Raw genomic sequence first — 115,343 nt, 5'->3', positions numbered from 1 at the left:
GTGCTGCTGGATTACTTCAAGCCTGAGGATCGCGGCAAAGCGTTTGGCCTCTCTTCGATTGCCATCATTGTTGCCCCCGTAATGGGGCCAACATTGGGCGGCTGGATCACCGATAACTACTCCTGGCGCTGGGTCTTTTTTATCAATATCCCGGTGGGTATTGTCACGGTACTCGCGATTTATCAGCTACTGGAAGATCCGCCGTGGGAGCGTAAGTCGGACAAAAAGTTGACCATCGACTGGCCGGGGATCGGCCTTATCGCCCTCGGACTCGGTTGCCTGCAGGTGATGCTGGACCGTGGGGAAGATGAAGACTGGTTCGCCTCTGATTTTACCCGCATTTTTGCTGTACTGACGGCAGTCGGGATTGTCGGCGCGATTTACTGGCTGTTGTATGCCAAAAAGCCGGTGGTGGATTTGCGCTGCATGGCAGATAAAAACTTTGCTGTCTCCAGTCTGCTGATGGCGGGTATGGCGATGATCCTCTATGGCAGCTCCGTGGTGATCCCACAACTGGCACAGCAAGATCTGGGCTACACCGCTACCTGGTCCGGGCTGGTACTGTCACCGGGCGCGGTACTTATTGTGCTGACTATCCCGCTGGTGCTCAAACTGATGCCCATCGTGCAAACGCGCTGGATTATCGCCTTTGGCTTTTTCTGCCTCGCGGCCTCGTTCTGGTGGTCGCGTACGCTGACGCCGGATATCGATTTTGAAACCCTGATGCTGTTTCGCAGCGCGCAATCGATAGGCCTGGGCTTCCTGTTTGTGCCGCTGACCACCATTGCCTTTATTACCATTCCTCGCCAGCTTAATGCCGATGCGGCCGCGCTGTTCACGATGTTCCGCAATGTCGCGGGATCGGTGGGCATTTCGCTTTCCACGGCGGCGATAACCGAACGGTCGCAGGCGCACAGTGCGCATCTGGCCTATAACATGTCGCCGCTTAATGAACAATTCCAACTGGCGGTGCGCGAATCAGCGCAGGCGATCCGCAATTTCACTGCACTGGTGGGTGACCCGATGAATACCGCGATGGGGCAGATGTATAAAACGATGATCGCGCAGTCGCGTTTTCTGGCCTATATCGACGTGTTCACACTGCTCAGTATTGTCGCACTGTTATTGATTCCTTTTTGTTTACTGCTATCGCCGATTAAGAGCGAAGGCAGCGCAGGAGCACATTAATATGTCCAGGCGTGGTGTTTCACTGACATTTCTCTCTCTTTGGCTGGCAGGCTGTAGTGTGGGTCCGGATTACCAGCAGCCGTCGCCGCAAACCCCAACGCACTGGAACGATCCGGGCGATAAAGCCGTGGCCTCGCAGACCGTGTCGCAGGCGGTTAACCCGCGCTGGTGGACCACCTTTCAGTCACCGCAACTTAATAGCCTGATTGAGCGTGCTATCGCCGGGAATCTCTCGTTGCAACAAACGGTGCTACGTATCGCAGGGGCGCGTGAACAGATTAATCAGGCTGGCGGCGCATTTTTACCGGCGGTCAACGGCAGCGTCAAAGCCACGCGCCAGCAACTGGGGCTGGAAGGGGAGCTGAAATCCCACGATGTTTACGGCCAACTGGATAATGTTGACCCGCAAATCGCCGGGGCGCTGGGGGCATTAACTCAGCCGGTGAACCTCTATCAGGGCAGTTTCGACGCGCAGTGGGAGTTGGATCTGTGGGGTAAAGTGCGCCGTCAGGTTGAAGGGGCGCAGGCGCAGCAGCAGCAGGCGATTGAGCAGCGTAACGATGCGCTGGTGTCGCTGGAGGCGGAAGTGGCGCGTGCGTGGCTGCAACTGCGCGGCGCGCAAAGCGTTATCTCCACTTTGCAGACGCAAATCGAGACGGCGCAGCAAACCTATACCCTGACGGATAACCGCCAGCGTAGTGGGCTGTCGCCGCAAATGGACGTTGAAAATGCCCGGGCCCAGGTGGGTAGCCTGGAAGCGCAACTACCGCAGTATCAGGCCCAGGAGCGTCAGGCCATGAATGCGCTGGCGATTTTGCTCGGCAAACCGCCAGGTGCGCTGGATAGCGAACTCAGGAATGTGCAGCCATTGCCGAAGCTGCCTGCGCTGGTCTCAACCGGCATTCCGTCGACGCTTGCCCGCAGACGCCCGGATATTCGTGAGGCAGAGGCGTCATTACACGCCGCGACGGCGCAAATTGGCGTCTCTGTCGCGCAGCTTTTCCCGAGCCTGACGCTGAGCGGGCAGTTTGGCTTGCGTAACAGTGAGACCGACTGGCTCACCGACTGGAGCAGCCATTTCTACAGTTTCGGCCCGCAGATTTCTATCCCTATTTTTCAGGGCGGGCGGCTGGTCTCCAGCGTGAAACTGGCCCGCGCGCAGCAGGGGGCGGCGGTGCTCAATTACCGCCAGACGGTGCTGGAAGCGCTGGGGGATGTGGAAAATGCGCTGGTCAGCTATCGCGCCGATCAGCAGCGCGAGGCCGGTCTGGATAAAACCCTTGATGCGCTGCATAACGCCTTTACGCTGGCCAGCGACAGTTACCGGCAAGGTATTGCCAGCTTTATCGATGTGCTTGATGCCCAACGTCAACTGGCGCAGGCGGAGCAGCAGCGTGCGCAGGCGCGGGTGCAGAGCAGTCTGGATTTAGTGGCGCTGTATAAAGCGCTTGGCGGCGGCTGGGAGCCTTATCAGCAGGTGCGTTTGCCGGAATATTCTGTCTTTGGCGATGCCCCGCGCGGATAAGGTTTAGAGGATTGGGCAAGAAACAGACAGGATCGCCACATTCCACAGCACGCCGTATTGCGTATAACTATCTGCGTCAACTAACAGTGTGAGGAGACGCCAAATGCGTTATCAAAAACTCGGCAATACCGGTCTGTTTGTTTCTGAACTGTGCCTCGGCACCATGACGTTCGGTGGTGAGGGCGGCATGTGGGGCAAAATTGGGCAACTGGATCAGGCGCAGGCGGACAAGCTGGTCGGCAGCGCGCTGGACGCAGGCATCAACTTTATCGATACCGCTAACGTCTATTCCGAAGGTCGCTCCGAGCAAATCACCGGCCAGGCACTGAAAAACCTCAAGGTGCCGCGTGAAAATGTGGTGGTGGCGACCAAAGTGTTCGGCGAAACCGGCACGGCGGGGGTGAACTCGCGCGGCAGTTCCCGCTATCACATTATTGGCAGCGTGAAAGAGAGCCTGAAACGGATGCAGCTCGATCATATCGATCTCTATCAGTTGCACGGCTTTGACCCGGCGACGCCGATGGAAGAGATGCTCTACGCGCTGGATAACCTCGTACAACACGGGCATGTCCGCTATATCGGCGTATCCAACTGGGCGGCGTGGCAGATTGCCAAAGCACTGGGCATATCTGAACGGCTCGGGCTGGCGCGTTTCGCGTCCTTGCAGGCCTATTACACTATCGCCGGGCGTGACCTGGAGCGTGAACTGGCGCCGATGTTGCAAAGCGAAAATGTCGGCCTGATGGTCTGGAGCCCGCTGGCGGGCGGCCTGCTTAGCGGTAAATACAGCCGCGATGGCAAGGGCGAAGAGGGCAGTCGTCGTCTGGAGTTTGACTTCCCGCCGGTGAACAAAGACCGCGCGTTTGACTGCATCGACGTGATGCGCGTTATCGCCGAGGCAAAAGGTGTTTCTGTCGCACAGATAGCGCTGGCCTGGCTGCTGCATCAGCCGGTAGTAAGCAGCGTGATCATCGGCGCTAAACGCCCGGATCAGCTTGAGGACAATATCGCCGCGACCCATATTCGCTTAACGGAAGAAGAGCTGCGCCAGCTTGATGCAGTGAGTGCGTTGCCACGCGAATATCCCGGCTGGATGCTCGAACGCCAGGGTGAATATCGTCGTAACCAGTTAGCCCACAAGTAACCCCGCATTTTGATTTTTCCCCGGCGGCATGTCGCTGACCGGGGATTTTTCTTCCCACCTAATTTCTCAATCCCGCTCACAAAAACGATCCTTTCGTTTTGCCTGACTTTTCACCTTTGACTATATGACTAGTCATATACACGAAATGACTAGTCATAAGATGAGGGAGATGTCCAGATGAGTAAAACGCTGCCGCCAGGCTTTTTATGGGGAAATTCCGTTTCCAGTATGCAGACTGAAGGGGCATGGAATGAAGGTGGAAAGGGGCCATCGGTTTACGACATTCGCGAAGCCAGCGAGTTTGCTTCCGACTGGAAAGTCGCGACCGATTCCTACCATCGGTATCAGGAAGATTTTGATTACATGCGCGATTTGGGCATGAATTGCTACCGCTTTCAGATATCCTGGAGCCGTGTCTGCCCGGACGGTGACGGCGCGTTCAACGAGGAAGGTATCGCCTTCTACGATCGCTTTATCAACGATCTACTCGCTCACGGCATCGAACCGATGATCTGCCTGTACCACTTCGATATGCCGCTGGCGCTGGCGGAAAAATACAATGGTTTTACCGATCGTCACGTGCTGGACGCGTTTGTTCGTTATGGGCAGAAGATGATCGACTGCTTTGGCGATCGCGTAACCTGGTGGCTGACGTTTAACGAGCAGAATATCTACCATATGCCGGAAGCGTTTCGGGTTAGCGGCTATTTTCATGGCGACAAAACGTTGCGCGAGCTGTATCAAATTCAGCATCACGTGATGATGGCCCACGTACAGCTAACCCAGTACCTGCATGAGACTAAACCCGGCAAACTGATGGGCGGTATGCTGGCCCATCAGCTTGTCTATCCTGCGACCTGTAAACCGCGCGATGTCTTTTGTGCCCAGCAATATGACGAGTTTCTCAACCAGAATCTCCTGCGGGTGTTTGCCGGCCAGGGCTATAGCCCGGCGGTGATGGCGGTGGTTGAGCGCGAAGGCTTTAGCGATATCTATCGTGCTGAGGATCTGGCGCTCATTGCCCGTGTAAAAAGCGACTATATGGCGTTTAGCTATTACGCCAGCAAGGCGCTTAACAGCGATGCGATCGCACCAGACGCGCCGGTGAACTATTACCTGCAACAGGGCGATGTGCCTAATCCGTATCTGCACGCTACCGAATGGAACTGGCAAATCGACCCCCTCGGTTTTCGCGCCATTATCACCCGCTACTACAACGACTGGCGCTTGCCGGTTTTCCCTATTGAAAACGGTATCGGCGTGATTGAAACCTGGGACGGAGTGAATCCTGTTAATGACGATTACCGCATTGCCTATCACCGTGACCACCTGCAGGCGATGAAAGACGCCATGTTTGAAGATGGCGCGCAGGTGGCGGGCTATCTCGGCTGGGGGCTTATCGACATTCTCAGCTCACAGGGTGATATGCGTAAGCGTTATGGCGTGGTCTACGTCAATCGTGAAAACCATGACCTTAAAGATCTAAAACGCGTGCCGAAACGGAGCTACGCCTGGTTAAAACAGGTGATACACAGCAACGGCCGCGAACTGTAAACAGCAGCGTACCGTTTGATGCCGAACGAAGGGAGACCATGATGCCTGAAACAAAAACAACAGCGAACATGCAGTCTTTTGTGGATAAGTTCGTCGATTTTTCCGCTCGCCTGGCCAACCAGGTTCATCTGCGTTCCTTAAGGGACGCCTTTGCCGCCGTGATGCCGATTTTTATCCTTGCCGGCCTGGCGGTTCTGGTCAATAACGTGGTGTTCCCGTGGATCCTGGAGGGCGAGACGTTAGTGCGCTTCAAGGTCTGGGGGGAAGCGGTCATCAACGGTACGTTGAACATTGCAGCACTATTGATTGCCCCCATGACCGCCTGGTCGCTGGCGCGCAATCGCAACTTTGATAACCCGGTTTCGGCGGTGGTTATCGCGCTCTCCAGCTACATTATGATGATGCCGATGCATCTGGAGGTGGTGCCGGACGGGGCGAAAGCGACCGTTACCGTCAGCCAGATGCTCTCTTTTGCCAATATCGGCTCCACCGGCATTTTCGCCGGGGTGATTATCGGTTTACTGTCGACGGAGTTGTTTATCCGCATCGCCAGCATCGAAAAGCTGAATATTTCACTGGGTGAAAATGTACCACCGGCGGTGGGTAAATCCTTTTCCGCTCTGATTCCGACCATAATCACCCTGTCGACGTTTGCGGTGATCGCCGCCGTACTGGCTAATGTACTGCATACCGATTTAATTCATCTGATCACTACGCTTATCCAGCAACCGCTGCGGCTGATTAACACCAGCCTGCCAGGAACCATTTTTATTTATAGCTTCGGCAACTTCCTGTTTACCCTGGGGATTCATCAGTCGGTGGTAAATGGGGTGATTCTGGAACCGTTCCTGCTTATCAACACCAATGAGAATATGCTGGCCTTTGCTAATGGTCAGCCGATTCCACATATTATCAATAATATCTTTGTGCCGACCTTCGGCATGATTGGCGGGACGGGCAGTACGATTTCCCTGTTGCTGGCAATATTCATTTTCTCGCGTCAGAAATCAGCGAAACAGGTGGCGCGGCTGTCGATTTCGCCGGGCCTGTTTAATATAAACGAACCGGTTATCTTCGGTCTGCCGATTGTTTTTAACCTGCCGCTGATGATCCCCTTTGTTTTGCTGCCCGCCATCGGCATTTACTTTGCCTGGCTGTGTACCACGCTGGGGTGGATGTCGCGTTGTGTGGTGATGATCCCGTGGACGACACCACCCATTTTAAGCGCCTGGCTGGCGACCGCGGGAGACTGGCGGGCGGTGGTGGTTCAGTTGATAATCATCATCTTTGGTGTATTCTTCTACCTGCCTTTCCTCAAAATAGCCGAGAGAGTGGCCTTAAGAAACAATGGGATAGCTGAATAACAAGAAGGAAAGGCAATGGCGTCGAAATACATTTCTATTGCGCGCGAAATTAAACAACGGATCCTGAGTCAGCAGTACTCGTCCAATGAGCCATTGCCCGATCAGTTTGCCCTTGCGGCTGAATTCAATACCAGCCGCATGACCATCCAGCAGGCGATGCGTCAGTTGATTGTCGAAGGGCTGGTCTATACCCGTAAAGGATTGGGCACCTTTGTACGCAAGAATTTTATGCAACTCTCCCGCTGGGATTTACCGGGCAGCGACTATTACGGTGCGACTAAGACCTGGGAAAACGTTGGCCAGGTCACCAGTAAAATCATCAAATTCGAGCTGCGTTTCCCGACGGAAAAAGAGCAGGACTCGCTACTGCTGGGGCCAGACGAGCCGGTCTACGACTTTAATCGCTTACGCCTGCTGGAAGGGGAGCCGGTGTCGCTGGAATTTACCCTGATGCCGGTAAACCTGGTGCCGGGGCTTAACCGTGGACATCTGGAAAGTTCGGTGTTTCGCTATGTGCAGGACGATCTGGCGCTCAAGATTATGGGGTCTTATCGCATCGTGCGCGCGCTGAAACCTGGCGTTGAGGACCGTGAATATCTGAACTGTGACGAGACGGACCCGGTGCTGGAAGTGGAGCAGGTGATTTATCTGGAGGACGGCACGCCGCTGGAGTATGCCCATTGCCGTTACCGCTACGATCATGGCGGCATCATTGTGGTGAATAACGGATAAAAAAAAGCGGGTTTTAAACCCGCTTTTTTCATGCTTGCGCAAGGATCAGTTCACACGAACCGGCATACCGGAGCGGTTCTGGATTGCCTGGTCTACGATGTTCTGGTCAACGTCAGACTGGCTGGTAACGCTCTGTACACTCTTGGTCAGCGCGATCGGCACGATTTCACCGCCGTTGAACTGCGCTTCGGTGGTGGACAGCGGGTTATGTACTTCGATGTAGCGGCTGCCATCCGGCTCGGTAGTGGCTTTTACCGGCTCATCAATAAACTGTACGCGCGTGCCGACCGGTACGTTTTCGAACAGGAATTTGATGTCGTCGTTACGCAGACGCACACAACCGTGGCTTACGCGCAGACCGATACCGAAGTTGGCGTTGGTCCCGTGGATCGCATACAGGCGACCAATGTACAGTGCGTACAGACCCATCGGGTTATCCGGACCCGCCGGGACGACTGGCGGCAGCGGTTGACCTGCGGCGGCATATTCAGCGTGCATTTTCGCCGTCGGGGTCCAGGTCGGACCGGCTTTCTTACGTTCTACTTTAGTGGTCCAGGCAATCGGGGTGTCTTTACCCAACTGGCCGATACCGATCGGCAGAACGATAACGGTTTTGGTCCCTGCCGGGTAATAGTACAAACGCATTTCGGCGCTGTTGATAACGATACCTTCATGGACGGTATCCGGCAGAATAAGCTGCTGAGGCACGTTCATCACCGTACCGCCTTTCGGCAGATAGGCATCAATACCCGGGTTCGCTTCCAGCATATTGGAAAGACCCATCTGATATTGCGCGGCAAAGTACTCCAGCGGCTGGCTGTTGTTCTCTGGGATGGTTACGACCTGGTTTTGACCGATCACTCGGCTGCCATCGGTCGGAAGCGGATAAGTTACAGCAGACGCGGTTTTGCAAAAGCCCACGACGGCAAACGCCGCCGCTAAAAGCGTTGTTAATTTCATATTCATGGTGTGCGAGATTCGTGCCACAGGCCGTTAGGTTAATGGTTCTTTCTAATAGATGGGAGCGCATTATATGTGCATTCCCGCGCACAGGGAATTGAGATGTGTACGAAATCACACTTTTTTCCCGTTGGTTTCATTTTAGCCCTTCGTTTCCGGGCAGGAATCTAATTCGGAATTGTGGCATAATAGGGTGTTTGTCACACATTTCAGGATAATTCCGTGTTAGTCACCAGCAACGTCACCATGCAGTTCGGCAGCAAGCCGCTGTTTGAAAACATTTCCGTCAAATTTGGCGGCGGCAACCGTTACGGCCTGATCGGCGCCAACGGGAGCGGTAAATCCACCTTTATGAAAATCCTCGGCGGCGATTTAGAGCCGACGCTGGGGAATGTCTCCCTCGATCCGAATGAACGCATCGGTAAGCTGCGTCAGGATCAGTTCGCCTTCGAAGAGTTCACCGTCCTCGACACCGTGATCATGGGTCATGGTGAGCTGTGGGAAGTGAAGCAGGAGCGCGACCGTATCTACGGTCTGGCCGAAATGAGCGAAGAGGACGGGTACAAAGTCGCCGATCTCGAAACGCAATATGGCGAGATGGACGGTTACTCCGCCGAGGCGCGCGCAGGCGAACTGCTGCTCGGCGTCGGGATCCCGGTTGAGCAACATTACGGTCCGATGAGCGAAGTGGCTCCCGGCTGGAAACTGCGTGTCCTGTTGGCACAGGCACTGTTTTCCAATCCGGACATCCTGCTGCTCGACGAACCGACGAACAACCTGGACATCGATACTATTCGCTGGCTGGAGCAGGTGCTGAACGAACGTAACAGCACCATGATCATCATTTCGCATGACCGTCACTTCCTGAATATGGTCTGCACCCATATGGCTGACCTGGATTACGGCGAGCTGCGCGTTTATCCGGGCAACTACGACGAATATATGACGGCGGCAACCCAGGCGCGCGAACGTCTGCTGGCGGATAACGCCAAGAAGAAAGCGCAAATTGCCGATCTGCAGTCGTTTGTTAGCCGCTTTAGCGCTAACGCCTCTAAATCTCGCCAGGCTACATCACGCGCGCGCCAGATTGATAAAATCAAACTGGAAGAGGTTAAAGCCTCCAGCCGTCAGAACCCGTTCATCCGTTTCGAGCAGGACAAGAAACTGTTCCGTAACGCGCTGGAAGTGGAAGCCCTCGCTAAAGGGTTTGATGAAGGCCCGCTGTTTAAAGGCGTTAACCTGCTGCTGGAAGTGGGGGAGAAGCTCGCGATCCTCGGTGCGAACGGCGTGGGTAAATCCACCATGCTGAAAACGCTGGTGGGTGAACTGGAAGCGGACAAGGGCACCGTGAAATGGTCGGAAAATGCGCAGATTGGTTATTACGCGCAGGACCACGAATACGAGTTCGAAAACGACCTCACCGTGTTTGACTGGATGAGCCAGTGGAAACAAGAGGGCGATGATGAGCAAGCGGTACGCAGCATTCTGGGGCGTCTGCTGTTCAGCCAGGATGACATCAAAAAGCCCGCGAAGGTGCTGTCCGGTGGTGAGAAAGGCCGCATGCTGTTCGGCAAGCTGATGATGGAAAAACCCAATATTCTGGTGATGGACGAACCAACCAACCACCTGGATATGGAATCTATCGAATCGCTGAACATGGCGCTGGAGATGTATCAGGGCACGCTGATTTTCGTCTCTCACGACCGTGAATTTGTGAGCTCGCTGGCGACCCGAGTCATCGAAATTACGCCGGAGAAAGTCATCGACTTTACGGGCAATTACGAAGATTATCTGCGTAGTAAAGGCATCGAGTAAGCCAATAACCCCTCCCCCCATAGGGTGCGGAATCCCCACAAAAATGCGAGCACGAACGGTCCCCTCTCCCTTTTGGGAGAGGGCCGGATGAGGGGACTACAGCACCCACTCGCTCCGCGCTTCGCCGTTGATCAGAAGCTTACGTCCTTCGCCTGCCGGTAACGATACCTTAAGCGACGGCCATGCCGGACGGTAATCACCGGTTGCGGCGATCGTCAGATTAATAGAGTCCGCGTCGCAGGCCATTGTCCATTCCAGCCACAGGGCATTCCCGTTCTGATAACCCCAGCTCTCACCGTCATCTTCAAACAGCAACCCGTCTGAGTGCCCCGTTCCTTTCACCGGGAACAGTTTCAGCTCACGGGTATCATCCGCCGTCGCGCTAACATGCCTGATTCGCGCGCTGAGCGGCAATCCCGCCCCGGCGCGGACCAGCAATGGCAGTTTTTCCAGCGGCGCGTCGCGTACAATCCACTGCCCGCCACAGAACCACTCGTGAGTGTAAAAATCATACCAGCCGGTCTCGTTCGTAGGCAGCCAGACACGGCGTTCGCGCTGACCTTCTTCGACCACGCTGGCCACCAGAATATCGCGGCCCAGCAGGAAATCGTCACACTCTTCAAACGTCTGCGTGTCATGCTCGTGATCGAGGAAAGTCGGGCGCAGCATCGGTTCATCATCCGCATGCGCCTGCCACAACAGGGTATAAAAATAGGGCAACAGACGGTAACGCAGTTCGATGGCGCTACGAATGGCCGGCGTCACCCCCGGATACATCCACGGCTCATTCACCGTATGATCGTCATTCCATGAATGGATGGTGAAACGAGGGTGCATCACGCCGTTTTGTACCCAGCGAACAAACAGTTCAGCATCCGGTTTATCCCCGGAGAAGCCGCCCACATCGTGCCCCACGTTATACAGTCCGGACAGACTCATCCCGAGCCCCATTCGCGTGTTAAAGCGCAGCGTATCCCAGTTGGTCCGGTTATCACCGCTCCAGGTTTGTACGTAGCGTTGCATCCCGGCGCAGCCGGAGCGGGAGATCAGGTACGGACGTTTATCCGGGGCGAATCGTTGCTGTGCTTCCAGCGAGGCGCGCATCATCAGCAGCGGCATCACAGGGCGAATATGTTTGATGGCAATCTCGCGGCCAAAACCGTAGCAGCGGGCTTCGCCGTCCCACACTTCAAACTCGTTGTTATCGTTCCACGTAGAGTCGATGCCCATCTCCAGCAGTTGCGTGGTTACGCCTTGCTGCCACCATTTGACGGTCTGCGGATTCGTAAAGTCGAGGTGCGACCCTTCATCGTCCCAGAAGCTTGAACGTTCTGGCGCATCCTTTTCTGAATCGCGAATAAACAGCCCTTTCTCTGCCACTTCGTTATAGCGTGGATGGTCCTGCAGCAGGCACGGCTTGATATTGGCCGCCAGTTTCAGGCCCGCATCGTGGAAGGCCTGGCTCATGACTTTTGGCTGCGGCACCTTGTCGTAGTTCCAGTTAAAGACGTAGCGCTTGCCATTAATGGAGGTATAGCCCGAAGAGAGCTGGAACGAATCACAGGGAATCGCATGTTCAGAACACAGGCGAATAAAGTTCATTAGCTGGTTTTGCGCATCCGGCGCATCGGTGTAATGCATAGTGGATCCGCTGTAGCCCAGACTCCACTTCGGCCCAAACAGGGTTTTCCCGGTCAGGCGGACAAACGCTTTGGTGACATCCAGCGCCCGTGCACCGGTAAACAGGTAGTAATCGATATCGCCCGCTTCGGCCTGCCAGCGGCGATAGGCGGTATGGTAATTATCGATTTCATTACCCAAATCCAGCCAGCAACTGCTCAGGTTGTCATAAAACAGACCGTAGCTGATGTCGTCCCGGCGGGTGAGGGTAAACGGAATATGTTTGTAGAGAGGATCGGTACTGACCGCGTTATAGCCCATCGCGTCCAGATTGCGCATTTCATAACGTTTGCCGTTACGCTGCAAATTACCTGCTTTCTCGCCCAGACCATAAAACCGCTCATCTTGTTTACGGCTCAGATAATGCGCCACACCATCGCCATGCGCATTGAGTTGGTAGGCGCTGGTAGGACGATCGCCTGCCAGCCATTGCCACTCCCCGGCCTCATTACGATAGTGCCATTCCAGCCACAGCGGCTGGTGCACGGTAACCCGTAACGCTTCGGTGGCGAGAACCAACTGCTGATCGTGTTGCTCAAGCGTCCAGTCCGGGCAGCTAAAGCCGCTGATATCTTCACGGTGACGGCCTTCCCATGGCACATCCTGCGTGGGGGCAATACTCCAGGTTCTGTCCAGCGCCAGTTCACCTTTACGTTTTAACAGCACGCGGAACAGCGTTTTTTCCAGCACATACAGGCACAGCGTATGTTGCCCATCCACCAACAGTTCAATATGGTGAGCCGCCTGTTTTTGTAAGGTCCAGTTTTTCAACGTTTTCATATCAGACATCCATTATCAGACGCGTTTTGCGCGACGTTCAGCAATAAATGACACCAGGAAAATGGCCCCAATCAGGTCAAAAAAGCCCATTGCGATAAACAGCGGATTGAAACCTATTTTGTCAGCGGTAACGCCAATCAGCAGAGAGAAGAGGAAACTGGCGATCCATGCCGCCGAGCCGCGCATACCGTTAACGGTAGCCATCTGGCCCTTATCAAAGGATTCCACCACCAGCGCGCTCAGCATGCAGGAGATGATCTGGTGGCCGAAACCACCGATGGAGATCAGCACGATAGTGATATAGGGATCGCGGGTGATTGCGACGATGCCCAGCGAGATCATCAGAAACGCACCGGTGACGGAGCTTGCCACCACCGAGTTAACCCGAGAGCAGCCGAACCAGCGGGTATACAGTTTGGTGAGATAGCCGCTTGCCACGCTGCCCAGATCGGCGGCAAGGAAGGGGAGCCAGGCAAACATAGCGATTTGCTTAAGGTCCATCCCATGCTCTTTCGCCAGATACAGGGGTACCCAAAAGCTCAGCACGGCCCAGGCGGGTTCCGCCATAAACGCCGGGATGGCGATACCGTAAAAGCGTTTGTTTTTGGCGACGGTTTTCAGCGCGGAAAAGAAGGGCAGTTTGACCGCAGGCGCCTCGTTGTCCTGCTTGATATAGGCCAGTTCCTCTTTGCTCAGGTTCGGGTGTTTTTCCGGGTTATAGTAAAACGCCCACCACAGCAGCACCCACACCAGCGCCAGAACACCGGTAAACATAAACGCGCCCTGCCAGCCAAAAGAGGCATGGGCAAAATAGATAATTGGCGGTGCCAGCATGGCGCCAATCGAGAAACCAACGCCAGCCCAACCTGCGGCAACCGGGCGCTCAGATTTCGGGAACCACTCGCCCAGGGTTTTGGCATTCGCTGGCGTGGCGGCCGCTTCGGATGCCCCCATCGTGAAACGCAAAATAGCCAGTTGCAACCAACTGCTCGCACCAGCGTGGAAAATACAGGCCAGCGCCCAGATGATGGCACAGACCATAAAGCCCACTTTCAGGCCAATCACGTCAATCAACCAACCGCATAATGGCTGGAAAACGGTATAGGCTAACTGAAAAGCGCCCACAATCCATGAGTACTGCTCGGTCGTAATGCCCATACTGGTTTTCAGTTCGGGGGCAAGAATACCGAGTGAGTTACGGGTGATGTAGTTCACCGTGACGCCCAGTAAAAACAGGACCAGCACCCACCAGCGTAAGTTTTTGACTATCCGGCGGCTTTTGCTTGCCACCACTTCATTATTATTGATTCCCTGGCTCATTTTTTTCTCCACGCACCGTTCTGTAGGGAAGTCGTTGCGGGCCATTCGAAATTTGTTATACCGATCTGGACCGCATAGGGATTTTTTTCTGCTTCAGCCTGAAATACGCCGACAACTAGTATGGAAGTTGTACGACATGTTTACGTTAGGGGAGAAAAAAGGTCAGCCATAGTGGATTTTGTGCAAAGATTCTCATCAATTCGCCAAAGAAAAGGGCACTATGCTTTCCAGGTCAGTATTCATGAGGCCTGTGTTTCATGAAAATTTTCCCATCGCGGAAACGGAGCAAGATCACAAAATGGATAAAAAGCTAAAAATCACTGAAATCGCCCGGCGTACCAACCTGTCGACCAGCACCGTTTCCCGCGTGCTGGCGGGTAAGGCCAATACCAGCGAAACGGCCAGACGCCTGGTACTGGAATGTGCGCGTGATTTAGGGGTAATGGAGGGGATTGCAGCCGGGAGGTTGCTGCTCAATAACCTGGTGATCTTCGCACCACAGCGGGCGTTCGATGAGCGCTCCGATATCTTTTATTACCGCGTGATTCAAAGCATCAGTAAGGCGCTGGATTCTCATGAGGTGCGGCTGCGTTACTGCCCGCTGGAGGAGCTGGATAGCGATGCTAATGTATTTATTACACGAATGAATGAGCCGGAAACCCAGGCGGCAATTTTGTTGGGGATTGACGATCCGCATATTCACGAACTGGCCGCGGATTTTGCTAAACCTTGCGTACTGATTAACTGTCGCGATAAGCGGATGCGCCTGCCAACGGTGGCCCCGGATCATCGGGCAATTGGTGAGTTTGCCGCCGACTATCTGTTTGACTCCGGCCATCGCGATATGGTGGTCGTGATGTGTCTGCGCCGCTATACCATGGATTTGCGGCTGGCGGGCATTAAAGAAGCCTGGCAACAGCGAAATCTACGTTTTCAGAGTAAGCGCGATCTGATCACTGTTCCCAGTTTTAGCGCAAGAGAAGCCCAGGAGCGGGTTGCAGAGTGGCTCGACTGTCCCGCACATAAAAACCCGCCGACCGCGTTTTTAGTCGGGGGAGATTTTATGGCAGAAGGGACCGTGCGGGCGCTGCAACAACGCGGCTTACGCGTTCCGCAGGATGTCTCGGTGATGAGCATTGATGCCTTCAACCTGGCAGCTATTCAGGATGTGCCGCTGACGGCGGTCCATGTGCCGCGCGATGAGCTCGGTACTGAGGCGGTTTATATGTTGCAGCAACGGCTGATTCGTCCGCAGGCGGCAATTGGCTCGCTGCTGATTAATGGCATGCTGGTAGTGAGGGAGTCGGTACGGCGGATACGTCCGGGACAACGACGTACCGCCGTGGAGCGAGAAGGGCTGTATGACGTTTAGTCTATGCCCAGCGCCCGTTTTCCATAGGCGTTCAAATCGGCCAGCGTGAAGCGCCCCTCCCAGTTTGCTTCATAATCTTCGCGCGGAAAATCACCTGGCGATACGCCATTTTCCAGCGCGACTTTTGCTTTACGCGCCCAGGCGAGGTTTTTCTCGCACAGGGGGGCAGCGGGGATATACATCACGTTACCCCAGCCCTGTTGATCGTTTACCGGGGCGACGGAGTGAATCACATCGCAGTGCCACCAGACGGAGTCGCCCGCTTCCAGCGCCGGGATGGAGGTTAACGCCTCTATCAGCAGTGGGTGCCATTTCTCAGAAATGGGAAGCACCTTACCCGGAGCCACACCGCACAACTCATCTTCCGGCACATCATCCAGCAGTGGGCGTAGCAGAATATAGGCCATTGCCTCCGGGATCGGCACGACATGCAACAACCCCTGGCCTGGGATCATATCGGAGAGCGCCGTCCAGCCCTGGAAGGTACGGAACACCGAACACTTGGTGGTGTTCTCGACGGTGTACTCTTCCACCTCGGTACGATGCGCGGCATCCCACGGATCATATTCGTCCAGTTTGCCGTTAAAGACGTTGGCAAAGACCCGTTGATACGCCGGAAGCAGCCAGCGTTCCAGGGCGCCGGAATCGGTATGGGCACCTAAACCTTTTGACGTCGTTCCCGGCGGACGGCGACGAATACGGTCCGGGTAAATCACGCTGACATCCGGATCAAACCACGTTGTCCCTTCGCTTTCAAAGCGCCACAGGCGGTTGAGGAACGACTGCACGGCAGCCATTTCGTCGCTCTGGCGTGCCTGCATTTGTGACTGCGACCAGTAGATAGGGTAAATTTCCGGACGAGAGGCATCGAGAGATCCAAAGAAGTTATCGCCTGGCCCTTTGTAGACATCATCAAAGTGGTTTTGCTCAAGATAGGCCATCATGTCGCGGTCCCAGCCGAGCGCCCGCTCGCGGGGGAAATGCCCTTTGATCACCGCACAGCCGCGTTGTTTAATCAGCGCACGCTGTTGCTCGCTTACCCGCCCCTCTTTTACCGCTTCAAAGGGGATCACCGGCCAGACATCCTCGCCCTGCGCCTTTAACGCGTTGATCTCTGCGACGCGTTGGCTAATCCGCGCGTGGAGTTGATTGAATATGGCTTTCACGTCACCGATTTGCTGGCGCAATTCCTGCTTCATTTGCCGGATAGCCGCTTTATGGTCGACGGGTAAAGTTTCGCTGGTGAACGTCATGATGGCCTCGCAATCTTTCATTCGAAAGTAATTAAGCTTACAAGTGATAATTTAAGTTAAAAATAAGTTAATGCAAGTTTAAAAACTTGATGCAGAGCACAAAGCTGAAAGAAGGGCAGGGAAAGAGAGAAGGGGAAAGGCCGGAGCGACGACTCCGGCCGGGAAAATCACTGGAACGGGGGTGCACCGTCCAGTACAGCCTGGATCACATTCAGCGCGCCCTGGTGGTTGTTGTCATCGGTGCGATGACGGGCAATGGCTTTGATAGCGTCGCTGGCGTTATCCATGGCGAACGAAAACGCCGTCATGCGCAACATTTCGGCGTCGTTGCCGCTATCACCAATTGTCACACACTCTTGCGGCGACAATTGCCAGCGTTTCAGCAGACGGGTAATGCCGTTGGCTTTGTGCAGACCGGGAATGATCAGGTCTACAAAACCAAAGCCGCTGGTCACAGGCTTCATGATGCCATCCAGCGAAACATGCAGCTTATCAATCAGTTGCGGAATGTCACTGTCCGGTAAATTGAGCGAGAATTTGAACAGGGTATCGTTAATCTGGTGGTAGTCGCTGATACGTTGCAGACGATGATAGTGCTTTGCCATCAGGTCGATGAAGCTATCCGGCGCGTTTTCGCTGACCCAGGCGCTTTCCAGCCCACAGGCGACGAAATTCAGCGCTTTGTCTTTCAGTAACTCGCCGATAACGACCTGAGCTTCATGACGGGTAAGTTCACCGTGAAACAGTTGCTGACCGTGTTCAAAGACCAGCGCGCCGTTTTCGGCGACAAAAGAGATCTGATCTTTCAGTTCCGGGAAAAAGGAGATGAGCTGGTAATACTGGTTGCCGCTGGCGACGACAAATTCAATATCACGCTGCCTGAGTTGGGCAAACTGTGCCATAAAACGATCGCGGTCGTATTGTTTGGCGTCGTCAAGAAAAGTTCCGTCCATATCAGTGACGATAACTTTTACGGTCATACATAAGCTCCTGGTCTGAGTACCACTCGTAACATTGTAATAACAGTGTGACCTGAAGCACAAATTTATTTCATTCGAAAGTTTGTATTCACGAATATGCAGCAGAATATTGGGGCATTTTCTCCCGGGTGGCGGCGCTAATGCGCCTGACCCGGGCTTGTATTATTAAAAAATCCAGAGATAACCGGCCAGTTCTCTCTGGTGGTGGTCCGGATGCCGTATCCGGGCTCAGACTTTGAGTCTGTATCGTAGATCCCCGCACCGGACCACCGTTATCCACAAGTGATAAACCGAACAGTATCATGGACCGGATTACCCGGTACCCCGCATTTGCAAGGAGGGTTACACTATGGAGCACGAACTTCACTTTATCGGCATTGATGTTGCCAAAGCTAAACTCGATGTCGATATGTTGCGGCCTGATGGCCGTCACCGCAGCAAAAAATTTGCCAACACCCCCGGAGGGCATGACGAGCTCGTCAGCTGGTTGCAGGGACATCAGGTCAGCAATGCCCATATCTGCATGGAAGCGACCGGGACGTATATGGAAGATGTCGCCGCTCATCTCTCTGACGCAGGATATCAGGTCTCTGTTATCAATCCGATGCTCAGCAAAGCGTTCGTTCAGAGCCAGGGAATACGCAGCAAAACCGATACGGTGGATGCCCGCCAGCTGGCATATTTTTGCCGGGAGAAACGCCCGGCGATATGGGAAGCCCCCCATCCGGTTGAACGTGCCCTGCGGGCGCTGGTGCTGCGGCATCAGGCGCTGACAGAGATGCATGTACAGGAGCAGAACCGGCGGGAAAGCGCGCGTGAGGTTCAGTTGCCGAGCATAGACATGCATCTGCTGTGGCTGGAGACGGAACTGAAACGTCTTGAAAAACAGATAAAAGACCTGACGGATGATGACCCGGATATGAAACAGCGGCGCAAACTGCTGGACAGTATCCCGGGCATAGGCCCGAAAACCGCAGCGGTGCTGCTGGCTTATGTGGGACTGAAAGACAGGTTCAGGGAGGCGAGGCAGTTCGCGGCGTATGCAGGTCTGACGCCCCGGCAACATGAATCAGGCAGCAGTATCAGGCGGGTGAGCAGGATGAGTAAACTGGGCCATGCGTCGCTGCGTCGTGCGCTGTACATGCCAGCGATGGTGACGCTGTACAAAACGGAATGGGGTCGGGTGTTCAGGGAACGGCTGGAGAAGAACGGGAAGAATGCGAAGCTGATAATCGGGGCGATGATGAGGAAACTGGCGCAGGTTGCCTATGGCGTCCTGAAGTCAGGACGCCCGTTCGATGCCACGTTACATCAGGGAAATGCTTGCGCGGCATAACAGTATCTACGTTGGGGGGAAGGGAGGTAGCCCGGCTAAGCGAAGCGCCAGCCGGGATGGGATGTTAAAGCGTATGTTCAGTACGCGCGATAATATCATCCTGCGCATCCGGTGACAGGGCGGTAAAGAACGCGGAATAGCCTGCAACACGCACCACCAGGTCGCGATATTGATCCGGATGTTTCTTCGCTTCCAGCAACGTCTCACGGGACACAATATTGTACTGAATATGCCAGCCTTTATGATCCTCAAAGAACGTGCGCAACAGCAACATCAGTTTCTGCCTGTCACTGTCATTCTCAAGCGTTGACGGGTTTAGCTTCTGATTAAGCAACACGCCGCCGAGGATCGCCGCTGTCGGCAATTTCCCCACTGAACCGATCACCGCCGTCGGGCCGAGATGGTCAGTGCCCGATGCCGGACTGGCCCCCTCGGCGAGCGGCGTTTTGGCTTTACGTCCATCCGGTGTCGCCATGGTTGCCGCACCAAATGGCACGTTGGCGGAAATAGACGATGTCCCCGCATAATAGTTGCCGCCAATCGGGCCGCGTCCGAAACGTGGATTATGGTAATTTTTCAGCTCATCGATATAGGTCTGGTAAGCGAGTACCAGCAGCGCATCCACGCTATCATCATCATTGCCATACTTCGGTGCGTTGTTGATCAAACGCTGGCGCAACTGCTCATGCGTCAGCCCGTCGAAATCAGCGGCCAGTGCCTCCGCGAGCTGCTGTTGCCCGATAGCCCCCTGTTCGAAGACCAGTTTTTTAACCGCCGCCAGGCTATTGCCAAGGTTGGCGATGCCCACCTGCAGGCCGGACACCCAGTCATATTTGGCGCCACCCTGTTTAATGCTTTTCGCCCGTTCGATACAGTCATCCACCAGCGCGGAGCAGAGAATATCGTGGACATTCTCTTCGAGCATGGTGTCGACAACATACTCAATCTCAATCGATTTCCGGGTGTAGTAGCGAATCTGCTTATCCCAGTCGGCCATCACCTCGTCGAAGTGGGTGAAGTTGCCTTTCGACAACGCATGTTCCTGCGGCAGGAACACTTTGCCGCTGGTGGCATCGCGACCGCCTTCCAGCGCTGCCAGCATCACGCGGGCAAAGTTGATAAAACTCATCCCGGTACAGCGATACCCCCATTTGCCACCGACGGCGGTTTCAATACAACCAATCGCCGCATAGTCATACGCATCCTGCGGTTCGACGCCAAGCTTAATAAACTCAGGGATCACGATTTCATCGTTGTTAAACGCTGGCATCCCGAAGCCGCAACGGATCACCTGTACACAGGCGTCGAGGAAATCGTTACTCATGCCTGCGTGGTAGCGCACGCTGAGGTTCGGCTGGGTTGAGCGCAGGCGGCCACAGGATTCCAGAATCGCGTAAGAGAGCGGGTTCACGGCATCCATCGGCGCATTGTTGACCAGTTTCTGACCGCCAATGGTGACGTTCTGGTACAGCGGGCTGCCCGCTGAGGCTTTGGAGTGCGAGCCGGAGCGGATTTTGTTCACTTCCAGCAATTTCAGCCAGCAGCCGTGCAGCATTTCGATGGCCTGCTCGCGGGAAAGCGACTGGTCCAGCTCCACATCGCGGCGATAGTACGGATACAGATACTGATCCATACGGCCAAAGGAGACAGAATGGCCGTTGGATTCGATTTGCAGGATCAACTGAATGAAGTAGCACAGTTGCAGTGCCTGCCAGAAGGTTTTCGGCGGCTCATGGGCTATTACATCGCAGTTTTCCGCCATCGCCAGCAGTTCATCGCGGCGACTGGTGCGGGTTTCTGCACGGGCCATTTGACGGGCCAGGTTGGCGAAACGCTCAATGTGCAGGCTGACGGCATCCAGCACGATATCAATCGCTTTCAGGAACTGCTCACCGTGCAAATCTTCCAGAACGGTAAGGTTGATACGTGAACGGCGTTCATCCACTTTATGGCGCAGGCCGTCCAGCCCTTTTTCCAGCAGTAGCGGGAAATTCACCGCCAGATGCGCATCGCCCGACGTCATATTGCCTTCGGCCTTGATGATGCCGGTTTCCAGCAGCGCTTTTTGCTCATCGGTAAACATACCGTAGCAGCGATCCTGCACGGTCTGGCCACGCCACCACGGGCAAATGGCGTGCAGCACCTGTTTATTTTCTTCGCTTACCGCAAAGCCAGCCCCTGGACGATCTGCCAGGTCATCGATCTCTTTTTCAATCCAACTGACGGTATATTCCGGGAAGATCGGCGCGGCGCGCACTTCGCTTGCCTGGTTGCCGATGATCAGCTCATCGTGCTTGATCCAGATGGTACGCTCCGCCAGATGATGGGCCAGCGCCAGCGCGCGGCGTACCGGAATGGGCTTATCCATGTGCTGCTGATATATCTCGGTGTAGTGCTGCGCACGCTCGGTACACACCGGAGGTTTTACAATATGCACCAGTGCGTTCTTATGCGCCTTAATACGGTCGGTCAGGGTCGAGAGTTGTAACGTCGTCATGAGATTATCCTCGTAATATCGCTGTCAGCCCTTTCTCGCAGGCGTAGTTCTGGGCGAATGCCAGCAACGCCGGTGCATCAAGCGGCTTATCAGGGGCGGTGTAGGGTTGACTGAGTAAGGTGTATTTATTCATGCCCAGCGTGTGATAGGGCAAATAGTGGATCTCGCGGGCGTTCAGTTCGTCGGCGGCAAAATTGGTAATATCGGCAATGGATTTTTCATCGGCATTGAAGCCGGGAATCAACGGCACGCGAATGGTCATCTGCTTACCGGCTTGTGCCAGTCGTTTCAGGTTGTCCAGCACGCGTCTGGCGCTGCCGTCGGTCCACTGTTTAAACGCGCCGCTATCAACATGTTTCAGGTCAGCGAGAAACAGATCCACATAGGGCAGAGAGGGCTCAATGTAGCGCCATGGCACATGCAGGCAGGTTTCAACAGCAGTGTGAATCCCTTGTTCGTGGCTGGCTTTAAAAAGGGAGAAAGCCAGTTCCGGGTGCATAAACGGCTCGCCGCCGGAAAGGGTAATACCGCCGCCGCTGCGGGTATAAAAGGCTTTATCACGCAACACAGTCGCCATGATGTCCTCAACGGATTTATCTTCCCCGCAGACGGTCAGCGCCTGCGTCGGGCAGCAGTCGGTCAGGGCGTTAAGGTCGCTATCCGTCAGATTTTCACGGGCAATAAGCAGGCCGTTAAGCGCCCGGCTAATGGCTTTCGGGGCCGCTTGCTGGCAAAGATCGCAGCCTTCCAGGCAAAGTCTGGCGTCGAACAGCACTTCGCGATCGCGGGCGCGGCTCTCCGGGTTCTGACACCAGCGGCAGCCTAATGAACAGCCCTTTAGAAAGACGACGGTGCGAATACCGGGGCCATCATGGGTGGAATAGCGTTGAATATTGAAAATCATAGGTTGCCCTCATCTTGCGTATGAAGATTAAATTACTTTCGAATGAAAGTTATATTGATAAAGGTCAACTCTTGGGCAGGTTGGTGCGTGTTAGTTTTAAAGCATGCTGAATCTCACATTTTGAGGGTGAAAGAATGGAACTGTATCTCGATACATCAGACGTGGCGGCGGTGAAACGGCTGGCGCGCATTTTTCCGCTGGCGGGCGTGACCACCAATCCGAGTATTGTGGCGGCAGGCAAAACGCCTGTTGAGGTGTTGCTGCCGCAACTGTACGACGCGCTGGATGGCAAAGGCCGCCTGTTTGCCCTAGTGATGGCGAACACCGCTGAGGGGATGGTGGCTGATGCCCATAAGCTGCGTGCCATTATTCCCGACCTGGTGGTGAAAGTGCCGGTGACGGCGGAGGGGCTGGCAGCCATAAAATGTCTGAAAGCTGAAGGCATTCCAACGCTTGGCACGGCGGTATACGGCGCCGGGCAGGGGTTGTTATCTGCACTCGCGGGGGCAGAATATGTCGCGCCGTATGTGAACCGCGTGGATGCGCAGGGCGGTGACGGAGTTCAGACGGTAAATGATTTACAGCGTTTGTTGAGCCTGCATGCGCCAGGGGCGAAGGTGCTGGCGGCCAGCTTTAAGACACCGCGCCAGGCGCTGGCGTGTCTGCTGGCAGGCTGTGAGTCGATTACGTTGCCGCTGGATGTGGCGCAACAGTTTATCGCCGCGCCTGCGGTAGAGGCTGCTGTCGCGAAGTTTGAGCAGGACTGGCAAGCGGCGTTTGGCCGGACATCGATTTAACCCTGTGCGGTCTGATGCCCTCACCCCGGCCCTCTCCTACGGGAGAGGGAGCAAACACTAAAAAGGCAACTTACGTTGCCTTTTGCTGTTTACCTCCGCAGACCTCACACTGGGGATTGCGCATCAACTTCATCTCCCGGAACTGGCAGGTCATCGCGTCATACATTACGATTTTTCCGGCGGCGGGCACACCAAAGTGCGTCAGCACTTTAATCGCTTCTACCGCCTGTAATGAACCCATCACCCCCACCAGCGGCGCCATCACGCCTGCTTCGACACAGGTCAGCGCGTTTTCACCAAACAGACGGCTCAGGCAGCGGTAGCAGGGCTCGCCGTCCCCCCAGGTAAAGACACTGATTTGCCCCTCCATACGAATGGCGGCACCGGAGACCAGCGGAATACTCTGCGCAAAACACCCGGCGTTGAGCTGATTGCGAATGGCGACATTATCCGTGCAATCCAGCACCAGGTCGTGGGCGGCAATCTGCGCCGACAGGGCGCTTTCATCCAGCAGGGCGTTAAGGGTGTCGAGCTGAACATGCGGGTTGATTCGCGCCAGGGCAGCTTTGGCGGATTCCACCTTTGGCTCGCCAATTGTCGCGTCGCTGTGCAACGTCTGACGCTGGAGATTGGAGAGCGCCACGGTATCGAAATCCAGCAGCGTCATCTGGCCAACCCCCGCCGCAGCCAGATATTGTGCGGCTGCGCAGCCAAGACCGCCTAATCCCACCACCAGCACGCGTGATGCTTTTAACCGCTCCTGGCCATCAAAATCGAAGCCGCGCAAAATAATCTGCCGGTTATAGCGCAGCATCTCTTCATCGCTCAGCTCATCTACCATCTTAGCCTCCGAAGAGATGGTTAAAGGTTTCAACCTCGACCCATTCACCGGCTTCCACATGACTGCGCTCACGCTCCAGCACCACAAAGCAGTTGCCCTGACTAAAGGAGCTGAAAATATGTGAACCTTGCGGACCGGTGGTGCTGACAATCAGCTCTCCGTCGCTATCACGGCTGAGGATGCCGCGCTGGAAATCAAGGCGACCCGGTGTTTTCTTAAGGCGGGTTGCCGCGCGGGCGCGCAGGCGTAGCGGCAGTGGGCTGGCGGTATTACCGCTCAGCTTCGCCAGCAGCGGCAGTACTAACTGATAGAAGGTCAGCGCGGCAGAGACCGGGTTACCGGGTAAACCACAGAACCAGCTATTCTTGAGATGGCCGAAGGCGAACGGTTTGCCAGGTTTGATAGCAAGCTTCCAGAAGGTGATTTCACCCAGCTCATCCAGGATAGTTTTGGTGTAATCCGCTTCCCCCACCGACACGCCGCCGGAGCTGATCACCACGTCGGCCTGCTGGTCTGCCGTGATAAAAGTTTCGCGCAGTGTGGCCGGATCGTCACGCACGATACCAAGGTTGATGACCTCACAGCCCAGTTGTTCCAGCATCAGGTGAACCGTCAGGCGATTGGTATCGTAGATTTGTCCGTCCGCCAGCGGCTGACCAGGCAGTTGCAGCTCATCGCCGGTGGAAAAGAGCGCCACGCGGATTTTACGGACGACTGGCACCTCGGCAATGCCCAGCGAGGCGAGCACCGGGAGTTCGGCGGCGGTCAGTTTTTTCCCGGCGCTGAACACGGCGGCGCCCGCGCGAATATCTTCACCCAGCAGGCGGATGTTTTGCCCGGCTTTAACCTTACCGGTAAAGCGCACACCCGCGTCGGTTTGCTCAGTCTCTTCTTGCATCACTACGGCTTCGCAGCCAGCCGGGACAGGGGCACCGGTCATGATGCGCACGCAGGTGCCTGTAGGCCACTCGCCGTGAAAGGGCTGCCCGGCGAACGCTTTTCCGGCAACCGGCAGCGGTTCACCTTTTTCGAGATCGGCAAGGCGTACGGCATAACCATCCATGGCGGCATTGTCAAAACCCGGCACATTCAGCGGTGAAATCACATCCTGCGCCACAACGCGACCAAAACAGCTTAGCAACGGAAGGGTTTCGCTCTCTGTGAGTGGCGAAACGCGAGACAGCATTTGCGCCAGGGCCGAATCCAGCGGGATCAAGCCTGCGGTATATTCCATAATTTACTCCAGCACCACGCGTGAAAGGGGCCATTATGGCAGAAAATGAGGCCCGACTGCATGTACTCCTCAAGTGCCATAGTGAGATGCCTGCTTTACATCGCAGGATCGACTTTCTATATTCAAAAATTGTATGAAGCTGTGACGACGATAATGATATTTATAGAAAAAGCAGCAAGCTATCCTGACCGGGCGATAAAAAAATGACCAAAGCGGTAATTGCAATTCACGGTGGCGCAGGGGCCATCTCCCGCGCGCAACTGAGCCCGGAAAAAGAACGGCAGTACATTGCCGCACTATCGGCCATTGTCGAAACCGGCCAGAAGATGCTCAATGCTGGTGAAAGCGCGCTGGACGTGGTGACCGAGGCCGTGCGCTTACTCGAAGAGTGTCCGCTGTTTAACGCGGGCATTGGTTCTGTTTTTACCCGCGATGAAACCCATGAGTTGGATGCCTGCGTGATGGACGGGTATTCGCTGCGCGCGGGGGCCGTCGCCGGTGTAAGCCGCTTACGTAATCCGGTGCTGGCAGCGCGTCTGGTGATGGAGCGCAGCCCCCATGTGTTGCTGGTGGGAGAAGGGGCGGAGAACTTCGCCTTTGCCGAAGGGATGGAGCCGGTATCGCCCGAGCTTTTCTCGACGCCGGAGCGTTACGAGCAGCTTCTTGCCGCCCGTGCGGAGGGGCAGACCGTGCTGGATCATGGCGGTGCGCCGCTGGATGAAACGAAAAAAATGGGCACTGTCGGTGCGGTGGCGCTGGATAAGCAGGGAAACCTGGCAGCGGCGACCTCGACAGGCGGAATGACCAATAAATTACCGGGTCGGGTAGGAGACAGTCCGCTGCCCGGCGCGGGATGTTATGCCAACAACGCCAGCGTGGCGGTCTCCTGCACCGGAACCGGGGAAGTGTTTATTCGCACGCTGGCTGCCTATGATATCGCCGCGTTAATGGATTACGGCGGTTTAAGCCTGCATGAAGCCTGTGAGGCGGTGGTAATGGAAAAACTGCCTGCGCTGGGCGGTAGCGGCGGCCTGATTGCCGTCGATCGTGAAGGTAACATTGCACTGCCTTTTAACAGTGAAGGGATGTATCGCGCCTGGGGCTATGCCGGAGATGCGCCAAGCGTAGGGATTTATCGTGAATAAGGAGAGTAGGGTGTCGCACGGGTATGAAACAGACGCCGATGTGGTGCTGGATGTCAGCAATCTGAATGTCGCGTTTCGCCATGACAAACAGCTCACCCAGGCGGTGCGTAACCTGTCGTTTACCCTCAAACGCGGTGAAACGTTGGCGATTGTCGGGGAGTCGGGGTCCGGTAAGTCGGTCACCGCTATGTCGCTACTGCGCCTGCTGGAACAATCCGGCGGCGAGGTGAGTTGCGATCATATGCGCCTGTTGCGCCGTAACCGGGAGCGTGTCGATCTGGCGACGCTCAACGCCTCTCGCCTGCGCGGCGTGCGCGGTGCCGATATTGCTATGATTTTTCAGGAGCCTATGACCTCATTGAATCCGGTGTTTCCGGTGGGTGAGCAAATTGCCGAATCCATCCGTCTGCATCAGGGGCTGGGCAAAGAAGAGGCGATAGCGGAAGCCCGGCGAATGCTGGACCTGGTACGCATCCCTGAATCACAGGCCATTTTGTCTCGTTATCCGCATCAGCTTTCCGGCGGTATGCGCCAGCGGGTGATGATTGCAATGGCGCTCTCCTGCCGTCCGGCGGTGCTGATTGCCGATGAGCCGACCACGGCGCTGGATGTCACTATCCAGGCGCAGATTCTGCAACTTATTGCCGTGCTGCAAAAAGAGATGGCGATGGGGGTGATTTTTATCACCCACGATATGGGGGTTGTGGCGGATATTGCCGACCGCGTGCTGGTGATGTATCAGGGCGAAGCGGTGGAAACGGGCACCGTAGAACAGATTTTTAGCGCACCGCAGCATATTTACACGAAAGCATTGCTGGCGGCGGTGCCGCGGCTTGGCGCGATGAACGGCAGCGATCTGCCGCGTCGTTTTCCGCTGGTTTCGTTACAACATCCTGAAAATCAGGAGCCGGAAACCGAGCAGGACACCGTGGTGGCGGGCGAGCCGATTTTGCAGGTTCGCGACCTGGTGGCGCGCTTCCCGCTGCGCAGCGGGGTGTTAAATCGCGTCACCCGAGAAGTGCATGCGGTGGAAGGGGTGAGCTTCGACCTGTGGCCCGGAGAAACGTTATCCCTGGTGGGCGAGTCCGGCTGCGGCAAGTCGACGACCGGGCGGGCGCTGCTGCGGCTGGTGGAAAGCCAGAGCGGGGTGATTACGTTTAAAGGTGAGCGTATCGATACGCTTCCCGACAGTAAGTTGCAGCCACTGCGTCGGGACATTCAATTTATTTTTCAGGATCCCTACGCCTCCCTCGACCCCCGGCAGACCGTGGGCTATTCCATCATGGAGCCGCTGCGGGTACATGGCGTAATGAATGAAGAAGATGCCCAGCGGCGCGTGCTGTGGTTACTGGAACGTGTCGGGCTGAAACCGGAACATGCGTGGCGTTATCCCCATGAGTTTTCCGGCGGTCAGCGCCAGCGTATCTGTATTGCCAGAGCGCTGGCCTTAAACCCGCGCGTGGTGGTGGCAGACGAATCGGTTTCGGCACTGGATGTTTCGATCCGTGCGCAAATCATCAATTTGTTACTCGATTTACAACGGGAGATGGGGATTGCGTTTCTGTTTATCTCTCATGATATGGCGGTTGTGGAGCGAATCAGCCACCGTGTGGCGGTGATGTATCTCGGTCAGATTGTGGAAATTGGCCCACGTCGCGCCGTGTTTGAGAACCCGCAGCACCCTTACACCCGTAAACTTATGGCCGCCGTTCCGGTGGCCGACCCGTCTCACCCGAGGGCGCAGCGGGTGTTGTTGTCGGATGAAATCCCCAGCAACATCCATAAACGCGGCGAGACGGTACAGCGTGTGCAGTTACATAGCATCGGCCCGGGTCATTTCGTCGCCCGTTCGACACCGGGTAGCACACAATCACGTTTTTGACAGAAACAGGCAGGGACACTCAGGAGAACAACATGACACAACCTTTACCACGTAAATGGCAGATTGCGTTCGCAGTTGCCATCGCGCTGAGCGCCGCGCCAGCACTGGCTGCCAAAGATGTTGTGGTCGCAGTGGCGTCAAATTTCACCACTCTCGACCCCTACAATGCCAATGACACATTGTCGCAGGCCGTCGCTAAGTCATTCTATCAGGGGCTGTTTGGCCTTGATAAAGACATGAAGCTGCATAATGTGCTCGCCGAAAGCTATACGGTGTCGGATGACGGGCTGGTGTATACCATCAAGCTGCGTCAGGGTGTGAAATTCCAGGATGGAACCGACTTTAACGCCCTGGCGGTGAAGGCGAACCTCGATCGCGCGAGTAATCCGGAAAATGCGCTCAAGCGCTACAACCTCTATAAAAACATCGCCAAAACCGATGCAGTGGATGCGACAACAGTCAAAATCACCCTGAAACAGCCGTTCTCGGCCTTTATCAATATTCTGGCCCACCCGGCGACGGCGATGATCTCGCCTGCCGCGCTGGAAAAATACGGTAAGGACATTGGTTTTCACCCGGTGGGGACAGGTCCTTATGAACTGGACACCTGGAACCAGACCGACTTTGTGAAGGTGAAGAAATTCGCCGGATACTGGCAAAAAGGGCTACCGAAACTGGACACCATCACCTGGCGTCCGGTGGTCGACAATAATACCCGAGCGGCGATGTTGCAGACGGGCGAAGCGCAGTTCGCTTTCCCGATTCCCTATGAGCAGGCGGCGGTGCTGCAGAAAAACAGCAAACTGGAGCTGGTGGCCAGCCCCTCGATCATGCAGCGCTACATCAGCATGAACGTAACGCAAAAGCCGTTCGACAACCCGAAAGTTCGTGAAGCCATCAACTACGCCATTAACCGTCAGGCGCTGGTGAAAGTGGCGTTTGCCGGGTATGCAACACCGGCAACCGGCATTGTTCCACCGTCACTGGCGAATGCGCAAACCTACCAGCCGTGGCCTTACGATCCGGCAAAAGCCCGCGAACTGTTGAAAGAGGCTGGCTATCCAAACGGGTTCAGCACCACGCTGTGGTCATCGCATAACCACAGTACCGCGCAAAAAGTGCTGCAGTTTACCCAGCAGCAACTGGCGCAGGTGGGTATCAAAGCGCAGGTGACGGCGATGGATGCCGGACAGCGTGCGGCGGAAGTGGAAGCGAAAGGGCAGAAAGAGAGCGGCGTGAGGATGTTCTACACGGGCTGGTCGGCGTCGACCGGGGAAGCCGACTGGGCGCTGTCGCCGCTGTTCGCCTCACAGAACTGGCCGCCAACCCTCTTCAACACGGCGTTCTACAGCAACCCGCAGGTGGATAAAGACCTGGCCGACGCGCTGAAAACCACCAATAATGAGGAAAAAACCAGGCTCTACAAGGATGCGCAGGATATCATCTGGAAAGAGTCCCCCTGGGTGCCGCTGGTGGTGGAGAAGCTGGTTTCCGCTCACAACAAGAACCTGACAGGGTTCTACATCATGCCGGACACCGGCTTTAGCTTTGACGAGGCCGACCTGAAATAAGAGCGCATGTCCCCTCTCTTTGCGAGAGGGAAGTGACGGAAGAGACGATGCTGAATTATGTTTTGAAACGCCTTCTGGGTCTTATCCCAACGCTACTGATCGTGGCGGTGCTGGTGTTTTTATTTGTTCACCTCTTACCGGGCGATCCGGCACGGTTGATCGCCGGGCCGGAGGCCGATGAGCAGGTGATTGGACTGGTACGCCAGCAATTAGGTCTCGACAGGCCGCTCTATATCCAGTTCGGGCACTACATTGTTAATGTGCTGCAGGGTGATTTCGGTATCTCGATGGCTTCCCGCCGTCCGGTAGTGGAAGAGATCGCCAGCCGCTTTTTCCCGACGTTCTGGTTGACCATCGCCAGTATGACCTGGGCGATGCTGTTTGGCCTGGTGGCGGGGATTGCCGCCGCGGTATGGCGTAACCGCTGGCCGGACAGGCTCGGCATGGCGCTGGCGGTGACCGGGATCTCCTTTCCGGCCTTCGCGCTGGGCATGCTGCTGATGCAGGTTTTCTCCGTGGAGTTGGGCTGGTTGCCGACGGTCGGGGCCGATAGCTGGCGGCATTATATTTTGCCGTCGATAACGCTGGGGGCCGCCGTGGCCGCGGTAATGGCGCGCTTTACCCGCGCGTCCTTTGTCGATGTGCTCAATGAAGACTACATGCGTACCGCGCGCGCCAAAGGGCTTAGCGAAAAGTGGGTCATACTCAAGCATGGCCTGCGTAATGCGCTGATCCCGGTGATCACCATGATGGGGCTACAGTTCGGCTTTTTGCTTGGCGGCTCGATTGTCGTCGAGAAAGTGTTCAACTGGCCCGGCCTCGGGCGTTTGCTGGTGGACTCCGTTGATATGCGCGATTACCCGGTTATCCAGGCGGAAGTCCTGCTCTTCTCGCTGGAGTTTATTCTTATCAATTTAGTGGTGGATGTGCTGTACGCCGCCATTAACCCCGCTATCAGGTACAAGTAAGGATGCGATTGTTTAACTGGCGTCGAGCGGCGATTTTAAACGCCATGCCTGGGCTGAAACCGGACCAGGTGCGTACCCCGTGGCATGAGTTCTGGCGGCGTTTTCGTCGTCAGCCCCTGGCGATGACCGCCGGGTTGTTTGTGCTGATTCTGATTTTGTTGGCTATTGTCGCCCCCTGGATTGCCCCCTTCGATGCCGAAAACTATTTCGATTACGACCGCCTTAATGACGGGCCATCGCCATTGCACTGGTTTGGCGTGGATTCCCTGGGCCGCGATATCTTTAGCCGCGTGCTGTTGGGGGCGCGAATTTCGCTCGCAGCCGGGGTGCTGGCGGTACTGATTGGCGCGCTGATTGGTACCGTGCTGGGCTTGCTGGCCGGGTATTACGAAGGCTGGTGGGATCGCATCATCATGCGCATTTGCGATGTGCTGTTCGCTTTTCCTGGTATTTTACTGGCGATTGCCGTGGTAGCGGTGATGGGCAGCGGTATGGCGAATGTCATCATTGCTGTGGCGGTTTTCTCTGTTCCGGCTTTCGCCCGACTGGTGCGCGGCAATACTCTGGTCCTTAAACACCAGACCTTTGTTGAGTCGGCGCGCAGTATTGGCGCAAGCGATATGACCATTCTGTTTAGCCATATTCTGCCGGGTACGGTGTCGTCGATCGTCGTCTATTTCACGATGCGTATTGGCACGTCGATCATTTCGGCGGCAAGCCTCTCCTTCCTCGGGCTGGGGGCGCAACCGCCCACACCGGAGTGGGGCGCCATGCTCAATGAAGCGCGCGCGGATATGGTGATTGCTCCCCATGTGGCGCTGTTCCCCTCCCTGGCGATTTTCCTGACCGTGCTCGCGTTTAACCTGCTGGGCGACGGGCTTCGGGACGCGCTGGATCCCAAAATCAAAGGGTAATTAATACCTCACTCAGGGCCTTGAGAAACGCGGGAAGCACCGGGTTTGGATTGGCCTTTGAGTACACCAGGAAGTTGTGTGCCTGAATATTGACCCCTTCGATGTTCATAAAGGTGACATTGGCCATGCCCAGCGCGCGCGATGATGCAGGCACGATGGCGCATCCGAGCCCGGCATTCACCATTCCGAGGATCGTGTGGGTCTGGGCCAACTGATATTTAAAATCCGGCGTGATGTCGTTAAAGACGAACAGGTCGGTAATGCGGTCGTAAAAGTGGCGCGCTTCATCCGGGCTGTAGAGAAAAAAGGGCTCATTGTTAAAGGCGCTGAGGGGAATTTTTCGCTTGCGTGCCAGCGGGTGATCGCAGTGAAAGGCGGCGACAAATGTCTCCCCCTGCAGAGGCTGATACGCCAGCAGCGGGTTGGGTGGGACATGGCGCACAAAACCAACGTCAATACTGTTATTTTCGACAGAGCTAATTTGTTTGTGCGAGACCTGCTCAAATAAACGGAAATCCACCCCCGGTAATTTCACCGACAGCGCTTTAAGCAACTGCGGAATAAAACTCCAGGCAAATACCGCCGTAAATCCCATAGATAACGTGCCGATTTCGCCGGATGCACATTGCTGAACGGAGGATTCAAGTCGGTCTGCTAATTTCAGTATTAATCGTGACTCCGTCAGCAAATGTTGACCCATATGGGTAAGCTGCACGTGACGGTTATTCCTTTCAAACAACGCTCCGCCCAGACTCTTCTCCAGAAGCTGTATCTGGCGGCTGAGCGGCGGCTGGGTCATATGCAGGCGGGCTGCGGCGCGTCCGAAGTTCAACTCTTCAGCAACGGCGATGAAACAACGCAACTGATGTAAATCCATAATTCAATTCTTATATTAATGAATACCGGATTTATATTAGACATGAATTATTACCCTGTCCATCATCTGGTTAATAACTACGCGACGGATGATAGATATGACGAATAATATTGCTCAACAAAAAACACACATTTTATTAACCCAGGCGGTGCCAGCACCGATTGATGAAATATTACGGCGCGATTACGAAGTGCATCGTCTTTACCAGGCGAGCGAGCCGCAAAAAATGCTGGCGGAAATTGGCCCACTGATTGAAGGCGTGGTGACCGGCGGCGCAAAAGGGCTTTCCCGGGAGATAATGGAATGTCTGCCGGCGCTTAAAATTGTCGCCATCAGCGGTATCGGCACAGATGCCGTCGACCTGGTGTATGCCGCAAAGCACGGTATCTATGTCACTACTACACCCGGCGTGCTGACCGATGATGTGGCGGATATGGCGCTGGGCCTGTTGATTTCCACCCTGCGACAAATGAGCGAAGGTGAGCAGGTCGTGCGTGCGGGGCGCTGGCCGCAAACCAACCTGCCGCTGGCGCGCAAAGTCACTGGCACGACGGTGGGAATTATCGGCATGGGGCGTGTTGGCCAGGCCATTGCCAGACGGGTCGCTGCCTTTGACGCCCGTATTCTCTATACCGATCTCGCGCCGATTGCCGCCCTTGATTACACCTTTATTGCTGATATTCAGGCGCTGGCGCAGGAAGTGGATGTTCTGGTGCTTGCCGCCTCTGCCGATAGCGGCGAGGTGATTATCACTGAGTCGGTGCTGGAGGCGCTGGGGCCCGAGGGCTATTTCATCAATGTGGCGCGCGGCAAGCTGGTGGATGAAGCGGCGCTGCTTGATGCCCTGACCCACAAGCGTATTGCCGGAGCCGGGCTGGATGTGTTTGCCCATGAGCCGCACGTACCGGAAGGCTTTTTCACCCTCAATAACGTCACCCTGCAGCCGCACCGCGCCAGCGCGACTGTTCAGACTCGCCAGGAGATGGGCAACATTGTGCTGGCGAACCTGGCGGCCTGTTTTAGCGGCAACGTGCCGCCACACCGGGTATAGCCATCGTTTCTGAACCCTACAAATAAAAGTGAGAAAACAATGAGCAAACAAATGGATGTCTCGCTGGAGCAGGTCAAACGGGTCGGACATCACCGCTATTGGGTGCTGGGGTTGATTTTCATCATCACCGTTATCAACTATGCCGACCGCGCGACCATGTCGATTGCTGGCACCTCGGTGGTGAAAGAGCTGGGTCTCGACCCGATGATGTTGGGGATGATCTTCTCCGCTTTCGCCTGGGCCTACGCGCTGGGGCAGATCCCCGGCGGCTGGCTACTGGACCGCTTTGGTGCCAAAAAAGTCTACGGCATGAGCCTGGTGCTGTGGTCCGTGTTCACCATGCTACAGGGCACCGTGGGCTGGATCGGGATGACCGGTAGTCTGGCGGCGATGACCCTGTTTCTGATGCGCTTTATGCTGGGTCTGGTGGAATCCCCCGCATTCCCGGCAAACTCCCGTATCGTCTCCAGTTGGTTCCCGACGCGTGAGCGTGGCGTGGCCTCGGCGCTGTTTAACTCCGGGCAATACATGGCGGTCGTGGTCTTCACGCCGATCATGGCCTGGCTGACCCATGCATGGGGCTGGGAGCATGTGTTCCTGTGGATGGGGGGAGTGGGGCTGGTGCTGGCGACCGTCTGGTTTGCCTGGTATAAGGAGCCGCATAAAGACCCGCGTCTGACAGAAGAAGAGAAAAACCTGATGCGCGAGGGCGGGGCGCTGGTGGATCTGGACAGTGAAGGGGCGGCAAAGGCGAAGAAAACCTCGCTGCGCGATGCCAAATGTCTGTTTACCAACCGCAACCTGTGGGCCATTTATCTGGGGCAGTATTGTATTACCGCGCTGACCTACTTTTTTATTACCTGGTTCCCCATCTACCTGATTCAGGGGCGCGGTATGACCATCATGCAGGCGGGGTGGGTTGCCGCACTGCCTGCCATCTGTGGCTTTACCGGCGGTCTGCTGGGGGGCTATCTGTCTGACATTCTGATTAGCCGGGGCATGCATCCTTCCCGTGCCCGTAAAACGCCGTTTGTGCTGGGAATGGGGCTGTCCACCATGCTGGTATTCGCCAATTTCGTCGACAGTAACAGCGCGGTAATTTTCCTGATGGCAATGGCGTTCTTCGGTAAAGGCTTCGCGGCAGTGGGCTGGGCGGTATTGTCCGATGTTGCGCCGAAAACCATGATTGGCCTGTGCGGCGGCGTGTTTAACGGTATCGGTAATATTGCCGGGATCGTGACGCCACTGGTGATCGGTTATGTGGTGACGGTGACCGGCTCGTTTAATAACGCGTTGTGGTTTGTAGCGGCGCACGGTGTGCTGGCAGTGGTGAGTTATGTAGTGATTGCGACACGCTTTGAACGTGTTGACGTGGCATAAAGAGAGAAAGGCGCCGCCTGGAAACAGGCGGCGACAGGGTTAGACGCGGCTACCCCACAGATCGTACTCGTCGGCGTTTTCGACTTTCACGCGGATGATATCGCCCGGTTTCACTTTCGTTTCCCCGTTCAGATAGACCGCGCCGTCGATTTCCGGTGCATCCGCCATGCTGCGGCCGATTGCCCCTTCTTCATCGACTTCATCGATAATGACCAGAATTTCGCGGCCCACTTTTTCCTGCAGACGCTCAGCGGAAATCTGCTGCTGAAGCTGCATAAAGCGGTTCCAGCGCTCTTCTTTGATCTCTTCCGGCACCTGATCGGCCAGTTCGTTGGCGGTCGCACCGTCTACCGGGCTGTATTTGAAGCAGCCAACGCGGTCCAGACGCGCTTCTTTGAGGAAATCGAGCAGCATCTGGAAATCTTCTTCGGTTTCGCCAGGAAAGCCGACGATGAAGGTCGAGCGAAGGGTCAGTTCCGGGCAGATTTCGCGCCACTGCTTAATGCGCGCCAGTTGACGATCCACGGAGCCAGGGCGTTTCATCAGTTTCAGGATACGCGGGCTGGCGTGCTGCAACGGAATATCCAGATACGGCAGGATTTTGCCTTCTGCCATCAGCGGAATGACATCATCAACGTGCGGGTAAGGGTAGACGTAGTGCAGACGCGTCCAGATACCCAGTTTTGCCAGTTGTTCGCACAGGCCAACCATGCTGGTTTTTACCGGTTCGCCATTGTGGAAGCCCATACGGTGCTTTACGTCCACGCCATAGGCGGAGGTATCCTGGGAGATAACGAGGAGCTCTTTCACACCCGCATCCACCAGACGTTTGGCTTCACTTAAAACGTCGCCAATAGGACGGCTTACCAGATCGCCACGCATCGAGGGAATAATGCAGAAGGTGCAGCGATGGTTGCAGCCTTCGGAAATTTTCAGATACGCGTAATGACGAGGGGTCAGTTTGACACCCTGTTCCGGCACCAGGCTCAGGAACGGGTTGTGCTTCGGTTTCGGCACATAGTGGTGCACATGCTCAAGCACCTGCTCGTAGCTATGCGGACCGGTGATTTCCAGCACTTTCGGATGGACTTCACGAATCTGATCGACTTTGGCGCCCAGACAGCCGGTGACAATCACTTTGCCGTTTTCATTAAGGGCTTCGCCAATGGCTTCCAGCGACTCTTGTACCGCGCTGTCGATAAAGCCGCAGGTGTTGACGATAACCATATCGGCGTCGTTGTAGCTCGGTACCACGTCATAGCCTTCGGTGCGCAGTTCGGTGAGGATGCGCTCGGAGTCAACGAGGTTTTTCGGGCAACCGAGAGAAACAAAGCCGATTTTCGGCTGCAGGGTCACATTGCTCATAGTTCAAAAAATAATCAGTTAAGGGATGCTCAGGGCAGGGATTGTACAGATAACGCCGGGAGATTTATAGAGGATTCTCGGCCGGGCCGGGTGAAAAAACGACTGCCCGCCTGGCAACGGCTTCGTTATAATTTAATATGACGAAAATTGCCGCTATCAAAATTCATCAACCGTATCCCGGTCAGCATGAATAACGGTAAACGCTAAATAATCCTGAACGACATTGAAGCTAATACTGGTTTCATAAACATCTTCAATATTCATGTCCTGGCATAAATTAAAGATGAAGTAGTTAATTTGATAATAAAGGACGTATGTATTGTCGTGTAGATGCTCAACCCTGCTGATAACGAAATCGTTGGTTGAACGCGCATGCGGGCTGATGAAGGTTAAGTCCATGTTCAGAATGGGGATAAGCCCCGGATTTTGTCGGTTTTGCTCAAGATAATGCTGAATCTGTACGGCGGAATCTGCATTGTGCTTATGAATAGCGACTGGTAGCGGAAACGTGTTCATAGCGACCCTTGTAATACTGTGTATGGCATTAACATAACACGCACTTCGTGGTTCTTCATAAACCCTTAACGGGGTATTTCGGGGTACGAAATCGGGCCGGGGAAAATACCTCTAAAGGGTATCTCTGCTGATTGAATTTACACCGAAAAGGTTCGGTGTTTGCGTGTAAATATAAAAACCAAAAAAAAAGCCGCTCGGACGAACGGCATAGAGACAACACGGAATTACACAGAAACATAATGATTTACGAGCTAAATAATAGTTTGCTAATGATGCCGTGTCTGCCACGTTTATCGCTAAATTTTGGCTAAATGTGCGCTGTGATGGCCGTCAACATAGTATAAAAATCAGACAGAGTATAATTTGTGCCGCTGCGCTCGTGTGAACGCACGTTTGAAATCGTGGCGGCGTAACGCATCATGCATTTGCATGCCCCCATGAGCAGATCCTGAATTTCATGCTTATGGGGTTTTTTATGCATTTCGCCGTCGTCATTGCCACACCGCGTGCCGTATGTTGTGCCGGGCCCCGATGGGAATGCGCAGAAATACTGACAGGGTTACATACTATTGAATCATTTGAGTCATTCTTATTGCCTTGATATTAAATCTCGACTTAACATAAACTAAAGGTCCTGATGCGTTTGAGGTGTTTATAAAGGGAAATTATCTGAAATTTTCACCCGCTGAGTAAAAGTGTCTGCTTTGTTGTTTTTTTAAATAACGCCTGATGTTGCTACTACAAAAAGGCGCGGTTTTTGATGCAAGGTATTGCATTTGCTATTTTTCGAGATGATGATGGAACGGCGAAAGTTATATTCCATTTAATTGCATCACCTATGTTGGGTTGTTGTTTAAATAAATGATAAGAATTACCAGAACAGCTGAACCCACCGCTCGTGACCAGTGGGCAATTACGCACTATTCCCAACTGAATTCGCTCCTGGCGCAATATTCATCACCAGGCGTTGCTAATTTATTCGCCAAACCTGTGCAGGCCAGCGATGGTGCCACCGAGTGGTACAGTGAATTAAATGGTCGGCCTGTTCAGTTAAAGGACCTGCCAGCCGCTGATGCCACCAGGGTTGAGGAATTGTTGAGCAGGAAGCTTGCCGCAATCGCCAGCCTGCGTAAGACTTTGCCGCCCGGTTCACTACCGGAAAACCTACACTCTCTACTGGAAATGGCCAGCCGTCAGCCCGAGCGTGACAGCGTATGGTCCATTGACGGTCAGCCTGTTATTACCTTCTGGCCAGGGCCTGAGCCCGTTGCAGCCGTTCCGCCTCCGGTGGTGCCGCCTCGCCGTCTTTGGTGGCTTTGGCTTCTGTTATTGTTGCTACTTGCGGCACTGGCACTCTTTCTTTTACGGGGCTGTATTCCTCAGGATCCTCCTGTGGTACCGCCAGTTCCCGTGGCCCCGGTGCCACAACCACCAGTGAATACGCCGCCGCTTGACCCGGCAACGGTTATTCCACCGGCCGTAAAACCGGAACCCGAACCTGAACCGACCCCGAAACCTGCACCGGTTCCTGCCGAACCGATAAAACCGAATAAGCCGGTGAAGCAGCTGTGTCCGTCCCAGCGCACGCCGCAGCAGGCTCCTGAGGTGGTACTGGTGGTTGATGGCTCGGGTTCAATGGCCATCAGTATGGACGCAACGCCGGAAGAGCTCTTTTTTGCACGCAATAACGTTGCGATTCCGGCGCTTTTTCGTGAGCCGCAGCGTATCTCGGTTGCGCGCTCATCGGCAAAGCAACTGGTTGATGCCATACCAAAGGATATGAACATCAGCCTGGTGACAGCATTGAACTGCGGACGTGTTGAGAGCACATCGCCGTTCTCGTTCCGTCAGCGCGGGGCATTAAAAACGCAAATTAGTCAGATTCAACCGGATGATAAAACGCCGTTGGCTGATGCCCTGGCACGGGCCGGAGAGATGGTGGATGGGGTGAATCGCGATGCCATTATCCTGCTGGTCTCTGACGGTGAAGAAACCTGTAATGGCAATCCGTGTGATGTCGCTCGTGAGCTAAAAAGCAGGAAACCGCGCTTGCAGGTCAACATTGTCGATATAATGAATACCGGTGCGGCTAATTGCGTAGCGCAAAGTACAGGGGGCAAAGTCTATCCCGCTAATAGTACTAATGAGTTTAAGGCTGCAATGAACAAAGCTATCTCGGAATATATACCAAAAGGCTGTAATTGATGGGGCCAGGATTTATTTTTCTGGTATATAGTTTCGCTTGTAAACTATTTTATGCGAACGAGAATGATGAGCACTACACTCTAAACACTGGCTGATTCTTATTCTTATTTTGCTGGTGAGCGTTCGGGTTTTATACATAAGCGATAGCGTTCATTTATCTGCCATATAAAGTATGTGCAACAAGTCTTGAGGCGCTTTATCCGTTTAATTATCAGCAAGGGCATGCAAACGTGAAAGAAATGTTCCTGTATAGCGACAGGCTCGATAAATTTCAGGCATTGGGTGAGAACGGCCAGGCGGTACATATTTCCGCACTTCAGCTCAGGGAAACCTTGCGACTCCGCCGTCATGCTGCGATTGCCGATACCCTCGCGATTCCGCAAATGAGCGAACGGGGAGACCGTATTGACTGGTATGCGCCTTTTTCCGGTGATGTGATTCCCTGGTCTGCCGCGACAGAAAGCGAGCGACAAATCGCGCTTGCACAGCTGGATACGCATCACGATACGCTCCGCCAGTTCAGTGATGAGTTGCGTCAGCACGAAAAACCTGAGCAGAGGTTGTTTGGGCAACTGCTGGAAAAAGCATTCCAGTTCCCCGATCAACAGCATATCTGGCTGGTTGATGGCAAACCGGTCATCACCTTTTGGGGGTTCGTCAATGCCCGCCACCCCGTGCGAATCGATCCACTCGATTGCCTGCGCCCGGAGCGTTTACCCACGCCTGCGGTGGCCGCTGCTCCATCGGCCGTTCCGCCAGTCAGTGAACCTGTCACTCGTCGTAGCGGCTGGTGGTGGGTATTACCAGCCTGGCTGCGCTGGCTGCTTCCCTTGTTACTTTTGCTCCTGTTGATAGCGTTCCTGCTGCGTAGCTGTGTGCCGGGTGTCACGCTGCCAGGGCTAAACAATAGAGAGACCCAGGTGCCTGCCGTCGCCCCTGACGCGCCTGTTGTAAAAGGCTCGACGGTCGACCCTGTCGTTAACAATGGCGTGGTGGGTGTCACGGGTAACACTGTTGTCGGGAGCCATGGTGTCGTGAATACCGATCCTGGCGTGGTGCCAGATGGCGGGAACAGTGCCGTTGGCACTGAGGTCGATCCCAGGCAGGCGCTGGATACCACGCATTCTGCGGACGGCGTGACTGCCACGGATCCGACAACCGCGACAGATGCGGTTAAACCGGTCGACCCGGTTAATACCGCAGATGACGCTAAGGTGGTAGATCCGACAAAGCCTGCCGATCCGGCCAACACGACTGACTCAACCAAAGCAGCAGATGCAACGAATACTGCTGACCCGACAAAACCCGGTGATGCGACGGCGCCAGTAGACCCGGCTCAGCCTAAGACAGCCTCGTCACCGGATGCGACTCCTGCCGTTCCTCCTGCTGACCCAGCCGTCCCAGGAAATACGGCGGCGAATGCGAACGCAGGAAAAGCGCCGTTAACCCTGCCGCCTGCTGCACTGGCAAAAGGGGATACGCAATTTTTCAATGGGAACTGGCGCGTGGGATCGGGCATTCAGGACCCGCGTACGGGCAGGCCGCTGAGTCTTAACTACCAAATTAAAGATGGCGGCGGAAAAGTTCAAATGACCCGCAGCGACGGCGTTTCCTGTAGTGGGGCGGTAAACACGGCAATCAAATCCGGACAGTTGGTTATCAATAACCAGGGGGAAGCCCAGTGTCAGGACGGCTCTTCTTACCGCATGCCAGAGATCCAGTGTGCGCCAGGCGCGCAAAACATTGCGGATTGTAAAGGTCGCTACGGCGAGAAAACGCGTTTTCCCATCTCGATGAAGCAAGAGGCTGATAAGTAATGCTGGCTGAACTTACTGATTTTAAAAAACAGGTCAAACTTATTCGCGATAGCGGGATCCAGTTTCTCGACTTCGCTTTTCGCCTGCCTGCGCGTAAGGACTTCGGTCAATTTTTGCGTCAGCAAGGTGATGGGGCGGTCTTACGACTGATTGACAACGGGCGAGACGACAAGCTCCAGCTCCCGGCTGCGGATAGCGAAATGGCCCGGTTTGCTGAACCGGAATACGCATTGTCGACAGAGGAATCACTGCGTCTGTTTAAAGACGTCTGGCTACCACTGCCATTTTTCCGTTTTAATCCACCGAGTGCCTTTGCGCATGGGCCCACAAACTGGTCCCGTGTTCAGTTTCACGAACTGAAAGAGCCGGATGAAAAAGGCAATACCTGGCGCGCAACAGTGATCTTTGATACCAAAATTTTCCCGGAACGAGCCAACACGCAATACCTTGCTCCCGGTGAAGAGGATGTGCGGGCGGGCACAGGATTCGCCCTCGCTGCGCGCAACCATGAAATGGGCGATTTTCTTGAATTGCCCTGGGTCGATGAGTGGCTGCGCGAGGTATACACCGCTCAGGCGCGCGACATCCTGCGTCAGCACTACGAAGACAATGAAGAGAAGCTCAAATTCAAAGAGCATCAGGCGCATTATCTCAACCTGCTTAGCGTACTGAGTCAATATATTGCTCTGCCGGAAGTGTTACTTAACGACGTTAAAATTCGTGACACGGCTATCCCGGTCGATCTCGTTCTCGACATCGGAAACTCGCGTAGCTGCGGCATTTTGATTGAGGAGCATCGGGATGATAACAAGGGGTTATCGCAGCTTTATCAACTGCAATTGCGCGATCTCAGCCGCCCGGAAAATGTCTATAACGAACCGTTCGATAGCCGCCTTGAGTTTGTGCAGGCGGAGTTTGGTAAGCAGGATTATTCGCTTAAAAGCGGTCGTAACGATGCCTTTACCTGGCCGACGATAGGCCGGGTGGGCGGCGAAGCATTCCGTCTGGCTTCCCAGCGTCTGGGGACAGAAGGTTCCACCGGTATTTCCAGTCCGAAACGCTATCTTTGGGATGATCAGCCCTACTCGCCGGGCTGGCGTTTTAGCCAGGCGTTTGTCAAAACCGAGCACGAACCTCTGGCAACGGCGGCACCGCTGCTATACATGATCAATGATCAGGGTAAGTTGCTGATTCGGCTGGAAGAAGATGAGCGGATGCCGGTCTTTTCCCCGGTTTATACCCGCCGTTCACTGATGACGATGATGCTTGCCGAAGTACTCAGCCAGGCGTTGATGCAAATCAACAGCCCGGCGCAGCGACTCAAAATGAACCATGCAAGTATGCCGCGGCGCTTACAAAACGTCATCATGACCATTCCGCCCGCTATGCCTAAACCAGAACGCGCTGTATTTGAACAGAGTATGCGTGATGCCATCCGGCTGGTGTGGAAGTCGCTTGGCTGGGAAGAGATGGACTACGACGGTGAGAATAATGAGGACACGCTGAAATATCCTCACCCGGGCGTGCATATGAAATGGGACGAAGCAACCTGTGGTCAGCTCGTTTACCTGTACAACGAAACGCAGAACTATTTTGGTGGTCGTACGGACGAATTTTTTGCGGCTACGCGTCGATTGGATAACCAGCGCGAGCACCCCGACGATCGCAGTCTGAAAATTGCCTCCATTGATATTGGTGGGGGCACAACGGATTTGGTTATAACGCGCTATACCCTCGATGACGGGCAGGGCGTTAACGTGAGGATCACGCCAAAACAGCTGTTCCGCGAAGGATTCAAAGTGGCGGGTGACGACATCCTCCTTGATGTTATCCAACTATACCTGCAGCCTGCGGTGAAAGCGGCAATGCTGAACGTCGGGCACAGCGAGATGGCCGTTGAGTCCATGATGTCGCAACTGTTTGGTAGCGAAGCGATCGATGCCAGAAAACAGGTCTTACGCCAGCAACTGACGCTGCAAGTCTTTGCCCCGTTGGCGCTCGCTATTTTGCATCGTTATGAAGAGTATCAGCCAGAGAACGGACGTGAGTTCTTCCACCATACTTTCCGCGAGTTATTGGCAGATAACGAGCCAACCAGCAAAGTGCAGGATTACGTGAATGATGTGGTACGCGCAGGGCAATCGAGCAATGCCGCACCGTTTTCGATTCTGGATGTGCCGCTGGAAATGGATCTGGCACAGCTTCACAATGAATTTATCGACCCACGTAGCGGCAGAATGAATATCTGTCACAGCCTGCGGGCTTTGTGTGAAGTGCTGTGGCACTACAACTGCGACATCCTGCTGTTAACGGGACGTCCATCGCGTCTTCCCGGTATTCAGGCGCTCATTCGTCAGTTGCAGCCGGTTCCGCCTTCCCGCGTGCTGCCGTTGCATGGCTATGAAACAGGCGGCTGGTATCCCTTCAACAAGAAAGGGTGCATTGACGATCCGAAATCGACGGCGGTGGTGGGGGCGATGCTCTGCCTGCTGGCGGAAGGCTCACGTCTTAATAACTTCTACTTCCGCACCGCCAATTTCCAGCCCTATTCCACGATTCGTTATCTGGGCATGCTGGACAGTAACAACATCATCAAAGATAGCAATGTGTTCTATCGCGATATCGACCTGGATCGTGATGATTTTGAGTTGGATCAGCATCAGTCGTTTGAATCTCGTGGTGAGCTGCGTATCGGTTTCCGTCAACTGGATAACGAGCGCTGGCCAGCATCGGCGCTCTATACCCTCAAAATCACCAACAGCAAACTGGCGGCAGACCTTGCCGGTGATGCGGTGATGAAAATTAAACTGGCGGCAGAGCAGGGGCGCGCACGGCATGGCGAAGAGAAGGTCAGTCCTGAACGGTTCAAACTCGATTCGCTGGAGTTGGATGGCGGATCGTTTCGCAGCATAAGCCGTCGTGATGTGACATTCCAATTGAATACCCTGGTCGGCAATGGTCTGGGTGAGACGCATTACTGGCTGGACAGTGGGAGTATCAAAAGCTGATGAGTAGCATTAATCCGGAACAGATTATTCAGGGCTGGAAAGGTATTGAAGCCGGCGCAGGTAAAGCGATCGACTGGATAAACACCGTACGCCATGATGCCCCTCGGCTGAATACCGAAGCTGACCGTTTGACCCTTGGTCTGCGTCGTAGCCGCAACAAAGCGCGCCGTCTTGCGTTGGCGGCGGCGAAGCCCATGACGATTGGTTTTTTTGGTCTCTCGCAGGCGGGAAAATCGTATCTGATTTCCGCTCTTGCCGCCGGGGAAAACGGCAGGCTGGAGACCTCGCTCGGTGGACACTCGCTCGATTTTCTGACGCACATTAACCCACCCGGTGGGGGAAAAGAGGCGACGGGACTGGTCACGAGATTTAGCCGCCATCAGGGGAGCGGTGACAGCCAGTGGCCGGTTTCGCTCCAGCTCTTTAGTGAAGTGGAAGTGGGTAAAATTCTGGCGAATGCGTTCATTCACGATTTTGACCAGGAAAAGATCAACTGGCAGTACGACGAAGCGCGTATCAACGATTTACTTGTTGCGCTGGGTAAACGCCGTCACGCCAGTCGCGTTCCAGGCCTGGTGGAAGATGATGTGGTGTCGCTGTGGGATTACCTCCTTCGTCACGCGGAAAAAAGCCAGAGCCGCCTTGCGTTGCACTATTGGCCGCAGGCCATCACCCTGGCTCCCTGGCTGTCGCCAGCCGATCGCGGACAACTGTTCTCGGTGCTGTGGGGAGAGGTTCCTGAACTGACGGAAACCTATGTCCGCTTTGCCCATACCCTGCAGAAACTCGACGGTGCCCTGGAAGTTCGGGCGCCGCTGAGCACGCTGGTGCAGGAGGAGCTGGGGCAACTGGTGCAGAAAGACAGCATCATGAACGTGGACATGCTTGAGCGCCTCAATCGAAATACCGATCGGATTGTGGAGGTTTGCCCAGTACAGGAAGGGCAGATCAACGCACCTGTCAGCCTGTCTCTGGCTGAATTGACGGCGCTTACCGTTGAACTGCACGTGCCGCTGTCATCACGCCCGGCAGAAACGTTGTTTGAAGATGTCGACTTGTTGGATTTCCCCGGCTATCGCGGTCGCCTGGGCGTGGAGTCGATGGCGGATATTCGCCGTGCCGTAAATAGTGAACAAAGCAACCCGCTGGCACAACTGATCCTGCGCGGCAAGGTGGCGTATCTCTTCGAGCGCTACACCGAAAACCAGGAAATGAACGTGCTGGTTGTCTGCACAGCCTCAACCAAACAATCCGATGTGAAAGAAGTCGGTGGCGTACTCGATGAGTGGATTCGCTACACCCAGGGAGCCGATGCTGAGGCGCGCGGTCGCCGTTTGCCTGGGCTTATTTGGGCACTCACTATGTTCGATTTGCGCATCAGTCAGCATCTGTCACAGGAAGAGTCTTTGCTGCGTCAGGCCTGGGGGCTGGGCGGGATGATCAAAATGGCGATGACGGAGCGCTTTGGTCAATTTAAATGGATGCAGGAGTGGCTGCCGGGTCAGGCGTTTAACAATACCTTCCTGGTGCGTAAACCTCGCCAGCAAACGACCTTTATCCGTCTGACGGACGGCAGTGAAAGTGAGTTTGACGCTGAGAATGCTCCGCAACTGGAATTGATGCGCAAAACCTATCTTGAAGATGAGGCTATTCGTCGCTACATCGCCAGCCCGGAAGAAGCCTGGGACGCGATGCTCAAGCTCAATGATGGTGGCATGCAACGCATGGCCGGGTATCTGGGTAAAGTTGCCCGCCGCGAGGTGAAACTTGAACGTATTGCGGAACAACTGGCTGAGATGCGCCATGACCTGGTGAATGGCGGTCTGGGTAACTGGTATCAGCCGGATGGTGAGGAAGACCTTGCTAAAAAGACGCAGATTGCCGGGAGCATTCTCGCCATCCTGAAAAAACGTAGCGGAATGCACGGTGAATTACTGGCCCGCCTCGTTCCTTCCCGCAAGGCGTTGCAAGAGCTTTACATGCAGCAAACCCTCGTCGATGAAGCTGTTGAAGAGGAAGAAGAGGCGTCGTTCTTCGACATTGGGGTCGAGGACGCTTTCATTAACGATACCCCGGCTGCTACGACGCACAGTCATGAACTGGCCTTTGCGCGCCATGCTCTTCAGCACTGGATTAACCATCTGCGCGCGCTGCCGGAAAGCCCGGCGTTACTGAACTACATCAAATTGCCAAGGGAGATCGTTGAATCTCTGGTGAATGAGCTGATTACGGGCCTGTTGCGTCTGCGCATGGAGCAACAGCTTGAAGCTTCCATGGTGAATACGGAACAGGCGGGCGTTCGTCGCGAAAAAATGGTTGAACGTCAGGTGTCGCGTGTTCTGCATGTTATGAACGACTTCGTTACCTGGCTTGGTTATCAAAACGTACCTGAAAACAAAAGGCCGACGCGACCCAACCCTCCGGTAGAACCTATTTTCACCCGTCCCTCTCAGTGTAGTAGCGTGCAGTGGATGAGCGACGAACGCCTGGTTCGTCTGACCCCGCAGCAGCTCAACTACAGCGTTATTTTTATTGTCGACTGGCTGGTTGGGCTGGAAGAGCTGATTAAAGAGAACGCCGGACATTCTGCCGGGCGCGAAATTACCGTCGCACAGAACGAAAAACTGGGCGCCATTTTGCATCTTATTAAGACTGCCCAGGAGTAACCGAACGTGATCAAACCTGAATTAAAACCTCTGCAATCCGCCACCCCTGGCTATGCCCGCTTAACTCTAAAGGGCTGGAAAGGAGGGAAGGAAGAGGTGCTGGTTTCTGTCATGACGAATCAGGGTAATGTGTTCCTGGGATCGAATGGGCAGTGGGCAAGCACGGAGATGTTCCTTTCGCTGCCTGTGCTGGACGTCGAAGACGAAGTGCCCGGTGTTGCCGTAGGTCCGGAACTGGTGGATTCACTCCTGGCGAATCGGCAGGCCGCTTATCGCCTGACGGTGAAGGATTCAGCCAGTCAGGATATGGGTGTGCTGGTCATGCATGACGGGCTTTTGAGTTCGCAGGCGGGCGGTGATAATCCCCGTCCTGCTAATACGCGGGTGCTGCCGGTGACGTCCGTGCGCCCGGAGCCTGAGCCCGTTTCCATGCCGGAACCCCAGCCTGTCGCCCAGGAATCTCTGCCTGAGCTGGAAACTCCCGAAGAACGCATTAGACCCGTCGCATCGGCGAAAAAGATCCCGCTTGTTCCTATCCTTGCGGTCGTTCTTCTGCTGGCGGTGCTGGGCGGCGGGAGTGCCTGGTGGTTTATGCGCACGCCGTCGCAGCCAACAGCGCCAGTACCAGCAGCACAACCTACGCAGCCAGTCGCGGCTTCCGTTGATAACACCCCGTGTAGTGAAACCCAGATGAACCAGAGTAACGCGCTCGATTTTGTTAAAGATTGCGCCCGAAGTTCGCTGAACAGCACGCAGATTTTAGAGGTGATTGAGAAGGCGAAAGCGGGTAAACACTGTGAAATCGCCCAGCGTCTGTATGCCTACAAAGCGCAATCCGGCGATACACAAATCGCGATGCGCTACGCCCAGGAATACGATCCCAAAACCGTCAGTCAAAATGGCTGTTTTAGCGCCGATCCTCAAACCGCTATCTACTGGTATGAAAGCATTCTCAGCCATGACCCACAGAATAGTGACGCGAAAGCGCGGCTGGACGAACTTAAAAAATAGGACAACAGAATGAAACACATTCTTTGGTTCAATGGATTGCTCTGCGCCAGCATGCTGGCGTTTCAGGCGCAGGCTGCCGATCCCAAACCGCTGCTGCAGGATGGCAAACATACCTTGTATCAGCGTGTGTTGACGTATCCAGGGTGCGAACTGGCGTCCGATGCTGGTAAAGCCGGCAAGGAACAGCCCGCATTTAGCCGCTTCTACGTATATCAGCGCAGCAAAGTGGGCAATGACGAATGGCTGCAGGTCGGGCCGGACAGCTTTGGTCATGTCTCTGGCTGGATGAAGTCAGAGTGTACCGTGGAATGGAAAATGCAGCTTACGCTGGCGTTTACCAACCCGGCAGGTCGCAATCCGATGCTGTTTTTCCGCGATAAGTCAGACATTGAGAAAATCATTAACAGCAATAAGCCTGCGGATGCGCTTGCCCCCATATTGACCAGTCTGAAAAACAATCAACCGGTTCCACAGGTTCTGGCGCGTGAACCGGACAATATGGTCAATCAGCAAAAGAATTTCTATTTGTTGCCGGTACTGGGTTCTGAGGACGCGTTTACCGATTCCGGTTTCCAGGTGCGGCTGCTGAACGTTGCCTCGGTGTCAGAAAAAACACACGCGCAGAAAAACGGCAAGGGCGACGATAAGAACATGCTCAAGGGGTTCTCTGCGGCGGTGGTGTTTGTTATCGATTCGACGATTTCAATGGACCCCTACATCGATCGCACCAAAGAGGCGATCAATAAAATTTATCAGCGCATCGAGAAAGAAAACCTTCAGGATCAGGTGAAATTTGGCCTTGTGGCGTACCGTTCCAGTACCGCTGCGGTGCCAGGACTGGAGTACGTGACGAAAATGTTTGCCGATCCGACGAAGGTCAAAAACGGCAAAGATTTCCTCGAGAAAGTTAAAGACCTCAAACAGGCGACGGTATCGAGCAGCAAGGTCGATGAAGACGCTTACGGTGGCGTGATGATGGCGCTGGATAAAGTGGACTGGACACAGTTCGGCGCACGTTATGTTGTGCTGGTGACAGATGCAGGTTCGCTGGATGGGACGGATAAACTGTCATCCACTCATCTGGATGCTCCGCAGGTCCGTCAGGAAGCCGCTTATCGCGGTGTTGCGCTCTATGCCCTGCATTTGAAGACGCCCAGCGGCGTCAAAGATCATGGTCTGGCTGAGGCTCAGTACCGGGATCTCACGCTGAATCCCTTCCTGCACAAACCTCTCTATTACCCCATCGATTCTGGCGATGTGAACAGCTTCGGTACCATGGTGGATAGCCTGGCGAATGCGATTACCGGGCAAATTAAGACCGCCTGGCAAGGTGAGGAGACGGCGGGTAGCGCATTGGGAGCAGACCCAGGTTATGCCGACAAAGAAAATGCCGCCTTACTAAGTGATGCAGACAAATTAAGCAAGGCGATGCGGCTGGCGTATCTGGGGGACAAACAGGGTACGCAAGCGCCACCTGTTTTTAAATCATGGATCAGCGATCGTGATTTAGTGAATCAAAATATCCCGGCCACCGAAGTTCGCGTTTTATTGACGAAAAGTGAACTTAGCGACCTCAGCGACGTTATGAAGAAAATCGTCACTGCCGCCAATGAAGGGATGATTTCTCCGGATGACATGTTTGCCAGCCTGCGTTCTCTGGCCGCAACCATGGGCAACGACCCCTCGCAGGCGAAAGGGAAAAGTGCAACCCGTCTCGGGGATATGGGGTTACTGGGAGAATATGTCTCGGGACTGCCGTACCTGAGCGAAGTGCTCAGTCTGGATGAACAAACATGGAAAAGTTGGGACGGGCTCGAACAGGAGAAATTCATTCGACGCCTGAACACCAAGCTGAACTATTACCAGCGTTACAACCAGGATGTGGACCGCTGGATAGCCCTGGCGCCGGACAGCGATCCGCGTGACAACGTTTACCCGGTGCCGCTGGAAAATCTGCCGTGATGCTAAACATACGCGATATGGAAATTCAGCGTGGCGGCAGTGCGGGATTTACCGTGACGTTACCGCAATTGGCCTTGCAGCGGGGTGAAATTGCCGCGCTGACAGGACCAAGCGGGTGCGGAAAAAGCACCCTGCTTGAAATGATTGGCGCTATTTTGTCTCCGGCCAGACTGGGCGAATATCAACTGGGCGAGCCTGCTGTTGATATTGCTGCCCCGCTGATGGCAAAAGACGAGGCTCTACTGTCGGCGATCCGCGCGCAGGAACTGGGGTTTGTGTTACAGCATGGTGGCCTTTTACCCTGGCTGCCGGTCGCTGAAAATATCGCGCTACCCCGCCGGCTGGTGGGAAAGACGGCAAACTCCCCGTGGCTTGATGATGCCATTGAGCGGCTGGGGGTTCGTCCGCTGATGAAAAAAATGCCTTCACAGCTCTCGATCGGTGAACGTCAGCGTGTTGCTTTTATCCGGGCCATTGCCCACCAGCCCCGTTTGCTACTTGCCGATGAGCCGACGGCAGCGCTGGATCCGGATAATGCCAGTCGGCTTTTTGCCCTGATGGTAGACATGGTGCGAGCCATGGATATGGTCGCCGTTATCGTTAGCCACGACTGGCAGCGTGTGGCCGACTTTGGCCTGGATTGCTTTCACGCACAGGTTGAGGAGGGGCGAAGTGTCTTCTGCCGCATCTAACCCCCGTCCGTCCGTCAGGCTCCTGGCACAAATGGCGTTCTATGATTTGCTCCACGACCGCAAAGTCGCGCTGTGCATTATTTTTTCGCTGATTGCCGTGATTACGCCGCTATTGCTGCTCTTTGGACTAAAGAACGGCGTTGTGGGTCAACTGCGTCACGATCTGCTTAACGATCCGCGCACCCGCGAAATCCGTATGACCGGTAACGGTAATTATGACCTGGCCTGGCTTACGCAACTGTCGCAGCGTCCGGAAGTGGGTTTTTCTATCCCGCTAACGCGCTCGCTCAATACACAGGCGGATTTGGTGCGCGATGGACAGCATTTTTCTGCCGGGGCCGAGGTGATTCCCACTGGCAAAGGCGACCCCTTACTGGCAGGAACGGCAGCGCTGCAAAACGATGATGACGTTGTGCTGAGCGCCAGTGCAGCGCGGCGGCTTGAGGTTCATTCCGGAGATACCTTTCGTTTGCTGGTTACCCGCAAATTGAACGGTGTCGACCAACGTCTGATGAAGTCCGTAACCGTTGTGGGTGTGCTGGATGACGCTAAATTCACACGTCCCGGCGCGTTTATTTCGCTCCCCATGTTGGTGGCGCTGGAAGACTATCGGGACGGCTTCCAGGTTCCGCTATTCGCCGTCAAAGACGGCCTTGCGCCGCGAGAACGGACGCATTTTTCTCGTGCCCGCTTATATGCCAAAACCCTTGATGATGTTGCGCCGCTGGCCCGCTGGCTGGAAGAACAACACATTGAATCCGTTACACAGTCGGCGCAAATAGAGGCCGTCAGGGCAATTGATCATGTTCTTGGCGTTATCTTCGCGGTGATCGCCTGGATCTCGGTCACGGGCTGTATTGCCTCGCTGATCGGGGCGTTTATCGCCAATATCGATCGCAAAAGGAAAGACATGGCCGTCTTGCGCCTTATCGGTTTCCGGCGTCGTTCAGTCACCGCTTTTATCATAATCCAGGCGCTGTGTCTGACCGGGGTTGCATTCAGCATTGGTCTGGCGCTTTACCTGCTCGGCAGTGAGTTGTTTAACCACCTGCTGGGCGCAAACCTTCCTGAACAAGCCTTTGTCTGTCGTCTTGAGCCCATCCACTTTATCACGGCACTGCTGAGTGTATTGGTTGTTGCGCTGTGCGTGGCTGCGATAGGCGCGTTGCGTGCCTTAAAGATTGATCCTGCGGAGAGTCTACGTGAAATCTAAATTACTTCTTAGTCTGTCTTTTGCCGGGTTGGGCTTCTCTTTTGCCGCGCACGCCACCTGGGATGAAAAGTACTGGAACCCGAAGCCATTACCGGATGACGTGATTTTGCCCATGCCGTGCGACGGCGCAATGGCTTTTCGTAAAGTTACGATCCCGGTAGACAAACCCTTACAGGATTACGGCATCACCCTTGGGCAAGAAGGGGATGAGTGGGGGTATCTGGAGCAGTCACGGCAAGAGCATATTGCCGGGAGTTTCACCGCCGGAAAGAAAGAGAAAGGCCGCTATTACCTGATGGCGAAATATGAACTCAGCGAAGTGCAATACCGGGCGCTAACAGGGGATTGTGCACCTCCTGATATGAAAGGTCGCTTGCCGAAAGTGGGTATTGGCTGGATGAGCGCAACGGATGTGGCCAATAAGTACAATCTTTGGCTGCGAAAAGAAAAACTGGCGTCCCTTCCTGTTGAAGATGGGCAGCCTGGTTTCTTACGTCTGCCAACAGAGCCTGAGTGGGAGTTTGCCGCTCGAGGCGGTCTGGCGGTTTCGCCCGCGGATTTTCGCGATCTTCATTTTCCCATGCCGGAAGGCATCAATGACTATGCCTGGTTTTCCGGTGCCCAGTCCGCCAATGGCAAATTGCAGCTTACGGGGTTGCTAAAACCGAACCCACTGGGTTTGCACGACATGCTGGGTAATGCCTCGGAAATGATGTTTGAACCTTTCCGCTTAAATAAGCTGGATCGCCAGCATGGACAGGCGGGGGGCTATGTGGTGCGCGGCGGGAGTTTCCTTACGCCACAGGCCGATATGCGCAGTTCACTTCGCAGTGAAGAGCCCTATTACGCCGGTGCGGATGAGAGCAGTAACAAAGCTATTGGCATGCGACTGGTGCTGGTTTCACCCACGTTGACCTCGCGCGAGCGCATTAAAGAGATTGAAAAAGAGTGGCAGGCGTTAGGGGATGAGAAGAAGAACACTGCAAAAGGTGAAGAGAAGGATTCACTGCAAAACCTGAATGCCATATCGGCAAAAGTCCAGGACGATGGGCTCAAAAAACAGTTGGAGCAGCTGCGCGGCGAATTGAGGGCTAACGGTCAGTTGCGTGATGAGCAGCGCGACCAGGCCATCCGTACTTCTCTGCAACTTGGCGCGTTTTTGTGTACCAAGATGAAGGACGATGGTGAGTTTTACGAACGTCTGAAAGAGATTAATGAAAAAACCTGCGCCAAAGACAGTGCTCTGGATGCGAACTGTTCCCGCCGTGGGGAGCAGTTAGAACAACATAAAAAGGCTCTGGATTTCATTACCAGTTATTACGCCGACACGCTGGTGGACATGGGGACGACCTATGATAACGCGCTAATTGCCCCGCAAATTGCGGTCGTCCAACAGCAGATGGTGGCACGAGGAAAAACCAACCTTAACGGATATCTGGATACCTACTGGAATAACCTCCAGGGGTACTGGAAAGATGGCAAAGTTGCGCGTGAAGCGTGGCTGGCCGCATGCAAGAAAAATAACTAAGCAAAAATCTGGAGATGTCTTTTTATGATAGCGTTCAACTCATTACGGGCAGCAATAGTTACGACTTTAGTCATTGCGCTTACGGCGTGTCAAAGCGGTGGGGGCGGCGGGAGTGGGGGTGTTGATCCGCGTCTGACCAACAACCAGGATGTGGAGTTCTTCAATAAGTCGGGATGGCAAGCCTGTGCCGCAGGTGCAACCATCGGTGCACTGGCGTGTGCGCTAAGTAATGCCAGTAACAAAGGTGTCTGTATTGCCGCGGCTGCCGTTGCGGGCTGCGGTGTCGGTATGGGTGCAAACGCCTATCTCGACAACCAACGTAAAAAATATGCCAGTCAGGAATTGCAGTTGAATGGCGCGATTAAAGATGTTCAGGCAGAGAATGCCCGTATCCAGAACGTCACCAATGTTGCGAAATCTGTTATTGCAACTGATAAGCAGACTCTGGCGCAGTTGAACAAAGACATCGCGGCAAAAACCGTGAAACAGGATGTCATGCAGACCAAAATCAAAGGCGTTGACGCGAACATCGCTTATCTGCGTAACACCATCACAGACATGAAAAAGCATGAAAAACAGTGGGCCGATGTTTCCGCTTCGATGAAACAATCGGGTAGTGATACAACCACACTTGATTCAGAGATTGCGCAAACTCACCAGAAGATCAGCGATCTGCAAAAAGAGCTGGATAGCCTTTATGAGCAACGCACGGCATTGAAAGTGAGCTAAGGGGAAAAGAATGCGTTATGTACCGCTGGTGATTGGCGTGTTGTTACTGAGTGGCTGTGCTACAGATGTGAAGCAATGCGATCCGACGACAGGTGATGTGAATATTATCACCAAATTTAACTGTAACTATTCAGGGACCTGGGATAAGCGCGTCGAACAGAAGCAGCAGACGTTGCAGCACGAACAGGCGTTGAACAAAGAGTTTAATGAGGTCTACGCTGCGATTGCGCAAGAACAAGCACAAAGTGATGCCAGCGTCGCCAGCAAGCGTCAAACGCAACAAGCCCTGGATCGTTCCCTGAATAACCTGGTTGCGAAGCTGAAAACGAAAACGGCAGGCAAAGCCGCTGCGCAGAAACAACTGGCGGAGCTGGAACAGAGCATGAAGGCATCACAGAATCAGCCTTCACAATCTGTTATGCAAAAGCAGATGGAACTACAAAAACTGCAGGGGCAACTGAATACGCTACAGCAAACGCTGGACGCCCAGTAGTCTCTCTTTCTATCCCGCCAGCGATGCCTGGCGGGATAGTTGAATAAGGAATTTATGATGGGCAAGTGGCTTTGTTCTTTCATGTTGACAAATTAGATTGCCTTTATTCAGATTCGCCAGAAACATCGGTACTGATACGCAAGTTATGCATTTCAATTGCTTTGTTGCGAACAAATTGCATTTTGTTGTCAACGGCAATCGTTCCCCAGATAGTTCCTTGTTCTTGCTGAAAATATTTATTAACGGACTCAAAGTAGGCGTCGCGGTATTTTATCCAGGCCCGCTGAGAATCGCGTAGTGCGGTTTTAAAATCGCCGCTTTGTGTGTTCATGAGCAGCTTGTATTCTGTATTCAGAATGCTGTCCCAGCGCGTCATGGCATCGTACAAACACTGGTTCGTTTCTTGCGTTGATTTAGCGTTTTCTGCACAGACTTTGGTTATTTTATCGAGCGCATCAAATTGCTTATTGGCCATCGCCAGGCCGGGAAAGAGTAATAATGCGAGTACTATTTTTCTCATAGACTTCCGTTCCTTAAGCTAAATTAATGGGTGATCGGTAATAAGAAAATTCTACGCCAGAATATGCCGATACCATGTGTAATATTTGGAAATTTCCCCCGCTAACCAGCGGGGAAAATAAATGAAGGCGTGTCAAAGGCGATCTTCAGGACGTATTACGGCTCGCCGTTATTTCCATAGCGCAGGAAAGCAGGGCGCAGATTTAACCGTTCAAACCATGCCTCCACTGCCGGGAAATTCGGGTGTTCAAACGGTGTCATCTTCCAGCGGTTCACCGACAATCCCAGCACGATATCGGCAAGGGTGAATGTCTCCCCGGCGGTCCAGGCTCCTGTGCGTTGCAACTGTTGGTCGAGAATACCGACGCAGTGATTCCACTCCTTGATACCGGCGGCAATCGCATTTTGATCGTTGTAGTCAGGGTTTTTGCGCACCAGTGCCGGAAAAACGTAGCGCCATGCGCTATTAAAGTCGGTGGCCTGCCAGTCCATCCAGTGCTCCACATTCGCGCAAGCTCGCGGTTCGCCAGGAAGCAGATCGTCGCGGCCCGCTTTACGTGCCAGATAGCGGCAAATGGAGTTGGATTCCCACAGGATAAAGTCATCATCAAGGAGTACCGGCACCATCGCATTTGGGTTCATGGCCCGGAAGGCGTCCGTCTGCGTCGAGGCAAAGCCGCTGCCATAGTCTTCCTGTGAATACGCCAGCCCCGCTTCTTCGCAGGTCCACAACACTTTACGCACGTTAATTGAAGACGTTTTACCCAATATTTTCAGCATGACGTGAATCGCCTTTTGCGAGATTAATCGTTTAAAAACAATACACCAGCAGCGCATCACATAGCTACAGGGCCCTTGAGCACCAGCATGGTGCGCTGCCTCATTCTGGTTCACCAAAATGGGTACGTTTGCCCTGAGTTATCGCTAAGTTACTGAAAGGTCATTAATCGCAACCTGGCATAGTGATTGCAGTAACGCTAGCGCAGTGCAACACACAATTTGATAAATAGCTGGCTAGGGTTCCGGTTCGCTAAGGCGGATGTCTGGTCCAAGAGCTGGCGACCTCTGAGAGGTTACACGGCGGGACAAAAACCCGGGAGACAGCAGCACCAGTGGGTGTCGCGCTGCCCCCTATTTTTTGTACCAATCAGAGGTCAATAATGAAGAAATCTCCATTACTCCGCTCTCTCGTGCTGTCGCTGGTCATGCTGACCACTCTCCCAACCTTTGCCGCCGTGAAGAAAGAGTTCAATGTCTGCTGGACCATCTACGCAGGCTGGATGCCGTGGGGCACCATCAGTAACAACAAAATCATTGATAAGTGGGCCGACAAATACGGTATTAAAATCAATATCGTACAGCTTAACGACTATATCGAATCTATAAACCAGTATACCGCGGGCCAGTTTGATGGCTGCACCATGACCAACATGGATGCGCTGACCATACCGGCGGCGGGCGGCGTGGACAGCACCGCGCTTATTCTCGGCAGCTACTCCGAAGGCAACGACGGCGTGGTGATGAAAGGCGAGGGCAAAACCCTCAAGGACCTGAAAGGCCAGCAAATCTACCTGCCTGCACTGTCCGTTTCGCACTATCTGCTGGTGCGCGGCCTGGAGAAAGCCGGTCTGGCAGAAAAAGATGTCACCGTGGTGAACACCTCCGATGCCGATATCGTCTCTGCCTTCGCCACCCCGAAAGTGCAGGCGGCTGTCGCCTGGAACCCGCAACTGTCGGTTATCAAAGGCACGCCGAAAACCACCGAAGTCTTTAGTTCCTCGCAGGTACCCGGCGAGCTTATCGACATGATGGTGGTCAACACCCAGACCCTGAAAGATAACCCGGCGTTGGGCAAAGCCCTGACTGGCGCATGGTACGAAATGATGGCGCAGATGAAGGCGCAGAATAAAGAGGCGCTGAGCGCCATGGCGGCGGCGTCTGGTACCGATCTGGCGGGCTATCAGGCACAGCTTAAAACCACCCATCTCTTCTACACCCCGGCCGATAATCTGGCGTTTATCAGTTCGCCTGATTTACCGAAAACCATGCAGCGCGTTGCGGCGTTCTCCTTTGATAAAGGGTTACTGGGTGACGGCGCGCAAAGTGCGGATTTCATCGGCATGGCCTTTCCGGGCAACGTTTCTGCCGGGGATGCCGCCAATGTGAAGCTGCGCTTTGACGACAGCTTCGTGAAGATGGCCGCCGACGGCAAGCTTTGAGCGAATGACAGGAACTCACGCCATGCGACACATTAACCGCCATCCGACCCGGGGCATGCGTCTGACGCTTGTTCTGCTGCCTTTCGTCATTTTGCTGGCGGCGTACTTTCTGGGCTCTGCGGTGCGGCTGGAGGCCAACCCGCAGGATAAGCTGCTGCCTGGCATGCAGCAGATGCTGGACGCAATGTCGCGAATGGCATTCACCCCGGATAAACGCAGCGGCGACTACCTCTTCTGGATGGATACGCTGGTGAGCCTGGCGCGCCTGTTAACCGGGCTGGCGATAGCCTCGCTGATTGGTCTGTGCCTGGGCATTACCGCCGGGGTCTTTCCGATGTGGCGCGCCTCGCTCTCGCCGCTGATGACCGTGCTGTCGATGATCCCGCCGCTGGCGATCCTGCCGGTGCTGTTCATTGTCTTCGGGCTGGATGAGTTGTCAAAAGTGATGCTGATTGTGATTGGTATCACCCCGATGCTCGCCCGCGACCTCGAGCATCGCGCCTGCGAAATTCCGCCGGAAATCCTGATCAAGGCGCAAACGCTGGGGGCATCAAGCTGGACGCTGGTGCTGCGGGTGGTACTGCCGCAGCTTCTCTCCCGCCTGTTGACCTCGCTGCGCCTGCTGTTGGGATCGGCCTGGCTGTTTCTTATCTCGGCAGAAGCCATCTCCTCAACGGCAGGGCTGGGGTATCGCATTTTTCTGGTACGCCGCTATATGGCGATGGACGTCATCATCCCCTACGTGGTGTGGATAACGTTGCTGGCATGGCTGATGGACCTCGGCCTGCGCCAGTTGCATAAAACCTGTTTTCCCTGGGCGGAAGGAGGGAAGGCATGAGTTTTATCGAAATCAATAATATCTGGCAGGAATATGGCGCCCATGTGGTGCTCGAACGCCTCAACCTGCGGGTCAATGCCGGGGAGTTTTGCTCAATGGTGGGAGCATCCGGCTGCGGGAAATCGACTTTTCTGCGTCTGTTGCTGGGCCAGGAAGCGCCGAGTCGCGGCACCATTTTGCTTGATGGCAAGCCGTTGCAGGCTGAGCCGGACCGCAGCCGTGGCGTGGTCTTCCAGCGTTACTCCGTCTTTCCCCATTTAAACGTGCTCGATAACGTCACCATTGGCCTTGAACTGCCGAATGCGCGCTTCCTCGGGCGTCTGTTTGGCGCCAGCAAACGTGAGGCGCGGGAGCGTGCCGTGTGGATGCTGCAAAAAGTGGGCCTTGGACAGGCGCTGGATAAATACCCGGCCCAGCTCTCCGGCGGTATGCAACAGCGCCTTGCTATTGCCCAGGCGTTCATTATGCAACCGCGCGTGTTGCTGCTTGATGAGCCCTTTGGCGCACTCGACCCCGGCATTCGCAAAGATATGCACGCCCTGTTGCTGCAACTGTGGGGCGAAACCCGGATGACGGTTTTCATGGTCACCCACGATCTCTCCGAGGGTTTTAACCTCGGCACCCGGCTGCTGGTGTTCGACAAGGTGCGTATCGACCCGCACGAACCCAATGCCTACGGCGCGCGCATTACTTATGACATTCCGCTCAATGAAGCGCGTCTGGCGGAAATGACCGACCCGCAGCCCGATAACGTCTACGCATTAAGGAGTTAACTTAATGACTTTATTAGATAAAGAAGCATCTTTTCTGCGTGAAGAGACCCTGCCAGGCGGCGGCAGTCTCTCCTTTATTCTCAAGCGCGGGCAGATCCTGCGCATGAGCGACATCGAAGGTGGAGCAAACGTCAGCCTGATGATGCTTAACCCGCATGAAAAGAGCGAACGTCTGAACCTGCCCGATACCTTAAAAGGCCAGCACACCGCGCGCCTGACGGCAGGCCACTGTTTTTACTCCGATATGGGGCGTGTGCTGGCGGGGATTATCGCTGATACCTGCGGCTGGCATGACCCGTTTGGCGGCGTGCTGAATGCGGCAGAAGTGAAGGAGAAATATGGTCAGGGGCGTTATCAGGATTTGCGTAACGGTTTTTTCCGCAACGGCGCCGACAACCTGCTCGTTGAGATGGGCAAATGGGATTTGAACCTTGAAGACCTGCTGATGGTGGTGAACTTCTTTAGCAAAGTCACGGTGGATGAGCACGGCGCTTTTACCTTCCACAGCGGTGCGTCGAAGGCTGGCAGCTACGTTGAACTGTTTGCGCCAATGGATGTGCTGGTGGTGCTCACCGCGCTGCAACACCCGATGGACCCCGCCGAAGATTATGCGCCGCGCCCGGTACAACTGGCCTGGCGACAGGCGGCAGACGAAAATGCCGCCATTGAGGCTTTGATGACGCGCCCGGAAAACACGCGTGCCTTCACCAACACCCGTTTATTTGCCCTGTAAGGAGCCGCATGATGAATGTCACCAGCCAGAAGCACCCCGACGAGGCCGTTTTTCGCCATGTGATCCCGGCAGGGGAGCCGTACCTGTTTGAAGTAAAAAAGGGCCAGACCCTGCGTTTGCTCGATCTTGAAGGGAACCAGGCCGTGGATACGCTGTTTTATAACGCCGACAACCCCCGGGAACGCTACGATCCGCAGCGCACGTTGCGCCGACAGGGCAATGCGTATCTGACCACCGGCAGCGTGCTGTGGTCCAATATGGGTAACCCGTTGCTGACCATTGTCGCCGATACCTGTGGCCGCCATGACACCCTCGGCGGTGCGTGCGCCCAGGAGAGCAACACCGTGCGTTATGCACTGGACAAACGCCATATGCATAGCTGCCGCGATAACTTCCTCTGCGCCTGCCTGCACGATGGACGTCTGCACAAGCGCGACATTGGCGCCAACATCAACTTCTTTATGAACGTTCCGGTGACCCCGGAAGGCGGACTGACCTTCGAAGATGGCATCTCAGCGCCTGGCAAATACGTTGAACTGCGCGCCGAATGTAACGTCATCGTGCTCATCTCCAACTGCCCACAGTTGAACAACCCGTGCAATGGCTGGAACCCGACCCCGGCGGAGGTGCTGGTATGGAACTGAGCCGGGGTGCGCGTCTGCGCCTTTTTATTTACCGCCTGTTTGACGTGCGTGCGAACCGTTTACCGCTCAGTCAAACGCGCGAGACACCACCGCGTCCGTAAACGACCAGCCCCTTATGGACGGCCATAAGGCGAGCCGAATTTCGGCGGGACGACCCGCCACGATTGAGTCCTGACTATGTTTACGAAACTCCTTATCGCTAACCGTGGCGCGATCGCCTGTCGTATCCTGCGCACCTTGCGCACACTCAATGTCACCAGCGTTGCCGTCTGGTCTGAGGCCGACGCCAGCAGTCTGCATATTCGTGATGCCGATGAAGCCATTAGCCTGGGCGACGGCCCGGCGGCACAGACCTATCTGGTCAGCGAAAAAATTATTGATGCGGCCCGCCAGAGCGGCGCACAGGCGATTCATCCCGGCTACGGTTTTCTTTCTGAGAACGCCGCCTTTGCCGAAGCCTGCGAAGCCGCAGGAATAGCATTTGTGGGCCCGACGCCGGAACAACTGCGGGTCTTTGGCTTAAAACACACGGCCCGCGCGCTGGCGAAAGCGCATGGCGTACCGATGCTGGAAGGCACAGAGTTGCTGGCAAACCTCGATGAAGCGCAGCACGCTGCCGCGCAGGTGGGGTTCCCGGTGATGCTGAAAAGCACCGCGGGCGGCGGCGGTATCGGGATGCGGGTGTGCTATAGCGCCGATGAACTGGCCGATGCCTTTGACGCGGTAGTGCGGCTGGGCAAAAACAACTTTAGCGACGCGGGTGTATTTATTGAGAAGTACATCGAGCGCGCGCGTCACCTGGAAGTGCAAATTTTTGGCGACGGTAAGGGCGAGGTAGTTGCCCTTGGCGTGCGCGACTGCTCGGTACAACGCCGTAACCAGAAAGTGCTGGAAGAGACCCCCGCGCCGAACCTGCCGGATGGCATGGAAGCGGCGCTGTGCTCAGCGGCGATCAAACTGGGTAAAGCGGTGAATTACCGCAGCGCCGGGACCGTTGAATTTGTTTATGACAGTGAGGCAAAACGCTTTTACTTCCTGGAAGTGAACACCCGTTTGCAGGTGGAGCATGGTGTTACCGAGCAGGTCTGGGGCGTGGATCTGGTGCGCTGGATGATTGAACTGGCCGCCGGCGATCTGCCGCCGCTGACCGAGCTGGTTGCAGGGCTCACGCCGCAGGGACATGCCGTGCAGGCGCGCGTTTATGCCGAAGATCCGGGCCGCCAGTTCCAGCCGTCGCCGGGGCTACTGACCGACGTGGCGTTTCCGGCCGACGATCGCCGCACGCTGCGCATTGACACTTGGGTGGAAGCGGGCTGCGAAGTGCCGCCGTTTTTTGATCCGATGCTGGCGAAAATCATCACCTGGCAGCCCACGCGTGCGCAGGCGATTGCCTGCCTGGATGCCGCGCTGGGCGAAACCCGTCTGTATGGCGTAGAGACCAACCGCCAGTACCTGCGCCAGATTTTAGCCTTTGCCCCGTTTGCGGAGGGCGAGCCCTGGACGCGCTGCCTGGAAGGGTTGCGCTACCAGGCCACTACCCTTGAGGTGGTGAGCGCCGGAACTCAAACCACGGTGCAGGATTACCCTGGCCGCCAGGGCTACTGGGCGGTGGGTGTGCCGCCGTCCGGCCCGATGGATGACCGCGCGCTGCGTCTGGGCAATGCGTTATTGGGAAATGCGGCAACCGATGCTGCGCTGGAAATCACGCTCAGCGGTCCGACGCTGAAATTTAATACCGACGCCGTGGCGGTAGTTACCGGGGCGAGTATCGGGGTCACGCTCGACGGTACAGCGCTTGCGATGCATACCGTGTTTACGATCTCCGCGGGTAGCACCCTGCGTCTGGGGGAGGTGAGCGGTGCCGGGGTGCGCAGCTATCTTTGCCTGCGCGGTGGCATTAATGTGCCGGATTATCTTGGCAGCAAAAGCACCTTTACCCTCGGGCAGTTTGGCGGTCACGCCGGGCGCGCGCTGCGTACCGGCGATGTGCTGCATCTCAACCCGCTGACGAACCGCGCAAGCGGTGTTGTGCTCGCGCAGGCGTTGCAGACCACACTGCCTGCCGTGCGTGAACTGCGCGTGATCTATGGGCCGCATGGGGCACCGGAATATTTCACCGGCGCGTATATCAACACCTTTTTTGCCACCGACTGGGAAGTGCACTTCAACTCAAGCCGAACCGGGATCCGCCTGATTGGGCCGAAGCCGGAGTGGGTGCGCGAGAGCGGCGGCGAGGCGGGGCTGCACCCGTCCAATATTCATGACAACCCGTATGCCATTGGCGCGGTGGATTTCACCGGGGATATGCCGGTTATCCTCGGCCCGGATGGCCCAAGCCTCGGCGGTTTTGTCTGCCCGGTGACCGTTATCGAAGCGGATTTGCACCAGCTTGGGCAACTGAAAGCGGGGGACAAGGTGCGTTTCATCCCGGTGGACGTGGCAACGGCGCGTCGGCTGGCACAGGCCAGCCGCCAGGAAGTGGAAACACTGCAACCTGTCGCCGTCAACTGGCATCCTGCCGCGCTGGCCTCCCCTGTGGTGCTGGAGACCGGGGAAGCGGATAAGCGGCTGGTGGCGCGTCTTTCAGGCGATACCCATCTGCTGCTGGAAATAGGCGAACCGGAACTCGACCTGGTGCTGCGTTTTCGCGGTCACGCCCTGATGCAGGCGCTGGAATCCCGCGCGCTGGAGGGGGTTATCGATCTGACGCCGGGGATCCGTTCATTGCAGGTGCATTATCAGCCGGAAACCCTGGCGCTGAGCCGTTTGCTGGCGATTATTCACGATCTATGGGCCGATGTGTGCCAGCGCGAAGATCTGGATGTGCCGTCGCGAGTGGTCTGGCTGCCGCTCTCCTGGGATGACCCAGCCTGTCAGAAGGCGATTGAAAAATACATGACCACCGTGCGCCGCGACGCGCCATGGTGCCCGAGTAATCTCGAATTTATCCGCCGGATTAACGATCTGGAAAATATCGACGAGGTCTACAAAACCGTCTTTGATGCCCGTTATCTGGTGATGGGGCTGGGAGATGTTTACCTTGGCGCGCCGGTGGCGACACCGCTCGACCCGCGCCACCGTCTGGTGACCACCAAATACAACCCGGCGCGTACCTGGACGGCGGAAAACTCCGTCGGCATTGGCGGCGCATACCTCTGTGTGTATGGCATGGAAGGGCCGGGGGGATATCAGTTTGTGGGCCGCACCCTGCAAATGTGGAATCGCTATCGTGCGGTCGCTGATTTTGGCGGTAAGCCGTGGCTGCTGCGCTTTTTCGATCAGATTCGCTTTTACTCGGTCTCTGCCGATGAACTGCTCACCATCCGTCGGGACTTCCCGCTTGGCCGCTACCCGCTGCGCATCGAACAGACCACCCTGCGCCTGGCGGAATATCAACAGTTCCTGGCCGATGAAGCGCAGAGCATTGCGGCGAACCGCACCCATCAACAGCAGGCGTTTGCCGCTGAGCGCGATCGCTGGATTGCCAGCGGCCAGGCCCATTTCGACAGCAGCGATGTGATTGCCGACGAGGGGGACGATGCCCCGCTCAGGGACGGGGAAAGCGGCGTCGACAGCCCGGTTTCCGGCAACCTCTGGCAGGTCAATGTGGAAGTGGGCTCTGTGGTGAAAGAGGGCCAGACGCTGGTGGTGCTGGAGTCGATGAAGATGGAAATTCCGTTAACTGCGCCGCATGACGGCGTGGTCAGTCAGGTTCGGGTGCAGCCGGGAAGCTCCGTGCGCGCCGGGCAATGCGTAGTGGTGATGGAGAAAGCACAATGACACAGACCTTTGATTTGCGCCTCGATACACTGGCGAAACGCTACCGCAGCGGTGAGATAACGCCGCGTGCGCTTATCATGCAATTGCGCGAGCGGGCGATGGCGCTCAACCCGGAATTTCATCTGTTCATTCATATTCTGAACGAAGCCGAACTGGAACCGTATCTGTCGGCGCTGGAGCAACATCAGCCGGAGGATCTGCCGCTGTACGGCATTCCGTTCGCCATCAAAGACAATATCGATCTCGCAGGCGTCCCCACCACGGCGGCCTGCCCGGCATTTGCTTATATGGCCGGGCAGGATGCTACCCTGGTGCGCCAGTTGATTGCCCTGGGGGCGATTCCGTTGGGTAAAACCAACCTCGATCAGTTTGCCACCGGACTGAACGGCACCCGTTCGCCTTATGGCGTCTGTCGCAACAGCGTTCATCCTGAGTATCCGTCGGGTGGCTCCAGCGCCGGGTCATCGCTGGCGGTGGCGCTGGGCGTCGCCAGTTTTTCATTAGGCACCGACACCGCCGGCAGCGGGCGCGTCCCCGCGTCGCTGAACAATCTGGTGGGGCTGAAAGCCACCAAAGGGCTGATTTCAACGGCGGGCGTCGTGCCAGCGTGCCGAACCCTGGATTGCGTCACCTTCTTTACCGCCACAGCCGCCGAGGCCAGTACCCTGCTGGCGCTGACCGCAATCCAGGACCCGGATGACGACTACAGCCGTCGCAATCCGCTGTGGAACAGCAAACAGGCGTTTGGCGTGCCGCAGTCCGGGTTCCGTTTTGGCGTGCCGGATAAGCTGGAGTTCCTGGGCTGTGCCGAGAGTGAAGCGCTCTTTTATCACGCCAAAGCGCAACTGGAGGCGCAGGGGGGAATACCGGTTGCGCTTGATTTCACGCCGTTCCTGGCGGCGGCAAAACTGCTTTATGAAGGGCCCTGGGTGGCAGAGCGCTACCATGTGGCAGGCCATTTGATTGAGCAGCAGCCGGATGCGGTGCTGCCGGTTATCCGTGATGTTCTGCAAAAAGCCCCGACCACCGATGCGGTCAGCGCGTTTGACGGTCTTTATCGGTTGCAGAGCTATAAACGGCAATGCGATGCCTTGCTCGATGAGTTGGATTGCGTACTGACGCCGACCTACCCGCGTCCGGTAACGCTCGCCGAACTGCGCGATGAGCCGGTGAAGCGCAATTCTGATCTCGGGTACTACACCAATTTCATGAACCTGCTCGATTACGCGGCCGTCGCGGTTCCGGTCGGGTTTATGTCCAATGGACTCCCCTCGGGCGTGACCCTGTTTGGCCGCGCCTTTACCGATCAGTATCTGCTGAGCATGGCGGATGCCTTGCAGCGTGTGAATCCGCTGAGCCTGCCTGGGGGCACGACCATCGAGGCTGATGCCCCCACGCATGCTGCGGTAAATGATCGGGTAAACGTGGTGGTCTGCGGTGCACATCTTGACGGTCTGGCGCTCAATTATCAGTTGCGCCAGCGTCAGGGACATCTGGTGGAGGCGACGCTAAGTGCACCTGCTTACCGCCTGTATGCGCTGGCGGATGGCAAACGTCCGGGGATGGTTCGCGTTAGCGAAGGCGGCAGGGCCATTGCCGTTGAGGTGTGGTCGTTGCCGTCCAGTGAATTGGGATCATTTCTGGCGGGGATCCCGGCACCGCTCGGGTTAGGCAAAGTGGAGCTCGAAGAGGGGCAGTGGCTGACCGGATTCATTTGTGAAAATAATGGATTAGAGGGCGCAACGGACATCACGGAATATGGCGGCTGGCGCGCGTGGCTTGCCAGTCGGGGATAATGTTAAGCAGCCCTAAAGTGTAAAGAAGTTTCGTCTGCGTTTAATAATTGAAGTTGCGCATGCTTTCGCTCAAAAAACAGCCATACTATAAGTTGTGCCTGATGGCTGACAAGGGGGGGGAACGTATGACCGTTGACGAACTTACACAATGTCTGTTGGACAAACTGGTCGATGCCAGAGCTGATCTTGCAACCTATATCCAGATGCGAAAAGCGAAAGGGTATATGTCAGTCAGCGAAAACGATCAATTACGCGAGCACTTCTTCGATCTTGCCAGGGAAATACGCGATAACGGTGTGCAACTGAACACATTGCAGGATGCCGATACCCGAGGGGCACTATATCGCGCGGAAGAGGCTATCTCCTCTGTGGCGGTGTGCCTGTTAAGCGGGCGCCAGGATTGCCCAACCTATATAGCGGTGAATGTCGAAAAACTGGAAAGAGCCTTTAACGTGCTTAATTTCAGTATCAAGTATCTTTGCGAACATGTATCGCTTGCCGAAATCTAAACGCGGGGGAGGCCACTCCCCCCTTCTTTTTAAGCTTTTGTAAAAATCCCCTTTCGCCTGGCCGTGCTGGCTAACCTTTATGCAAACCATGAATAAAGGAGTGGGTCATGCATCGTTCCGCCGCGTTTGTTATTCCTGCGATATTTCTTTCAGCCTCTGTCATCGCAGCCCCCGCGCCCGTGAAGGTTGAGGTGTTACAAACCAAACTCGATCACCCCTGGTCTCTGGCTTTTTTGCCCGGCGATCAGGGCATGCTGATAACGATGCGCGGCGGTCAGTTGCGACAATGGCTGCCGGGGAAAGGCCTTTCTGACCCGATAACCGGCATTCCGAAGGTTTGGGCTAACGGGCAGGGGGGTCTGTTGGATGTGGTGCTGGCCCCGGATTTTGCTAAGTCGCGCCGGGTCTGGTTGAGCTATGCCGAAGCCGGGCAGGACGGTAAAGCGGGCACGGTCGTGGGGTATGGCCGCCTTAGTGATGATGCAAAACACCTTGAGGCTTTCCAGGTGGTGTTTCGCCAGCAGCCCAAATTGTCGACCGGCAATCACTTTGGCGGACGCATGGTGTTTGACGGTAAAGGCTACCTGTGGATTGCGCTGGGGGAAAATAACCAACGCCCCACTGCACAAGACCTCGACAAATTACAGGGCAAACTGGTTCGTCTGACCGACCAGGGCAAAGTCCCGCCGGATAACCCCTTCGTTGGGAAAGCCGGAGCACGGCCGGAAATCTGGGCATACGGGCTTCGTAACCCTCAGGGGATGGCGATGAATCCGTGGAGTCACACCCTGTGGATGCATGAGCATGGTCCGCGTGGCGGTGATGAAATCAATATTGCCGGGAAAGGAAAAAATTACGGCTGGCCGCTGGCGACCTGGGGGATAAATTACAGCGGATTACCCATTCCCGAGGCGAAAGGGGGCAGGGTCGAGGGGACCGAGCAGCCCATGTTCTACTGGAAAAAATCGCCGGCTATCAGCGGCATGGCGTTCTATAACTCCGATGTCTTCCCCGAGTGGAAAAATAAACTCTTTATTGGTGCGCTGAAAGATGAAGATGTCATCGTGATGAGCGTAAACGGCAACACCGTGACCGAAGACGGACGCATCCTTAAAGACCGCAAGGCGCGCATTCGCGATGTCCGCGTCGGGCCGGATGGTTATCTGTATGTGCTGACCGATGCGTCAGACGGGGAACTGCTAAAAGTCAGCCCGGCGCGGTAAGGGGCACCGGGCAGGCTTATCAGGTTACCGGAATCATTACCACGTCACGAAACGCCGGGCGCAGCGTCAGCGTCTGGTACCAGCGTTCAAGATGTGGGCGTGGCGTCCAGCTCAGCCCGATGTTGTAGAGGTTGTAGATAAAGGGCGCGACGGCAATATCACCGGGGCCGAACTCCGCGCCGGAGAGCCACGGCTGTTGGGCCAGGGCGTCGTCAAGCAGGGCAAAAAGCGCTTCACAGGCATTGATACCCGCTTCAATGGCCGCATTGTCGCGTTTTTCGACGGGGGTGCGCACCAGCCCCACCAGCAAAATACCGTGTTTCGGCGCCAGCGTGGACAGCGCCCAGTCCATCCACTTTTCCCCCTGTGCGCGCACCGCGGGTTCATCGTTCCACAGGCGGCGTTGACCATACTGCGCGGCCAGGTAGCGAACAATGGTATTGGATTCCCACAGCACAACGTCGGTTTCGTCATCGCGCAGCAATGGCACCAGACCGTTGGGATTCATTGCCAGAAATTCGGCTTCGCGGTTCAGGCCAAACGCGCCGCCCGCAAGAATGTGTTCGTACGGCAGTTCAAGCTCTTCAAGTATCCAGCGCACTTTTTTGACGTTGGAGGAGTTATTCCTGCCCCATAGCGTAATCATGTTACCCCCTTGTGTTTACCACCCAGTCTGAGGCCTTCCATGTTGAGATAAAGTTAACGTTCTGGCAACGATTTACAAAATTATCCACGCGCCAGAGCACAACAATATGTTATTGCATAAACTTTACTTTCCAGTGCTTTTATTCACGCTTGTTATGCGCTATTACTCACGGCTTGTTGCTGCACGGTGGTGCGACGTTGATTTCAGAATGGATACCTGGGTGGCCTATATGACGCATTTTTCTTTATTTCCACGCGGCCTGGCGGCGGGAGCCGCATTGATCGTTCTCTTTTCACCTTCTCTGTATGCAGTGGAACAAGCGCCGGAGGCTCCGCCTGTTGATGCCCGCGCATGGATCCTCATGGATTACGCCAGCGGTAAGGTGCTGGCAGAAGGGAATGCCGATGAGAAACTGGACCCTGCCAGCCTCACCAAATTGATGACCAGCTACGTTGTCGGCCAGGCGTTGAAGGCAGGGAAGATTCACCTGACCGACATCGTGACGGTAGGTAAAGATGCCTGGGCTACCGGAAACCCGGCGTTACGGGGCTCTTCACTGATGTTCCTCAAGCCGGGGGATCAGGTCTCGGTGGCTGACCTCAACAAAGGGGTCATTATTCAGTCTGGCAATGACGCCAGCATCGCCATTGCCGATTTCGTGGCGGGCAGCCAGGATTCTTTCGTCAGCCTGATGAACAGCTACTCGCAAAAGCTCGGCCTGACCAACACCACCTTCAAGACCGTCCACGGGCTGGACGCGCCGGGGCAGTTTAGTACCGCCCGCGATATGGCGTTGCTCGGTAAGGCGCTGATTCACGATGTGCCGGACGAGTACGCTATCCACAAAGAGAAAGAGTTCACCTTCAACAAAATTCGTCAGCCGAACCGCAACCGTCTGCTGTGGAGTACCAGCATGAACGTTGACGGGATGAAAACCGGGACAACGGATGGCGCAGGGTACAACCTGGTGGCGTCGGCAACAATGGGCGACATGCGCCTGATTTCTGTGGTGCTGGGGGCGAAAACTGACCGCATCCGTTTTAACGAGTCGGAAAAGCTGTTGACCTGGGGCTTCCGCTTCTTCGAAACGGTCACGCCTATCAAGCCAGACGCCACCTTTGTAAATCAACGCGTCTGGTTTGGCGCGCAAAGCGAGGCAAAACTGGGCGCGGGGGAGGCCGGTTCGGTCACCATCCCGAAAGGGCAACTGAAAAACCTGAAAGCCTCTTATACCTTAACCGAACCGCAGCTTACCGCACCGCTTAAACAGGGGCAGGTTGTCGGTACTATTGATTTTCAGCTTAACGGACAGACCATTGAGAAGCGCCCGCTGATTGTGATGGAAGCAGTTGAAGAGGCCGGATTCTTTGGCCGGATGTGGGATTTTGTGCTGATGAAATTCCACCAGTGGTTTGGCTGGTTCGCCTGATAACGGCACACCGTGCCCCGTGGGGGCACGGTCAGAATACCAGTTTGATCTGCTCGCCTTTGGCGAATTCAACCAGCGCCTCGTCCGGGCGACAGTCGCTGACGATAGCGTCAAAATGGCTCAAATCTCCCATGCACGCCGGACGCACTTTGCCGAACTTACTGTGATCAACTACCAGGACATGAAATTGCGCGCTCGCCATCGCCCAGTGTTTTAGCGGTAACTCTTCCAGATTAAAGCAGGTAACCCCCTGCTCAATGTGAACCCCGGCGGCAGAATAAAAGGCCATATCCGGGCGCAGATAGCTCAGTGTCTCTTTGAAATTGAGCGGCTGAAAAATGGCATTACTGGCATGAAATTCGCCGCCGCTTAGAATGGCGCGGCACAGCGGCTTTTCCTGGAGGGCAAGGAACGTATTCAGGGAGTAGCACACCCCGGTGAACGGCAGGTCGGCCGGAATGGCTTCGATAATCCAGGGGGTGGTGGTGCCGCAGTCAAAAAACACCATCTGGTGTGGCTGCACCAGTTGCGCAGCTAATTCTGCCGCACGGCGCTTTTCATCGACCAGACGGGTTTTCTGATCGCTTAGCAGATAATGGCTGGCGGTGCGCGGCTCAAGCACGATATAGCCGCCCAGTAGCACAACCGGCGCGCTGTTGGCGCTGAGATCGCGGCGAATCGTCATTTCTGAAACACCCAGAAGGGCAGCGGCCTCTTTCAGATGCAGCTTATCGCTGCGCTTGAGCGCCGACAGTAACTGGCTTATCCGTTCGTCACGTCTTGTTTCCATAATACCCCTGAATAAAAGAAAGCCCCGCGTTTAGCAGGGCGTTCATCTTACCTTTGCCGCCGGGCTTAGTCACGTACCCAGCCCCGGCGAATCGGAAAGGCAAAACAGAGGCGGTAAAGATGTTGTAGCGTGCGGTGCAGCGCCGGACCGAAGATCTGCCATAGTATCTGCGCGCTCAGACAACCGCACAGACCAACAAACAGTCCGCCCACCATATCGAGCGGCCAGTGTACGCCCACATACACGCGAGACCAGGCAATTGCCAGCGCAACCAGCATCAGCACCGCGCCGGACCAGACCCGATGCCAGGCAAGGAAGGCAATGGCAAATGTAAAAATCACCGTACCGTGATCGCTCGGGAACGAGTAATCCGGCGAATGGGGCAGAAAGTTGTAACCGACATGATCAACAAACGGGCGGTTGTGGGGGAACAGATGCCCCAACACCAGCGAAAGGCTCATGCTGATCGCCATCGCCATGGTCACTTTAATGACTAACTGGCGCTGTGCGCTAAGCTGTTTACGCGGACCCCAGAGCCATAGCGCTACGGCAAGTAGCGGCACGATGCTGATTACATCGTTGGCGATAAACCGTGCGGCGGCAATCATCCATGCGGGGGAATCCGGTGTGGCGTTGATCATCGCGAACAGCGTGTAATTCAGATTTTCCAACATGCTCTTTATGACTCCGGGCTCTGGCTGATGTGAATGTTTGATGACAGCGCTCACCTTAAAAGCGGCGCGATAAACGGTAAAGTCGTTTCCGCTTATTTCGCGGAGAGTTAGACGATTCTTAAGCCGTTTATTGCATTGATGTGACACGGTACGCAGGGATGATTAAGTAAACCTTAAGGTTGAAAAAAGTGCTTTCCACGGCGCGAGTGGCATAATTCGCTATCGTCGACCGACTGCTTTGATTACACTCTGCGCGATTTTTCACGTAAAAGAGATGGCATGCAAAACCCTACACTTACTGGTCGCCGCCTGGGACGGCAGGCACTGTTATTTCCCCTTTGCCTGGTTCTGTACGAATTCTCAACCTATATCGCCAACGATATGATTCAGCCCGGCATGTTGGCCGTGGTCGAGCAATATCAGGCAGGGATTGAGTGGGTGCCGACATCAATGACCGCCTACCTTGCGGGCGGCATGTTTTTACAGTGGCTGCTGGGGCCGCTGTCGGATCGTATTGGTCGTCGACCGGTCATGCTGACTGGGGTGGTGTGGTTCGTAGTAACCTGTCTTGCCACGCTGCTGGCGCAAACCATTGAGCAGTTCACCCTGCTGCGCTTTTTGCAAGGGATCAGCCTGTGCTTTATTGGCGCGGTCGGCTATGCGGCCATTCAGGAATCTTTTGAAGAGGCGGTGTGCATTAAGATAACCGCGCTGATGGCCAATGTGGCGCTTATCGCACCGCTGCTCGGCCCGCTGGTGGGTGCAGCCTGGGTTCATGCCGCGCCCTGGCAGGGGATGTTTGTACTTTTTGCCGTGCTGGCGGCGGTGGCGTTTGTCGGGCTGCAACGGGCGATGCCAGAAACCGCCACCCGGTTGGGTGAACCGCTTTCGTTAAAAGCTCTGTGGCACGACTATGCGCAGGTGATGAAAAACGTTCGCTTCGTCGCCGGGGCGCTGGCAACCGGCTTTGTCAGCCTGCCGTTGCTGGCCTGGATTGCCCAGTCACCGATTATTATTATCAGCGGCGAACAGCTCAGCAGCTATGAATATGGGTTGTTGCAGGTGCCGATTTTTGGCGCGCTGATTGTCGGCAACCTTGTGCTGGCGCGGCTGACTTCGCGGCGTACCGTGCGGTCGCTGATTATTCTTGGCGGCTGGCCGATTGCTGCCGGGCTTATCCTGGCGGCCATTGCAACGGTAGCCTCTTCGCATGCATATCTTTGGATGACGGCAGGTTTGAGCCTGTACGCGTTTGGTATTGGTCTGGCTAACGCCGGGCTGGTGCGCCTGACGCTGTTTGCCAGCGATGTCAGTAAAGGCGCGGTTTCGGCGGCGATGGGCATGCTGCAAATGCTGATTTTCACCGTCGGTATCGAAGTCAGTAAACATGCGTATCTGGTCGGCGGTAACGGCCTGTTCAGCCTCTTTAATTTGCTCAACGGCCTGTTCTGGCTGGGGCTGATGGTGATTTTCCTGCGTGATAAAAGCGTCGGGAACTCGCTCGAAAGCTAAGGCTCCCGGCGGGTGAGGGAAGAGCATCATTCGGCCAGTGATGCGCTTTCGTTACCCGCGTTAGCCTGCGGGCAGCGGGTATCGCGCAAGCCTGCGCCACTCGTTATTCTGCCTGTGATTATATCGACATATCTGTTATCACTTCCGGCGTGTCACCTTTACTGAAAACGCGTATCTTTGATGGCGATATTGCGGAGCACGACGCACCTGCCTGTTCGCAAACTATTCAGAAAAAACGTTAGGGACACCACCGATGACCTTCAGAAAGACGCTGATTTCTTTAGTGACCACATACACTCTTTTCCATTTAAGCCCTGTGCTGGCCGCCTCTGCGCCGGCATTCACGCCTGAGCAGGAAGCGCAAATCGGTAAAATCGCCGCCGACTACCTTGTTGCCCATCCGGAGGTGCTGGTGCAGGTCAGCCAGAAATTGCAGCAGCAAGAGCAGGAGCGTCAACAGATGGCGCTTACCCAGAAGGTAATGGAGAACCAGGAAGCCCTCTTGCGTGACAAAGATACGCCAGTGATTGGTCCACAGGATGCGAAAGTGGCGGTTATCGAATTCTTCGATTATCAGTGCATTTATTGCAGCAAACTCGCCCCGGAGCTGGAGAAAGTCATGAAGACCAGCCCGGACGTGCGTTATATCTTCAAAGAGTGGCCTATTTTCGCATCGCGCTGGGAGAACTCAGAGAAAGCCGCGCTGCGCGGTCTTGATGTCTGGAAGCAGAAAGGTGCTGCCGGGTATGCCATCTATCACAACAGCATTTACCATACCGGGCATAACGAAGGCCAACTGACCGTCGAGGATATCAATGCTGCTGCGAAGGCTGCCGGTGCCACGGATAAGCTGCAGGCGGATTACAGCAATATCCTTGAGAACACCAATACGCTGGCGCAGACGCTGGAACTCACCGGGACGCCAGGGCTGATTGTGATGCCAGTTAAAGGCGCAACCCCGGAGAACATCACCGTCTTCCCTGGGCTGGCGAGCGCGGAACAGATTCAGGCCGCGATTAAAAAAGCCAGCCACTGATCCGCAACACTGCCGTCGGTAAACATTACCGGCGGCAATGCCAGTTATTTGTGTGGTGACGAATTAAAAAGGTATTAAACGTAAAACGCCCTGTTAAGTATTTTTATCGAAAAAGTAATCTCAGTACTTTCGGGGGGATTTATCTGTTATTCGCCATTCTTTTTTCGCCATTGCCCGGGTGGCGCATTATGAATTTTCTTAAAGGCCTTTGAGAAGCTTTGCTGATCGTCAAATCCGTACTTAGAGGCTATTTCAATAATAGGCATACTGGTTTTTTGTAGATCTGATGTCGCTTCCATGATCTTTTTTTGTCTGATGTATCGAACAAGGCTGAGCCCTGTATGATGTTTGAAGATTCTTTGCAGGTGCCTTTTAGAATACCCCGCTCTTTTTGCAGCGATTGCTATGGTGATGTTTTTATCCAGGTTGGCGTCAATCCACATTGTTATTTCCATGATTACCGTTGCTTGTAATTGTGGCATTTTTCTGCGCCTCGCCATTATCTCTTTCTCGTCTATCCTCACTCTCCATTTTTGAAAACGTGTAGTTAGAATGTATAGGTGATGGCACCGGTAAAAGAGAATGTATTTCGTCTGAACACAATAGGGCTATTTGCAACATCATCATTCAGCCAGTTATAACCCGCGCTTAAGGTTGTTCCCCAATGTGTGTCAATTTGATGGTTCCACAGCAGATTTGTGCTTATTCCGTATAAGCCTCCGCCAGGGGTAAACGTTTGATATCCCGTGCGATCGCTCTGGTTTTGGCTGACACCATAATTAATTTGCATATATCGACGATCGCCGAACATGGCTGTATTTTGCAGTGCGATAGTATCGATTTCATTCTGCAGCGGAATAAGCGTAAAGGAAGCCTGATATTCTACCCCCTGGCTATCAGTAACAGGAAGAATGGCTTTTCCTTCAATGCTTACCCAGGGGGCTATGGACCAGCCAACTGCCAGCGCAGTATTCATGGCCGTTTTAATATTGCCCATTCCTTTTAATTCATTTGCGCCATCCCGCCAGTCGGAATTACGCTCAGCACGCCCCAGGCTATAACCCAGCGTGTGTTCTAAATACAGGCCATTGTCGGCCTGCAGGTCATATCCCAGCCCCTTTTCCGAATCAACAAAAAACGCGCCTTTTCGCCCCTGGATAACGGGTAAGACCTGGAAAGATTGATGGTTTGACCCGCTGTAACGCGGCGCGTATTGCCCTGCAATCCCCATGGTAAACGTGTCTGTATTAGCGGCAGTGTCATCCGCATTCACAAATGACGTTACCGAGGTAAATAGTAAACCTGCCATCAACGGTACTGTTTTTTGGGGGAACATTGAGCATCTCCGGAATCATTAAAAGCGTATTATTTCAGCGCATGGTTTTCTGATGGTTCAGTATGAAGGACTGTTATCAATAATCAGTCAGGGAATTGTTAAGATACTGTCAAGTTCCGCTTTTTGGCGCGCTGTCTCTGATGAATTTAATCTTCTCCGGGTGGTTTATATCATTTGTCATTTTATCGATGCGCGTTTACTGTCACGAAAAGGGTATTGTATGTATTGGCGTAACAGATCGGCAATTGCTGTTCTCTAAAAAAACCAGGGTACATAAATGGTTTGTCGAAAAATATTGATAATTGAAGACGATACGGATGCTGCTGACGTACTGGAAGCCTACCTCCGTCGGGATAGTTTTGACGTACTGATAGCAGAAAACGGGACTAAAGGGCTGGAAATGGCGCGACGCCTTAAACCCGATCTCATTCTGTTGGATATTATGCTCCCTGGCATAAGTGGCACTGAAGTACTGGCTTCCATTCGGCGCGACAGCGATGTCCCGGTCATTATGGTCACCGCAATGGGGGAGGCGTCGGAACGTATTGGCGCATTGCGCTATGGCGCTGACGATTTCGTTGTTAAGCCTTATTTCCCTGGTGAAGTCGTTGCGCGAGTCCAGGCTGTATTGCGCCGCACCGCGCGTGCTGAAAAACCCGAAGAGACACTTAACTGGCAAAATCTGTCGGTCAATACGGTGGCGATTACCGCCATTGTGACCGATCGCGAAAAACCCGCGATTGTTCTGGATCTTACGCCCTCTGAATTTTCCATGCTGACGACGCTAATGCGCCATCCCACGCGCCCTTTTACGCGGCAATTCCTGCTGGAACAATGCCTTCCGGACAGCGATGCGCTAGAGCGCGTTGTGGATACACATATTTATAATTTGCGTAAAAAATTAGAGAGCGCTGGGGTCACTGGCGTTCTGGCAAACGTACGCGGTATTGGATACAGGTTCCAGCAGCTATGAAGAGTCCCGTTCATCAGTCCCTGTGGCGCTGGATTTGCGCCCGTATCCTTGCCCTTGCCATCGGGACTGTGATTATCATTGCGCTGTGCATGTGGCTACGTTATGCCGTCCAGAATTACTGGGCTTTGCATGATATGCCTGCCAGTGTCAGAGCCGAATTCCTCGCATTGAAAGACAATCCGCATGTGAACCCGGATCGCTTCCATTACATTGTCGACACGTGGTGGGGAATCAGTTACTCGACCCCCTCCATTGCCTCGACCGACTGGATCATGGTTGGTGTACTTGTTCTGGTGATGATCCCTTTTATTGTCATTATGGGGCTACGCTATGCGCGGCCATTATCTTCACAGTTCAGCCGGTTACGAGAGGCGGCTGATAAAGTCACGCAAGGGCAATTCGGCAGCCAGGCGGAACTTATCAAGGATGCACCTGCGGAAATGATACGTTTCGCCGTTGATTTTAATAGCATGACACAGCAACTTGCCCTGTATGAACGCGAACTGCGCGCTTCGCATGTGGCGATGGCGCATGAACTTCGCTCCCCGTTAACGGCGGCCATAGGTCGGCTGCAGGGGATGCTGGATGGCGTCTTTAGCCCTACGCAAGAGCAACTGAGTATGGTGATGAACCAGTTGCTTCTCCTGAACCGTCTTACCGGGGAATTACACTTACTTTCACTGGCGGACGCCGGACAGTTGACGCTCGATCGCCATCCTCTTTGCCTTGGGGAGCTATTGCGTGAGCGTGCAGCCTGGCTAAAGCTACAGGCGGATACATCAGGCGTGAGCATTAATGTTGTTGATACTGCACCTGCGCTTTTCAATGGGGATGCGCTGCGTCTGGGGCAGGCCTTCACGATTATTATGGAAAATGCTTTGCGCTATGGTCGACAGGGTGGGCATCTAAACATTGGCATTCGTCGGGATGCTGAGGTGTTCAGCATCACTTTTGCGGATGACGGCCCTGGCGTGGACCCCGATTTCTTACCGATCATCTTCGAGCGCTTCACGCGGGCGGATGCTTCGCGGGCGCGGCATTCCGGGGGCAGTGGATTGGGGTTATCCATAGCCAGGGCTATTTGCCTTGCCCACGGCGGGAATATTGCCGCGTCTTTACCTGAAAAGGGCGGTCTGCTGATAGAAATAACGCTGCCGTCTGAAAACAGATAAATGCATTCTTGATGAATCCTTGATGAAAAATGAAGAGAATCTCGACTTCATAAAGATGTAATGACGCCATTACCGATCAGGAGTGGCGTTATGTCAGAAGAACTCACCGTGTTATTTCGTCAAAGTGTGCATCATCTTTTTAATGCCGCGCGTCAGTTTTCTATTCTTTCTTTTTTGCCGTTTATCGCCCCGCTGGTGTTCATTTTTTTACTGACCGGCTGTGGCGAGAAGGATACGCACAAGGCTGCGCCGCCGCGGCCCGTTCGCTACGTGGTTATCCGGACGTTATCCTCGTTGCCGGTCGATGTGCGAACCGGAGAAATTCGTGCCCACGATGAAACCCTGCTCGCTTTCCGATTGAGCGGCCGCATGGTGAGCCGTCTCGTTGATATCGGCGATCATGTGCATGCGGGACAAGTGCTGGCCACATTAGAAAACCAGACCGGCACAAATGAGCTTGCCAGCGCCAGCGCCGATGTGGAGAGCGCCAAAGCCGCCGAACAAGTCGCGTTGCTGAATTTGAATCGCATGCAAAAATTGTTGCCCTCCGGTGCTATCGCCCGAACTCAGCTTGATACGGCGCGCGCTGACTGGCAATCGGCGGCGTCACGCCTTAAAAGCAGTATGGCCGCGTTGCGCAATGCGCAGGATAACCTTGCCTGGACAAAACTGACTGCGCCTGCAGATGGCGTGATTACCCGCGTCAGTGTTTCTGCAGGGCAGGTCGTCAGTGCAGGGCAAACGGTCTTTACCCTTGCGACCAGTGAGGCACGCGATGTGGTATTTGATATTGCTGACCCGCAGCAACTTTCCGCACCCGATGCGAAAGAGCGGGTATTTCAGGTCGCGTTGCTGTCGAATCCAGACGTAAAGACCACCGGCATACTGCGTGATATCAGCCCGCAGGCCGACCCACAAACCCGAACCTGGCAAGTCAGGGTTGCTCTTAACGACCAGCCCGCTATGGCGTTAGGGGCAAGCGCGACCATTGAAATACCGTCGTCGACGTTGCCTGGTTATAAGATCCCAGCCTCCGCGCTGAGTCGCACGGGCGATAGACCCGCCATCTTTGTTATTGGTAATAACGGAGAGGCGCAGTTACGTGAGGTCACTTTATCAGGCTACTCGGCTGCTTCCGCGTTCGTTTCATCCGGCCTGCATCCCGGCGATAAAGTCATTACCGCAGGGGTGAACAAGTTACGCGATGGCGAAAAAATTATTCCGGGGGAGCGCCAGTCATGAACGCTCCCGATAAAAAGCAACGCTTCAACCTTTCCGCCTGGGCGCTTGAACATCAGCAACTGGTAAGCATGTTTATGATGTTGATTCTCGTGGCGGGGATCCTCTGTTATCAAAAGCTCCCGCGTAATGAAGATCCGGCATTTACCATAAAAACGGCGGTGGTCTCTGCGCAGTGGCCCGGCGCCAACATTGAGGATACAACCCGGCTGGTGACCGATGTGCTGGAGAAAAAACTGCAGGAGACGCCCTGGCTTGATTATATAGAAAGTGAAACCCGGGCAGGCAGTAGCGTGATTTATGTGAACTTGCGAGACGACACGCCACCGCAGAACGTTCAGGGGATCTGGTATCAGGTGCGTAAAAAAATGCAGGATATTGCAACCTCGTTACCCGAGGGGGCGCAAGGGCCTGCTGTGAATGATGAATTTGATGATACGTTCGGCACTATTTATGCTTTCACTACAGACGGTTACACTTTGCGGGAGTTACGCGATCGCGTAGAAGCTGTCCGGCGTAATCTGATGTCGGTGAAAGATATCGGGAAGATTACGCTTCTGGGTGAACAGCAGGAGCAGATGGTTATCGCCTTTTCCCCCCGACAACTTGCCGGTATGGGATTAGATGTTCAGCAGGTGAGCGAGGCATTAAAGGCCCAGAATGCCGTTGAACCCTCCGGAACGATTCGTACCGGAAACGATAACGTTGCCTTGCGTGTGAGCGGTGCGTTGACCTCAGAAGAGAGCCTTCGCGGTGTCACACTGCATATTAATGATCGGTACATTCCCCTGACGGATATTGCGACCGTCACGCGTCAAATTGCCGAGCCCGCCACCCCTGTTTTTCGGGTAAACGGACAGCCTGCGATAGGGCTTGCGATTTCGATGGCTTCAACCGGCAACATGTTACTTTTCGGTAAGACGCTTAACGCCAGAATGGCGGAGGTCAAAAACCAGTTACCGCATGGTATTGAAATGGTAAAAGTTGCCGATCAGTCTGTGGTCGTGAACGATGCAGTCAGCAGCTTTGTCCGCGTGCTTATCGAAGCCGTTCTGATCGTTCTGGCTGTTTCATTTATCTCGCTCGGTATGCGCGCCGGGCTGGTCGTTGCTGCGGCAATACCTCTGGTACTGGCAATGACATTTGTCGGCATGATGTTGGCCAATATTGGCTTGCAGCGCATCTCTCTGGGCGCGCTCATTATTGCGCTCGGGCTTCTGGTGGATGATGCGATGATAACGGTTGAAGCCATGGTGGCGCGGCTTGAGGCGGGCGACTCGCGTAAAAACGCCGCCACTTATGCGTTCAAAACCACGGCTTTTCCCATGTTGACGGGCACCCTGGTGATGATAGCGGGGTTTATTCCTGTCGGCTTTGCAGCGTCGAGTGCCGGAGAATATTGCTTCTCACTGTTTGCCGTTGTCCTGATTGCGATACTTTGCTCCTGGGTCGTCGCCATCCTGTTCTCGCCACTGACCGGCACCTGGTTACTTCCTGCGCATGTTAAGCATCATGGCGGGAGCGCAGGCAGGCTTGCTCAGGCCTATCGTGCGTTACTGGATCGCGTGTTGCGTTATCGGTTGAGGACAATCGGAATTGCCCTGCTGGCGCTTATTTTGTCAGGCGTTGGGGCGACCTACATGCAGGGGGAATTTTTCCCGGCATCGGACCGTCCCGAACTGCTGGTCAGTCTTTCGCTCCCGGCGAATACGTCACAACCCGAAACAGAACGGCAGACCGAGCGTCTCGAAAAAGCGATAAGCGGTAATGAAAATATTGATCACTACACGACCTATGTCGGATCGGGCGCCGTACGTTTTTATTTGCCAATGGAAGTCTTGCTGGATAATGAAAACACTGCGCAACTCGTTATCGTCGCGAAGGATTTAGCGGCAAGAGACCGCTTACAACGGCAACTCTCGGCCCTGTTAGCCAGCCAGTTTGGCGAGTTGACGACGCGGGTTTCCCCCCTCGAATTAGGGCCGCCAGTAGGCTGGCCGATAAAATACCGCGTGAGCGGGCCTGACTATGCCCAGGTGCGCTTAATCGCCAACCGTGTTGCCGCTAAAACGGGAGCGTCGCCTTTCACGCGGGAAGTTAACCTGACCGCGGGCGAACCGGAAAGGGTGATCACCTTTAATGTTAACCAGACTGCTGCACGGGCGGCAGGCGTCTCCTCAGAGGATATTGCTCAAACGCTTAATACGGTCTGGTCTGGTCGGACCGTCACCACGGTGCGGGATAATGATCGCCTCGTGGATGTGGTGCTACGTGCAAACGATAAGGAGCGTCTGGATATCAGCACGTTATCGTCACTGGTGCTGACAACCTCGGCGGGAAAGAAAATTCCACTTAGCGAAGTCGCCACGCCCGTATGGGGCGTTGATGATCCGGTTATCTGGCGTCGCCAACGACTGCCTTTCATTACCGTGCAAACAGACCTGGCGCCGGGCCTGAATGCACAGACCGTGTCGTCTGCTCTGCGTGCGGATATCGATACATTATGTGCGCAACTGCCCGCGGGATATCACATCGAAGAAGGGGGCACGGTCGCGGAATCGGAGAAGGGAAATAGCTCAGTTTTCGCGGTGTTACCTGTGACGCTCATCGCTATGCTGGTTCTGTTAATGATTCAGTTGCAGCGTTTCTCCCGCATGTTGCTGGCACTCTTTATGGCGCCTTTTGGCTTGCCTGGCATCGTATTAGCCATGCTGCCGACAGGTACGCCGATGGGGTTTGTGGCATTGCTGGGCGTGATCGCGCTGGCAGGGATGATTATTCGCAATGCGGTCATCCTGATAAGTGAAGTGGACAGTAACCTGGCGCAGGGGATGGCTTCGCGCGACGCTATCGTTGCGGCAGCGGAACATCGTTCACGTCCCATTGTTTTAACGGCCTGCGCGGCAATACTGGGGATGATCCCTATATCACATCAGGTTTTTTGGGGGCCGATGGCCTATGCCATTATCGGGGGGCTTCTCGTGGCCACGCTGGTAACACTGACGGTATTACCTGCTTCATTGAGCCTGCTGCTAGCCAGAGAAGAGAGGGTAAATAAACAGAAATAAATAAGAAAATGCGCGCGCGTTATTTCTGTTGAAGGGTTAGTGATGATCGTCAATCTGATGTTCGATGATCATCCCTTCACCGACGCTTGCCAGATGACGGGCACGAGGTGCAACGCGGACCACAGGCGCAGGGGCAACGACCTGCGGCGCAACATAGGTTGTTTGCGCTGTCGGGGTGTTGATGGGGACTAACTCGATTTTGTAACCGTCCGGGACATTGACCGTCACGTTTTGCGCCAGAGCGCCGATGGAGAGCGTACCAAACAGCAGTGCCGTTAACAGTTGAATTTTCATTTTCGCCTCGCTAATTGACGGTGGCTGGCAGAGCGCCAGCCACGCAGTGGGGCGAAGTATGCGTAATCGATCCCGATAATGTGTTGCCGCGTGTGCGCATTACTCGGTTGCGGATTGCATGTCGCGCTCCGGCTTTGCTACCGCTTTAGCAACCAGTGCGGCAACCAGCACGAGGCCTAAGACCACCAGCATCGCGCTGCGCAATCCGTAGTGTTCCCCTAAAAAACCAAGCAGCGGCGGCCCTACCAGAAACGCCAGATAGCCCGTAGTGGCGACCACGCTGACGCGGGTTGGCGCATCGGGGCCGGTATCGCTGGCGGCAGAAATGGTCAGCGGGAAGCCCAGCGATGCACCCAGTCCCCAGAAGATCACCGACATTCCGGCAATCCATGCATTATCGACAAAAATAATCAGCCCAATACCCAATGCGCCCATCATTGCGCTGGCGCGAACCACGGCGACGCGGCTGTAGCGGTCGATAAACCAGCCGCCGGTAAAGCGCCCGACCGTCATGCCGAGGGTAAAACCGGCATAGATCAACGAGCCGGAGGTGGGGTTAAACCCGTGTCCGTCGACCATCAGTAGCGGCAGCCAGTCATTGGCAGAACCTTCGGCAAAGGCCATTGCCAGCACCACCACCCCAATCAGCAGCAGTTGGATATCGCGATAAAAGGGCAGGCCCGCTTTGTTACGCGCTTTATCTTCCGGCGTGTCTTTTCCCGTCCCTTCGGGAATGGCAGAAATAGCCAACACGATAGGCGTAATGGCGACCATGGCCGCCAGCAGAATGTGCAAGGTTGCCGGTGTACCCAATGCGGTCAGGGTCATACCAACCCCTGCGCCAGCCAGCGTGCCGAGGCTGTAGAAGCCGTGCATCATCGGCAGAACGGTTTTGTTCATTTCGCGCTCGACCACCGCGCCTTCAATATTTATCGCCACTTCGCCTGCCCCCATACTGCCGCCAAAAAACGCCAGTCCAACGGCAAACAGCAACGGGGAAGCCAGCCACAGGGCGAGACTTAACACCAGCATGCCGGCGATGGCGGCAGCCATACTGGCACGAATGACTTTGCGCGTACCAAAGCGTTTCACCAGCCAGCCGGATGAGAGGATGCCACTCATGGAGCCCACGGAGAGGCCAAACAGCACGGCACCCATCTCTGCCGTTGAGACAGATAGGATGTCGCGGATGGCCGGGGTACGGGTCGCCCACGACGCCATCAACAGTCCCGGGATGAAGAAGAAGGTGAAAAGCGCCCAGAGCCGGTGTTTTAGCGCATTACGATGTGAGGTGACTGGCATTACGTCGCATCCTGCAAGGAAAAGAGAGGACAACACTAGCAAGCATGTGTACATTTGTACACATCTGATTGCGAGGATTTATGAGCCGACGACCGAACGACCCGCAGCGGCGTGAACGCATCCTGGATGCCACGCTGGAGACCATTGCGCAGCACGGTATTCATGCCGTCACCCACCGAAAAATTGCCAGTTGCGCCGACGTGCCGCTCGGTTCAATGACCTATTATTTTACCGGCATTGATGCGCTGCTGGATGAAGCTTTTACCCGGTTTACGCAGCAAATGTCCGCGCAATATGCGGCCTTTTTTACTCAGGTTGATAGCGCCGCAACCGCCTGTGATGCCGTGACTGAGCTGATTTTCAGTGCTCAGGTGACGACACCGCACAATATGGAGTTGATGTATCAGCTTTATGCTCTGATGAGCAAAAAACCGATGCTGAAAAGCGTAATGCAAAACTGGATGCGCACCAGTCAGACCACGCTGGAGCGATGGTTCGACCCGGTAACCGCCCGTGCGCTGGATGCCTTTATCGAAGGGATGACGTTGCATTTTGTGGTGGACCGGGAACCGCTGAGCCGTGCGGATATTCGCGCGATGGTGGGCAGGATTGCGGGTGAGTGAGGGAAGGGGACAGTTTTAAGGCAACAAAAAACCCATTTATATAAATGGGTTAGTAAAAACAATAAGTTATATTACAATCAATAAGTTAAAAGGGTTGGGAGAGGTAATTAATATTAGGGAGTGGCAACCGCTGCCGCCATTTTGTCGCCACCGGACATAGTTGCCAGAGGGTTGAAGCGTAGCGCCGTTTCAAGGTGTTCAGGTGCAAGATGGGCGTAACGCATTGTCATTTTAATGTCGTGGTGTCCCAATATTTTTTGCAGCGCCAAAATATTACCTCCGGCCATCATAAAGTGAGCTGCAAAAGTATGGCGGAGAACATGGGTTAGCTGACCACGCGGGAGGACGATTGATGTTTTATCCATCACCGCCAAAAACTGGAAATAGCAGTCGCTAAAAAGTCTAAACCCCTTGAATTCCATTATTTCTTCATATAGCTCTGGGCTAATGGGGATGCTTCTGTTTTTCTTACCCTTCGTCCTGACAAAGGTAATTCTGTACTTAGTTACTTGCGAGCGGGTGAGGTTTACAGCTTCGCGCCACCGTGCACCAGTACTAAGACAGATTTTGACAATCAGGGTAAGCATGGCGCTTTGACGTTGACAGTCGTAGAGTAGTTCTGTGATTTGATCATGAGTAAGCCAGGCCATTTCCTTTTCGGCGATAGTAAATTTCCGCATGTTTTCTAAAGGATTGGGTGCTGTCCATTCTCCCAGCCGGGATAGTTCACTAAACACACCGCTGAGATAGCTTTGCTCAAGATTAATGGTTACCGGGCTGGCTCCTTCCTTCCATTTTTCACTGAAATAGATTTCACCAGTAAGTCGTTTATCTCTGTAGTGAGCAAACATTTTCGGGGTAAGTGCGGTGGCCATAGGGTTTTCGAGTGCATCGACAATTAACAACAGTTTGTTGTAGACGTGCTCACCTGCTGTTAATGATTTTCCATGCAGCTTATACCAAAGTTCTACAATGTCTTTTAATGTCCGCCTGTCCACTGTTTCAGCTAGCCACGGCTTTGCGGCTGCCTCGTCCATTGTATGACGCTCGAAAGCCAGCGCTTCCCCTTTGGTAGCAAATTGCTTTCTAACCCTTCGACCTTCCCGCCCGGCTGGATAACATTCGCAAATCCATCTTCCAGTTTCTAATTTTCGAACTGCCATTCACACCCCCGTATTTTGATTGGGGTATTTTTTACTGTTTATTTATACAGTGTCAATGTTTGTTCTTTTGCTCTTTAAACATTAGTCATTAAATAGAAATGGCATTTAGCTAGGGCTTTTAACTCACGGACACCACATTCGAAGTAATGACCACCTTCCGGTGAGTTAACCCGAACTTTACCAACCGGGATGCGCATTAATTCTTTTATGCTCACTTTCCCTTCAATTTCGACAAGCCACGTGCCATCAGAGATTTCTTCGCTGTTTTCCTCAGCCAAATACTGGATGGAGTCGTCCACCACAATAATGGGTTTAATTATGTGCGAAGGCAGCATTGCTTTATCCAGCATGAAGAAATTGGCGCTGTATAAATTGCCGTCGACGATTTTTTTCTTCGGGACTGTAATAACGTCGCTCAGCGCATTTTCATTTGCGGATCTAATATTTCCATTTGAGAAGTTTTTATTGCCGTGTGGGAATGCTTCGCCCTTGCCAAAGGCTAACCATTCCACGGACGCACCTGTTTCAATCGAACATTGAACTATCCAGTCAGCTGGAAAAACATCCCGCATCCATCGTGTACCCATCGTACTGGTTGATACACCTAGCTGGTTGCATAAAGCCTGTCTTGTTTTGAATCCATACGCTTCGACTATCCGCGTGATGACCTTCTGACCGCCTGTTTTGAGATCCATAACTTCGCCTTTGAGGAATTATTCCGTTGACACTTCGCATTTGCGAAGTTATCTTTCGAGTGAACATTCCAATACGGGTTGCTCACCACTTAACACCGCTAGACACGGTTAATGCACAAACGAGGAATCTTGCACTATGGCTACTCACATTTCAATAAATCTGCCTGTCCCTTCCATTTCAAAAGAAAAGTACATGGAACTCACTGGCCTGCCCGAAGACACAATTGATGCAATGCTGAAAGATGGGCGCTTGCCCCGTCACCGCCTACGCAAAGATATGGGGCGTGAAAAGGTCATGATTAACATTGCAGCCATGACCATCGACGCGCTTGCTGATTGCAATGTCGTAATCAACTGATTCGATTTTGAAACCTAGCAAGGATGATGACCATGTTTGATTACCAGACCTCTAAACATCCTCACTTTGATAATGCTTGCCGCATCTTCGCCATTGAACACAATCTGGAGGATGTGGCTGATGCAGTTGGGATGCGTCCGCAAATTTTGCGTAACAAGCTGAACCCAATGCAGCCGCATCGGCTTACTTGCGATGAGCTACTGGCCATTACAGACGTAACAGAAGATGCCCGTATCCTTGACGGGCTGTTACGCCAAATCAATTGCCAGCCATCCGTTCCGGTAAATAACGCTACGCCGGATAACATGCAGTTTTGTGCGTTAACCGCTGCGGCCAGTGTTGGGGCTATTGCCGGGGAAGCGGTTTCAACAGACAGGATGACTCAGGCGCGCCGGAATCAGATTCTTGATCGCGCCAGTGATGCAATCCGCAGCCTCTCTTTACTCGTCTATTCCGTTGAGGCTCGTTTCCAGTCCGTTCCCGTGCTTGCTGCTGCCGTCGATATCGTGACGACAAACGCGACCGGGATGATGTGAGGTCGCTTTGAAAGATATCGCCTCCTTACTCACGCACCAGTCGCCGTCGCCGCAACTTCCCAGCCATTCAAATGGCTGGATTGAATTGCAGGATGGCCAGCGCTGGAATCCATCACATGTTTATAAATTCAACGCCAGTACTAAACGCCCATCACTGGTGCGTCGGTTGCTGAAATTTTTGGGAGGTGTCCATGCTTTCTAATCTGGAACGCCAACAACTTGGCCAGGCACAACTTAAGCAGATTCGCCGTAAATATTTCAGCGACAAAAGCGAAGCCGCTGACTGGTGGGACAAATTGACAGAAGAATGGCGCGGAGTGGTACTTCATGCTGCGGCTATAACGTCTGGCAACGGGGACTTTAAGGCGAGTTTAGCAAGATGTTGCTGGAGAGAGCTTTGTGAGCGGCTGGACTATCGCCAGTTGATCCAGCTGCGCAAGGGTATTTCACGCGCCCGTTTAACCTTTGAAGGATTCGGTTCATTGCGTGATGGTGACTTTTCTAAGCGCACAGCTAACCGCCCGATGAAGAAGGTTTACCCGATCAATAGCGCTAAGGGCGTGGAAATGGTTATCGCACCCGAAATTATTTTTAAGTTGATGGACCAGGAGAATCATTAATGCCGATTATTTCCGTTGATAAAGAGACGTTTCAGCGTGAGCTGTCCATGTGGAGTGTGCCAATGAACTATGTGGTGCACTTCATGAATGGAAACGTCGATAAGGCCGGGCGCGTTGAGTTGAACCAGTTTTTCGTAAATGAAGCGCAGCACCTGACTAATCCACGTCACTGGCTGGCCATCAATGCCGCTTTGTGGATTTCTGCCTATCGCGAGGCGGAAAGCAAAGATGGCCAGATTGAAGCACTGGCCGGAATCCGTAGCTTGTTTTTCACCGCAGCAACGCTTGGCCAGTATGAGGTGTATTTGATGATCCGGCACTGGTGGCAGGCGACTTACGAGTTACACAAATTGCCAGCACCTAACGCCTCAGCAGTAATCAAAAAGCCAGCCATCCACTAATTCAACCCGGAATTTTTCGGCCATCAATTCGATGGCCGGGGATTCTTTTGCCCTGGAGAAAGCATTATGACAACACACAGCATATTTGTTTCCGATTCCGTTCCCCCCGTCAAACTGGACCTAATGCTGCAGCGCGCAACTATGGAAGGTAAAGCTGCTGCTGCGGATATATGTTCTGTTCGTCTCGAAAAACTGGCTAACCATGCTGCAAACGCCGGGCTTAGTGCCTCTGAAATCGTGGAGCTTATCCGCGAAGAAGCCGCAGCCATTGAAAGCAAGGGCGGTGCGGCATGGCAGTAAAAACGCCTTTGAAATGGGTAGGCAGTAAATCCCGCCTCCTGCCGCAGCTGCTTCCCCACATGCCGAAAGGTAAGCGCCTGGTTGAACCGTTCGCGGGTTCCTGCGCTGTCATGCTTAACACAGAGTATGACGAATACCTAATCGGGGACGTTAACCCTGACCTTATCGCTTTGTACAAAGAGATTGCCGCCAGTCCCGCTGATTTGATTGACCGCGCACGTCATTTGTTTGAAACCTTTAACAGCGCTGACGGTTTTTATGACAGCCGTGATTCCTTTAACCATGACTGTGATCCTCAGTGGCGCTCCGCTCTTTTCCTCTACCTGAACCGTCATTGTTTTAATGGACTGTGCCGCTATAACCGACGTGGTTATTTCAATGTGCCCTACGGCAATTACAAGCGACCGTATTTTCCAGAGAGGGAAATTAAAGCCTTTGCAGAAAAGGCGCGCCGGGCAACGTTTGTTTGTTCCAGCTACGTACACACGCTGGGGATGGTGGCTGGGGGGGATGTGGTTTATTGCGATCCTCCCTATCTGACCGTTGGGGGCAACTTTACTGCATACCATGAAAGTGGTTTTAACCTCATGGATCACGGGAAATTATCGAGGAAATTACGCCAGCTGGCATCCGCAGGTGTCGCCGTTATTGCGTCTAATAGTGACCTGGAGCTAGTACATCACCTTTACTCCGGTTTTGAACGCATCGGGATCACTGCGCCCCGTAGTGTAGGGGCTGCGGCGAACAGCCAGAAGGCCGCACCTGAGCTGATCCTGAAAATGACGGGCATGATTGCTGGAGGTGGCATCCATGCCTAATCCTTTACTTGTTGGCATCCTCCTTCTTGCCGCTGTACTGCTTGGCCTGGTTGCGGATCGTGTGGATAAAGCGCGATGCGAAATTGAGGCGTCAGCAAAGCTAAAGACTCAGGCTGTCTGGTTTAATGGCCGCTGCATGGTTAAGGGATATGTTGCATACAGACCTTAACGAAAATGGCCAGTATCACGCCGTTGAAGCCTGGCGGCGTGATATCTTTGCGAAAGGTGTGCCGCATGACGCAACGATAACTGAGCGTAAGCTCTGGTTTGTCAATGCGCAGGATTACGACTGGCGATCTCAGTACCTCCATGAAATACCCGACTGGCTGGCCGGGTATTTTGGCCAGCGCTACGAGAAAATTTTTAATGGCACTGATGGCCGTCGCCGTGCCAATGCGTTTTTGCGCCGTACAATCGGTCAGAACGTATTGCCACGTCTGCGGAAAGTCACAGCCCGGTATACCCTGGCGGGTGATGCTCTCGATCTTCCTTTCGGTAAAGAATTAAACCGCCTGCCGTCACTTGACCGCCCGGAGCTGAAAAAGCTGGCCGGGCGTGTATCGTCCTGGTTATCTCAGGCATTTTGCGACTTTACTGACACGCTGGATGGCGCAACGCAGGATGATGAAGAACTGGCAAGGCGCGCCGGGCTGGCTTTTGTTCATATGGGCGAGCTGGTACAGCTGATAAATTTCACTGCCCCTTACTGGGGGGCTTATCTGGCTGACAAGCTGACCGAGCGCCAGGCACATTCCGGCATTCTGCGTATGATGGCGCCTGAATGGTGGTATCTGCGCCTTAAGCGTGTACGCGATGTGCAACGCGAGCATCTGGCCATCGCCGTGGGACAGGTGCAAAAGTCCGCCAGCGCTTACGTATCCCGTAAGACACTGGGCGAATGGATAGACCAGAAAAAGCGCAATCTGGAATTTTTTAAAAAATTCGACCTGTTGAATGATGAAGGGCTGCGCATTGCCCTGGACAAAATGGTACATCGCAGCGTGGCTAACCCGGCAATCCGCCGTTGTGAGCTGATGGTACGGATGCGCGGTTTTGAAGATATTGCCAATGAACAAGGGCTGGCGGGGGAGTTCTACACCATCACCGCGCCATCCCGTTATCACGCAGTACACAGTAAGGGCGGCTTTGTTGGTCAGTGGAATGGCTGTAACCCCCAGGATACCCAGCGTTATTTATGCAACGTATGGGCGAAATGTCGTGCCGCCATTTCTCGCGCCGGTATTCATATCTTTGGGTTTCGTGTGGTGGAACCGCATCACGATGGAACACCACACTGGCATATGTTGCTGTTTATGCGTCCACAGGACGTGGACACGGTACGCGACATTATTTGCTATCACGCACGTATAGCCGACTCAGAAGAACTGCAATCCCCGCAGGCGCTTAAGGCGCGTTTTCACGTTGAGCCTATCGATGCAGAGAAGGGTTCTGCAACGGGCTATATTGCGAAATACATTTCCAAAAATATTGATGGCTTTGCGCTCGATGGCGAAACCGACGAAGAAAGCGGCGAAAGCCTGCGGGATATGTCAAAGGCTGTCAGCGCCTGGGCGTCCCGATGGCGTATCCGGCAGTTTCAGCAGATTGGTGGCGCTCCCGTAACGGTATGGCGTGAACTGCGTCGACTTGGCGATCAACGCCTGACTGATAACCGCATGGATGCGGTACTTGCTGCGGCGGACGTGGGCGACTGGGCGGCATACACGCAATTACAGGGCGGTGCGCTGGTTGCGCGCCGTGATCTGGTTGTGCGCCTCGCCTATGAAATTACTGAAATGGGTAACGAGTACGCGGAGGACGTCCAGCGCGTACAGGGTATCTATTCCCCTCTTATTCCTGATTCAGAAGTATGTACCCGCCGGGTCAAGTGGGAAAAGGTTGCGAAGTTGGCCGAAGCGCCAGCGGAGGCGGGTTTTTCTCGCGCCTCCGGCGCGGCTTGGAGTTCTGTCAATAACTGTACGGAGGGGGGAACCCGGAGACGATTAAAACTGGAACTGCAAAGCCGTGGTTTTGATGGTTCTGATGCAAATATCGACATTTTAATGAGGGGAGGCGGTATAGCATTCGGGAAAACTTCGCTGGTTTACCGTGAGGGGCACTTACAGGAAAGGCATCCAAAACCTGAACACGAACGCTGGCCGGGGTGGTCATAACTTGTTGGTAATGGGGGAAATAATATTTGTTAGTAGATGGTAAAAAAGTATTTCACTCGAAACACTTAACTGTATACTGTATGTATGTACAGTTATTTTCTCAGGGGGAGGAGTTGTGCAGGATTTGTTTTTCGAAACCATAGCCGTACAACGTATTGGTTTGCTTGCTAAATTAGCAGTGCATAGTGATTGTTCTTGTGATGAAAAAGATGTGATATTTTCCTGGCTAGTCGAGTTGACCGCCGATCTGGAAAAGCGGCTTGATTCTGATGAAATAAAAAGCCCCTCGCAGGGGGCCAGTTAAGCAGAGGCGGCTTGCAATAGGTCCAGGGTGATTTGCTTTTGCTCCGGTGACATGCTGGTAATTAGCTGTTGCAGCATTGCATCACCGGATTTAGCGCTTGGGCTGAGAGTGTGGGAAAACGTCAAATTCATAACAAAAGTATGACCACACTCTACATCTGCACAGGCGCAATAAATATCTGCGATTTCGCGATGTTTTCTGTTTGTTTTCTTGATTATTGCTGGCGAACCGCAATCAGGGCATTTGATTTTTAATACGCGCACTTTCCATGCTCCATATGATTTCGGATGCCTGGATTTTAACCTTTTTTCTTTCATGCCGCACCGTTTCCCGTTTCGATATTGAAATTAAGATGCAGATTTAGTGGGATTTCTTTGTCGCTGTTGACCGCTTCCATAAATCGACGTTGCAGGGGCGTTACCTCGCTGCGCTTGTACGTGGTCTCGGCTTTTTCAGGATCGCCCAGGCCAGCGGCATTTTGCGCGATTTGCCCGGCCAGCCCTGCCGGGAAGCGGTGGGCGTTCAGCACATCCTGTGCGGAAATGTTCTTCACACTGGCAAATTCGTCTTTTGCACTGATATCCCCCATCTGAATAAACTGCACTCCTTCTTTGTCACCGCCAGGGATATTCACCAGGATGGTTGAAAAGTTTCCGATCCCTTTGCTGTCACGCAGCTGGCGCTCAATCTCTTCTTCCACCTCATCGGTCATACTGGGGTCACGGGTGTAGAGTATGCCGCCTGTATGTGCGCCATTGTGGTAGTAACGGCGGCGAAAAATGACCGCCTCACTATTGAGTAATGCGGAGTGGATGCCGCCAATATAGTCCGGCAGGCCATAGATGTGCTGTTGCGGATCGTACTGGCGCATAAAAATAACGTCCTCCTGCTGATATACGAGGGGTTCACCTTGTTGCAAAACGACAAATTCCCCCGTTTTTCGGCGTCGGGTGTAGAGGCCGGGCAGGGGGGCAATGGCGTCCACCTCACCCCATCCGTTGCGAATTTTCACAAAGCCCACATCGCCGAACGTGAGGAAATCAAACACCGCCGCTTCCATCTCGTCGCGGCTCAGTCCGCCCCCGGTGTAGTCCGCCATCACCATGTTTTTTCGGGCGTGAATAATCCCCCCATGCTGGCCATTCAGGTTGATCAGTTGTGCCAGTGCCAGGCGGTCAATCGGCAACGTATAGTGATTGGCCTCATTGTCATACCAGACGTCCGCATAATCGGTGCCTGTCGTCAGTACCGGTTCCGGTTTACCGAAGCGAAGCACGCTCATTTTCTTTTCGGGTGGCGTGGTGCGGGTGTCGCGCTGCCTGTATTTTTTCTTTTTGGTCATGCTGCTTTCTTAAGCCCCCATTTCGATTTTGGCTTGTTCTCATAGTTGAGTGGTTCGTTGTGCAGTGCGTGTGTGATCGCCCAGAACGCTTCTGCGTGTCCGGTTTCCTGCGTGCGGTCTGCGACAAACGTCATAGCGTTTCCGCTTTGGGTACTGGTGCGGCGGATGGCCATAAAACTGGCCGGAATTTCTTTCTGGTCTTTGTCCCACTCGATGCGGCTGCTTTCCACCACGTCGCAGGCTTTCAGTACCAGCTGATCTTTCGTGTTGCGGTCATAGCGAATCGGCCTGGCCACACGCATGGCGAAATGCTGGATGTTTTCAAAAACCCCCTGTCCGATCCCGGTGACGTCAACGCCGATGTAGGCGAAGTTGTAGCGCCGGAAAAGTTCTTCGATCTGCTTTGCCTGGTAGCGGAAGTTCATGCCTTTCCAGCTGAACACCCGCAGCACCCGGAATTTCTCCGGCGCAAAGATGGGAGGCGCAACAATGACGAAACAGGACAAATCACCGCTTCGCGCCGGGTCAAATCCGCCCCATACCGGGCGATCACCAAACGGGCGCGGGGCGTCCGGGTTGTGATCCTGCCAGGTGTCCGTTTCGACGCCGCAGGCTTGCAGGTCGGAGAACCTGAAAACGCTGTCTTTGCTGTCAACGAAGACGCACATGTACAGCATGTTGAAGGTGCTTTCGTTGTAGCGGTTGCGCAGGCGGTCAATGCTGGCCAGGTTAAACCCGCCTGCAATTGCGTCCTCCATCGTAATGACATAGCGCCACTGGCCATCCGGGCAAAGGCGTCCGCCGTCGCGCAGCTCGTTGAAGGACGGAAACGGCACATGGGCGCGTTTCTTGCTGCCCTGTTTCCATTCTTCACCTGTCCAGAACGGGTAAGCCTGGTGCGTCTTGGCTGACGGGGTGGAAAAGTAAGTTGTACGCCATTTATCGTGCGTGGCCATTGCGGAGGCAACTTCGTTCAGCTTCGCGAAGCTCGGCACCCAAAAATATTCATCGCAATACAGGTGGCCACTGTAGGACTGTGCGGTGTTTTTGTTGGTGGACAGAAAACGCAGTTCTGCGCCGTTACTCAGGCGAATAGGGTTGCCCGTCAGGGTGATGCCAAAGAATTGCTCCGCAATATTTACGATATAGCTTCGAAACACCTCCGCCTGGGGGCGCGAAGCTGACAGGAAAATTTGCGGGTCGCCTGTCATGACGGCATTTTCAAAGGCTTCAAAGGCAAAATACCAGGTCGCACCGATCTGGCGGCTTTTCAGGATATTGCGAACATGCTGGCCAATATTCAGGCGCAGGTGTTTCTGGTATTCGAAGAGGTTTTCTTCTGCGAATGCGTCGAAATCTTCCTGTGTCAGCCCGGAAATGTCGTTTTTGCGGTACTTGCGTTTTTTGCGTGGCTGCTCGTCGTCCTCATCTCCGCCGCCGTGGTCGCTGCGTTTGCCCTGGCTTTCCGCCATCTTCTCTTTGTGCTTATTGCTCTGGGCGCGCAGTTTCGTGGCGTGAGCAATCAGCATGTCCATCTCTTTTAATTCCAGGTCGGTTTTGCCGTCCCGTCCGGCCAGCAACTGATAACGCCGCTCAATGGCATCTTCGGTGCTTTCATGGCTTAACAGATCAGCCCATTGATATTTCTCCGCCCAGTAGTAAACGATCCGCGCATTCGGCAGATTTAAATCTGATGCAATTTCTTTCGGGGTGGCGTGGCGCAAATAAAGCGCACGGGCAACGCCCTTTAATTCTTCGGAATATTTAGCCATAGGCTTAATTATGCCGTGGCTGTGTTTAAAAAACGGTGGCTTTAATTCGCAGGTGTTCTGCTATTTACGCTTATCCGAACTGACCAGAATTAAACAGGATGATGCACTGTTATTTATTCGCAATAATCATTTTGCAATTACGGCAAGGTGAGGGGATATGTCCCATTTAAAAACTGACTGGCTGTGTATTGCCACCGAAGGGGATACGGTAGACGGGCGACAGATTTACCGTGAATGGATTATTGACATGGGGGAAACTTATAACCCGGATCATCCTAATCACTACGGCGCTATGATTTGGCCGGAACATTCACGGGACTGGGGTAATTGTGGTGAAGTGGCAGAATGTATGTGGCAGGACGGAGAGGACGGACTTGCCCGCTTATATGCAAAGCTCACACCTAACCTGAATCTTATTCATGCGAACCGCGAAGGGCAGATGGTTTATTTCTCCATCGAACCCGAGGAAAACTGGCGGGGTAGCGGAAGGACGTATCTCAAAGGACTGGCGGTAACAGACCGCCCGGCAAGTGTTGGCACTACGCGGCTGCGTTTCTCAGAAAAACGCAAATTAACAAAACAAGGATATTACGCTTGCGCAATGTCCAGTGACGGTAAAATTACGCAGGAAATGAAAATGAAAACTCCGTGGCAGAAATTATTCAATATCGAACCCAAAAAGAAGTTTGAAGAAGAAAATAATGATGTGCCGTCAGGTGACGACAAATTGCAGGCACTTGCAGAAGTAGTTAATGGTATTGAAGAACGCCTGGCAAAAGTTGAAGAACAACTTTCAGCGGCACAGGGCGATATTGAAACTATTGCCGAAGTCGTGGACACAGAAGAATTTGCCAGTCTGCGCGACAATCTGCCAACGATTCTGACGAATTTCAGCAAGCTGGATAAAAAAGTCACGGCGTTACCAAAGCGCCATTTTGGGGATAAAGGCGGCAAAGGCTTTAAATTCCTTTAAGCGCTATCCGGGATAGCCCTATTTATTATTAATCGCGTCAACGCGGGGAATATCTATGTATTTAAATGATCGTGCGCGCCAGTTGATGGAAGCGTTTTGTGCGGGAATGGCGCGGGATTATGGCGTTGCAAATACCGAGCGCTATTTTGCGATGACCGACCCGAAAGAAACCGCATTGCGTCTGGCGCTGCTGGAATCTGTTGAGATGCTCAACATGATTACCTGCCTGGACGTGGATCAGTTGTCCGGCCAGGTAATTTCTGTCGGGGCGTCTGGTCTTTATACCGGGCGTAAAGAAGACGGGCGCTTTATTCGCCGTGTGGGTGTGGACGGTAACACCTATCAGCTTGTCGAAACCGACTCCTGCGCGGCCCTGCGCTGGGATTTGCTCTCCGTCTGGGCCAACTCCGGCAAGACCGAAGAAGAGTTTTTCCAGCTGGTGCAAACCTTCTCTAACCAGGCCTTTGCGCTGGATATGCTGCGTATCGGTTTTAACGGTCAGAAAGCCGAAAAAACTACGAATTACGAGACCAACCCTAACGGGGAGGACGTAAACAAAGGCTGGCACGCCATCATGAAAGAATGGGACAGCGGCAAGCAGATCATCACTGATGCCGTCACGCTGGATGATAAAGGCGATTACCGTTCGCTGGATGCGATGGCGTCCGACCTCATCAACACCAAAATCCCGCAGCAGTTCCGCACAGACCCGCGTCTGGTTGTACTGGCTGGCGCTGACCTGGTGGCCGCTGAACAGTTCCGCCTGTACCAGGGGGCTGACAAGCCTACGGAAAAAATTGCCGCGCAGATGCTGGGTAATACCATCGCCGGGCGTCCGGCTATGGTCCCGCCGTTCATGCCGGGTAAACGCATGGTGGTGACCATGTTGCCGAACCTGCACATCTACACCCAGCGCAATACGCGCCAGCGTAAAAATGAATTTGTTGACGACCGTAAACAGTACGAAAACAAATACCTGCGTAACGAAGGGTATGCCGTTGAAACGCCGGAGCTGTACGCCGCAATTGACGAAGACGCGGTGACCATTGGCGAGCTGACGGAACCCGGCGAGGGCTGATAAATGGCACTTTCACCCGCGCAACGCCATAACCAGAAAATTGCCCTGAAAAAGCAGCTGGCAAACCGTCAGGCCGTTGAAAGCCTCGACAGCCTGCACATCCAGATTCAGGCGCTGAATCAGGACCTGGCTTACCTGAAAGCACTGCCGATGATGTCTGACCGTATCGCGCATAAGCGTGACGTGCTGTTGCCGAAGTGGATGCCAACGGTTGAAGCCTATCTGGAGAGTGGCAGCGTGTTTGTGCATCCGGTCTTTGCCTGGTGCGTGGTGTGGCTGTTTGACGTGGGCGATCTGGATAAGGGGCTGGAGCTGGCAGATATCGCCATTGCACAGCACCAACCGACGCCGGACAGCTTCCGCAGCACCTTCCCGGCATTTGTGGCCGACACGGTCATGGCCTGGGCGGACAGTACGACGGCAGCGGGTGAAAGTATCGAACCCTATTTTTCACGCACGTTTGAGAACGTCACAACACGCTGGCGGTTACACGAGGAAATCACGGCGAAATGGTACAAATTCGCCGGGTTGCAGCTGCTGCGCGACGACAACGGGCAACCCCGCGCCACGGCAGTGGAAGACGCGGAAACGCTGGAAAAAGCCGCCGTACTGCTGGCGACGGCGGAGAAGCTTTATAAAAAAGTGGGCGTAGGCACGATGCGTAACCAGATTGCGGCGCGCCTGCGAAACCTCGCAAAAGGACAATAACGACTACCGCAAGCCGGGCGGACGCGGAGGAGGGCAGCGCACAGATGTGCAATGTGCCGTGGATTCCGGTCAGTCCGCCTTTTTCGGGGGAAACATGTTTAGTGGCAATCCGATCAACTACAGCGACGTGCCGTTAATTAATAACGGTTTCTGGCCGGATCTGAACCTTAAAGATTTTCAGGAGCAACGCGCCATTCCGCCCGATCTTGATGCGGGCACGGTGGGGCAGGCACTGGTTACGGCAGTCACGGAAGTGAATGCCGGGCTGGCTTCGGTGGAGGAAAAGCACCGGGCGGCGGGTTATGTGACGGCGGCGAGTGTGCCGGGCGTCACCCTGGGTGAGCTTAACGGGTTGTGCGCGCAATACACGAAAGCGGTGTTTGCCCGTGCCAAAGCTGACCTGCTGGGCGAGTTTGCCACCATCGGGCGGCGTGACAGCCATCCGGGGCAGGAAAGCGAGGAGACGCGCGCCGGGCTTCTGGCTGAGTCTTCGGTGACTATCCGGCTGATGAAGGGGCATAAGCGCGTCACGGTGAGCAAGGTATGAAAACCCAGCTTGATTCTCTGACTGAGTTTTTTAAGGCCAGTGTGCCACCACGCGCGCAACTGGGCTTTTCCAGCCTGATTGACGAAATGCGCATTGTTCCTGCCGCAAAAGATTTAGGCCAGGGGCAATACCGCCAGGCGGTGATCCGTTACAGCGCATTGCTTTCATGGGAGCGCTTCCCGTACCGGCTTTGTGCGCCGCAGCTGCTGGTTGCGCTGATGGAAGCCTGGCTGGATGACCACGGCAACGAGGTGATGGACGAGCTGGGGATCACTGATGCGGAACCGGAATGGGATGTGTCGGTGGAAGATGAGGAAACCGCTACGGTGGTGCTGACCATGCCGCTGGTCGAAGAACTGGTGATACGCCAGGACGAAAAGGGGCTGATCCCGTGGCGGGGTGAGCGCTGGTCACTGGTTGACCCGGAGATCCTGACCGCGTACAGCGCGGCGATTTACGGTAGTGGCCATGACGGTGCGCCAGTGGGTGACGACTAATGTTTGCTGGCGGTGAGCTGAATAAAAAACAGCTTCAGGAGCTTCGCGGGGCGCTGGCCAGTCTGGCGTTACCCCCTAAAAAGCGCCAGCGTTTGCTGTGGCGCCTGGCGAAATACGGGCTGATTGCCGCAGCAAAACGCAACGTCAGGAATCAGCAGACGCCGGAGGGCACACCCTGGCCAGGACGTAAGACAAAGCGGCGCGGGAAGATGCTGCGGAACATGCCGAAGCTTCTGCACATCCGGGAAATGCCGGAAATCGACGCGGTGCGGGTGTATTTGCAGGGCGGTGGCTACCGTAATGGCGAAACCCCTGTCCCTGCCGGGGTGGTCGGATACGCACAGCAAAACGGTATGTCTGTTCGTGTCAGCCGCAGCGGGAAAGCGCGCGGCAGTCACGCCGGAAAGATGGCCACCATTGCGCAGGCCAAAAAACTGCGGGCACTGGGGTATCAGGTACAGCGCGGAAAACGGCTCATCAGGCCAGGGTATCGGCAGATTACCGAAAGCATGGCTTACGACCAGGCAGGACTTTTGATCCGCAAACTGAGTGGTAAGGCTGTGAAAAACAGCTGGCAGATTGACCTGCCTGCCCGTGTCTTTCTCGGCATGAGCGATGACGAATTTAACAAGGCGCTGGCGCGCCAGTTGCAGGCTATCGGCTTCGGCTGGGACGTGAATGCGCAGGATATTAAGGGGAAACCATGACCTGGCCACAAGTAGAAGTAAACCAGGTAAACCAGTTGCTGGGCGAAGTGACAGAAGTCGAACGCACGGTGCTGTTTATCGGGAAAGGGACGACCAACACCGGAAAAACCATCGCGGTGAACACGCAGACGGATTTTGATGCCCTACTGGGGGCTGCGGATTCGTTGCTGAAAAGCAACCTTGCGGCAGCGCAGGCCAATGCGGGGCAAAACTGGTGGGCGTTTGTTCACGTTCTTCCGGTAGATGCCGCCGCAGGCGACTGGGTGAAAGCGGTGCTGGCCGCGCAAACCTCCTGCTCTGTTGAAGGGGTGGTGCTGTGTGAACCGGTCAGCGAAAAGGAGGTGATTGCCGAAGCGGTAACACTGCGATCCACCCTGATTGCGAAATTTGGGCGCTGGGTGTGGTTCATCCTGGCCGTTGAGGGCTTTCTTGCCAGTGAAGACCAGGCGGACTATCTGGAGCGCCTGTCTGTATTGCAGGACGGCATTGCCGAAAAGGCGGTGCAACTGGTTCCGCTTATCTGGCGCAATGCACCGGGCGTACTGGCCGGGCGGCTGTGTAACCGGGCGGTGACCGTTGCTGACAGCCCTGCGCGTGTCCAGACCGGGGCACTGATCGATACAGGCAGCGCCGAATTGCCGAAGGATGGCGCAGGGGCAACGGTGGACATTGCCACGCTGAAAGCGCTCCAGGCCCAGCGGTACAGCGTGCCGATGTGGTATCCCGATTATGACGGGCTTTACTGGTCTGATGGCCGCACGCTGGACGCGGAGGGCGGGGATTACCAGTCTATTGAAACGGTCAGGGTTATCGACAAAGCGGCGCGACGGGTGCGGTTACTGGCTATCGGCAAAATCGGGGATCGCTCCCTGAACAGTACGCCGGGCAGTATTGCTGCGCACCAGACACTCTTTGCGCGTCCGCTGCGTGAAATGTCAAAGGCCGTTGAGATTAACGGTGTGCAGTTTCCGGGGGAGGTGAAATCCCCGCAGGACAGTGATGTACAAATCGTCTGGAAAACGAAAAAACACGTCGAGATTTACATTGTGGTGCGCACCTATGAAATGCCGCTGCAAATCTCGATCAGTCTGCTGCTTGACCAGACCACGGAGGCCAGCGCATGAGCAAACGTATCAGCGGTATGTCCTTTGATTTCTTTATTAACAGCGCTCTGGTACACGCGGAGACCGTTACCCTGGACATTACTGATAACACCGCAGCCGCCACCACTCACGGTGTACCGGATGGGTATGTTGACGGGGATGTTTCGGCAGAGGGTGAAATTGAACTGAGCATGAAAGCCGTGGGGGTGATTAAGTCACTCGCGCAGCAGGCGGGTTCATGGCGCGGTATTCCCCCCGTTGATCTGCTGTTCTACGCAAAGGCCGGGGACGAAGAGGCGAAGGTTGAGGCATTCGGTTGCAAGCTGAACCTGTCCAGCCTGGTGAACATTGAACCAAAGGGCGGCTCGTTATCGACGCGGAAATTTAAATTTATCGTGACTGATCCGCGCTTTATCAATATCGACGGCATCCCGTATCTGGAAGCGGAAGCCACCCAGAACCTGATCGGCTAAGGGACATTATGCAGGAACATGAGAAAAGCCTTTATACGCTGCTGGTTATCGGTGCGCTGATCGCGATTGGCAAAGTGCTGTCCAGCAATGACCCCATCACCCCGCGTCATTTCATTGGCCGGGTAATTCTGGGGAGCTTCGTTTCTGTGATTTCTGGTGCGGCGTTACTCCAGATCCCCGATGCCAGCCCGCTGGCTATCCAGGGACTGGGGGCCGCTCTGGGGATTGCGGGTTATCAGGTAGTGGAATTGTGGTTGCGCCGCCGTGCAGCCGGGAAACTGAGGGAGGACGCAAAGTGACACTGGGCGAAAAACAGCAGTTATTTACCATCATGGTGGCCAATCTGGTTTTGTGGGCGGAAACCCACGGCTACCGCCTGACTTATGGCGAAGCGTACCGGACGCCGGAACAGGCGGCGCTGAACGCGAAAAAGGGGAGCGGCATTACTAACAGTCTGCATACCCAGCGCCTGGCCGTGGATTTCAACCTGTTTATTAACGGGGAATACCAGACCCGCACCGAAGCGTATTTACCGCTGGGTGAATACTGGGAGTCACTGGGCGGCAGCTGGGGCGGGCGTTTCAGGACAAACCCGGATGGCAATCATTTCAGCCTGGAACATAACGGGGTGCGCTGATGACAAATGGCCAGTGGTTGATTGTGGTTGCGGTGGCGTTTGCGTGGGGCTGGCTGACGGCTGACTGGCGTCGTGACAGCCTGGAGTTATCGATCACCACGGCGGCGACGGCAGCGGCGAATAAAACCCGCGCCACCACACAGACCATTGCCAGTGATTCCGCGCGGCGTCTGGAAACCATACTGGAGGGGCTGGCCAATGCGCAACCGCGTGAAATTCGTACCGAAATGGTTAAGCCGGTTTTTACTAACGTGTGCGTGTCTGATGAGTTTGTCCGCCTGTTCAACGAGGCCGCAGATAACGCCGGACGTACCTTATCAGGAAAACCTGAAAACAAAATGCCCGGAGACACTGCCGCGCCTTGAGGGAACAACCGGGGCTTATGTCGCCGGGGTGTTACTGGAATATCAAAATTTATATTCAGTCTGCGCAGCGCGTCATAACACGCTCGTGGATGAAATTAATCAGCGAGAGAAAATAAATGAGCGAAAAAATTAAATTAGCCGTTGCAGGTGTTGAACTGGTATTTGCCCCTAATGTCACTGCGTACAATAAATTTATTAACGATATGTCGATGGATAACAAAGTCGCTCCGGCTGTGGGTTATTTAAATCGTATCGTTGAAGCGGAAAGTAAAGAAGCGCTGGCCAGTATTATTCAGCGTCCCGGCGCGGCGCTCCAGCTGGTTGGCAAGATTAATGAAATCTATGCCCCTGAGCTGGAGATTGAAGTAAAAAACTAACACAGCGAGTCCAGGCGATTGAATCAAACGGACTCAGCCAGTACGTAATATTACGCCGTCATTACCTCCCGCACGGGGAGGATAATATTGATGATATTGCCGCTGCCGTCTGGCTGGATAACCGCTACTGGGAATATATGTCGGTAGCAATAGCCAATGGAATAGGCACCGCTTTTAAAGGTTCTTAATGAAACAACTGGATTTTACATTAAGCCTTATAGACAAATTAACGCGCCCGTTAAAGCAGGCGCAGGCGTCGGTAACGGGCTTTGCGGATAAATCAAAGGACGCCTTTAAACGTATTGGTGTGGGCGCGCTGGCCATGTGGGGTGTCGCGCAGACGGTGCGCGGCGCACTGTCTCCGGCTATTGATATGTTTGATGCGCTTAACGAGGCATCCGCGCGGGGTATCGACAGCACGGCGCTGCAAACTGTTCAGCGTGATGCGCTTTTATTCAGCGCGACCTATGGGGCAAGCGCCGTCGAGTTCGTCAACTCCACGGCGCAAATTAACGGGGCCATCGACGGACTGACGGCAACGGAACTGCCGAAAATGACCAAAGTCGCGAACACCCTGGCGTTTGCGATGAAAGCCACGTCAGAGGAAACCTCCGAGTTTATGCGCCAGATGTTCGGCAACTTTAAAACTGATGCTGACCGCCTGGGTAAAGTGCAGTTTGCCGAACAGCTGGCCGGGAAAATGACCGTGATGCGCCAGCGTTTTGGCGCGGAAATGGGGCTGATTAAAGACCTGATGGAAGGGGCGCGCGGCGTCGGAAATAACTTCAATATCGGGATTGATGAGCAGCTGGCCGTACTGGGGCAACTAAGCCGTACTCTGGGAACGGAAGCCAGCAGCGCGTATGAGCAGTTTATGAATGGCGCGGGAGAGGGCGCGAAAAAACTCGGCCTGTCCTTTAAGGATGCGCAGGGAAATATGCTCTCTATGCCGGAAATGCTCATCAAATTGCAGGGCAAATACGGCAAAAGCCTTGAGGGCAATCTTAAGGCACAAAAAGAACTGGATGACGCGTTTGGTGACAGTTCGGCGGTGGTGAAACAGCTGTACGGCAACATTGACGTGTTGCAGCGCAATATCACCGAACTGGGGGGCGCTGACGGACTGAGGCGCACCCAGGAAATGGCGCAAAAGATGGTGAAGCCGTGGGATCGCTTTGTGGCCATCCTGAATGCCGCGCAAACCGTTATCGGGCTGACGCTTCTGCCTGTGCTGTATCCACTGCTGAACAGGCTGGCGGATATGGGGCAGACATTTGTCAGGTGGATGCAGATGTTTCCCAATATCGCGCGCGTGGTTGGTTACGTCACGCTGGCTGTCCTCAGCCTGGCCGGGGCCGGGGCGCTGGCTAACATCGTGATGGGCGTATCGACATTCATCATGGTGGGCCTGAAAGGACTCTGGAAAGGGCTGACGCAGGTCACAAAGATTTATACCGCTACGGTCTGGCTTGCCTCAAAAGCGGTGGCGGCATGGAACCTGACACTAAAATTCCTGCGCGGTACGCTGCTTGCGGTTCGCATGGCAGCGATATCGGCGGGGATCGGTTTTAACCTGTTGAGCTGGCCAGTGTTGTTGATTATCGGGGCCATTGCCCTGCTGGTTGCCGGGTGTTATCTGCTGATCAAACACTGGGATGCGGTGAAAGCGGCGGTCATGAATACCCGCGCGTTTGCGGTGGTGGCCGGGATGGCCATGTGGGTTGCCGGGGTGTTCCGGCAGGTGTGGACGTCCGTCACTGCGGGCTGGCAACGTCTGGTTGCGGCGCTTGCCGGATTGTCTCCGCTGGAGGCTGTCGGGGTGATGGCCAGCGCGATCCTTCGTCTTTTCAGCCGGGCATGGCAGGCGGTGACCACATTACTGATGGACAGCAGGCCATTCCGGGCATTAGCCGCCATGACCGGATGGCTGGGCGGCAAATTTACAGCGGTATGGGAGAAAATCTCCGCAGGCTGGAAAGTGGTCGTCATGCTGTTTTCTGTCGTCTCTCCGCTCGATGTACTGGCGGGAATGGCGCAGGCTATCAGGGGTTACTTTGCCGGGGTGTGGGCGTCCTTCACTGACGGTATTAACCGGATTATTAATGCCTGGTCAGGGGTGACCGGTTCATTAAGTAACACCGCTGCATTCACGGTTATCCAGGGTGCAATTTACTGGCTGGCGAATGTGTTTACTTCTGCGTGGAATGCTATTTCGGATGGCTGGAATAATTTCACGGCATTACTGACAGGTTTTTCACCGATTGATGCACTGGCAGGAATGGCCAGCGGAATAATCGGCGTATTCGATAATGTATGGGAAACCATCAAAGGGACGTTTTTAAATTCATGGAACTGGATCGTAGAAAAACTGAATAAAATTCCCGGCGTGAATATCTCCCTTTCAGGTGATAACGGCGATAAAAAAATCAGCCAGAATGTTCTTTCCACGGGCGGGAAATTAACGGGAATTGAAAAAGGCGGTATCAGTAAAGTTGTCAGCAGTAATTCAAGAAGTGTGACAGACCAGAGTAAGCATTATGGTGAAATTAATTTCTATCACACAGCGGCAATGACGCCGGGGCAACTTGCGGAATGGAAGGAATTAGAATGAGTGATTTATATATAGACCTGCTGATCGAGGGGCGCAATTTTGTTCTCAATCCCGGTAATGAACCCCTTTTATGTAATAACAGCCGAAGCATCGGGCAGGACGTTGTTCATTCAATTCTGGAAAGCGGTCTTGCAACGGAATTAATTGCCGAACGCAGCCCGACATTGCGCGGAGACATATTAACCCGGCTGGAATTGCTGATTGAAGATGATGAACGCATTGAACCGGGCAGCGTGGTGATTTCAGAGGAAGGGCTTAAACGCCTGTGGATCACTGCGACAACGTGGGATTTTGGCCAGATTACGGCGAGCGTTGAATTATGACAGAAAAACCAAAAGTGGATTTTGACGCGGTGGTTAAGCAGTCCGGTATGCCGACCACGGCAGAAGAGCTGCGCACCCGTTTTAATGCCATCGTTGCCGAAGAGGGGCTGATTACTAACACGTCCCGCATGTCGCCCTTCTGGCGACTGGTGACGGCGCTTATCACCACGCCTGTGCTCTGGCTGAAAGATGTTCTGGTTAAAGCGGTGCTCGTAAATATGTACGTGGCAACGGCATCCGGCCCGTTGTTGCGCCTGCTGGCCTGGGCGGTAAACGTCACGGCGAAACCTGCGACAGCTGCGCAGGGGGTTATCCGTTTCTACAAAGCTGATGCCGCCGTGGTGACGGTGAAAGCGGGAACGGCAGTGCAGACCGAACGCATCAACGGCGTGGTGTATGAGGTGGTGACAACCGAAGATTTCACCCTCACTGCCGATCAGTCCAGTGCGCTTATCCCGGTCACGGCGACCGCGACAGGCGGCGCGTTTAATCTTGCTCCGGGATATTACCGCATTTTACCTGTGGCCGTGGCGGGTATCAGCCGCGTCGTGAACGATGAGGACTGGCTGATCACGCCAGGCGCTGACGAAGAAAGTGATGATGAACTGCGCGAGCGTTGCCGCAATCAGTTTAACCTGGTCGGAAATTACCACACCGACGCCGTATACCGATCCATGATTTCCGGCGTGGCCGGGCTGTCCATTGACCGCATCTTTTTCCTGCACGATGCACCGCGCGGGCCGGGGACAGCCAATGCGTATCTGTTGCTGGATACGGGGGTGGTTTCTGCCCCGTTCGTGGCGGCGGTGAATGATTACATTACGACGCAGGGCAATCATGGCCACGGCGATGACATGCAGTGTTTTGCACTGCCGGAGACGCTGCATGATTTACGGGTGACGGTGTATGTCAAATCGCTGGCCAACGTCACCGCCGACGACCAGGCATTACTGAAAACAGGCATTACCAACATGGTGCGCTGTGCCTTTCGGGAAAATGCCGACTATGACGTGAAAAAGACCTGGCCGTATTCACGGTTCAGTTTTTCGACACTGGCGGCAGAAATCCATGACCAATACCCCCTGGCGGATTCACTGGTTTTTTCCCTTGCCGACATTATCAGTGAACTGAGTATCCCGCGCCTGAAAACCCTGACGGTGGAATTACTGAATGACTGATTTTCTGGAGAAACTGAAAACGCTGGCGCTCCCCTTCTGGATGAATGACGGGGAACCGAAAGCGCTATTGCGCGCGGCCCGTAAATTCTGGGCGCTCGTATATGGCTGGATCACCTGGCCTGTTAATCAGCTTGATCCGCTGACCTGTTCAGAAGCGTTGCTGGGGCTGATGGCCTATGACCGGGATATAACCCGGTTTGACGGTGAACCGCTGTCACTGTTCCGCAAGCGCATTGCGTATGCCTTTGTTAATGCGGCGGATGCCGGGTCTGTGGCGGGATTCATTCGTATTTTTGACCGTCTCGAAATTGGTTATGTGGAATTACTGGAACGGCAGGACGGTATTGACTGGGATGTTATCACTGTACGGGTCACGGACAGCCAGATTGCAGCCAACACGCAGCTGATGATCCAGATTATCCGGCAGTATGGCCGGACGTGCCGCCGCTACCAGTTTGAGGTGATGACCTCTGAAAAATTCGTGATCCGCGCAGGGTGGGATCAGGGTGAATACGTGTGCTATCCGGCCAGCCTGGGGAGCAATGAGAGTGGCGGCGCGACATTCAGCGCCAGCCTGTAGGGAGTACTGAATGTCACAGACTGTTATTACAACTGCGTTTGAGCAGTGGAAAGCACGCCAGGCGGCCAGCAATGAACCTGTTCTGCTGGATGAATTTGTTTTCGCAAATGTGCCGGGCCTCGATCCGTCCCTTCCTGTCAACCGGGCAGAACAGCTACCGGACGCGCGCTATATTGTCCACCGCCAGCCCGTCACGCGTACCGGGGTGGTGAATGCCAACCGCGTGGTGTATTCCGTTGTACTGGGCGCGGATACCGGGGATTTTGATTTCAACTGGATTGGCCTGACTAACAAAGCCTCCGGCACACTGGCCATGGTTGTTCATGCCCCGGTTCAGCAGAAACTGAAAACGCGGGCCGGGCAGCAGGGTAACGTTCTCACCCGCTCATTTTTGATGGAGTACAACGGCGCGGCAACGCAGACCGAAATCAGGACGCCTGCCGAAACCTGGCAGATTGATTTCACTGCGCGGCTGTCCGGCGTGGATGAACGCCAGCGCGTCGAAAACGTGGATGTTTACGGACAGGCTGCATTTTTTGGGGATGGCTGGTTGCTCGTGCGCTCTGGCGCTGATTATGTCCTTACCGCTGGCGTCGGGTATGTTGCCGGGCTGCGCGTGGTGCTTCCTGCGAACAGGGTCATTACGCCCATAGCGCGCCCCTATCGTGTCTTTGTTGATGCGTCTTTTACGGGACAACTTACCAGTGCCTGGGAAGTGTCAGCCGTGCCTGTCGTTGCGGCTGCGCTGGCTGATTACGATCAGAACGATGTACACCATTACGTTTGCCCGGTTGCGCAGGTCAATGCGGATGGCACGGTAACCGACATGCGCCCGAAAGGGAGCCTGGCACAGCAGCAGTCAAACAACGATTTTATGCGCAAGGCCGCGAATCTTGGCGATCTGGTTGATAAAGCTGCGGCCCGTAACGTTCTGGGGCTGGGTAGCAGTCAGGTTCCCTGGTTCGGAAGTATTGAGCTGTCCGGAGGAACGCCTTTTCTGGATTTTCATGCTGATTTCAGCCCTGATGATTACACAGACCGTCTGATCGCCACGGGGGACGGGCTGCATTACTTCGCCAGGCCTGGCCGGAAATTTACCAGTGACAGCCCGGCAGTTTTCAATGCCGGAACGGTGACTAACGATGTCGCAAGAGCATATGGCTTTCATGCCACGATGCCAGCGAGTCCGCAATATCAGGGGCTGACCGTTGACTGGAACGGCATCGACTCAGGAATGGCCGGGTTTACAAATAACCAGGGGGCGGGCACTGGAGGGTTTGCCTTTCGTACCGTGAATGCAACAAATACGGTTGAATTTGGCCGGGTTACGTTTACCCAGGACGGGCAGGTAAAAGCCACCCGCGCACTGTGGGCAGGCGAGGCCATCTACGCAACGGATGGTAACTCACATGGCACGATGTGGGGGGTAAATGGTGCACCGGACTGGCTGTCCAACAATCTTAACCGACGCTTTGGCGCTATCCCGGTGAATAACGCCACGGGTGATGTTTCCGGGACCGCCTGGGGCGGTTCGCTGGCCGTGAATCTCACTGTGCGCTTCAACGACCTGCAAAACAAAATCAGCGCCATTCCGGTAGATAACGCAACCGGGAATATTCACGGGAGCGCCTGGGGGAATGACTGGCTGTCAAATCATCTGGCGAATAAGTGGGCGGGTATTCAGGGCCAGTTTAACGCGATCCCCATTAATAATTTAACGGGCGATATTAATGGTCCTGCATGGGGTGGGCTGCTGTCTGCACATCTGTACGCGAAATGGTCGGGCATTCAGTCTCAGTTTAGTGCCATCCCTGTAGATAACCCGACCGGGAATATTCATGGCAGTGCCTGGGGTAACGACTGGTTGTCGAATTATATCAACAACCGGTTTGCGGGAGTGGCTAACCGCCTGACGATGCTCAGTGATACGAACGGGTATTTTGTGGATGTGGTCACGGGGTTTATGTTTCAGTTTGGCTGGATTCAGAGTGCGACAAATGAGCCAGAATCGCATGGCTACAATATTGCGTTTCCCAATAAATGCTCAGGTGTGATCTGTCAGATGGGGCTTGGCGTGAATAACGGCCATTCCGTTTATGCCCTGCCAACTAATCAGTTTGGTTTCACATACCGCACGTCCAGTAACGGGCTTGGGTTTATGTGGTTCGCCTGGGGGAAATAATATGGCTATTTATTACAGCGCTGCACGTAATGCATTTTACCCGGAGGCATACCGGGATAATTACATCAATTCTGTCGCCGGATGGCCTGATGATGCGCAGGCTGTAGGAGAGGGGGTTTATCAGTACCTTATCCAGCGTGTGACCGAAGGGAAAATTATCGTTGCTGATGATAACGGTTATCCCGTTCTGGCAGACCGTCCGGCCCCGACGCCTGAGCAATTAATGGCGCAGGCAGAAGATGAGCGTAAACGGCTGCTGACGCTGGCCACTGAAAAAATTGCACCGCTCCAGGACGCTGCCGAGCTTGACATGGCCAGTGATGAGGAACGTGCCGCGCTGACGGCCTGGCGGAAATACCGTGTCCTGCTGAACCGGGTCGATACATCGGCAACGGATATCACATGGCCGGAGGTGCCCGAAAATGTGGCGTAAGGCGACGCTTTCACTTTCTGATGCGCTGCCGTCGCTGAGTTGCTCAGTCGCCGCTGCGCATCCGTGGGTTTACGGGCTGGGCCAGCAGACGGATAACGGGGTTTATCTCAGCCCGGTAAATGCGGTGGGGTGGCTGGCTGAAAAGCTGGCCAGCCTGACGGCACATGCCGATGTCGTGATTTTTATGGTGGCCGGGCAAAGCCACGATGAATTTATGGCGTATCTCGATCCCGTCACGGCAGTTTTCCCCGCACCGGCTTTCACGCAGGTATCCCGCCTTGCCCGTTCGGCGGCAGAGCTGGCAACGGTGAAGATGCAGAAACCTGCAAAAGCCCGTAACGGGCTGGCTGATGCTATTCCTCTGTCAGTCCCCACAACGCGCGCGATGAGCAGTGCGGCGGCGGTGGCCAGCGCTGCGGCGTCGGGTTCATTAAGCCTGGCCGGGTTGAAAGCGAGCCTGGGCGCGTTTAAGGCGCAGCGTACCGAACTGTTATCCGGTATTGCGAACGCTGCGGGGGCACTGGCGGCGAAAAGCGCCAGCGCCTGGGTATTCACCGCCAGCGGTGATGCGGCAACCATCACGAAAGCGCTGTTAACCGATATTCCGGCAGCGTCTTCTGTATACAGCGCCGCCCTTATGCTGACAGGTGCCGATCTCAGTGTTATCAGGGGGATGATTCATGACAGCTATCATGCTGGCGCTTAATGGCGAAGCTATCCCGCTGAAAAATATGCGCGTCACGATCACGCAACAATTCCCCGATAAAGACCAGTCGGGCAGCACCAGTTCAACAAGTAAATCCGAAGAGGGCGCAAAGGGTAAAGAAATGCGGGTATCCGGCGAGGTTGCCTTTAAAGATATCAATATTCTGACGCGGATTTTCCAGCTGGCTAATGCCACGGACAAGAGCGGAAAGCGTGCGGTATACCGTGTGGCCAACAATGTCGCCCGTGCGGTGAATCTGCGGCAGGCAACGTTTTCCGGCACGCTGGATGCCCCGCAGCAGGACGGGCGAATGTCCTGGCTGGTGACCTTTACGTTAACGGAATTTCTCAGTGTGGCAGAGAAAAAAGAGGCCGCAGCAGGTAAAAACGCGACCAGTAAAGCGCAGGGGGCTGGCGCTTCCACCCGGTCGGGGGATTCGGCGGAGTCAGAGGAAAAAATGACCTGGTTCGAAAGAAAAGTGCTAAAACCCGTAAACGATGCCCTGGGGTGATGAATGAAACCCATTAAACGACTTTATCTGTCTACTGATGAGATCCATCTCTCTGATGTGAACATTGTGCTGGAACTGAGCAACTGCGGACGCGGTTTTATCACCGCCGAAACCGATCAGGACTATACCGGGAAGACCGTGCGCCTTGATGTGGGTTATGCCGGGGAGTTGCTGCGCTGGTTTACCGGGTATGTTGAACGCTCCCAGCCTGCTGGCCGGGGATTTGTGCGCCTGTTTGTCCGTGAACTGGCAGGCGTCTTTGATCACGCCTGGCCATGCTCATTTCAGCATCCGACATTACGGGATGTTGCCGCCTGGCTGACGGAAAACAGCGGCATCACGGTAACGGTGCCGGATGCCAGCTACAGCAGTACGCCGATCCCTCATTTCACCCATTCCGGCACGGGCTTCCAGTTGCTCAATAATCTGGGTAGCGCTTTTGGCATCACGGATTATGTCTGGTATCAGTTGCCGGATGGTTCCGTGTATGCAGGCGGCGCGGAGGCGGCGTTATTCGCGGGGCGTCCGGTGGAAATCCCCCACGAGTTCAGCCAGGGCAATGCAGCCGGAAATTCGATGACCATTCCTCTGATCCAGTCCCTGCGTCCGGGTGTGGAAGTGAACGGCCAGCGCCTGACGAAAGTCACGCTGACAAACGACACAATGGATATTGCCTGGACGCCGCGCAATAAAATCACGGGCGAACCCCTGCAAAAATCGCCCATTCAGCGCCAGATTGAAAGTCAGTTCCCGGAGCTGGCCAGCGGGCTGCATCTGCCGAAAATGGCACGCGTGGTGGCGGCGAGTGAACCCGTCTCAAGCGGCAATTTTGCCGATCCGTTCCGCCCTCGGTATGCCGTTGATGTGCAGCTGCTTGACGCAGACGGTAACCCGGACAAAACAACCCCGGTTTATTCCGCTGTGCCGTTAGCGGTTCCTATGGCCGGGAATGATTCGGGGATGTTCCAGTTTCCGCCAGAAGGAACGCTGGTCGAAGTGGGTTTCACAGGCGGCCGCCCGGATAAGCCGTTTGTACGCCAGACATTGCCGGACGGGACAAGCCTGCCGGACGTGAAGCCCGGCGAGCAGCTGCAACAACAACGCGAGGGTGTCTCGCACCGCGTTACCCAGGGCGGCGACTGGGAGCGGCAGACCGATCAGGCCATCCGCGAGACGTCCATGTCCCGCGAAGTGACCGCCGACAGCGAAAAGCGGGATCTGGTCAAACGGGAAACAACGGTCAAAGCGACAGATAAGACAACCGTGCTTGGCACGTCCACACTGATGGCCGGGGCTGTTCAGCAGGTCGTCACAGGCGATTATGCGATGGCCGCAGGCGGAAAATATCTGGCCAGTATTCAGGGTGATGCCGAAACCGAGATTGACGGGCGGCAGTCCAGCAGGGTGGTCGGGAATATCGATATCGAGACGCGCGGCGCGCTGACAGAAAAGATTGCCGCACTGCGCAGGAGCGTGGCCGCTGGTCAGCAGGTGATTGGCCAGACCGTGCATATCGGCACCGAACAGACCAATGCCCTGACCATGTTACTGGACACTATCGACCTGCTGGCGGAGCTGGCCAGTCAATGTGCCAGCCATACACACCCCGGAACGGGCGCACCTGTGCAGTCTGGCGGGTTTACGCAGACGGCGACAAAAGCAGGAACAACCAGGGGAAAATACGCCGCTATCATTGCCTGAATGAAATCATCTTAGCCCGCCAGTGTGCGGGCTTTTTTATGCCCCTTCGCCAGACGCACCATAACGCGCTGTGAGCGCCTTTCCCGACAGTATACCCGCGAGTAATCCCACGAAACGATCAAACGCACCCCGGCATGCTGGCGCAGCCATACCCCAACAAAATAAAGACGCCGCAGACAAAAACGGCGCTACACCGCACCCGCCTGCGGTTTTTGGATCAGGTAATTTTTTCAGTTTTATTTTTCTTCAAACCGTACCGCCAGACCGCGCCATTGCTGGGGGTTTGCGCGAATCTGCAAACTGAAAAATTTGAAAAGAATTTCAGTTAATTTCATTTTTTAAGTTAGAAAGCTCTATGTGAGTAATTATTAACTGTCTGAAAACATAGGTTTTTTCTATATTTTTATGAACGTTATATAGTGGATTAAAAGGGTTGGTGATTTCAATTTCATAGTCTAACTGTTTAATATTAAGAAACTTTTATCGAAAGGCGGCACTAAAGAAAATGAAATCGATAACAAAGCTATCGCAGATTATTTTTAGCGAAAGTGTTTACCATTTTGGGGCTAGGGTTGGAGCAGTTTAATCATACGTTTAGAAAATTTGATAGAACACCCTTAAGGATTAAAATAAAGGGTGTTCTAATTCAAACCGTTACATATTGAAAAGACTATAAATCTCTTTCAATTTTTGCTGGTTTTCAAAAAATCGAGGCATATGGCTGGTAGCATACTTATCGTTAATATATTCAGCTATGGTAGAAAAAGCGTTATCAAGGATCTGGTTAAAATCAGGTAAAGAATCCTTCGAAAAAACAGATGATGCATTTGTTATTCTTGTATGAGAGTTCATGGCGATTGATATAAGAACATAGCGACCATGAATGGCAATCTTTTCATCTCGTTTAGTCGGGCGGTTTTTTTCCAACTGTAAAAGATGATCTAGGCATTTTCTATATACGTTAACCGAATTAATTACCTTTACGCTGGTTACGCTGGGATTAAATACACTTTTATATAACGGGCCAGTAAGACTTTCAAAAAAACGACCCCTATTAGATTTGAGATTTGCAATGTTTCTAATGGCAGGATTACAACAAATTAATGCATTAAGAGCATCATCCATATCCATCACATACGGCGAAGAATTTATAACTGGAGTTTCACTTCTTTTTATTTCATATTGATAAGGGGTTTCTAAGGCAATGGACCTACGTAATTCAAGTTGAAAAGGGTCTTTTGATGCAAAATCTCTGGATGTAACTTTGTTTTGATTGTTATTCGCTATAGTTATATCCAAAGAAATATCGTCAACATCACCGTTCGGTGACTCGTTATTATTGATGAGGGATTTAATGAATCTACTTGATATTTTAACCTTGCTCAGGTCGTCTAAAGTTATATCTCCTGATGAAAAAGTTTTACCTATAGTGCTTATTGTTTGAGCTCCATTAATAACACTCATGTTTTTAAAATCAAAACCACCGGATTCTCTCCGGCTGGTATTATTCCTTCTTCTTGGTTCAAATGAATCTACTAAGATTGTTATTCCATTATTAAAATAATAGAAGAAATCAGGTCTATTTATAAGTGTGTCCTTTATCGCTTGGTTAACTTCTGATGTATCGCCAAGTCCTCCGCGTATATTTTTCTCAAAGAGTCCGTCACCATATTCTTTCCACCAACTAGCAACAGTATCACCAGTGATAATTCCATGTACAGCAGGCAAAGGATTATCGCTTAATCCATATTGAAGGACCTCAACATCATCCATATCTATTTTGATCGAGTTAGGATTACTCATATACTCTCTCAAATCGTCAAGGTTCAGGATTGATATGGTTGTAGCATCTGGTCCTATATCATAGTTAAGATCTTTTTCATTTTGTGAGATTATACATTGCACTTCTTCGCTTAATTGACTTCCACCACTATATGAAAAGACGAATACATATTTATATGTTGCATCATATGCTTTGTCTAAATCGGGTTCCCAACGGCGAAATTTATCATTAAATAAATCGTATTTTTCTAAGAGAATTTCTTTGCAAGAATTAAGGAAGTCGTTTATTTCGCTGCGTCCAATAGAACCATTACCACTGGAATCAAATTTGGATTGAACAACAGTTACAGTTCTTTTGTCATGATTTACATATATAGCGTCAACACCATGATCATCACTGCCATCACATACGCAATCAGAACAAATATCATTATCTACTTCATTATTATGAATTTTAACAGACATTGCGGCAATGCATCTGGATAGAAGGTTGAATTCCCTGTCCGTTGACCTGCTTCCAACATTACTCATATCGATATGATCTGCAAAGTTTTTACTGAGGTATCTTTTTAAAGCATGGATGGCTATTTCTCTGTTTGTACTCATGAAAAGTTTTACTCCTTTACCTTTCTTAAGATCATAAATAGTTACCACTAAGTTCCAACAAGGCCGCTCATCGTTTATGTAGGTGCAATTCCCATAGTTTTTGCTGCGCAACGGGTCGATACATAGCAGCGGTACTATAGACTAAGTTTTGCATGTGTGTATCTCTGCCGCCAATTCGTCGCCATTGATGAGTGAAGAGGGGCGTAACTAAGTGATTTGTATGAGGTAAAATAGCAGACAACAAAAAACCCATCAACCTTGAACCGAAATGGCGGGGTTGATGGGCTCCACAAATTGGGGACATCAAAGAAAAGCAGTGGCACTAGTTATGACTAATGCTGAGAAAAAAAGTTCTCCAGGTGTTAATTATTTTTTTAAGTTAGGAGTTATCCTAAGCCCGGCCAGACAATGATTATCAGTGTCCCCGCCAGCGTAAGCAGTACGTTCGCTATCGCATAGGTGCCTGCGTAACCCAGTGCCGGAATGTTACTGCGCGCGGTATCGCTGATAATCTCCATCGCTGGCGCACAGGTACGTGCCCCCATCAGCGCGCCAAACAGCAGTGCGCGGTTCATTTTCAGCACCCAGGCACCGAACAGGAAACAGATCATCACAGGCACCAGGCTGACAATCAGGCCCGCGATCAGCATCTGTCCGCCCACTTCACCCAGGCTGTTACCAATGCCGCTACCGGCGCTTAAGCCGACACCTGCCATAAAGACCATCAGACCAAACTCTTTCACCATATTCAGCGCACCCTGAGGGATGTAGCCAAAAGTCGGGTGGTTGGCGCGCAGAAAGCCGAGCATGATCCCGGCAAACAGCAGGCCCGCCGCGTTTCCAATACCAAAGCTGAAGGTGCTGAACTGGAAGGTGATCATGCCGATCATCAGGCCAACAATAAAGAAAGCGCAGAAGGCGAGCAGGTCCGTGACCTGACTATGAATAGAGATAAAGCCGATGCGGTCAGCGATGGCTTTCACACGACGGGCATCACCGCTCACCTGCAAGACATCACCTTTATTGAGCAGGATGTTGTCGTCAATCGGCATCTCAATCTGGCTGCGGATAACGCGGTTGAGGAAACAGCCATGGTCCGTCAGCTTAATTTGAGCCAGACGGCGCCCCACGACATTATGGTTTTTCACCACCACCTCTTCGGTGACAATGCGCATGTCGAGCAGGTCGCGGTCGAACACCTCTTTTCCGTTACGGAAACTGGGGTCGAGACGCGCATGCGCATCCGGATAACCAACCAGCGCGATTTCGTCGCCCATTTGCAGTACCGCATCGCCGTCCGGGTTTGCGAGAATACCGTTACGACGAATACGCTCGATATAACAGCCCGTCTGGCGATAAATACCCAGCTCACGCAGATTTTTGCC

At 54.2% G+C, this 115,343-nt stretch carries 105 protein-coding genes and 1 riboswitch (2 of these 106 cut by a window edge); of the genes, 77 read left to right on the top strand and 28 right to left on the bottom strand.

The window, feature by feature from the left end:
• The 6 genes from ACS0RQ_RS18950 to ACS0RQ_RS18925 form a co-directional block, all read left to right on the top strand.
• Nucleotides 1-1,188: the 3' portion of a DHA2 family efflux MFS transporter permease subunit gene (locus tag ACS0RQ_RS18950; RefSeq protein WP_071195617.1), read on the top strand. The gene continues 384 nt to the left of window position 1, outside the view; only the last 1,188 of its 1,572 coding nucleotides appear in the window; its start codon lies beyond the left edge, outside the window; its stop codon occupies nt 1,186-1,188.
• A gap of 1 nt (nt 1,189) precedes the next feature.
• Nucleotides 1,190-2,713 carry an efflux transporter outer membrane subunit gene (locus ACS0RQ_RS18945; protein ID WP_271849841.1) on the top strand — a complete coding sequence of 508 codons (1,524 nt, stop codon included), beginning with the start codon at nt 1,190-1,192 and terminating at the stop codon, nt 2,711-2,713.
• A 103-nt stretch (nt 2,714-2,816) separates the two neighbouring features.
• A complete protein-coding gene (locus tag ACS0RQ_RS18940) occupies nt 2,817-3,857 on the top strand; it encodes an aldo/keto reductase (protein WP_271849840.1) in 1,041 nt (346 codons plus the stop codon).
• Nucleotides 3,858-4,034: 177 nt separating this feature from the next.
• Nucleotides 4,035-5,411: a glycoside hydrolase family 1 protein gene (locus tag ACS0RQ_RS18935; protein ID WP_271849839.1), complete on the top strand. Its 1,377-nt coding sequence runs from the start codon at nt 4,035-4,037 to the stop codon at nt 5,409-5,411.
• Between the two features lie 41 nt (nt 5,412-5,452).
• A complete protein-coding gene (locus ACS0RQ_RS18930) occupies nt 5,453-6,775 on the top strand; it encodes a PTS sugar transporter subunit IIC (protein WP_071195620.1) in 1,323 nt (440 codons plus the stop codon).
• Between the two features lie 15 nt (nt 6,776-6,790).
• Complete coding sequence (locus ACS0RQ_RS18925; protein ID WP_039077190.1) at nt 6,791-7,507, top strand: GntR family transcriptional regulator; 717 nt, start codon at nt 6,791-6,793, stop codon at nt 7,505-7,507.
• A gap of 45 nt (nt 7,508-7,552) precedes the next feature.
• Here the strand turns inward: ACS0RQ_RS18925 and ldtB are convergent, their stop codons facing one another.
• The gene (gene ldtB, locus ACS0RQ_RS18920; RefSeq protein ID WP_039077189.1) at nt 7,553-8,473 is read right to left on the bottom strand and encodes a L,D-transpeptidase; all 921 of its coding nucleotides are present in this window, start codon (nt 8,471-8,473) and stop codon (nt 7,553-7,555) included.
• Between the two features lie 216 nt (nt 8,474-8,689).
• Here ldtB and ACS0RQ_RS18915 point away from each other — a divergent pair, with 216 nt between their 5' ends.
• The gene (locus ACS0RQ_RS18915) at nt 8,690-10,282 is read left to right on the top strand and encodes an ABC-F family ATPase (RefSeq protein WP_039077188.1); all 1,593 of its coding nucleotides are present in this window, start codon (nt 8,690-8,692) and stop codon (nt 10,280-10,282) included.
• A gap of 96 nt (nt 10,283-10,378) precedes the next feature.
• Here ACS0RQ_RS18915 and ACS0RQ_RS18910 read toward each other — a convergent pair whose 3' ends face one another.
• Both ACS0RQ_RS18910 and ACS0RQ_RS18905 read right to left on the bottom strand, forming a co-directional pair.
• Entirely contained in the window at nt 10,379-12,742 is a 2,364-nt protein-coding gene (locus tag ACS0RQ_RS18910) for a glycoside hydrolase family 31 protein (RefSeq protein WP_271849838.1), read from the bottom strand.
• Nucleotides 12,743-12,757: 15 nt separating this feature from the next.
• A complete protein-coding gene (locus tag ACS0RQ_RS18905) occupies nt 12,758-14,062 on the bottom strand; it encodes an MFS transporter (protein WP_039077185.1) in 1,305 nt (434 codons plus the stop codon).
• Nucleotides 14,063-14,360: 298 nt separating this feature from the next.
• Between ACS0RQ_RS18905 and ACS0RQ_RS18900 the strand changes: the two genes are divergently transcribed.
• On the top strand, nt 14,361-15,434 hold the full coding sequence (locus ACS0RQ_RS18900) for a LacI family DNA-binding transcriptional regulator (protein ID WP_271849837.1): 1,074 nt from the start codon (nt 14,361-14,363) through the stop codon (nt 15,432-15,434).
• Here ACS0RQ_RS18900 and ACS0RQ_RS18895 read toward each other — a convergent pair.
• Nucleotides 15,431-16,687: a DUF1479 domain-containing protein gene (locus ACS0RQ_RS18895; RefSeq protein ID WP_271849836.1), complete on the bottom strand. Its 1,257-nt coding sequence runs from the start codon at nt 16,685-16,687 to the stop codon at nt 15,431-15,433. The genes ACS0RQ_RS18900 and ACS0RQ_RS18895 overlap by 4 nt on opposite strands.
• 167 nt (nt 16,688-16,854) lie before the next feature.
• The gene (locus tag ACS0RQ_RS18890) at nt 16,855-17,667 is read right to left on the bottom strand and encodes a Cof-type HAD-IIB family hydrolase (protein WP_125125071.1); all 813 of its coding nucleotides are present in this window, start codon (nt 17,665-17,667) and stop codon (nt 16,855-16,857) included.
• A 349-nt stretch (nt 17,668-18,016) separates the two neighbouring features.
• On the opposite strand from ACS0RQ_RS18890, the gene ACS0RQ_RS18885 reads away from it, so the two are divergent.
• On the top strand, nt 18,017-19,003 hold the full coding sequence (locus tag ACS0RQ_RS18885) for a transposase (RefSeq protein WP_271851994.1): 987 nt from the start codon (nt 18,017-18,019) through the stop codon (nt 19,001-19,003).
• Between the two features lie 64 nt (nt 19,004-19,067).
• On the opposite strand, the gene ACS0RQ_RS18880 is transcribed toward ACS0RQ_RS18885, so the two are convergent.
• Together ACS0RQ_RS18880 and ACS0RQ_RS18875 are read right to left on the bottom strand one after the other, a co-directional pair.
• Nucleotides 19,068-21,500 (bottom strand): formate C-acetyltransferase/glycerol dehydratase family glycyl radical enzyme, encoded by a 2,433-nt coding sequence (locus ACS0RQ_RS18880; RefSeq protein ID WP_271849835.1) that lies wholly within the window; start codon nt 21,498-21,500, stop codon nt 19,068-19,070.
• Between the two features lie 4 nt (nt 21,501-21,504).
• Entirely contained in the window at nt 21,505-22,404 is a 900-nt protein-coding gene (locus ACS0RQ_RS18875; protein WP_271849834.1) for a glycyl-radical enzyme activating protein, read from the bottom strand.
• Nucleotides 22,405-22,538: 134 nt separating this feature from the next.
• Between ACS0RQ_RS18875 and fsa the strand changes: the two genes are divergently transcribed.
• Nucleotides 22,539-23,201, top strand: coding sequence for a fructose-6-phosphate aldolase (gene fsa, locus ACS0RQ_RS18870; RefSeq protein WP_334633015.1), 663 nt, complete (start codon nt 22,539-22,541; stop codon nt 23,199-23,201).
• Nucleotides 23,202-23,271: 70 nt separating this feature from the next.
• Here fsa and moeB read toward each other — a convergent pair whose 3' ends face one another.
• Nucleotides 23,272-24,042, bottom strand: a complete 771-nt coding sequence (gene moeB, locus ACS0RQ_RS18865; RefSeq protein ID WP_271849833.1) for a molybdopterin-synthase adenylyltransferase MoeB — start codon at nt 24,040-24,042, stop codon at nt 23,272-23,274.
• A gap of 1 nt (nt 24,043) precedes the next feature.
• Nucleotides 24,044-25,276: a molybdopterin molybdotransferase MoeA gene (gene moeA / locus ACS0RQ_RS18860; protein WP_271849832.1), complete on the bottom strand. Its 1,233-nt coding sequence runs from the start codon at nt 25,274-25,276 to the stop codon at nt 24,044-24,046.
• Between the two features lie 203 nt (nt 25,277-25,479).
• On the opposite strand from moeA, the gene iaaA reads away from it, so the two are divergent.
• From iaaA to gsiD, 5 genes are read left to right on the top strand one after another with little or no spacing between them, the layout of a single operon-like run.
• The gene (gene iaaA, locus ACS0RQ_RS18855; protein WP_108701762.1) at nt 25,480-26,421 is read left to right on the top strand and encodes a beta-aspartyl-peptidase; all 942 of its coding nucleotides are present in this window, start codon (nt 25,480-25,482) and stop codon (nt 26,419-26,421) included.
• A 10-nt stretch (nt 26,422-26,431) separates the two neighbouring features.
• A complete protein-coding gene (gene gsiA, locus ACS0RQ_RS18850) occupies nt 26,432-28,303 on the top strand; it encodes a glutathione ABC transporter ATP-binding protein GsiA (RefSeq protein WP_271849831.1) in 1,872 nt (623 codons plus the stop codon).
• 32 nt (nt 28,304-28,335) lie between these two features.
• Nucleotides 28,336-29,874, top strand: a complete 1,539-nt coding sequence (gsiB, locus tag ACS0RQ_RS18845) for a glutathione ABC transporter substrate-binding protein GsiB (protein ID WP_334633011.1) — start codon at nt 28,336-28,338, stop codon at nt 29,872-29,874.
• 47 nt (nt 29,875-29,921) lie between these two features.
• Complete coding sequence (gene gsiC, locus ACS0RQ_RS18840) at nt 29,922-30,842, top strand: glutathione ABC transporter permease GsiC (RefSeq protein ID WP_039077174.1); 921 nt, start codon at nt 29,922-29,924, stop codon at nt 30,840-30,842.
• Between the two features lie 2 nt (nt 30,843-30,844).
• Complete coding sequence (gsiD, locus tag ACS0RQ_RS18835; protein ID WP_271849829.1) at nt 30,845-31,756, top strand: glutathione ABC transporter permease GsiD; 912 nt, start codon at nt 30,845-30,847, stop codon at nt 31,754-31,756.
• Here the strand turns inward: gsiD and ACS0RQ_RS18830 are convergent.
• Complete coding sequence (locus tag ACS0RQ_RS18830; protein WP_039077172.1) at nt 31,746-32,633, bottom strand: LysR family transcriptional regulator; 888 nt, start codon at nt 32,631-32,633, stop codon at nt 31,746-31,748. The two genes, gsiD and ACS0RQ_RS18830, sit on opposite strands and share 11 nt — an antisense overlap.
• A gap of 97 nt (nt 32,634-32,730) precedes the next feature.
• On the opposite strand from ACS0RQ_RS18830, the gene ACS0RQ_RS18825 reads away from it, so the two are divergent.
• Both ACS0RQ_RS18825 and ACS0RQ_RS18820 read left to right on the top strand, forming a co-directional pair.
• Nucleotides 32,731-33,684, top strand: a complete 954-nt coding sequence (locus ACS0RQ_RS18825; RefSeq protein ID WP_271849828.1) for a 2-hydroxyacid dehydrogenase — start codon at nt 32,731-32,733, stop codon at nt 33,682-33,684.
• Nucleotides 33,685-33,723: 39 nt separating this feature from the next.
• Nucleotides 33,724-35,064: an MFS transporter gene (locus ACS0RQ_RS18820; protein ID WP_110295669.1), complete on the top strand. Its 1,341-nt coding sequence runs from the start codon at nt 33,724-33,726 to the stop codon at nt 35,062-35,064.
• 39 nt (nt 35,065-35,103) lie between these two features.
• On the opposite strand, the gene rimO is transcribed toward ACS0RQ_RS18820, so the two are convergent.
• Both rimO and ACS0RQ_RS18810 read right to left on the bottom strand, forming a co-directional pair.
• Nucleotides 35,104-36,429, bottom strand: a complete 1,326-nt coding sequence (gene rimO / locus ACS0RQ_RS18815) for a 30S ribosomal protein S12 methylthiotransferase RimO (RefSeq protein WP_039077169.1) — start codon at nt 36,427-36,429, stop codon at nt 35,104-35,106.
• Between the two features lie 156 nt (nt 36,430-36,585).
• Nucleotides 36,586-36,945, bottom strand: coding sequence for a hypothetical protein (locus ACS0RQ_RS18810; RefSeq protein WP_271849827.1), 360 nt, complete (start codon nt 36,943-36,945; stop codon nt 36,586-36,588).
• Between the two features lie 861 nt (nt 36,946-37,806).
• Here ACS0RQ_RS18810 and ACS0RQ_RS18805 point away from each other — a divergent pair.
• From ACS0RQ_RS18805 to ACS0RQ_RS18755, 11 genes are all read left to right on the top strand, one after another.
• Entirely contained in the window at nt 37,807-39,150 is a 1,344-nt protein-coding gene (locus tag ACS0RQ_RS18805; protein ID WP_271849826.1) for a VWA domain-containing protein, read from the top strand.
• Between the two features lie 239 nt (nt 39,151-39,389).
• Complete coding sequence (locus tag ACS0RQ_RS18800; RefSeq protein WP_271849880.1) at nt 39,390-40,967, top strand: SrfA family protein; 1,578 nt, start codon at nt 39,390-39,392, stop codon at nt 40,965-40,967.
• On the top strand, nt 40,967-43,975 hold the full coding sequence (locus ACS0RQ_RS18795) for a virulence factor SrfB (RefSeq protein ID WP_271849825.1): 3,009 nt from the start codon (nt 40,967-40,969) through the stop codon (nt 43,973-43,975). Before ACS0RQ_RS18800 ends, ACS0RQ_RS18795 begins: the two co-directional genes overlap by 1 nt.
• On the top strand, nt 43,975-46,641 hold the full coding sequence (locus tag ACS0RQ_RS18790; RefSeq protein ID WP_271849824.1) for a putative virulence factor: 2,667 nt from the start codon (nt 43,975-43,977) through the stop codon (nt 46,639-46,641). Before ACS0RQ_RS18795 ends, ACS0RQ_RS18790 begins: the two co-directional genes overlap by 1 nt.
• A gap of 6 nt (nt 46,642-46,647) precedes the next feature.
• Nucleotides 46,648-47,652 carry a hypothetical protein gene (locus tag ACS0RQ_RS18785; RefSeq protein WP_271849823.1) on the top strand — a complete coding sequence of 335 codons (1,005 nt, stop codon included), beginning with the start codon at nt 46,648-46,650 and terminating at the stop codon, nt 47,650-47,652.
• A gap of 9 nt (nt 47,653-47,661) precedes the next feature.
• On the top strand, nt 47,662-49,614 hold the full coding sequence (locus ACS0RQ_RS18780; RefSeq protein ID WP_271849822.1) for a vWA domain-containing protein: 1,953 nt from the start codon (nt 47,662-47,664) through the stop codon (nt 49,612-49,614).
• Nucleotides 49,614-50,306: an ABC transporter ATP-binding protein gene (locus tag ACS0RQ_RS18775; RefSeq protein WP_271849821.1), complete on the top strand. Its 693-nt coding sequence runs from the start codon at nt 49,614-49,616 to the stop codon at nt 50,304-50,306. Before ACS0RQ_RS18780 ends, ACS0RQ_RS18775 begins: the two co-directional genes overlap by 1 nt.
• Nucleotides 50,287-51,519, top strand: coding sequence for an ABC transporter permease (locus ACS0RQ_RS18770; RefSeq protein WP_271849820.1), 1,233 nt, complete (start codon nt 50,287-50,289; stop codon nt 51,517-51,519). The genes ACS0RQ_RS18775 and ACS0RQ_RS18770 overlap by 20 nt, the downstream gene beginning before the upstream one ends.
• Nucleotides 51,509-53,047 carry an SUMF1/EgtB/PvdO family nonheme iron enzyme gene (locus tag ACS0RQ_RS18765; protein ID WP_271849819.1) on the top strand — a complete coding sequence of 513 codons (1,539 nt, stop codon included), beginning with the start codon at nt 51,509-51,511 and terminating at the stop codon, nt 53,045-53,047. Before ACS0RQ_RS18770 ends, ACS0RQ_RS18765 begins: the two co-directional genes overlap by 11 nt.
• A 24-nt stretch (nt 53,048-53,071) precedes the next feature.
• Entirely contained in the window at nt 53,072-53,776 is a 705-nt protein-coding gene (locus tag ACS0RQ_RS18760; RefSeq protein ID WP_271849818.1) for a hypothetical protein, read from the top strand.
• Between the two features lie 10 nt (nt 53,777-53,786).
• Complete coding sequence (locus tag ACS0RQ_RS18755; protein ID WP_271849817.1) at nt 53,787-54,269, top strand: hypothetical protein; 483 nt, start codon at nt 53,787-53,789, stop codon at nt 54,267-54,269.
• A 103-nt stretch (nt 54,270-54,372) separates the two neighbouring features.
• Here ACS0RQ_RS18755 and ACS0RQ_RS18750 read toward each other — a convergent pair whose 3' ends face one another.
• Both ACS0RQ_RS18750 and ACS0RQ_RS18745 read right to left on the bottom strand, forming a co-directional pair.
• Nucleotides 54,373-54,789 (bottom strand): lysozyme inhibitor LprI family protein, encoded by a 417-nt coding sequence (locus tag ACS0RQ_RS18750; RefSeq protein ID WP_271849816.1) that lies wholly within the window; start codon nt 54,787-54,789, stop codon nt 54,373-54,375.
• A gap of 155 nt (nt 54,790-54,944) precedes the next feature.
• Nucleotides 54,945-55,568 carry a glutathione S-transferase family protein gene (locus tag ACS0RQ_RS18745; protein WP_271849815.1) on the bottom strand — a complete coding sequence of 208 codons (624 nt, stop codon included), beginning with the start codon at nt 55,566-55,568 and terminating at the stop codon, nt 54,945-54,947.
• Nucleotides 55,569-55,791: 223 nt separating this feature from the next.
• Nucleotides 55,792-55,890: riboswitch (guanidine-I (ykkC/yxkD leader) on the top strand.
• A gap of 58 nt (nt 55,891-55,948) precedes the next feature.
• On the opposite strand from ACS0RQ_RS18745, the gene ACS0RQ_RS18740 reads away from it, so the two are divergent.
• The 9 genes from ACS0RQ_RS18740 (at nt 55,949) to ACS0RQ_RS18700 (ending at nt 67,303) form a co-directional block, all read left to right on the top strand.
• Nucleotides 55,949-57,007: a putative urea ABC transporter substrate-binding protein gene (locus ACS0RQ_RS18740; protein ID WP_271849814.1), complete on the top strand. Its 1,059-nt coding sequence runs from the start codon at nt 55,949-55,951 to the stop codon at nt 57,005-57,007.
• A 22-nt stretch (nt 57,008-57,029) separates the two neighbouring features.
• Complete coding sequence (locus tag ACS0RQ_RS18735) at nt 57,030-57,845, top strand: ABC transporter permease (RefSeq protein ID WP_039077166.1); 816 nt, start codon at nt 57,030-57,032, stop codon at nt 57,843-57,845.
• Nucleotides 57,842-58,618, top strand: a complete 777-nt coding sequence (locus ACS0RQ_RS18730; protein ID WP_039077165.1) for an ABC transporter ATP-binding protein — start codon at nt 57,842-57,844, stop codon at nt 58,616-58,618. The genes ACS0RQ_RS18735 and ACS0RQ_RS18730 overlap by 4 nt, the downstream gene beginning before the upstream one ends.
• Nucleotides 58,619-58,622: 4 nt before the next feature.
• Nucleotides 58,623-59,351 carry an urea amidolyase associated protein UAAP1 gene (locus ACS0RQ_RS18725; protein ID WP_271849813.1) on the top strand — a complete coding sequence of 243 codons (729 nt, stop codon included), beginning with the start codon at nt 58,623-58,625 and terminating at the stop codon, nt 59,349-59,351.
• Between the two features lie 11 nt (nt 59,352-59,362).
• Nucleotides 59,363-59,995, top strand: a complete 633-nt coding sequence (locus ACS0RQ_RS18720) for an urea amidolyase associated protein UAAP2 (protein ID WP_108701758.1) — start codon at nt 59,363-59,365, stop codon at nt 59,993-59,995.
• Between the two features lie 177 nt (nt 59,996-60,172).
• A complete protein-coding gene (gene uca, locus ACS0RQ_RS18715; RefSeq protein ID WP_334633003.1) occupies nt 60,173-63,775 on the top strand; it encodes an urea carboxylase in 3,603 nt (1,200 codons plus the stop codon).
• On the top strand, nt 63,772-65,571 hold the full coding sequence (atzF, locus tag ACS0RQ_RS18710) for an allophanate hydrolase (RefSeq protein WP_334633001.1): 1,800 nt from the start codon (nt 63,772-63,774) through the stop codon (nt 65,569-65,571). Before uca ends, atzF begins: the two co-directional genes overlap by 4 nt.
• Before the next feature lie 125 nt (nt 65,572-65,696).
• Nucleotides 65,697-66,080 carry a biofilm formation regulator BssR gene (locus tag ACS0RQ_RS18705; RefSeq protein WP_271849810.1) on the top strand — a complete coding sequence of 128 codons (384 nt, stop codon included), beginning with the start codon at nt 65,697-65,699 and terminating at the stop codon, nt 66,078-66,080.
• A gap of 107 nt (nt 66,081-66,187) precedes the next feature.
• Nucleotides 66,188-67,303, top strand: a complete 1,116-nt coding sequence (locus tag ACS0RQ_RS18700; protein ID WP_271849809.1) for a PQQ-dependent sugar dehydrogenase — start codon at nt 66,188-66,190, stop codon at nt 67,301-67,303.
• Nucleotides 67,304-67,322: 19 nt separating this feature from the next.
• On the opposite strand, the gene ACS0RQ_RS18695 is transcribed toward ACS0RQ_RS18700, so the two are convergent.
• A complete protein-coding gene (locus ACS0RQ_RS18695; protein WP_271849808.1) occupies nt 67,323-67,949 on the bottom strand; it encodes a glutathione S-transferase family protein in 627 nt (208 codons plus the stop codon).
• Between the two features lie 229 nt (nt 67,950-68,178).
• Here ACS0RQ_RS18695 and dacC point away from each other — a divergent pair, with 229 nt between their 5' ends.
• Nucleotides 68,179-69,378 carry a serine-type D-Ala-D-Ala carboxypeptidase gene (gene dacC, locus ACS0RQ_RS18690; protein ID WP_039078756.1) on the top strand — a complete coding sequence of 400 codons (1,200 nt, stop codon included), beginning with the start codon at nt 68,179-68,181 and terminating at the stop codon, nt 69,376-69,378.
• 31 nt (nt 69,379-69,409) lie between these two features.
• Here dacC and deoR read toward each other — a convergent pair whose 3' ends face one another.
• Entirely contained in the window at nt 69,410-70,168 is a 759-nt protein-coding gene (deoR, locus tag ACS0RQ_RS18685; protein ID WP_334632998.1) for a DNA-binding transcriptional repressor DeoR, read from the bottom strand.
• A 65-nt stretch (nt 70,169-70,233) separates the two neighbouring features.
• Entirely contained in the window at nt 70,234-70,842 is a 609-nt protein-coding gene (gene ybjG / locus ACS0RQ_RS18680; protein WP_271849806.1) for an undecaprenyl-diphosphate phosphatase, read from the bottom strand.
• Between the two features lie 279 nt (nt 70,843-71,121).
• On the opposite strand from ybjG, the gene ACS0RQ_RS18675 reads away from it, so the two are divergent.
• The gene (locus tag ACS0RQ_RS18675; protein ID WP_271849805.1) at nt 71,122-72,354 is read left to right on the top strand and encodes an MFS transporter; all 1,233 of its coding nucleotides are present in this window, start codon (nt 71,122-71,124) and stop codon (nt 72,352-72,354) included.
• Nucleotides 72,355-72,607: 253 nt separating this feature from the next.
• The gene (locus ACS0RQ_RS18670; RefSeq protein ID WP_193795577.1) at nt 72,608-73,390 is read left to right on the top strand and encodes a DsbA family protein; all 783 of its coding nucleotides are present in this window, start codon (nt 72,608-72,610) and stop codon (nt 73,388-73,390) included.
• A 146-nt stretch (nt 73,391-73,536) separates the two neighbouring features.
• Here ACS0RQ_RS18670 and ACS0RQ_RS18665 read toward each other — a convergent pair whose 3' ends face one another.
• Nucleotides 73,537-73,872, bottom strand: coding sequence for a helix-turn-helix domain-containing protein (locus ACS0RQ_RS18665; protein WP_271849804.1), 336 nt, complete (start codon nt 73,870-73,872; stop codon nt 73,537-73,539).
• A gap of 65 nt (nt 73,873-73,937) precedes the next feature.
• Entirely contained in the window at nt 73,938-74,726 is a 789-nt protein-coding gene (locus tag ACS0RQ_RS18660) for a MipA/OmpV family protein (protein WP_420372476.1), read from the bottom strand.
• Nucleotides 74,727-75,003: 277 nt separating this feature from the next.
• Here ACS0RQ_RS18660 and ACS0RQ_RS18655 point away from each other — a divergent pair, with 277 nt between their 5' ends.
• The 4 genes from ACS0RQ_RS18655 to ACS0RQ_RS18640 all read left to right on the top strand — a co-directional run bounded on the left by ACS0RQ_RS18655 (nt 75,004) and on the right by ACS0RQ_RS18640 (nt 81,178).
• Nucleotides 75,004-75,699, top strand: coding sequence for a response regulator (locus tag ACS0RQ_RS18655; RefSeq protein WP_079498308.1), 696 nt, complete (start codon nt 75,004-75,006; stop codon nt 75,697-75,699).
• Nucleotides 75,696-76,871 carry a sensor histidine kinase gene (locus tag ACS0RQ_RS18650; protein WP_193795580.1) on the top strand — a complete coding sequence of 392 codons (1,176 nt, stop codon included), beginning with the start codon at nt 75,696-75,698 and terminating at the stop codon, nt 76,869-76,871. The genes ACS0RQ_RS18655 and ACS0RQ_RS18650 overlap by 4 nt, the downstream gene beginning before the upstream one ends.
• A gap of 90 nt (nt 76,872-76,961) precedes the next feature.
• Nucleotides 76,962-78,113, top strand: coding sequence for an efflux RND transporter periplasmic adaptor subunit (locus ACS0RQ_RS18645; protein WP_271849802.1), 1,152 nt, complete (start codon nt 76,962-76,964; stop codon nt 78,111-78,113).
• The gene (locus tag ACS0RQ_RS18640; RefSeq protein ID WP_271849801.1) at nt 78,110-81,178 is read left to right on the top strand and encodes an efflux RND transporter permease subunit; all 3,069 of its coding nucleotides are present in this window, start codon (nt 78,110-78,112) and stop codon (nt 81,176-81,178) included. Before ACS0RQ_RS18645 ends, ACS0RQ_RS18640 begins: the two co-directional genes overlap by 4 nt.
• Before the next feature lie 36 nt (nt 81,179-81,214).
• Here the strand turns inward: ACS0RQ_RS18640 and ACS0RQ_RS18635 are convergent, their stop codons facing one another.
• On the bottom strand, nt 81,215-81,472 hold the full coding sequence (locus ACS0RQ_RS18635; protein ID WP_271849800.1) for a hypothetical protein: 258 nt from the start codon (nt 81,470-81,472) through the stop codon (nt 81,215-81,217).
• Nucleotides 81,473-81,571: 99 nt separating this feature from the next.
• Nucleotides 81,572-82,774 carry an MFS transporter gene (locus ACS0RQ_RS18630; RefSeq protein WP_271849799.1) on the bottom strand — a complete coding sequence of 401 codons (1,203 nt, stop codon included), beginning with the start codon at nt 82,772-82,774 and terminating at the stop codon, nt 81,572-81,574.
• Between the two features lie 80 nt (nt 82,775-82,854).
• Here ACS0RQ_RS18630 and ACS0RQ_RS18625 point away from each other — a divergent pair, with 80 nt between their 5' ends.
• On the top strand, nt 82,855-83,397 hold the full coding sequence (locus tag ACS0RQ_RS18625; RefSeq protein ID WP_039078488.1) for a TetR/AcrR family transcriptional regulator: 543 nt from the start codon (nt 82,855-82,857) through the stop codon (nt 83,395-83,397).
• A gap of 113 nt (nt 83,398-83,510) precedes the next feature.
• Here the strand turns inward: ACS0RQ_RS18625 and ACS0RQ_RS18620 are convergent, their stop codons facing one another.
• Both ACS0RQ_RS18620 and ACS0RQ_RS18615 read right to left on the bottom strand, forming a co-directional pair.
• The gene (locus ACS0RQ_RS18620; RefSeq protein ID WP_317077462.1) at nt 83,511-84,560 is read right to left on the bottom strand and encodes a phage integrase; all 1,050 of its coding nucleotides are present in this window, start codon (nt 84,558-84,560) and stop codon (nt 83,511-83,513) included.
• Nucleotides 84,561-84,634: 74 nt separating this feature from the next.
• A complete protein-coding gene (locus ACS0RQ_RS18615) occupies nt 84,635-85,255 on the bottom strand; it encodes a phage repressor protein CI (protein ID WP_334632991.1) in 621 nt (206 codons plus the stop codon).
• 136 nt (nt 85,256-85,391) lie between these two features.
• On the opposite strand from ACS0RQ_RS18615, the gene ACS0RQ_RS18610 reads away from it, so the two are divergent.
• The 9 genes from ACS0RQ_RS18610 to ACS0RQ_RS18570 all read left to right on the top strand — a co-directional run bounded on the left by ACS0RQ_RS18610 (nt 85,392) and on the right by ACS0RQ_RS18570 (nt 90,766).
• Entirely contained in the window at nt 85,392-85,613 is a 222-nt protein-coding gene (locus ACS0RQ_RS18610; RefSeq protein WP_317077460.1) for a regulator, read from the top strand.
• A 32-nt stretch (nt 85,614-85,645) separates the two neighbouring features.
• Nucleotides 85,646-86,149: a phage regulatory CII family protein gene (locus tag ACS0RQ_RS18605; protein WP_317077459.1), complete on the top strand. Its 504-nt coding sequence runs from the start codon at nt 85,646-85,648 to the stop codon at nt 86,147-86,149.
• Between the two features lie 7 nt (nt 86,150-86,156).
• The gene (locus ACS0RQ_RS18600; RefSeq protein WP_334632988.1) at nt 86,157-86,351 is read left to right on the top strand and encodes a phage filamentation protein Fil family protein; all 195 of its coding nucleotides are present in this window, start codon (nt 86,157-86,159) and stop codon (nt 86,349-86,351) included.
• A complete protein-coding gene (locus ACS0RQ_RS18595; protein WP_317077457.1) occupies nt 86,341-86,769 on the top strand; it encodes a hypothetical protein in 429 nt (142 codons plus the stop codon). Before ACS0RQ_RS18600 ends, ACS0RQ_RS18595 begins: the two co-directional genes overlap by 11 nt.
• Nucleotides 86,769-87,170, top strand: a complete 402-nt coding sequence (locus ACS0RQ_RS18590; protein ID WP_334632987.1) for a hypothetical protein — start codon at nt 86,769-86,771, stop codon at nt 87,168-87,170. The genes ACS0RQ_RS18595 and ACS0RQ_RS18590 overlap by 1 nt, the downstream gene beginning before the upstream one ends.
• A 66-nt stretch (nt 87,171-87,236) precedes the next feature.
• Entirely contained in the window at nt 87,237-87,470 is a 234-nt protein-coding gene (locus ACS0RQ_RS18585) for a DUF2732 family protein (protein WP_334632985.1), read from the top strand.
• Nucleotides 87,461-88,288, top strand: coding sequence for a DNA adenine methylase (locus ACS0RQ_RS18580; RefSeq protein WP_317077454.1), 828 nt, complete (start codon nt 87,461-87,463; stop codon nt 88,286-88,288). The genes ACS0RQ_RS18585 and ACS0RQ_RS18580 overlap by 10 nt, the downstream gene beginning before the upstream one ends.
• 149 nt (nt 88,289-88,437) lie before the next feature.
• Nucleotides 88,438-90,462, top strand: a complete 2,025-nt coding sequence (locus ACS0RQ_RS18575; RefSeq protein ID WP_334632983.1) for a replication endonuclease — start codon at nt 88,438-88,440, stop codon at nt 90,460-90,462.
• Nucleotides 90,463-90,577: 115 nt separating this feature from the next.
• Nucleotides 90,578-90,766, top strand: a complete 189-nt coding sequence (locus ACS0RQ_RS18570) for a hypothetical protein (RefSeq protein WP_317077452.1) — start codon at nt 90,578-90,580, stop codon at nt 90,764-90,766.
• Here the strand turns inward: ACS0RQ_RS18570 and ACS0RQ_RS18565 are convergent.
• The 3 genes from ACS0RQ_RS18565 to ACS0RQ_RS18555 are packed head-to-tail and all read right to left on the bottom strand — an operon-like array spanning nt 90,763 to nt 93,880.
• Entirely contained in the window at nt 90,763-91,083 is a 321-nt protein-coding gene (locus ACS0RQ_RS18565) for an Ogr/Delta-like zinc finger protein (protein WP_317077451.1), read from the bottom strand. The two genes, ACS0RQ_RS18570 and ACS0RQ_RS18565, sit on opposite strands and share 4 nt — an antisense overlap.
• Nucleotides 91,080-92,108, bottom strand: coding sequence for a phage portal protein (locus tag ACS0RQ_RS18560; RefSeq protein WP_334632979.1), 1,029 nt, complete (start codon nt 92,106-92,108; stop codon nt 91,080-91,082). The genes ACS0RQ_RS18565 and ACS0RQ_RS18560 overlap by 4 nt, the downstream gene beginning before the upstream one ends.
• Nucleotides 92,105-93,880, bottom strand: coding sequence for a terminase large subunit domain-containing protein (locus ACS0RQ_RS18555; protein ID WP_334632977.1), 1,776 nt, complete (start codon nt 93,878-93,880; stop codon nt 92,105-92,107). The genes ACS0RQ_RS18560 and ACS0RQ_RS18555 overlap by 4 nt, the downstream gene beginning before the upstream one ends.
• A gap of 157 nt (nt 93,881-94,037) precedes the next feature.
• Between ACS0RQ_RS18555 and ACS0RQ_RS18550 the strand changes: the two genes are divergently transcribed.
• The 23 genes from ACS0RQ_RS18550 (at nt 94,038) to ACS0RQ_RS18440 (ending at nt 111,899) form a co-directional block, all read left to right on the top strand.
• Nucleotides 94,038-94,853 carry a GPO family capsid scaffolding protein gene (locus ACS0RQ_RS18550; protein ID WP_334632975.1) on the top strand — a complete coding sequence of 272 codons (816 nt, stop codon included), beginning with the start codon at nt 94,038-94,040 and terminating at the stop codon, nt 94,851-94,853.
• Between the two features lie 55 nt (nt 94,854-94,908).
• On the top strand, nt 94,909-95,931 hold the full coding sequence (locus tag ACS0RQ_RS18545; RefSeq protein WP_334632973.1) for a phage major capsid protein, P2 family: 1,023 nt from the start codon (nt 94,909-94,911) through the stop codon (nt 95,929-95,931).
• A 3-nt stretch (nt 95,932-95,934) separates the two neighbouring features.
• A complete protein-coding gene (gene gpM, locus ACS0RQ_RS18540) occupies nt 95,935-96,639 on the top strand; it encodes a phage terminase small subunit (protein ID WP_334632971.1) in 705 nt (234 codons plus the stop codon).
• A 94-nt stretch (nt 96,640-96,733) separates the two neighbouring features.
• Nucleotides 96,734-97,186, top strand: coding sequence for a head completion/stabilization protein (locus ACS0RQ_RS18535; RefSeq protein ID WP_334632968.1), 453 nt, complete (start codon nt 96,734-96,736; stop codon nt 97,184-97,186).
• Nucleotides 97,183-97,683: a phage tail protein gene (locus ACS0RQ_RS18530; RefSeq protein ID WP_334632966.1), complete on the top strand. Its 501-nt coding sequence runs from the start codon at nt 97,183-97,185 to the stop codon at nt 97,681-97,683. Before ACS0RQ_RS18535 ends, ACS0RQ_RS18530 begins: the two co-directional genes overlap by 4 nt.
• Nucleotides 97,683-98,390: a hypothetical protein gene (locus ACS0RQ_RS18525; RefSeq protein ID WP_334632964.1), complete on the top strand. Its 708-nt coding sequence runs from the start codon at nt 97,683-97,685 to the stop codon at nt 98,388-98,390. Before ACS0RQ_RS18530 ends, ACS0RQ_RS18525 begins: the two co-directional genes overlap by 1 nt.
• Entirely contained in the window at nt 98,387-99,514 is a 1,128-nt protein-coding gene (locus ACS0RQ_RS18520) for a DUF2586 domain-containing protein (RefSeq protein WP_334632962.1), read from the top strand. Before ACS0RQ_RS18525 ends, ACS0RQ_RS18520 begins: the two co-directional genes overlap by 4 nt.
• Entirely contained in the window at nt 99,511-99,966 is a 456-nt protein-coding gene (locus tag ACS0RQ_RS18515) for a phage protein (RefSeq protein WP_334632960.1), read from the top strand. The genes ACS0RQ_RS18520 and ACS0RQ_RS18515 overlap by 4 nt, the downstream gene beginning before the upstream one ends.
• 8 nt (nt 99,967-99,974) lie before the next feature.
• Entirely contained in the window at nt 99,975-100,265 is a 291-nt protein-coding gene (locus ACS0RQ_RS18510; RefSeq protein ID WP_071194510.1) for a phage holin family protein, read from the top strand.
• The gene (locus ACS0RQ_RS18505; RefSeq protein ID WP_071194511.1) at nt 100,262-100,603 is read left to right on the top strand and encodes a M15 family metallopeptidase; all 342 of its coding nucleotides are present in this window, start codon (nt 100,262-100,264) and stop codon (nt 100,601-100,603) included. The genes ACS0RQ_RS18510 and ACS0RQ_RS18505 overlap by 4 nt, the downstream gene beginning before the upstream one ends.
• Nucleotides 100,603-100,968 (top strand): hypothetical protein, encoded by a 366-nt coding sequence (locus ACS0RQ_RS18500; protein WP_317077436.1) that lies wholly within the window; start codon nt 100,603-100,605, stop codon nt 100,966-100,968. The genes ACS0RQ_RS18505 and ACS0RQ_RS18500 overlap by 1 nt, the downstream gene beginning before the upstream one ends.
• A 116-nt stretch (nt 100,969-101,084) precedes the next feature.
• Nucleotides 101,085-101,345: a putative phage tail assembly chaperone gene (locus ACS0RQ_RS18495; RefSeq protein ID WP_317077435.1), complete on the top strand. Its 261-nt coding sequence runs from the start codon at nt 101,085-101,087 to the stop codon at nt 101,343-101,345.
• Nucleotides 101,346-101,362: 17 nt separating this feature from the next.
• Nucleotides 101,363-101,533 (top strand): DUF6890 family protein, encoded by a 171-nt coding sequence (locus tag ACS0RQ_RS18490; RefSeq protein WP_394373797.1) that lies wholly within the window; start codon nt 101,363-101,365, stop codon nt 101,531-101,533.
• Nucleotides 101,533-103,956, top strand: coding sequence for a phage tail tape measure protein (locus ACS0RQ_RS18485; RefSeq protein WP_499079226.1), 2,424 nt, complete (start codon nt 101,533-101,535; stop codon nt 103,954-103,956). Before ACS0RQ_RS18490 ends, ACS0RQ_RS18485 begins: the two co-directional genes overlap by 1 nt.
• On the top strand, nt 103,953-104,279 hold the full coding sequence (locus tag ACS0RQ_RS18480; protein ID WP_317077434.1) for a DUF2590 family protein: 327 nt from the start codon (nt 103,953-103,955) through the stop codon (nt 104,277-104,279). Before ACS0RQ_RS18485 ends, ACS0RQ_RS18480 begins: the two co-directional genes overlap by 4 nt.
• Nucleotides 104,276-105,457: a baseplate J/gp47 family protein gene (locus ACS0RQ_RS18475; protein ID WP_334632952.1), complete on the top strand. Its 1,182-nt coding sequence runs from the start codon at nt 104,276-104,278 to the stop codon at nt 105,455-105,457. Before ACS0RQ_RS18480 ends, ACS0RQ_RS18475 begins: the two co-directional genes overlap by 4 nt.
• The gene (locus ACS0RQ_RS18470) at nt 105,450-106,037 is read left to right on the top strand and encodes a hypothetical protein (protein ID WP_071194516.1); all 588 of its coding nucleotides are present in this window, start codon (nt 105,450-105,452) and stop codon (nt 106,035-106,037) included. Before ACS0RQ_RS18475 ends, ACS0RQ_RS18470 begins: the two co-directional genes overlap by 8 nt.
• Nucleotides 106,038-106,047: 10 nt before the next feature.
• Nucleotides 106,048-108,219, top strand: coding sequence for a phage tail-collar fiber domain-containing protein (locus ACS0RQ_RS18465; protein ID WP_334632950.1), 2,172 nt, complete (start codon nt 106,048-106,050; stop codon nt 108,217-108,219).
• Between the two features lies 1 nt (nt 108,220).
• A complete protein-coding gene (locus ACS0RQ_RS18460) occupies nt 108,221-108,652 on the top strand; it encodes a tail fiber assembly protein (protein ID WP_334632948.1) in 432 nt (143 codons plus the stop codon).
• Complete coding sequence (locus tag ACS0RQ_RS18455; protein WP_334632946.1) at nt 108,642-109,358, top strand: hypothetical protein; 717 nt, start codon at nt 108,642-108,644, stop codon at nt 109,356-109,358. Before ACS0RQ_RS18460 ends, ACS0RQ_RS18455 begins: the two co-directional genes overlap by 11 nt.
• A complete protein-coding gene (locus ACS0RQ_RS18450; protein ID WP_071194520.1) occupies nt 109,333-109,869 on the top strand; it encodes a baseplate complex protein in 537 nt (178 codons plus the stop codon). The genes ACS0RQ_RS18455 and ACS0RQ_RS18450 overlap by 26 nt, the downstream gene beginning before the upstream one ends.
• A gap of 3 nt (nt 109,870-109,872) precedes the next feature.
• Nucleotides 109,873-111,570, top strand: a complete 1,698-nt coding sequence (locus tag ACS0RQ_RS18445) for a phage baseplate assembly protein V (RefSeq protein ID WP_334632942.1) — start codon at nt 109,873-109,875, stop codon at nt 111,568-111,570.
• Nucleotides 111,571-111,704: 134 nt separating this feature from the next.
• Nucleotides 111,705-111,899: a hypothetical protein gene (locus tag ACS0RQ_RS18440; RefSeq protein WP_334632940.1), complete on the top strand. Its 195-nt coding sequence runs from the start codon at nt 111,705-111,707 to the stop codon at nt 111,897-111,899.
• Between the two features lie 325 nt (nt 111,900-112,224).
• Here the strand turns inward: ACS0RQ_RS18440 and ACS0RQ_RS18435 are convergent, their stop codons facing one another.
• Together ACS0RQ_RS18435 and ACS0RQ_RS18430 are read right to left on the bottom strand one after the other, a co-directional pair.
• Nucleotides 112,225-113,958 (bottom strand): AIPR family protein, encoded by a 1,734-nt coding sequence (locus ACS0RQ_RS18435; RefSeq protein ID WP_334632938.1) that lies wholly within the window; start codon nt 113,956-113,958, stop codon nt 112,225-112,227.
• A 386-nt stretch (nt 113,959-114,344) separates the two neighbouring features.
• Nucleotides 114,345-115,343, bottom strand: partial view of an aspartate:alanine antiporter gene (locus ACS0RQ_RS18430; protein ID WP_039078489.1) — the 3' portion only. The gene runs 687 nt beyond the window's last position; the window shows 999 of its 1,686 coding nt (coding positions 688-1,686); its start codon lies off the right edge, out of view; the stop codon is at nt 114,345-114,347.

This window comes from Phytobacter diazotrophicus (genome assembly GCF_052061655.1).
GTDB lineage: Bacteria > Pseudomonadota > Gammaproteobacteria > Enterobacterales > Enterobacteriaceae > Phytobacter > Phytobacter diazotrophicus.
This window is presented reverse-complemented; position numbering and strand designations above follow the sequence as displayed.

Bases quoted from the DNA above. Each gene is read 5' to 3' on its own strand.
- ACS0RQ_RS18650 (WP_193795580.1), top strand. From the start codon at position 75,696: ATGAAGAGTCCCGTTCATCAGTCCCTGTGGCGCTGGATTTGCGCCCGT.
- moeA (WP_271849832.1), bottom strand. From the start codon at position 25,276: ATGGAATATACCGCAGGCTTGATCCCGCTGGATTCGGCCCTGGCGCAA.
- ACS0RQ_RS18925 (WP_039077190.1), top strand. From the start codon at position 6,791: ATGGCGTCGAAATACATTTCTATTGCGCGCGAAATTAAACAACGGATC.
- ACS0RQ_RS18640 (WP_271849801.1), top strand. From the start codon at position 78,110: ATGAACGCTCCCGATAAAAAGCAACGCTTCAACCTTTCCGCCTGGGCG.
- ACS0RQ_RS18875 (WP_271849834.1), bottom strand. From the start codon at position 22,404: ATGATTTTCAATATTCAACGCTATTCCACCCATGATGGCCCCGGTATT.
- ACS0RQ_RS18445 (WP_334632942.1), top strand. From the start codon at position 109,873: ATGAAACCCATTAAACGACTTTATCTGTCTACTGATGAGATCCATCTC.
- ACS0RQ_RS18655 (WP_079498308.1), top strand. From the start codon at position 75,004: ATGGTTTGTCGAAAAATATTGATAATTGAAGACGATACGGATGCTGCT.
- ACS0RQ_RS18695 (WP_271849808.1), bottom strand. From the start codon at position 67,949: ATGATTACGCTATGGGGCAGGAATAACTCCTCCAACGTCAAAAAAGTG.
- ACS0RQ_RS18485 (WP_499079226.1), top strand. From the start codon at position 101,533: ATGAAACAACTGGATTTTACATTAAGCCTTATAGACAAATTAACGCGC.
- ACS0RQ_RS18555 (WP_334632977.1), bottom strand. From the start codon at position 93,880: ATGGCTAAATATTCCGAAGAATTAAAGGGCGTTGCCCGTGCGCTTTAT.
- ACS0RQ_RS18615 (WP_334632991.1), bottom strand. From the start codon at position 85,255: ATGGATCTCAAAACAGGCGGTCAGAAGGTCATCACGCGGATAGTCGAA.
- ACS0RQ_RS18890 (WP_125125071.1), bottom strand. From the start codon at position 17,667: ATGACCGTAAAAGTTATCGTCACTGATATGGACGGAACTTTTCTTGAC.
- ACS0RQ_RS18645 (WP_271849802.1), top strand. From the start codon at position 76,962: ATGTCAGAAGAACTCACCGTGTTATTTCGTCAAAGTGTGCATCATCTT.
- rimO (WP_039077169.1), bottom strand. From the start codon at position 36,429: ATGAGCAATGTGACCCTGCAGCCGAAAATCGGCTTTGTTTCTCTCGGT.
- ACS0RQ_RS18880 (WP_271849835.1), bottom strand. From the start codon at position 21,500: ATGACGACGTTACAACTCTCGACCCTGACCGACCGTATTAAGGCGCAT.
- ACS0RQ_RS18830 (WP_039077172.1), bottom strand. From the start codon at position 32,633: ATGGATTTACATCAGTTGCGTTGTTTCATCGCCGTTGCTGAAGAGTTG.
- ACS0RQ_RS18545 (WP_334632973.1), top strand. From the start codon at position 94,909: ATGTATTTAAATGATCGTGCGCGCCAGTTGATGGAAGCGTTTTGTGCG.
- ACS0RQ_RS18565 (WP_317077451.1), bottom strand. From the start codon at position 91,083: ATGAAAGAAAAAAGGTTAAAATCCAGGCATCCGAAATCATATGGAGCA.
- ACS0RQ_RS18435 (WP_334632938.1), bottom strand. From the start codon at position 113,958: ATGAGTACAAACAGAGAAATAGCCATCCATGCTTTAAAAAGATACCTC.
- ACS0RQ_RS18930 (WP_071195620.1), top strand. From the start codon at position 5,453: ATGCCTGAAACAAAAACAACAGCGAACATGCAGTCTTTTGTGGATAAG.
- ACS0RQ_RS18560 (WP_334632979.1), bottom strand. From the start codon at position 92,108: ATGACCAAAAAGAAAAAATACAGGCAGCGCGACACCCGCACCACGCCA.
- ACS0RQ_RS18750 (WP_271849816.1), bottom strand. From the start codon at position 54,789: ATGAGAAAAATAGTACTCGCATTATTACTCTTTCCCGGCCTGGCGATG.
- moeB (WP_271849833.1), bottom strand. From the start codon at position 24,042: ATGGTAGATGAGCTGAGCGATGAAGAGATGCTGCGCTATAACCGGCAG.
- ldtB (WP_039077189.1), bottom strand. From the start codon at position 8,473: ATGAATATGAAATTAACAACGCTTTTAGCGGCGGCGTTTGCCGTCGTG.
- ACS0RQ_RS18480 (WP_317077434.1), top strand. From the start codon at position 103,953: ATGAGTGATTTATATATAGACCTGCTGATCGAGGGGCGCAATTTTGTT.
- ACS0RQ_RS18470 (WP_071194516.1), top strand. From the start codon at position 105,450: ATGACTGATTTTCTGGAGAAACTGAAAACGCTGGCGCTCCCCTTCTGG.
- ACS0RQ_RS18900 (WP_271849837.1), top strand. From the start codon at position 14,361: ATGGATAAAAAGCTAAAAATCACTGAAATCGCCCGGCGTACCAACCTG.
- deoR (WP_334632998.1), bottom strand. From the start codon at position 70,168: ATGGAAACAAGACGTGACGAACGGATAAGCCAGTTACTGTCGGCGCTC.
- ACS0RQ_RS18465 (WP_334632950.1), top strand. From the start codon at position 106,048: ATGTCACAGACTGTTATTACAACTGCGTTTGAGCAGTGGAAAGCACGC.
- ACS0RQ_RS18450 (WP_071194520.1), top strand. From the start codon at position 109,333: ATGACAGCTATCATGCTGGCGCTTAATGGCGAAGCTATCCCGCTGAAA.
- ACS0RQ_RS18935 (WP_271849839.1), top strand. From the start codon at position 4,035: ATGAGTAAAACGCTGCCGCCAGGCTTTTTATGGGGAAATTCCGTTTCC.
- ACS0RQ_RS18620 (WP_317077462.1), bottom strand. From the start codon at position 84,560: ATGGCAGTTCGAAAATTAGAAACTGGAAGATGGATTTGCGAATGTTAT.
- ACS0RQ_RS18595 (WP_317077457.1), top strand. From the start codon at position 86,341: ATGCTTTCTAATCTGGAACGCCAACAACTTGGCCAGGCACAACTTAAG.
- ACS0RQ_RS18605 (WP_317077459.1), top strand. From the start codon at position 85,646: ATGTTTGATTACCAGACCTCTAAACATCCTCACTTTGATAATGCTTGC.
- ACS0RQ_RS18460 (WP_334632948.1), top strand. From the start codon at position 108,221: ATGGCTATTTATTACAGCGCTGCACGTAATGCATTTTACCCGGAGGCA.
- ACS0RQ_RS18475 (WP_334632952.1), top strand. From the start codon at position 104,276: ATGACAGAAAAACCAAAAGTGGATTTTGACGCGGTGGTTAAGCAGTCC.
- ACS0RQ_RS18825 (WP_271849828.1), top strand. From the start codon at position 32,731: ATGACGAATAATATTGCTCAACAAAAAACACACATTTTATTAACCCAG.
- ACS0RQ_RS18780 (WP_271849822.1), top strand. From the start codon at position 47,662: ATGAAACACATTCTTTGGTTCAATGGATTGCTCTGCGCCAGCATGCTG.
- ACS0RQ_RS18550 (WP_334632975.1), top strand. From the start codon at position 94,038: ATGTCCCATTTAAAAACTGACTGGCTGTGTATTGCCACCGAAGGGGAT.
- ACS0RQ_RS18455 (WP_334632946.1), top strand. From the start codon at position 108,642: ATGTGGCGTAAGGCGACGCTTTCACTTTCTGATGCGCTGCCGTCGCTG.
- ACS0RQ_RS18580 (WP_317077454.1), top strand. From the start codon at position 87,461: ATGGCAGTAAAAACGCCTTTGAAATGGGTAGGCAGTAAATCCCGCCTC.
- ACS0RQ_RS18675 (WP_271849805.1), top strand. From the start codon at position 71,122: ATGCAAAACCCTACACTTACTGGTCGCCGCCTGGGACGGCAGGCACTG.
- ACS0RQ_RS18905 (WP_039077185.1), bottom strand. From the start codon at position 14,062: ATGAGCCAGGGAATCAATAATAATGAAGTGGTGGCAAGCAAAAGCCGC.
- ACS0RQ_RS18625 (WP_039078488.1), top strand. From the start codon at position 82,855: ATGAGCCGACGACCGAACGACCCGCAGCGGCGTGAACGCATCCTGGAT.
- ACS0RQ_RS18945 (WP_271849841.1), top strand. From the start codon at position 1,190: ATGTCCAGGCGTGGTGTTTCACTGACATTTCTCTCTCTTTGGCTGGCA.
- fsa (WP_334633015.1), top strand. From the start codon at position 22,539: ATGGAACTGTATCTCGATACATCAGACGTGGCGGCGGTGAAACGGCTG.
- ACS0RQ_RS18535 (WP_334632968.1), top strand. From the start codon at position 96,734: ATGTTTAGTGGCAATCCGATCAACTACAGCGACGTGCCGTTAATTAAT.
- ACS0RQ_RS18440 (WP_334632940.1), top strand. From the start codon at position 111,705: ATGCTGGCGCAGCCATACCCCAACAAAATAAAGACGCCGCAGACAAAA.
- ACS0RQ_RS18670 (WP_193795577.1), top strand. From the start codon at position 72,608: ATGACCTTCAGAAAGACGCTGATTTCTTTAGTGACCACATACACTCTT.
- gsiB (WP_334633011.1), top strand. From the start codon at position 28,336: ATGACACAACCTTTACCACGTAAATGGCAGATTGCGTTCGCAGTTGCC.
- iaaA (WP_108701762.1), top strand. From the start codon at position 25,480: ATGACCAAAGCGGTAATTGCAATTCACGGTGGCGCAGGGGCCATCTCC.
- ACS0RQ_RS18530 (WP_334632966.1), top strand. From the start codon at position 97,183: ATGAAAACCCAGCTTGATTCTCTGACTGAGTTTTTTAAGGCCAGTGTG.
- ACS0RQ_RS18630 (WP_271849799.1), bottom strand. From the start codon at position 82,774: ATGCCAGTCACCTCACATCGTAATGCGCTAAAACACCGGCTCTGGGCG.
- ACS0RQ_RS18735 (WP_039077166.1), top strand. From the start codon at position 57,030: ATGCGACACATTAACCGCCATCCGACCCGGGGCATGCGTCTGACGCTT.
- ACS0RQ_RS18740 (WP_271849814.1), top strand. From the start codon at position 55,949: ATGAAGAAATCTCCATTACTCCGCTCTCTCGTGCTGTCGCTGGTCATG.
- ACS0RQ_RS18500 (WP_317077436.1), top strand. From the start codon at position 100,603: ATGACAAATGGCCAGTGGTTGATTGTGGTTGCGGTGGCGTTTGCGTGG.
- ACS0RQ_RS18700 (WP_271849809.1), top strand. From the start codon at position 66,188: ATGCATCGTTCCGCCGCGTTTGTTATTCCTGCGATATTTCTTTCAGCC.
- ACS0RQ_RS18495 (WP_317077435.1), top strand. From the start codon at position 101,085: ATGAGCGAAAAAATTAAATTAGCCGTTGCAGGTGTTGAACTGGTATTT.
- ACS0RQ_RS18585 (WP_334632985.1), top strand. From the start codon at position 87,237: ATGACAACACACAGCATATTTGTTTCCGATTCCGTTCCCCCCGTCAAA.
- ACS0RQ_RS18610 (WP_317077460.1), top strand. From the start codon at position 85,392: ATGGCTACTCACATTTCAATAAATCTGCCTGTCCCTTCCATTTCAAAA.
- gsiC (WP_039077174.1), top strand. From the start codon at position 29,922: ATGCTGAATTATGTTTTGAAACGCCTTCTGGGTCTTATCCCAACGCTA.
- ACS0RQ_RS18665 (WP_271849804.1), bottom strand. From the start codon at position 73,872: ATGCCACAATTACAAGCAACGGTAATCATGGAAATAACAATGTGGATT.
- ACS0RQ_RS18520 (WP_334632962.1), top strand. From the start codon at position 98,387: ATGACCTGGCCACAAGTAGAAGTAAACCAGGTAAACCAGTTGCTGGGC.
- ACS0RQ_RS18575 (WP_334632983.1), top strand. From the start codon at position 88,438: ATGTTGCATACAGACCTTAACGAAAATGGCCAGTATCACGCCGTTGAA.
- ACS0RQ_RS18660 (WP_420372476.1), bottom strand. From the start codon at position 74,726: ATGTTCCCCCAAAAAACAGTACCGTTGATGGCAGGTTTACTATTTACC.
- ACS0RQ_RS18810 (WP_271849827.1), bottom strand. From the start codon at position 36,945: ATGAACACGTTTCCGCTACCAGTCGCTATTCATAAGCACAATGCAGAT.
- ACS0RQ_RS18790 (WP_271849824.1), top strand. From the start codon at position 43,975: ATGAGTAGCATTAATCCGGAACAGATTATTCAGGGCTGGAAAGGTATT.
- ACS0RQ_RS18510 (WP_071194510.1), top strand. From the start codon at position 99,975: ATGCAGGAACATGAGAAAAGCCTTTATACGCTGCTGGTTATCGGTGCG.
- ybjG (WP_271849806.1), bottom strand. From the start codon at position 70,842: ATGTTGGAAAATCTGAATTACACGCTGTTCGCGATGATCAACGCCACA.
- ACS0RQ_RS18885 (WP_271851994.1), top strand. From the start codon at position 18,017: ATGGAGCACGAACTTCACTTTATCGGCATTGATGTTGCCAAAGCTAAA.
- gsiD (WP_271849829.1), top strand. From the start codon at position 30,845: ATGCGATTGTTTAACTGGCGTCGAGCGGCGATTTTAAACGCCATGCCT.
- ACS0RQ_RS18720 (WP_108701758.1), top strand. From the start codon at position 59,363: ATGAATGTCACCAGCCAGAAGCACCCCGACGAGGCCGTTTTTCGCCAT.
- ACS0RQ_RS18705 (WP_271849810.1), top strand. From the start codon at position 65,697: ATGACCGTTGACGAACTTACACAATGTCTGTTGGACAAACTGGTCGAT.
- ACS0RQ_RS18760 (WP_271849818.1), top strand. From the start codon at position 53,072: ATGATAGCGTTCAACTCATTACGGGCAGCAATAGTTACGACTTTAGTC.
- ACS0RQ_RS18635 (WP_271849800.1), bottom strand. From the start codon at position 81,472: ATGAAAATTCAACTGTTAACGGCACTGCTGTTTGGTACGCTCTCCATC.
- ACS0RQ_RS18745 (WP_271849815.1), bottom strand. From the start codon at position 55,568: ATGCTGAAAATATTGGGTAAAACGTCTTCAATTAACGTGCGTAAAGTG.
- ACS0RQ_RS18795 (WP_271849825.1), top strand. From the start codon at position 40,967: ATGCTGGCTGAACTTACTGATTTTAAAAAACAGGTCAAACTTATTCGC.
- gpM (WP_334632971.1), top strand. From the start codon at position 95,935: ATGGCACTTTCACCCGCGCAACGCCATAACCAGAAAATTGCCCTGAAA.
- ACS0RQ_RS18525 (WP_334632964.1), top strand. From the start codon at position 97,683: ATGTTTGCTGGCGGTGAGCTGAATAAAAAACAGCTTCAGGAGCTTCGC.
- ACS0RQ_RS18800 (WP_271849880.1), top strand. From the start codon at position 39,390: ATGTTCCTGTATAGCGACAGGCTCGATAAATTTCAGGCATTGGGTGAG.
- atzF (WP_334633001.1), top strand. From the start codon at position 63,772: ATGACACAGACCTTTGATTTGCGCCTCGATACACTGGCGAAACGCTAC.
- ACS0RQ_RS18940 (WP_271849840.1), top strand. From the start codon at position 2,817: ATGCGTTATCAAAAACTCGGCAATACCGGTCTGTTTGTTTCTGAACTG.
- ACS0RQ_RS18895 (WP_271849836.1), bottom strand. From the start codon at position 16,687: ATGACGTTCACCAGCGAAACTTTACCCGTCGACCATAAAGCGGCTATC.
- ACS0RQ_RS18730 (WP_039077165.1), top strand. From the start codon at position 57,842: ATGAGTTTTATCGAAATCAATAATATCTGGCAGGAATATGGCGCCCAT.
- ACS0RQ_RS18820 (WP_110295669.1), top strand. From the start codon at position 33,724: ATGAGCAAACAAATGGATGTCTCGCTGGAGCAGGTCAAACGGGTCGGA.
- ACS0RQ_RS18910 (WP_271849838.1), bottom strand. From the start codon at position 12,742: ATGAAAACGTTGAAAAACTGGACCTTACAAAAACAGGCGGCTCACCAT.
- ACS0RQ_RS18805 (WP_271849826.1), top strand. From the start codon at position 37,807: ATGATAAGAATTACCAGAACAGCTGAACCCACCGCTCGTGACCAGTGG.
- ACS0RQ_RS18590 (WP_334632987.1), top strand. From the start codon at position 86,769: ATGCCGATTATTTCCGTTGATAAAGAGACGTTTCAGCGTGAGCTGTCC.
- ACS0RQ_RS18755 (WP_271849817.1), top strand. From the start codon at position 53,787: ATGCGTTATGTACCGCTGGTGATTGGCGTGTTGTTACTGAGTGGCTGT.
- ACS0RQ_RS18725 (WP_271849813.1), top strand. From the start codon at position 58,623: ATGACTTTATTAGATAAAGAAGCATCTTTTCTGCGTGAAGAGACCCTG.
- dacC (WP_039078756.1), top strand. From the start codon at position 68,179: ATGACGCATTTTTCTTTATTTCCACGCGGCCTGGCGGCGGGAGCCGCA.
- uca (WP_334633003.1), top strand. From the start codon at position 60,173: ATGTTTACGAAACTCCTTATCGCTAACCGTGGCGCGATCGCCTGTCGT.
- ACS0RQ_RS18515 (WP_334632960.1), top strand. From the start codon at position 99,511: ATGAGCAAACGTATCAGCGGTATGTCCTTTGATTTCTTTATTAACAGC.
- ACS0RQ_RS18775 (WP_271849821.1), top strand. From the start codon at position 49,614: ATGCTAAACATACGCGATATGGAAATTCAGCGTGGCGGCAGTGCGGGA.